The sequence below is a fragment of the Methylobacterium sp. E-025 genome (assembly GCF_022829705.1).
Taxonomy (GTDB): domain Bacteria; phylum Pseudomonadota; class Alphaproteobacteria; order Rhizobiales; family Beijerinckiaceae; genus Methylobacterium.
Window position 1 is genome coordinate 1 of the sequence record NZ_JAKSYR010000135.1, and the last position, 98,555, is coordinate 98,555.

The following is a 98,555-nucleotide window of genomic DNA, read 5'->3' on the forward strand; positions in this document are numbered from 1 at the left end:
CTCGCGCGGCGGCTTCGGGGCGCAGGTGCTGCACCTGCTGACCGAGCGCGGCGTGCTCGACGCGATGCGGCTGCGGGTGCGCACGATGACCCTGCCCGACAGCTACCAGGACCACGACAGCCCGGACAAGATGTACGCCGAAGCCGGCCTCGACGCCGCCAGCATCGTCCGGAAGGTCGAGGACATCCTCCCCGAGCGGAAGGCCCGCCCGAGCAACGTCGTCAGCGTCGGGCGCCGCCCGCGCTGAGCGCGGGTCGGCCGTCGATCAGTCCGCCTCGCCCTGCATCGCCCGGCGCTGGCGGTCGAGCTCGTCGCTGTAGCGCTTCAAGGTGTGGCTCTCCGTGAGCATGCCGATGACCTGCCGGTCGCCGATCGAGTCGACCACGGCAAGCGCCTCGCTCTCGGTGCGGTCGAAGGCCGCCGAGGCTTCCTTGGCGGTCAGCTCGGGCGTCAGGATGTCGTCGGGGTGACGCAGCACGTCGGCGAGCGTCGCCGGCGTCTCGCTCGCGTCGCGCGCGGCGGCATGGGCCTCGGGCACCAGGACGATGCCGGCGTAGCGGCCTGCCTCGTCCACCACGATCACCCGCGAGGGCGATCCGAGCGGGTGCGCCCGCAGGAAGGTCGCCATCGGCGTGTCGAGGGGGATGGTGCGCACGTCCTTGCGCATCAGCCGACCGACCGTCAGGCTGCGGATCCAGCCGACGTCGTGGGCGCTGCGGATGCTCTCGCCGCGCAGGTGGAAGCGCCAGGTGGCGAAGGAATAGCCGAAGGTCTTCCGCACGGTGAGCGACGAGGCGATCACCGCGACGAGGACGAGGCCGGTGATCGGCAGGCTGCCGGTCACTTCCAGCGCCAGGAACGTCATGGTGAGCGGGCCGCCGATGACGGCGACCGCGAGCGCGCTCATGCCGATCACCGCATAGGCGAGCGGCGTCAGCCCGAAGGCGGCGAGCCCCGGGATCACCGCCGGCGCGACCATCGCGAACAGCTTGCCGGCGAGCGCACCGAGGAACAGCGAGGCGAAGAACAGGCCTCCGCGGAACCCGGACCCGATCGAGATCGCCGAGGCCGTCGCCTTGCCGACGAACAGCAGAACGAGCGCCGCCGTGCCGTAGCCCTCGGCCCCGTCCGCGAAGTGGACGTGGAGAGCGCCGTGCCCGCCGGACAGCACCTGCGGGCCGATCGCGAGCGCCAGCGCGCCGACGCAAAGGCCCCCGAGCGCGGGGCCGGCCACCCGCGGGACCCGCGTCGCCGCCACGCCCTGCTCGACCAGCGTGACGCCGCGCATGATCAGGATGCCGAGGCCGGCGCAGAACAGGCCGAGGACGAGGCTCGGCAGGGTGTCGGCGCCGGTCACCGCGGCCGTCGTCACCGCCTGGACGTTGTCGAGGGCGACCAGAGGCTGGGCCGCGACCAGGCTCCGCGAGACCAGGCTGCCGCACAAGGCGGCCACCACCACCGGCGTCAGCGTCGCGATCGAGTAGGTGCCGATGATCAGCTCGAAGGCGTAGAACGCGCCGGTCAGCGGCGCCCCGAAGGCGGCGGCGATCGCCGCGGCCGATCCGCAGCCGACCAGCGTGCGCAGGTCGTTGCGCCGCATCTCGAAGGCGATGCCGAGGCGCGAGGCGAGGCCGCCGCAGATCTGCGTATAGCCCGCCTCGAGCCCGACCGAGGCGCCGCTTCCGTTCGAGATGACGTTCTGCATGGCCACATAGACGCTGTCGCGCAGCGACATCCGGCCGCCATGGAGCGCGTTGGCCTCGATCGGATCGATCACCGGCCGCCTCCGCCGCCCGCGGATCGCGTTGGCTGCGAGGATCACGAGGCCGAGCAGGATGCCGCCGAGGCAGGGGCCGACGAGAAGGGCGAGCGGCGTCACGGCGTCGGCCGCGCTGAGGCGGGTCCCGTGCGGCAGGCGGTACAGCGCCTCGCGAAGGCCCTGCGTCGCGACGTTCATCGCCGCCACCGCCGCGCCGGCGACGCATCCGGTCAGGCCGGAGAGCACCACGAGCCCGACCTCGCTGCGGCGGACGAGGACGCGGAGCCGGCCGGGCGCCTGGACCAGGGTCGCGCGGTCCCAGCGGCGGCGCGGGGTCTCGGCGGTCTGGCTCATCGCGGCGCGGGCATGGGACGACAGGTCACGCCCGATCCTTACGGGTTCGCGCACGCCTCCGTCCACAGGCGCAGGCGTGGTGTCGAACCCGCTTGAAATGCCGCCGCCGCCACGATACACCCCGCCGCAGTGCCGCCGTAGCTCAGTTGGTTAGAGCGCTTGATTGTGGATCAAGAGGTCCCCCGTTCGAGCCGGGGCGGTGGTACCATCGATTTCGACGGGCGATGCGAGGGGTTGGCGAAGCGCCGGCCCCTTTTTCGTTTGTGGAGGATCGGGTCCGCACTCCCCCCGCCCCTTGCTCAAGCCCGACTGCGCTTTCGCAGACGAAGCTTCGAGCCGCATCCGCGAGGGTGCGGCCGCGGGGGTCACACCACGCCGGCGCGGAGCAGGTCGTGGATGTGCAGGATGCCGGCGGGGCGGCCGGCTTCGACCACGAAGATCGCCGTGATGCGCTTCCGGTTCATCACCTCGAGGGCGGCGCTCGCCAGGAGGTCGGCCTCGACCACGACCGGGGCGGCCGTCATCACCTGCTGAACGGTGGTGTCGAGGATCGCCGGGCCCATGTGGCGGCGCAGGTCGCCGTCGGTGACGATGCCGATCAGGTGCCCGTCCGCGTCGACGACGCCGACGCAACCGTAGCGGCGCCGGGTGATCTCGATCAGGACGTCGGACATCACCATCGCGTCGGGCACGAGCGGCACCTCGTCGCCGGTGTGCATGAGCTGGCGCACGGTCTTCAGGCGTGCGGCGAGGGTGCCGCCGGGATGGAGCGTCTTGAAGCGCGCCGAGGTGAAGCCGCGCTGCTCGACGAGCGCCACCGCGAGGGCGTCGCCGAGCGCCAGCTGGATCAGGCTCGAGGTGGTGGGCGCGAGGTCGTGGGGGCAGGATTCGCGCACCTTCGGCAGGGCGAGCAGCACGTCCGCCGCGCGGCCGAGCGTGCTGTCGGCGTTGCAGGTGATCGCGATCAGGGGGATCGAGAAGCGGCGCGAGAAGCTGACGAGGTCGCCGAGCTCCACCGTCTCGCCCGACCACGACAGTGCGACGATCACGTCGTCGGCGGCGATCATGCCCAGGTCGCCGTGGCTCGCCTCGGTGGGGTGGACGAAGAAGGCGTGCGTGCCGGTGGAGGCCAGCGTCGCGGCGAGCTTGCGCCCGACATGGCCGCTCTTGCCGATGCCGCAGACGATGACGCGGCCCTTCACCGACAGGATGGTCTCGACCGCCCGCTCGAACGCGACGCCGAGGTCGCCGTCCAGAAGCGCGATGACCTCATCGAGCGCCGACATGCCGAGGCGGAGGCTGCGCACCGCGATGGCGCGCGGATCGCCCTCGCCTGCGGCGACCGCATGAAGGCGCGGCGACGCCGCTTTGGAGGGCTTCTGCGCGATCGGGAACGCGGTGACGTGCGACATGGGGCATCCGCATAGGATCCCGGCATCGAGAACGCGCACCGGGCAGGCTGAAACGGCATCGTGCCCGGTCGTCGGGCGACGCTACGCCTAGGTTCGGGCCGTGGTTTAAATGTGACGGCGCGATGTCGCAGCGGGCCGGCACGGGGGGCCGTCAGCGCGGCACCAGGTGGAAGTCCGGTGCGTGCTCGGGCTGGGTCGTCACGACGGCCGCCGGCAGCACCGGCCGGGTATCGGCGAGCGAGATCCTGAACCGGCCGACGATGCGGGCGAGCGCCAGCACCGCCTCGGTGAGGGCGAAATGCGCGCCGATGCAGACCCGCGGGCCGACGCCGAAGGGGAGATAGGCGTAGCGCGGGATCGCCGGGGCGCCGGGCAGGAAGCGGCCCGGATCGAAGGCGTGCGGGTCGTCCCAGAGGCGGCGGTGCCGGTGCAGCACCCAGGGCGAGATCATCACGATGTCGCCGGCCGCGATCTCCACGCCGGCGACGCGGTCGGCTTCGAGCGCGCGTCGCACGATGACGAAGGCCGGCGGATAGAGCCGCATCGTCTCGTCGATCACCGCGCGGGTCAGCGGCAGGCGCCCGTCCTGGGCGCAGCCGGCCGGGGCGGCGAGGTCCGCGCCCTGCACCTCGCGCGCCACCTGCTCCTGCAGCTCGGGCGCCAGCGCCAGCATGTAGGCGGCCCAGAACAGCAGCACCGCGGTGGTCTCGTGCCCGGCCAGGATCATGGTCGCGACCTGGTCGCGGACCTCGGCGTAGCTGAAGGCCGCCCCGGTCTCGGGATTGCGGGCGGCCATCAGCAGGTCGAGCAGGTCGCGATGGGTGCGCGGGGTCCCGTCGGCGGCCCGCGCTTCGATGATCTGGCCGAGGAAGGGCGTCCAGCGCTTCCGGAACCAAGCGCGCGGAAAGTCGAGGGGCGCCCGCCAGGTCGGCGGCATCAGGATGTCGAGGAGGTGGGGCCGGCCGAGGCGCTCGGAATACTCGGCGATGAAGCCGCGCAGCGCGTCCCCGTGACGATCCATCGCCACCGAGAACATGCTGCGGCCGGCGATCTCGAGGGCCAGCCGGTGAAGGGCGGCGAACAGGGCGACGGGGCCGCGCGCGGCGGCGACGTCGAACTCGCCGAGCGCGTCGCCGATCGCGCGGTCGATCAGCGGGACGAGACCGTCGATCGCCTTCGGGGTGAAGGCCGGTGCCAGCGAGCGCCGCTGGTGGCGCCAGGATGCGCCCTCGCTGATCAGGACGCCGTCGCCGAGGATTGGGCGCAGGATCCGCACGGAACCGGCGGTGCGGGCATAGTTCGCCTGGTTGTCGACGAGCACCCGGCGGATCGCATCCGGATCGCTCAGGGTGAAGCTCGACCGCCCGAGCAGGCTGCGGCGGGTGATCAGATCGTCGTAGGCCCGGCGCGGCCAGCCGACGAGGGCGTTGGTGCGCAGCGCGCCGAGATAGGAGAGGATCGGCGGCTCGCGCTCCGGCGGAACCCGGAACGGCGGCACGATCCGCGGCGTCGCGGCGCGCGCGCCATCGGAGGCCTGCGCCGCCGTAGGGTCGAGAACCGTCGTCATGTCCGTCCTCCGCCGATGGCGACGCGCCCCGGTCCACCGTCCGCGACCCGTTCGCCGGGGCCGATCCCGCGCGAGGGACCGGTCGCCGACGTCGGGTCTTCGGGCGCCGTTCTACACGTTCGCGGCCGCCGGCGTGAGGCCGGCAAACCGCCTCACGCGGCGATGAACAGGCCGGCGATGGCCGCGCTCGTCAGGTTCGACAGGGTGCCCGCGAGGATGGCGCGCAGGCCGTAGCGGGCGATCTCGGACCGGCGCTCGGGCACGAGGCTGGAGAAGCTCGCGAGCTGGATCGCGATCGACGACAGGTTGGCGAAGCCGCAGAGCGCGAAGCAGACGATCGCCTGGCTGCGTGAATCGATGGCGCCGCCCTTCAGCACCGGCGAAAGGTTGGCGTAGGCGAAGAACTCGTTGAAGGCGAGTTTCTGCCCGATCGCGCCGCCGACCAGCGTCGCGTGCTCCCACGGCACGCCGAGGAGCCAGGCGAGCGGTGCGAGCGCGAACCCGAGGATGACCTGGATCGAGGCCGCCGGATATCCGGCGAGGCCGCCCAGGTAGCCGACGATGCCGTCGGCGAGCGCGATCAGGCCGACGAAGGCGATCAGCATCGCGCCGACCGCGACGGCGACGGCGAGCCCCTTCTGCGTGCCGTCGGCCGCGGCCTCGATCAGGTTGGCCGCGCGCGTCTCGCCGAACTCGACCCGGGTGGTGGCGATCCGCGTCGGCTCGGTCGAGGGCACCAGCAGCTTGGCGAAGAGCAGCCCGCCGGGGATCGCCATCAGCGAGGCGGCGAGCAGGTAGGTCATCGGCACGCCGAGCGCCGCGTAGCCGGCCAGGATCGAGCCCGCGGTGGAGGCGGCGCCGCTCGTCATCACCGCGAACAGCTCGGCCCCGGTCAGCAGCGCGAGGAACGGGCGCAGCGCCACCGCGATCTCGCTCTGCCCGATGGCGATGGTGATCACCGCCGAGAACGACTCGATCGGGCTGGTGCCCACCAGCCTGCGCAGGCCGGCGCCGACGATGCGGGCGGCGGCCTGCATGATCCCGAGGTGATACAGCACGCCGATCAGCGCCGAGACGTAGAGGATCTGCGGCAGCACCCGAAGCGCCAGGATGAAGCCGCTGCCGCCGAACAGCTCGAACATCCGCGGCTCGACGAGGCCGCCGAACAGGAATGCGGTGCCGCGGTCGCCGTAACCGAGCACGGTCTGGACGAAGCCGGCCGCGGCAGAGAGGCCGGACGGGACGAACAGGATCAGCGCGCCGAGGCCGACCTGCAGACCGAGCGCGGCGAGCACCACGCGGGGCCGGATCGCCCGCCGGTTCGTCGAGAGCAGGACGGCGACGGCGAGCAGCAGAAGGATGCTGAGGCCGGCATGCAGGAGGCGATCGAACATCGGATCTCGGAACTCGGCTGGCTGATCGGGACGGCCATGGAAGCTTCGGGCCAAGCTTTTCCCGGCGCGATCGACACGCGGTCGTTTCCTCGCGGGTGATGCATCGATCCCGGATCGGATCGTGACTCCGGCTGTTCATCGCCGGCGACCGGACCATATCGTGCCGGGCGCCGTCCCGTGACCCAATCGAAGATCCGGAGCAGACGACATCATGGCGAGCCTGCGTGCGCATCTCGCGTCCTACATGGTCAGGCGCAACGTCCGGAACCGCCTCGGCGCGATGGACGACGTGGGCAAGATCCGGGCGGTCTTCGGCGGCCGGACGTTCCCGGACCCGTCCGGCGCGACCTATGAGGCCGGCGCCGTCGGCGGGATACCCGGCGAATGGGTCAGGCCGGTCCGCCCCGAGGGACCGGAGCGGCGGCTGCTCTACCTGCACGGCGGCGGCTTCGTCGCCTGCTCGCCGAAATCGCATCGCCCGGTGACGGGCGCGCTGGCCGAGCGCGGCTTCACGATCTTCGCCGCCGATTACCAGCTCGCACCGGAGCACCCGTTTCCGGCCGGCGTCGAGGATGCGTGCGCGGCCTGGAACGCCCTCGCCGCGCTCGGGCCGGCGGCGATCGCCGGCGATTCCGCCGGCGGCAACCTGGCGCTCGTCGCGATGCTGGCGGCCCGCGACCGCGGGCTGCCTCTTCCGACGGCCGCCGCCCTGTTCTCGCCGGTCACCGACTTCCTCGCCGAGGACGGCTCGCGCGTCAGCAATGCCCGGCGCGACGCGATGTTCGACCCGCGGGCGCTGATCAACCTCGGGCCGATGTATCTCGGCGGGGCCGATCCCGCCGACCCGCGGATCTCGCCGCTCTTCGCGGATCTCGCCGGCCTGCCGCCGCTGCTGTTCCACGTCGGCGAGCGGGAGGTGCTGCGCGACGATTCGGTGCGGATGGCCGAGAAGGCGCGGGCGGCCGGCGTCACCGTGTCCCTGACGGTGTTCCCGGTGGTCGCCCATGTCTGGCAGTTCGCGCACAGCATGTTACCGGAGGCGCGCCGCTCCCTCGATGCGGCGGCGGAGTTCCTGCGGAGCCACCAGTAGCTCCAGCAAGACGCCGGCCCGCGCCGCGACCGCCTCCGTTGCGACGGAACGGGCTGCGGCGATCGGCCGTTGAGAGGTCAAGCTGCGCCGCCCGGCGGCGCCCATCGCGCGGAGAGAACCATGAGCCTGATCGGACGCATCGTCACGAAGCTTCTCGGGAACGAGGATCGCCAGGTCGTTCGCGACGACCGCAACGCGAGCTCCGCCTCGCCGATCGGGCGCCTCGTGACCAAGATCCTCGGCAAGTAGCCGGCACCCCGCTCGGGCGGGCACGGATCGACGGGCGGCGTGGGTCACGCCGCCATCAAACGCGCAGAACTGACGGGTAGGAGATGACCATGGTCGATACGGATCGCATCGTCGGCGGTGCCAAGGAGCTTGGCGGCAAGATTCAGGGTGCGGCCGGCGACTTCGTCGGGTCCAACCGCGACTCGGCGGAAGGCCGCCTTCGCGAGGCCGGCGGCAAGACGCAGGAGGCCTACGGCCAGGCCAAGGACAACATGCGCAACGTCGCCGACGAGGCCGGCGACCGCGCCCAGGAGGCCTACGGGCAGGCCAAGGACGCCTACGGGCAGGCACGCAGCAAGCTGCGCGACGTCGCCGACAACGTCACGGACTACGCCTCGGACGCCTACGACCGCCGCGGCGACTACCTGCGCGACGGCCGTCAGGCGGTCAGCTCGCGGGTCGAGGAGAATCCGCTGATCGCGCTGGTGCTCGCCGGCGCCGTCGGTTACGGCCTCGCCCTGCTGCTGCACGGGCGCCGCTGAACGCAGCCCGCGTTGCAAAATCCTGCGCCATCGAAGCACCCCGCCGGTTGACCGGCGGGGTGCTTTCGCCTGCGGGCTACTGCGCCGTCCAGCCGCCATCCATGGCGATGTTGGTGCCGGTGATCTGGCTGGCGGCGTCCGAGCACAGGAACAGGGCGAGCGCGGCGACCTGGTTGACGGTAACGAACTCCTTCGTCGGTTGCGCCTTCAGCAGCACCTCGTCGATCACCTGCTCCTTGGTCAGCCCACGCGCCTTCATCGTATCGGGGATCTGCGCCTCGACGAGCGGCGTCCAGACGTAGCCGGGCGAGACGCAGTTCACCGTGATCTTGTGCGTGGCAAGCTCCAGCCCCGCGGTCTTGGTCAGGCCGGCGATGCCGTGCTTGGCCGCGACGTAGGCCGACTTGTACGGCGAGGCGACCAGCGAGTGGGCCGAGGCGGTGTTGATGATCCGCCCCCAGCCGCGTGCCTTCATCCCCGGGATCGCCGCCTGCATCGCGTAGAAGGCCGAGGACAGGTTGATCGCGATGATCTGCTCCCACTTCGCGCCCGGAAACTCCTCGATCGCCGACACGAACTGGATGCCGGCGTTGTTGACGAGCACGTCGACCGAGCCGAAGCGGGCTTCCGCCTCGCGCACCATCTCGCCGATCTCGGCCGGCTTCGTCATGTCGGCGGCCGAATGATGCGCCCGCACGCCGAATTCGGATTCGATTCCGGCGCGCGCCGTCTCGATCGCGTCGGCCTCCCCGAAGCCGTTCAGCACCACGTTCGCCCCGTCCCGCGCCAGGGCGCGGGCGATGCACAGCCCGATCCCGCTGGTCGAGCCGGTGACGATCGCGGTCTTGGATTTCAGGGTCATGCGGAACTCCGGGATGGCGACGAAACGGCGAAGAAAGCCTGCCCGATGCACCGCCGGTTGTCGACGCATCCGGGTCACGGACGGATCAGGGCGTCACGTCGGCGGCGCCGGTCTCGGCCTCGAAGGCGCTGGCGAGGTAGGCGCGCACGAAGCCGGGCATCGCCGCCTCGATGTCGGCGGCCTCGCGCACCGTCACGATCCCGGCGAGCTCGGGCTCGTCCTCGCCCAGCGCGTGGATCTCCATGCGTTCGATCAGGGCGGCGGCGTCCTCGGCGAAGCGGACGGGCCGCAGGAAGGCGAGCTGGCCCTCGCCGCGCAGGCAGACCCAGTCCTCGGGCGCCCCGTCGGGCACCCGGAGGCCGGTCTCCTCCAGAAGCTCGCGCGCGGCGCTCCCCGAGAAGTCGACCGCCTCGCCGCGCACGTCGTCGAGGTCCGGCGTGCCGCAGGGAAAGTAGATCTGCCCGGCATTGGCTGTATGCGCGCCCATCCGCCCGAGCAGGACCGCGCCGTCGGCGCTCCACGGCACGATCGCCGCGAAGGCGTTGGCGACGTGCCCGTCCGGCGATCCGCCGTCGCGATAGGCCAAGAAGCGGGAATACGGCGTCTCGAACAGGTCCAGGCGGCAGCTGTCGCCGTCGATCGCGCAGCCGCAGGCCACCAGCACCGGCCCATCGAACAGGGCGGGCTGCGCCGCCCGCCGCCGCATCCAGTTCTGCTCGATGCGCTCGGCGTTGTCGCGCGCCCAGGCCCAATCGTAGGTCACCAGCCGGGCTTCGAGGCGCGCGAGGCGGACGACTTCGAAACCGTACGGCCGTGAGTCCGGCGTCGCCGCATCAGACATGGAGCACGCCTTCCGACACGATCACCGCCGCCCCGCCGATCTCGACCGAGCGCAGGCCGCCGGCCTGGACCACGACCTGCAGCGCGATCGCGCTCGGGCGGCCCATCGCGACGCCTTGCGTGATCGCGACGTCGTGCGTGCCGTCGCCGAGCGGCTCGAACTGCATCAGCACGCCGGCGAAGGCGGCGGCCGCGGAGCCCGTCGCCGGGTCCTCGGCCACGCCGAGGGCGGGGGCGAACATCCGGGCCTGGAAGGCGAGACCGATCTCCGCCGTGTCCGGCGCGTAGAGCAGGAAGCCGTCCGAAGTGCCGGCCAGCGTGCCCGGTCGCGCCGCGTCGAGACGGTCCGGTGAGGCGACCGGAACGAAGGTGAAGCTCGGGCCGACGCCGTGCCGGCTCGGCCGGTGCCGCCCGAAGCCGATATCGTCGGGCGCCAGCCCGAACGCGGCCGCGAGAGCGGCGGCGTCGGCAGCCTCGCCGAGGTAGTCCGGCAGGATCGGGAGCCTGAAGCGGGCGCGGCCCCCTCCGTCGCCTGTTTCGACCACGCAGGGGATCGTGCCCACCGCCTCTTCCAGACCGAACGCGACGGCGTCGGCCCCCTCGGGCCGCGCCTCGCGCAGGGCCAGCAGGATTGCGGTGCCGATGGTCGGATGCCCGGCGAAGGGCAGCTCGCGAGTCGGCGTGAAGATCCGGAGCCTCGCCCGGTGCCGCGGCTCGTCCGGCGGCATCACGAACACCGTCTCCGACAGGTTGAACTCCCGGGCGATCGCCTGCATCGCCCCGTCGTCGAGCCCGTCGGCCTCAAGCACCACGGCGAGCGGGTTGCCGGCCAGGGCCTGCGTCGTGAACACATCCAGGGTGACGAAGCGGCGCGGCATCCAGAGGTTCCTTCTCTCGCTCTCAGACCGTCTCCACCGGAAACGTCTCGGTCGGCGCCACGAACTCGTCCTGCGCCGCCACGGTGAGGATCTCGCGCGAGCCTTCCGCCAGCGTGCGCCGCAGGACGCCGTAGACCGAGGCCGCCGCCATGCCGAGCGCCAGCGCCGCCGAGCCGGTGCGGGCGTAGTGGACGAGGAACAGCGCGGCGATGCAATCGCCGGCTCCGTTCACTGATAGATCCAGGCGGGGCGTGCGCACCCGCCAAAACGTGCCGCCCTCCCCGGCCAGCAGGTCGATGGCGTCGGGCGGCGTCGCGTCGGTGACGAGCGAGGTGACGAGCACCACCCGCGGTCCGCGTTCCTGCAGGGCGGCGACCGCGCGCTTGGCCTGCGCCAACGTGCCGGTCGGCAGGCCGGTGAGCAGGTCGAGCTCGAACTGGTTCGGCGTCACGATGTCGGCGGCGGGCACCGCGCGCTCGGCCATGAACTCGGCGATGCCGGGGCGGACGTAGACGCCGCGGCCGGTGTCGCCGATCACCGGGTCGCAGGCGTAGAGCGCCCGGGCGTTCTCGGCCCGCACCGCATCGACCGCGCCGAGGATCGCGGTACCGATGTCGGCCGAGCCCATGTATCCGGACAGGACGCCGTCGCAGGTGCCGAGCACCCCGCGCTCGCGGATGCCGGCCACCAGATCCTCGACCGCCGGCCCGTCGAAGACGCGTCCGCGCCAGGCCCCGTAGCCGGTGTGGTTGGAGAACTGCACCGTGTGGATCGGCCAGACCTCGACCCCGAGCCGCTGCATCGGAAACACCGCGGAGGCGTTGCCGACATGGCCGTAGGCGACGTGGGACTGGATCGACAGGATGTTCATCGCGATCTCCCCGGCACGCGTGGCCTCCGCGGCGTGTTACCGGCTTTCGGCATCCCGCGCACCCGGCACCCCCCATCCTCGACAAGGCGGACCATGGATTTCGAATCGCTGCGCGTCTCCGCCCTCGCCTTCGTCGAGGCGCACCGGGCGTGGACGCCACTGATCGTCGGCGCGTTGGCCTTCTGCGAATCCATCGCCTTCCTGTCGCTGCTGGTGCCGGCCACCGTGATCCTGATCGGCATCGGCGCGATGATCGGGGCGACCGACATCGCGTTCTGGCCGGTGGTGGCCGCGGCGGCCGTCGGCGCGGCCCTCGGCGATTGGCTCTCCTACGAGTTCGGCCGGTCCTACGGCGAGGGCGCCAAGCGCCTGTGGCCGATGCGGCGCTACCCCGAGATGGTCGCCAAGGGCGAGGTCTTCCTGAAGCGCTGGGGCGCGGCGGCGGTGGCGCTCGGGCGGTTCTTCGGGCCCGCCCGCGCGGTGGTGCCGCTGATCGCCGGCATGTTCGGGGTCGCCCGGCTGCCGTTCCAGGTGGCCAACGTCCTCTCGGCCCTCGTCTGGGCTTTCGTGCTTCTGGCACCGGGTGCCGGGCTGCTGGCGTGGTTCCAGGGCTGATGCGACGGTTTCCGCCCGAGCGCATCGTCTGCCTCACCGAGGAGACTGTCGAGACGCTGTACCTGCTCGGCCAGGAGCGCCGCATCGTCGGGGTGTCGGGCTATGCCGTGCGTCCGCCGCGGGTCCGGCGCGAGAAGCCGCGCGTGTCGGCCTTTACCAGCGCGGACCTGCCGAAGATCCTCGCGCTCGAGCCCGATCTCGTCCTCGCCTTCTCCGATCTCCAGGCGAACATCGCCGCCGACCTCGCCCGGGCCGGCATCGCCGTGCACCTGTTCAACCAGCGCGACGTCGCCGGCTGCCTCGCGATGATCCGCACGCTCGGCGCCCTCGTCGGCGTGCCGGACCGGGCCGACGCCCTGGCGCAGAGTTATGCCGACGCGTTGGCACGGGCGGCCGCCGAGGTCGCGGGCCGTCGGCGGCCCCGCGTCTATTTCGAGGAATGGGACGAGCCGATGATCTCCGGCATCGGCTGGGTCTCGGAGCTGATCGGCCTCGCCGGCGGCGACGACGTGTTTCCCGACCGCGCCCGGATGGCCGCCGCCGTCGACCGGATCGTCGCGCCCGAGGCCGTGATCGCGGCGGCGCCCGACGTCGTCCTGGCCTCGTGGTGCGGGAAGAAGGTCAACGTCGCGCGCATCGCATCCCGCCCGGGATGGGCGGCGATCCCGGCGGTGCGGGACGGCCGCATCCACGAGATCAAGTCGCCGTTGATCCTGCAGCCCGGCCCAGCCGCGCTCACGGACGGGTTCGCCGCGATCCGCGCGGCGCTGGCAGGATCGCTCGCGTGATCTCCGGCCGCAGGTGACAAGCGCTGTCCGGGCTTGGCAAGATGCGCCGTCCCGATTCGGCACAAGCCGCCACACGAGAGACGATGTCGTCAGCCCTCGCCCATGCTCTTCCGGCCGAAGCCCGCACGGTCGCCCCCGCGTCGGACCTGATCCTGCCGCCCGACCGGCGCCAGTCGCCGACGGCGCTGAAGATCCAGCGCGGGGTGCGCCGCCTGTTCTCCGAGATGGGCTGCGCCACCCTGCCCGAGTTCTCGCTGGTCAACGGGCGGCGCGCCGACGTGATCGCCCTGTGCGGCGCCGGGCGCCTGACCATCGTGGAGATCAAGTCGAGCGTGGCGGACTTCCGCGCCGACCGGAAATGGCCCGACTACCGCGACTTCTGCGACCGCTTCTTCTTCGCGATCCCGGACACGGTGCCGGAATCGCTGATCCCGGACGAATGCGGCCTGATCGTCGCCGACGCCTTCGGCGGGCTGGTGATCCGCGAGGCGCCCGAGCACCCGCTCTCCGGCCCGCGCCGCAAGGCCGTGACGCTGCGCTTCGCCCACAGCGCCGCCCGGGTCCTGCACAGCCTCGCCGATCCGGGTGCGATCCGCGACGGCGCGCTCTGAAAGCCTGGTCGTCATGCCCGGAAACACGGCGTGCTGATCGACCGTCGGACCGGCGCCGCTTCGCTTTCGCCGGCGCGGCGCGGCGGCTAAGCTGTCCCGAGGTCATCGCGGCCGCCGCTCCGGCCGCTGCGGTATGGGTTTCGATGCGCGCACTGATCGGGATCGTCACGGCACTTCTGCTCGCTGCGCCGGCCGCGGCCCAGACGGTCTCCAAGATCGGGCTGTCGGCTCCGCTCACCGGGCCGGACGCCGCCTTCGGCCAGGGCATGCGGCTCGGCGCCGAGCAGGCCGTCGCCGACCTCAACCGCGCGGCCGGCGCGTCCGGCCGCAAGCTCGCGCTGGTGGTCGCGGACGATGCCGGCGACGCGAAGCAGGGCGTCGCGGTCGCCAGGCGCTTCGCCGCGGACGGCATCCGCCTCGTGGTCGGGCCGCTCGAATCCTCGGTCGCGGCCGCCACCGCCGCGATCTACGACGATGCCGGCATCGTCGTGGTCACGCCAGGCGCGTCCTGGGCCGCGCTGACGCGCCGGGGCTACGCGACCCTGTTCCGCATCGTCGCCGGCGACGCGCAGCAGGGCGAGGCCGCCGGCCGCTACCTGCTCGCGCACGAAGCCGGGCGCCGCGTCGCCATCGTCCACGACCGAACCACCTTCGGCCGGGGCCTCGCGGACGCGGTCTCCGCGACGCTCAAGGCCGCCGGCAGGCCCGAGGTCGCGTTCGAGAGCCTGCCGCGCGGCAGCCGGGACGCTGCGGACCTCGCCGCGACGCTGAAGGCCGCCCGCGTCGACACGGTCTACTTCGGCGGGCTGGCGCCGGAGGCGGCGACGCTCGCGCACGCGATGCGCGACGCCGGGTCGACCGCCCGGCTGGTGGCGAGCGACGGCATCCTCGACCGGGACTTCGCGACGCTCGCGTCGGCCGCCGGCGAGGGGACGGTGATGACCGTCCCGGCCGAGCCGGCGCGGCTTCCCGAGGTCAAGGGCCGCCCGCCCCGCACCGCGGAAGCCGATGCGCTCGCCGGGCCGACCTATGCGGCGGTCGAGGTGCTGGCGCAGGCGATCGACCGGGCGAAGTCTCGGGACGGGCGCACGGTCGCCGCAGCACTCCGGGGCGCGCCCTTCCGCACGATCCAGGGCGAAATCGCCTTCGATGCGCAGGGCGACCCCAGCTCGGGTGCCGTAGCCCTCGAGGTTTGGAAGCGTACGCCGGACGGCCGGCTCGATTACGCGGGCAACGAGACGGCGCCGTAGGATCAATCGTTTCGCACAGGAATCGTCCGGGAACGGCGCTTTTTGTGTCGACGTCGCCGTGGTCGCGAGGCGGCGAAGCTTGCTTGCGTGGCAGGAGGCCCCTACATCGTGCCCGACGCTCGATGGCTTGGCGCCTCCGGATACGGACCCGCCGCCGCCGCGTTCATCGAATTGCCGTGACGAAAGATCGTGCGCCGGAACGCCTGCTTCCAGACGGTCCGACTGGAGAGGGTGAATGGCGAAAGAAGAATTGATGCAGTTCGACGGTCTCGTTCTCGAGATCCTGCCGGATGCGCGCTACCGGGTGCAGCTCGACCAGGGCCACGAGATCGTCGCCTACACCGCCGGCAAGATGAAGAAGAACCGCATCAAGACGCTGGCCGGCGACCGCGTCACCGTCGAGATGTCGCCCTACGACCTCGAGAAGGGCCGCCTCGTGTTCCGTCACAAGGACGAGCGCTCGGCCGGCCCGCGTCCGCCGGTGCGCGGCGGCCAGTTCCGCCGCCGCTGAGCGGCCGGCGATTCCCACGCCTCCCCGGATCGTCGCGGCCTATCCCCTCCTGACGTTGACCGCCCTGCTCTGGGCGGGCAACGCGGTGGCGGGGAAGTGGGCGCCGGGCCACGTCTCGCCGCAGGCGATCACGTCGCTGCGCTGGGCCGTGGTCTGCGTTGTGCTGTGGCTGTTCGCCCGGCGCCGCATCGTGGCCGATTGGCCGGGCATGCGCGGCCATTGGCGGCTCGTCCTGCTGATGGGCGGCCTCGGCTACACGGCGTTCAACAGCCTGTTCTACGCCGCCGGGGCCTACACCAGCGCGATCAACCTCGCCCTGTTCCAGGGCTCGATCCCCGTTCTGGTGATCCTGCTGAACTACGGTCTCTATAGGACCCGGGTCACGTCCGGCCAAGCGATCGGCGTGCTCGTGACCCTCCTCGGCGCGGCGGTGGCCGCGACGCACGGCGACTGGCACGTGCTCGCCACCCTCGGCTTCAATCGCGGCGACGTGCTGATCTTCATCGCCTGCCTGTTCTATGCCGGCTACACCATCGCCCTGCCGCACCGCCCGGCCATCTCCGGGCTGAGCTTCTTCGCGGCGATGGCGCTGATGGCCTTCGTCACCTCCCTGCCGCTTCTGGCGATCGAGGCGGCGTCCGGCCGGGTGATCTGGCCGGGGATCGAGGGCTGGGCGATCGTGGTGTTCGTCGCGCTCGGGCCGTCGCTGGCCGCGCAGCTGTTCTTCATGCGCGGTGTCGAGCTGATCGGGCCGAACCGGGCCGGCCTGTTCGTCAATCTCGTGCCGATCTTCGGCGCCGGGCTCGCCGTGCTCGTGGTCGGCGAGCCCTTCGGTACCAATGAGGCCGTCGCGCTGGCCCTGGTGCTCGGCGGCATCTTCTGCGCGGAACGGCTCGGGCGCGGCCCAGGCCCCAGCGTCGAGCCCGCCGCGCCGCGGGACCGGCCGAGACCTTGAGCGCGGCCGGTGCTGCCACCGGCCGCGGATCGATCGCTTATTCGCAGACGCGGACGCGGCGGATGAACACGTCGCCGTAGGCGTCGATCGTCCGGCGGCGCTCGAAGTGGCAGACCGGGCCGTAATCTTCCTCGACGTAGACCGGGCGCGGGGCGCGGTAGACCGGCTGGCCGGGATAGTAGCCGTTCTGCGAGGAGGCGATCGCGCCGCCGACGGCGAGGCCGCCGAGCACGCCGAGCGCGGCTGCGCCGCCGGCGCCGATGCCGTCACGGGCTTCAGCCGCGGGTGCTGCGGCGACGAGGCTCCCGGCGAGGAGAGCAACGGAAAGAGTTCGGATCATGGTTCGTCCCCTCGGGATCTGTCGTGGTCGCAATGTCCGGCCAGTTCGTAAACGAAATGCGAACGCCGCAGGCTTCGAAGCCCATCGCACGATCACGTTCGTGTTGGGCCGCGGATCGCAACACAGATCAGCGTGCTTTGAGGCAAATCTTCGACCTCCGATCGACGCTGTCGCTCACAGCCGCGCGAGACGCAACGCCAGCGGCCAGCGTACGGTGCGGCGGTGCTCGGCCGGCCCCCACGACGCGGCGAGCGCATCCTGGAACGCGTCGACCGGCGCCCGGCCGACCGCCGTCTCGAGCCCCCGCAGCGCCGACCATGTCTCGACGTAGCCCACAAGGTCGGAAAGACGCCACGCGACGGTGATCGCGAGGTCCGGCGCGACGAACTCCGCGAAGGGGAACGGCAGCGAGCGGTATCCCGCCTCGACATGCCTGCGCTCCGGCGGCCAGTACGGTCCGGCGACGTTGCGGTAGAAATGTTGCACCACCGCGTCGGGTGCGCCCTCGACGTGGAGGATGCCGTAGCTGACGAGCGCCAGCACGGCGCCCGGGCGGGCGACGCGGCGGACCTCCGCGTAGAAGGCGTCGAGGTCAAGCCAATGGGCGGCCTGCGCCACGGTGATCAGATCGACGCTCGCCGCCGGCAGGCCGCTCCGCTCGGCCGCCCCGATCCGGTACGCGACGCGGGGATGCGGCGTCGCGTTCGCGATCTGCGCGGCGCTGGCATCGGTGGCGACGACGGCGTCGAAATGCTCGGCGAGCGGCGTCGAGAGTTGGCCGGTGCCGCAGGCGCAATCGAGCGCGCGGTCTCGACCGGGCGCGCATTCGGCGAGGAACGCGGCGAGCGCCGGCGGATAGGTCGGCCTGTGCGCGGCGTAGCCGGCCGCATGGGACGAGAAATGATCCTTGAAGGCCGGGTCCATCGTCGTCGCCCTGTCGATTGCGTGCCGCGGGGCGAGCGTAGCGCCGCCGTTGCGTTCGCTGAAGCCGGTGCTTGACGGCGCCGGCCATTCCGGCTGCAACCGGCGCAAGCAGCATCGGAGCGATACGAATGGCGACACGAGGCTTCGTCGGCCGGCGCAGTCCGGAAGAGACGCAGAAGCGGCTGCCTCCCGGGCAGCATCGCGTCGAGGATTTCCCGATCCTCCAGATCGGGCCGAACCCGGTGATCGATCTCGCCACCTGGCGCTTCACGCTGCGGGACGGCGCGAAGCTGCTGAAATCCTGGGACTGGGACGCGTTCCAGGGGCTGCCGCGGACCACGTGGCAGGGCGACATCCACTGCGTCACCAAGTGGTCGAAGTTCGACACCGGCTGGGAGGGCGTGAGTTTCGACGACCTCCTCGCCGATGCCGGCATCGCGGCCCCGACCGATTTCCTGCTCGCCGAGGGCTACGACGACTATTCGACCAACGTCCCCGTCGCCGACCTCGTCGGCGGGCGCGCGATGATCGCGACGCATTACGAGGGCGCGCCGATCGAGGCCGACCATGGCGGCCCGCCTGCTCGTGCCGCACCTCTACCTGTGGAAGAGCGCGAAGTGGGTGAAGGGCCTGCGCTTCACCAAGAAGGACGAGGCCGGTTTCTGGGAGATGCGCGGCTACCACATGTACGGCGACCCGTGGCGCGAGCAGCGCTACACCGGTGACTGAGGCCCCCGATCTCCGCTGGCGCGAGGGCGTGATCACGGCGATCGCGCCGGTCACCGCGCGGGTGAAGAGCTTTCACCTGCGCACCGGGATCGCCGACGCCTACCGGCCGGGCCAGCACGTCGACGTGCGCCTCACCGCCGAGGACGGCTACCGGGCGCAGCGCAGCTACTCGATCGCCTCGGCGCCGGACGGCTCGGGGACGATCGAGCTGATGATCGAGGGGCTGGAGGGCGGCGAGGTCTCGAGCTTCTTCCACGAGATCGCCGAGGTCGGCGACGCGATCGAGCTGCGCGGGCCGATCGGCGGCTCGTTTTCCTGGGGGCCGGCCGATGGCGGGCCGCTGCTGCTCGTCAGCGGCGGCTCCGGCGTGGTGCCGCTGCTCGCCATGCTGCGCCACCGCGCGGTCGCCGCGCCCGAGATCCCGGCGCTGCTGCTCTATTCGGCCCGGACGCGGAGCGACGCCGTCGCGCTCGCCGAGATCGAGGCGCGGGCCGGCGCCGAGCCGGGCCTGTCGGTGGCGTTCACCGCGACGCGTGAAGGCGGACGCCGGATCGACGCGGCGATGGTCGCCGAAGCCCTCGCCAAGCTCGGCCAGCCGGCCCGGGTCTTCGTCTGCGGCGCCACGCCGTTCGTCCGCACGGCGGCGACGCTGCTTGTCGGGGCGGGCGTCGCGCCGGGCCTGATCCGCACGGAGCGGTTCGGCGGCTAGGGTCTTTCGCGCGGTGGCGGCCGGTGCGCGCGAGACGGGTGCGACCTCGCGATGCTCCGGGATTCAGGAGCGGACGATCTGGCTGCGCCGTTTGATGTCGGGGCTCGATGCGCCGCAGGTCGGCAGGCTTTCCACCGGACCGTGCACCGCCGAGGTCGTCGCCGAGAGGTCGTGGTAGCACACGCAGCCCTCGGCGAAGTAGTGGTGCACCAGCGCCTTGCGCGACCGGCTCACGTCGTTGCGCGGCGAGCCGCTGTCCGACGTGCAATCCGACATCCGATTCGGGCTATGCTGAGGCTGTCGGCCGACGGATATCGTCCGTTGCCGCCCCGGGAAAGCGGCTTGGAGGAACGGCAATCCCGCCTTCATCGGTCGATCGACGAAGCCGGGACGCCGGACGCCCCGGCTGCGATCCGTCGGCACGATCCCATCGCCCCGCGCGACGACATGGTCGGGGCGGGAGGTTCAGGGACTGAAGATCAGGACGAGATAAACGAAGAACACGATCAGGTGCACCGCGCCCTCGAGCACCGTGGTGCGCAGGCCCGAGAAGGTCAGCGTGCTCAGGATCAGGGTCACGGCGAGCAGGGTCATCTCGGTCGGCTTGAGCCCGAGGACCACGGTCTGCCCGGTGATCAGGCCGACCGCGAGCACGGCCGGCACGGTCAGGCCGATGGTCGAGGTCGCGGCGCCGAGGCAGAGATTGATCGCGCGCTGCAACTCGTTGCGGGCGATCGCCTTCAATGCCGAGATCGCCTCGGGCGTGAACACGATCGCCGCGATCAGCACGCCCGAGAGGGCGGACGGGGCGCCGAGGGCGGCGATGCCGTGGTCGAGGATGGTCGCGAGGCTCTTCGACAGGAGCACGATCGGCAGGATGTTGGCGATCAGCAGGATCGTGTGCCGGACGATGCTCCCGGCGGATGCCGTTTCGCCCTCGGGCCCCTCGCGTTCCGCTCCGGCGGCTCGGCCCCGCGCCGCGTGGCCCTCCTCCTGGAAGAAATCGCTGTGCCGCCCGGTCTGGATCAGCAGGAACACCCCGTAGAGTGCGAGGGTGAAGCCCGAGAAGGTCACCGCCTGAAGCGTCGTCAGGGTCCCGTCGCGGGTGGAGGTGGTGAAGTTCGGGATGATCAGCGCGAGGGTCGAGAGCGGGATGATCACCGACAGGAAGGCCGACGCCCCTTGCAGGTTGTAGCTTTGCTGGTGATGCCTGAGCCCGCCGACCAGCAGGCCGAGCCCGACGACGCCGTTCAGCACGATCATCAGCACCGCGAACATCGTGTCGCGCCCGAGCGTCGGCGCATCCTTGGCACCGAGCATCACCGCGGAGACCAGGGCCACCTCGATCACGACGATGGAGAGCGTGAGCACCAGGGTGCCGAGCGGCTCGCCGAGCAGGTCGGCAAGCTCCTCCGCCTCGTGCACCACGCCGAAGGCGCACCAGAAGATCGCGACGAGCAGCCAGGCGAACAGGGCCAGGGCCCAGAGCGGCCGGTCGAGGTCGCCAAGCCAGTCCTTGCCGAACCATGCGAAGGCGCCGACCGTCGCCCACGCCACCGCCAACCGCGCCATGCCCATCCGCCGTCCGACCCGCCCGGATGCCCCACGCACCCGAAAGACCTTTAGGCGATCGGGAAGGCTTGCGCACACGCAACCGCCCCATGCGGGCCGGGACGTGGCGGAACCGCCGCGAAGCCGCTAGAGGATAGGGCTTCGCAACCCGAGTCGAGACCGGTGAGCCTGATAGAGAACCGCGCCCTGCGCCGGTTCCGACGGGACGGACGGTCGTGAAAGCCCCGCACCGTGCCGTTTCCGACCCTTCCCGCCCCGTTCGCGCGGGCGCTCGCCGACCATGACTACGCCGAACCCACACCGGTGCAGAGCGCCGTCCTCGAAGCGGCCGCCGACGGCAGAGACCTTTTGGTCTCGGCGCAGACCGGTTCTGGCAAGACCGTGGCCTACGGCCTCGCCATGGCCGGCCTGCTGCTCGACGGTGCCGAGATGCTGGCGCCGGCCGGTGCCCCGCTGGCGCTGGTCATCGCGCCGACGCGCGAGCTGGCGCTGCAGGTTCAGCGCGAGCTGATGTGGCTCTACGGCCCGGCCGGCGGCCGCGTCACGGCCTGCGTCGGCGGCATGGACCCGCGCCGCGAGGCGCGCGCGCTCAACGAGGGCACGCACATCGTCGTCGGCACGCCCGGGCGCCTGCGCGACCACCTCGAGCGCCGCACCCTCGTTACCGACCAGATGAGGGCCGTCGTGCTCGACGAGGCCGACGAGATGCTCGACCTCGGCTTCCGCGAGGACATCGAGTTCATCCTCTCGGCGACGCCGAACGAGCGCAGCACCTTCCTGTTCTCGGCGACGCTGCCGAAGGCGATCGACAGCCTCGCCGCCCGCTACCAGCGCGACGCGCTGCGCCTCGCGGTGAAGAGCGAGACCCGCGGTCACGCCGACATCGCCTACCGGGCGATTCGCGTGGTGCCGCGCGAGATCGAGCACGTCGTGCTCAACCTGCTGCGCGCCGCCGACGCGCCGACGGCGATCGTGTTCTGCAACACCCGCAACGCGGTGCGTCACCTCCAGGCGAGCCTGACCGAGCGAGGCTTCTCCACCGTGGCCCTGTCGGGGGAACTCGGCCAGGGCGAGCGCAACGCCGCGCTCCAGGCGCTGCGCGACGGCCGCGCGAAGGTCTGCGTCGCGACCGACGTCGCCGCCCGCGGCATCGACCTGCCGGGTCTGTCGCTCGTCATCCACGCCGACCTGCCGCACGACGCCGAGGTGCTGCAGCACCGCAGCGGCCGCACGGGACGCGCCGGCAAGAAGGGCACCAGCATCCTGCTGGTGCCGAACGCCCGCCGTCGCCGGGCCGAGCAGATGTTCCAGCTCGCCAAGATCAGCCCCGAATGGGGCGGTCCCCCGTCGGCCGACGAGATCCGGCGCCTCGACGGCGAGCGCATGCTGGAAGACCCGCTGTTCACCGAGGCGCCCGGCGAGGAGGATCTCGCCCTCGCCGAGACGCTGGTCACCGGCCGCACCCCGCTCGAGCTCGCCGCTGCCCTCGCCCGCGTCTACCGCACCCGCCTGCCGGCGCCGGAGGAGGTCACCGATCCGGGCGACCAATCCGGCCGCGGCTCCGCGAGCCGGCCGCCCTACGATCCGATGGACCCCGAGCGCATCGCGGCGATGGGCCCGGCGGTGTGGTTCCGGCTCAACCTCGGCCGGCGCGACAACGCCGACCCGCGGCGCCTGCTGCCGATGCTGACCCGCCGCGGCGGGATCGACCGCCAGGAGATCGGCGCGATCCGCATCTTCGACCGCGAGACCAAGTTCGAGGTGCGCGGCAACGCCGCCTCGCGCTTCGCGCAGGCCTTCGCCCGCAACGGCTCGCCGGAGATTCAGGTCGAGGCCCTGGTCGGCGATGCCCCGGTCGCCGAGCGCAAGGGGCCGGCCGGCTTCAAGAGCCCGCGCGCGGCCAAGCACGAGCGCCACATCGGCAAGCCAGAGGCGGCGAAGCCTTACGCCCGCAAGCCGCGCGCCTGAGCGCGGCGTCGGCCCGCGGCCGACGTTGCCTCGCAGCGACCCGACCGGTCAGAACCGGTCGGGAATGCCCTTCACCGCATCGCCGAGCGCCTCGACGCTCTCGCGCAGCTTGCGCCCGGCCGGCGCCAGGGACGGCACCTTGATGCCGAACACCTCGGTGTCCTCGTCCTGCGCTTCCGCGGGCACCGCCTTGGCTTCGACCGCCGCGGGCTTGCGGGCGGCCGGCTTTTCCGCGACCGCCTTGCTCGCCGCTGGTGCCGCCGTGGCGGCGGAAGGCTTCGCGTGCGCCTCGATCCGCGGCTTCGCCTTCGAAGGCTCGGGCTTCGCGGCCTCGCGCTTCGCCAGCTCAGGTTTGGCCGCTTCGATCTTGGCCGTTTCGTCCACCGCCGATGCCGGACGGGTCGCGACCGCCTTCGGGGGCTCCGGCGGCAGGGCCGCGTAGGTCGCGGTCTCGGTCTTTGCGCGCACGGTCTCGGCCGCCACCGGCGCGATGCCGGGCACGGTGCGGGCCGGCGCGACCAGGGTCGCCTGACGGGCCGGGCCGATTACCGGCACCTCGACGAGCGCCGGGACCGGTTTCGGCGCGGGTGCCGGCGTCGCGAGCTTGCTCGCGGCGACGGGCGGGTTCGGGGTGATGGCGGGCGTCGCCGGTGTCGGTACGGCGTCGCTGGCGACGGAGCCTGCGCGCAGCATCGGATCGATCCGCGCTTCGACGACCGGGGGCTCAGCCGGCTCGGGCGGCAGGATCTCGCGGATCTTCGGGATCGACGAGGGGCTGCCCGTCGCCAGAGCCGGCAGCCCGTCCTTCAGATCGGGCCAGTCGGCGGCCTGCCGGCTCGTCACGATCGGCTTGGCGCGCTGCGGTCCGGCGAGGCCTGAGAGGTAGGTGCTGGCCGCGGCGGCGAAGGCCCCGGTCCCGGCCACTCCGATTACGCCGAACAGCGCGATGCGGGCCCAGGGGCGTCGTGCGGCCGGACGCGGCACCGTCTTCGGCGATTGCCGGGTCTCGGACGGGTCGAGGGCGAGATCATTCATCGGGGGGCGATCATGGCAGGAGGTTGCATCGGGCACGCGAGGCGGATGCGACCGATCTCCCCATCACGGCCGCATCGCCTCCGAAGATGTTCCGCACGCGGAACTCGAGTGTGGATCAAGAACCGGCAATACGGCGCAACGATGTCGCCCCGCTTCGCGGCGCCGAGCCCCGGGCTTCGACCTGTCGCATCTTCTGTGGAGAAGTCGTCGTCGCGCCGAGGTCTTGCGTAGACGGTGTGTGCTTAAGAACTCGTATCGGCGGGCGTCCTGCCCCGGTCGAGCCTCAGGGCCAACCTCCGAGGTGCACGGCCTGCGCCCGTGCCACGCGCTCGACCGCGCGGGTCCATCGGCTCGCCGGCCGAACGGGCGACGATGCGCCGGCCGCGACGGCCGCCTTCAGCGTCAAGCCGTCTCGATCGCCCCAGCGCGCGAGCAGAACCTGGAACGCGTCGTGCCGCGCACGCTCGAAGGGGATCGGCCGCAAAGCGGAATCGCGACAGGGATGGGGCGGGTAGAGATGGGCCACCGGCACCAGGCCGGCCGGGATCGGCGCCGTGGCCACGTGGGTGCGGCGGCGGCGCAGGATCTTCGGCACGACGTAGGCCCGCGGCCCGAACGGATCGCCGGCGCCGGACGACACCTCGATCCGCCCGAGCGGTCCTACGACGACCAAGTCTGCCTCGCCGCCCAACGCCTCCGGCCGGATCGCGCCATCGAAATCCGGCGGTGCGGCGCCGAGATGCGCGCGGAGCCGCGCGAGCGGTCCCGGCCGATCGGTCCTGACCCGGACGGAGACGTGCGCCGAGCCGAGACCCAGATCGAAGCTCACGGCCGCCCGCCGAGCCGGATCGAGCGCTTCGCGATCGGGGCCGAGCTCGGTGAACCGCGAGCAGGCGACGGCGCCGAATTCCGCAGCCGGCAGGCACAGCGCGACCGCGTGGCTCCATCCGTCGCCCACCGGCATCTCGTAGGCGATCAGTCGCACCGCATCCGTCAGCGTCAGCGCGATGCCGCCCCTGGCGGTTCGAAGGCCAATCCGGTCCTCCCCAAGGATCCGGAACGTCTCGTCCGGCCGCCGGCGGAACTCGGCGGCCGCCCCGAACGCGCCGAGGTTCCACGCGCTCGCGGGATCGGCGAGCGAGGCGCAGAGGATGTCGCGATCGGTCGCGTCGAGGGCCATGGTGGGCACGGCTACGCCGGTCGTCGCGGAGGCTCAAGCGCCGTCTGCAACCGAAGGCTGCGATGTGGACCGCATGCCGAGCGCGCCTGCGCGGCATGGACTTCGCCACGCGTCGCCGCCACCCTGCGCGGCGTGAGCGCCAGACCGATCTCCCTCCCGACACCGCCGGACGACGCGCCCGGCACCGCCTCCCCTGTTCCACCGCAGGCGATTCCGGCGGCCGGGTTCTGGAGCGGCTGGTCGACCCGCGCGCGGCTGATCGCCGTCGTCCTCGCCATCGACGTCGTCGCGGCCCTGGTCTCCTGCGGCGTCATCGTGATCAACGCGCGCACGGCGGTGAAGGTCGAGACGCGAGCATCGCTCTCCACCGTGGAATCGCTCGTCGCCGACACGATCCGCCTCCTCGACGCGGCCCCGTCCGAACGCCTGCTCCAGACCCTCGACCTGCGTTTCCAGATCCTGCGCCACGTCCGCGTCACAATGCGCGACGCCGCCGGCGCGACGGTGGGCGCGCCGATCGGCCAGCCGCATCAGGAGAAGACGGCGCCGGCTTGGTTCGCAGACCTGATCATGCCGAAGATCGAGCAGCATGAGCTGCCGATCGTCACCGCCGGCCGCACGATCGGCACGGCGCGGATCACCACGCAGCCGATGGACGAGATCGACGAGATCTGGGTCTATGCGCGCGCCCTGTCGCTGACGACGTTCTGCATCAACGCGGCGATGCTGGCAGCCCTCTACCTTGCGCTCGGGCGCGTGCTGGCGCCGCTGGGCCGCCTCGCCGACGGCCTGACTCAGCTCGAGCGGCACGATTACACCGCGCGGCTCGAGAGCCCGGCGACCCACGAGTTCGCGGTGATCGCCAGGCGCTTCAACCAGGTCGCGGAAGCGCTGAGTGCCGTCCGGGCCGCCAACGGCCGCCTGAAGCGGCAGCTGCTGACCGCGCAGGACGACGAGCGCCGCAGCACGGCACTGGAACTGCACGACGAGTTCGGCCCCTGCCTGTTCGCCCTGGAAGCCAACGCGGCTTCCGTGAAGCGGCTCGCGACCGGCACGGCCGAGCCGGACCGAAACAAGCTCCTGGCGCGCGCCTCCGAGATCGCGGCGATCGTCGGCCAGGTGCAGAGCCGCAACCGCGACCTGCTCAACCGTCTGCGTCCGCACGCGCTCGGCCAGGTTCCGCTCGCCGACTGCCTCGACCTGCTGTTGCGCGACTTCGCCCGCCGACACCCCGAGACCCGATTCACCGGGCGGTTCCAAGGGCTCGCCCGCGGCTACGGCGATCTCGCCGACCTCACCGTGTTCCGTTGCATCCAGGAGAGCATGACCAACGCCGTGCGTCACGGCCACGCCGCGACGGTCACCGCCGAGGCGCGCGAGGGGAACGGCTCGCTGGTCGTGTCGATCGCCGACGACGGCACCGGGTTCGCGCCCGATCACGGCACCGGCCTCGGGCTCTCGGGCATGCGCGAGCGCGTCGAAGCGCTCGACGGAACGTTTGTTCTTGACAAGCACCCCCCGGGCGCCGTTGTCCGCATTATCATTCCCGTGGATGCGCAAAGGGGCGACGATGCCGACCCGGTGCGATCCGCCTGAGCGGCCTCGCCATCCCGAGCGATCCCCCGATGAAGTTCCCGGCTCGATGAACGCCTTTGCCATGAAGTCCGTTGCCGTCGAGACCCGGATGCCGGTCCTCGTGATCGACGATCATCCGATCGTGCTCCAGGGCTGCCGCCGGGTGCTGGAGGATGCCGGCATCGAGACGGTGGCCGAGGCGACCACCGTGGTCGACGGCTACCGGGCGTTCCACCGCCTGCGCCCGCCGATCGTGATCTGCGACCTGACGTTCCAGGGCAGCGGCCTGGCCGGCCTCGGCCTGATCCGCCGCATGTGCGCGGTCGAGCCCAAGACCCGCATCCTCGTGTTCAGCATGCACAACGATCCGGTGATCGTGGCACGCGCGCTCGAGGCCGGCGCGCTCGGCTACGTGCTCAAGGACCACGCCTCGGCCGAGCTGTTCGAGGCCTTCGAGAAGGTCCGGGCGGGGCAGGTCTACCTCGACCGGCGCCTCGCCACCGAGGTCGCGATGCTGCGCACCGACGCCCGCCGCACCCCCGAATCCCAGCTGACGCCGCGCGAGCAGCAGATCCTCGCGCGCCTCGCGCAGGGCAAGTCCTACGGCGCGATCGCGACCGACCTGTCGGTGAGCTACAAGACCGTGACCAACGCCTGCTCGCAGATGCGCCAGAAGCTCGGCGTGCGGACGCTGGCCGAGCTGATCCACGTCGCCGTCACCGAAGCCCAGCGTCAGGGCTGACCGATCCGGCGGCGGCCGCGCCGCGCGACACGACGAGAGGCCGAACCATGGGCGATGCGGAAACCGGCACGTTCTCGCAAGCCGCGTGGGCGCGCAACGCCGCGCTCTACGAGACCATCCGCACGATGCCGTTCAACGCCGAGCTCGCGGCCGGCACGCTCGGCCGGTCGCGCTTCACGCATTACATCGTCCAGGACGCCCATTACCTCATCGGCTTCGGCCGCGCCCTGAGTCTCGCCGCCGCCAAGGCGCCGGAGCCCGACGGCATCGTCCTGTTCGCCAAGGCGGCGGAAGAGGCGATCGTCGTCGAGCGCGCGCTCCACGGCGGCTTCTTCCGCGACTACGGCATCGGCGCGGAGGCCTTCGCGGCGACGCCGCTGACGCCGGCCTGCGATCACTACGTCGCGTATCTCATGGCGACGGCCTACGCCGAGCCGTTCGAGGTGCTGCTCGGGGCGCTGCTGCCGTGCTTCTGGATCTACGCCGAGGTCGGGCGGGACATCCTGGCGCGCGAGAGCGCCGGCAATCCCTATCGCGCCTGGATCGACACCTATTCCGGAACGGACTTCCAGGACGCCGTCGCCCGGATGATCGCGGCGACGGACGAAGCCGCCCGCGGGGCGTCGCCCACCGTTCGCGAGCGGATGCACAAGGCCTTCACCCACGCGACTAGGCTCGAATGGATGTTCTGGGACAGCGCCTACCGCGAAGCCGCCTGGCCGGTGTGACGGCGGGTCTCGTGCGGCCGATCCAGCGCTCTAAGCACCGGCATCGGTAAGGACCGTTTCGACCGGACCTGCGTGCGTCGCGCCTCCTCGAAGGGAGAGGGGGACACACCACCGATGCGAAAGGGGCGGAACGATCGGATTGGAGCGGGCGACGGGAATCGAACCCGTATATTCAGCTTGGGAAGCTGACGTTCTACCACTGAACTACGCCCGCGCCGGGCCGCGTTTCGGCAGCGCGGCTGGACCATAGCAGAGCCGCCGACGTTGTCCACGGGGTCGATGGTCCTGCGGTCGTGGACGGTCTCTGCCAGACATCTTCTTCGGGCGGCAGCCCGGCACGCGATGCTCCGGCAGCGGCCACACGATCGCCGCGCGCAGGCCATCGCCGCCGTATCCGTTCCCATGGCGACGCCGTTCCACTATCACCCGTCGGACCTGCACCCACGATGCGTGCGGCGTCCGCCTCCGGCGGGCGGCGCCGGCCGAGGACCGATCCGAGATCCATGGACGCCCCTTCCCCCCTGGCCGCGCCCGCGGACAATCCCGCGCGGCTGATCCTCGCTTCGGCCTCGCCGCGCCGGCTCGCGCTCCTGCAGCAGATCGGCATCGAGCCGGACGCCCTGCTTCCGGCCGACGTCGACGAGACGCCGCTGAAGTCCGAATCGCCACGCGAGCTCGCCCGGCGGCTCGCGCGGCTGAAGCTCTCCGCGGCGCAAGGGGCGCTCCACCTCCACGAGCACGGCGGGAAGAGCTGGGTGCTGGCGGCCGACACCGTGGTCGCGGTCGGCCGCCGCGTGCTGCCCAAGGCCGAGGTGCCCGACGAGGCCGCCGACTGCCTGCGCCTGCTTTCCGGGCGGCAGCACCGCGTGTTCACGGCGATCTGCCTGCTCTCGCCGAAGGGCGCGCGGCGCGAGCGCATCGTCGAGAGCCGGGTGCGGTTCAAGCGCCTGTCCCAGCGCGAGATGAGCAGCTACCTCGCCTCGGGCGAATGGCGCGGCAAGGCCGGCGGCTACGCGATCCAGGGGCTGGCCGGCGCCTTCGTCGTCAAGCTCGTCGGCTCGCACTCGGCCGTCGTCGGCCTGCCTCTCTACGAGACGATGGCGCTCCTCGACGGCGAGGGGTTCCCGGTGCGGGCCGGCTGGGGCGCGATGGCATGACGACGGTCGCGAAGCTGCCCCCCTGCCCGATCTGCGGCAAGCCGGCCGATCCGAAGCTGAAGCCGTTCTGCTCGGAGCGCTGCTCGGACATCGACCTCGGCCGCTGGCTCAGCGACCGCTACGTGATCCCGGCCGCCGATGACGAGGACGAGGACGCGTTGCCGGCCGCCCGGAAACCCGACCACGAATAGCGGGAAAATCATCCAGCCGATGCGCCCGATCAGGCTGGACAGGCCCGGAGGCACTGACTATACCCCCGCCCTGTCGAGCCGCCACGCGGATCGGCGAAGGCCCAGGTAGCTCAGTTGGTAGAGCATGCGACTGAAAATCGCAGTGTCGGCGGTTCGACTCCGTCCCTGGGCACCATCCCTCCCCAGCGTCTGAACTGGATTCGCAGCCGCGGCTGTTGGACTTGTTCGTGCCTGCGCGGACGCCCTCTCAGGTGGCGCTCGATCCCTCGACGATCTCGGCCAGCCTCTCCGCCGTTTTCAGATCCTCCGGCGTGTTGACGTTGAGGAACGGGTCGATCGGCTCGATCGGCCAGCGCACCACCGCGGCGCCGTGACGGCCGATGAAGCCGCCGACGCGGCGCTCGCCGCGCTCGACGAGCGCGGCACGCAACTCTGCCCGCAGATGGATCGGCCAGAGCGCCACGGTGTAGTGCTCGCGATCGCCCGAGGCGGCGACCGAGATCGCAGCCGCCTCCCGGGCTGCGGCGAGGCGGGCGACGAGGTCGAGCGGCAGGAACGGCGCGTCGCAGGAGACGCTGACGACGGCGTCCACGTCGGCGTGGAACGCGGCCGCATGGTCCAGCCCGGCCAGGACGCCGGCGAGCGGGCCGGGATGGCCGGCGACGCCGTCGGGCAGGACCGGCCCCGGAAAGCCGGAGAACCGCGTCGGGTCGCCGTTGGCGCTGAGCATCAGCCCGGCCGGGCATTGCGGCGCCAGGCGCCCGGTCACCCGCTCCAGCAGCGTCCGGCCGCCGAGGGTGCGCAGCACCTTGTCGCCGCCGCCCATGCGGCGGGCGAGGCCGCCGGCCAGGATCAGGCCCAGGACCGGCGGCATCGTCGTGCCTATTCGAAGACGATCTTGGGCGCCGCCCGGCCGGCCGGTGCCGCGGTCAGGTTGTCCCAGAGCTTGCGCGCGATCTCTCGGTAGACCTGGGCCTGCGGCCCGTCGGGGGCGACGGCGACGACCGGCTGGCCGGCATCGGACGATTCCCGGATCGTCATGTTCAGCGGCACCTCGCCGAGGAACGGCACGCCGAGGCGCTGCGCCTCGATTCGCGCGCCGCCATGGCCGAAGATGTGCGATTCGTGGTTGCAGTTCGGGCAAATGAAGGTCGCCATGTTCTCGATCACGCCGAGGATCGGCACCGCGACCTTCTTGAACATCGTCACGCCGCGCCGCGCGTCGATCAGCGCGAGGTCCTGCGGCGTCGAGACGATCACGGCGCCGGAGAGCGGCGTCGCCTGCGCCATGGTAAGCTGCGCGTCGCCGGTGCCCGGCGGCATGTCGACGATTAGCACGTCGAGCTCGCCCCAGAGCACGTCGCGCAGCATCTGCGTCAGCGCCGACTGCACCATCGGGCCGCGCCAGATCATCGCCGTCTCGGGCTCGATCAGGAAGCCGATCGACATCACCTTGAGGCCGTAGCCTTCCATCGGCTCCATGCTGCGGTTGTCGACCACCTTCGGCTTGCCGGAGAGGCCGAACAGCTTCGGCACCGAGGGACCGTAGATGTCGGCATCGAGCAGGCCGACCTTCAGGCCCTGCGCCTTCAGGGCGAGGGCGAGGTTGCAGGCGGTGGTCGACTTGCCGACGCCGCCCTTGCCCGAGGCCACCGCCACGATGTGGCGGACGCCCGGCAGGGCCGGCCCCTGGCCGGGAGGCGCGCCGGGACGCGGCGGCGCAGCATTCACCGGAACCGGGGCGGCCTTGCTCTGCTCCGGCATGCCGGGGCCGCGCTCGGAGGTGAGGCTCGCGAACACGCCCGAGACGCCGGGCATCGACAGCACCTTGCCCTCGGCCGACCGGCGGATCGGCTCGAAGCGCGCTGCCTCGCTGGCGTCGATCAGGATCGAGAACATCACGCGGTTGGTCGGGTCGACGACCACCTGCGACAGGCGGCCGGACGCCGGCAGGGTGGTGCCGGCGGTATCGATGGTCACGCTTTGCAGCGCGCGCAGCACGTCGTCTCGGGTGATCGCCACGGTCGGCCTCCTTCGCCGCGTCCGGCGTCTCTGGATCTCGAAAGGGATGGTTCCGGCCCATGTAAACAGCCGTGCCGGAAACGCCAGCCGAAGCGGGCCTACCACCATGCGGCGCCTGTGCGCAGGCGATCGAACCAACCGATGCGTCATCCGTTGTGACACGACCGCCGGCGCGGGCGGCAGGGAGAGCCGGTGCGCCGTCACCATCTGGAGAGACCTACGCGATGCATCAGGGCAATCACCGCGACCACGAGGGCGCGAAAAAGCTGTTCGAGCTGGTCAAGGACGTCAAAGTGGCGATGATGACCACCGCCGACGCCGACGGCACGCTCAACAGCCGTCCGATGTGGAATAACGACATCGACGAGAACGGCGACCTGTGGTTCTTCACCAAGCTGCACTCGCCCAAGACCGCCGAGATCGGCCGGGACAACCAGATCAACCTGTCGTACTCCGACCCGTCGAGCCAGACCTACGTCTCCATCGCCGGCAAGGCGGAGATCGTCAGCGACCAGGCGATCATCGACGCCAAGTGGACCGAGAGCCTGAAGACTTGGTTCCCGAACGGCAAGGACGACCCCGAGGTGGCGCTGCTCCGCATCCACCCCGAGCAGGGCGAGTACTGGGACAGCCCGAACAGCAAGATGCTGCACCTGTTCGGCTACGTGAAGGCCTCGCTCACCGGCGAGAGCCCGAAGACGGAGACCAAGAAGGTCGACCTCGCCTGATCGCGGCGGCCTGAGCCGCCTTCGCGACGACAGGCGGCGTGCCCGGTGCGGCGCGCCGCCTTTTTCGTGCCCGCGCCGCCGCCTCCGTTGACACTGGCCCGCCGGTCATGCGCCCTCGGGGCTCCGTGACGCCCGCCCCGAGGTTCCAAAGACATGCTCGATCTCGCGCGGCGGGTGCACGACCACAATTTCGGCATCGACCCGATCGTGCGGTCGCTGCTCGACACCGACTTCTACAAGCTGCTGATGGCGCAGACGATCCTGCGCCGACACTGCGACGTGGCGGTGACCTTCGGCATCAACAACCGCACGACCCGCATCCGCATCGCCGACGAGGTCGACGCCGGCGCGCTGCGCGAGCAGCTCGATCACGCCCGCTCCCTGCGCCTGTCGCGCGGCGAGGCGACCTGGCTGCGCGGCAACGCCTTCTACGGGCGCCGCCGCATCCTGTCGGCCGACTTCATCGCCTGGTTCGAGGGGTTTCGGCTGCCCGAATACCAGCTCGAGGCGCGGGACGGGCAGTACGAGCTCACCTTCCACGGACCGTGGGTCGAGACCACGATGTGGGAGGTGCCGGCGCTCGCCATCCTGAACGAGCTGCGCTCGCGCGCCGTCCTGCGCGACCTCGGCAAGCTCGACCTGCAGGTGCTGTACGCGCGGGCGATGACGCGGGTCTGGGAGAAGATCGAGCGCCTGCGCAAGCTGCCCGACCTGTCGATCGCCGATTTCGGCACCCGTCGCCGGCACGGCTTCCTGTGGCAGGACTGGTGCGTGCAGGCGATGGACGAGGGCTTGGGCTCCAAGCGCTTCCTCGGGACCTCGAACTGCCTGATCGCGCTCCGCCGCGAGGTCGAGGCGGTCGGCACCAACGCGCACGAGCTGCCGATGGTCTACGCGGCCCTGGCGGAGGACGATGCGGCGCTCGCCCGCGCGCCCTACGACGTGCTGCGCGACTGGCAGGAGGATTACGAGGGCAACCTTCTCGTCGTGCTGCCCGACACCTACGGCACCACCGGATTCCTCGCCGGCGCGCCCGACTGGCTCGGCGACTGGACCGGCATCCGCATCGATTCGAAGGACCCGATCGAGGGCGGCGAGGAGGCGATCGCGTTTTGGCGCTCCCGCGGCGCCGACCCGCGCGAAAAGCTCGCGATTTTCTCCGACGGGCTCGACATCGACACGATCGAGCGGATCCACGCGCATTTCTACGGGCGCCTGCGGATCGGTTACGGCTGGGGCACCCTGCTCACCAACGATTTTCGCGGGCTGGTGCCGGAGGGCCGGCTCGATCCGATCTCGATCGTCTGCAAGGTGACCCATGCCAACGGGCGCCCGACGGTGAAGATCTCCGACAACCCGACCAAGGCGCAGGGGCCGGCGGACGCCGTCGCGCGCTACAAGCGGGTGTTCGGCGTCGGCGCGCAGGATGCGATGGCGGTGGTGGTCTGAGCCGGCCGATCGCGCCGGCCCCCGGCGCAGCTTCCATTGAAGTCGTGTCACAGACTGAAGATTGAAATTACGCGGTCTCCGTTCGCGGTCGGCGTGCGCTATGTCCCGCCCCGATACCGGCGCGTCGCCTTCCGAGGAGGCGCGCGAACCAAGCCGGAACAGCAGGGACGCGGATGCCATGTCACGGATCGATCGACGCGCGCTGATCGGAGCAGCGGGTCTGGCGCTCGCAGGCCCCACCCTCGGGGGTTCGGCACATGCCGCGGATGCCCCTGCACCGAAGCCAGCCGAGGCGAAGGACGTCACCCGCACGCTGGCGCGCTGGGTCGTGAACGCCCGGTTCGAGGATCTGCCCGAGGCGGTGCGCCGGGAGGCGACGCGAACCTTCCTGAACTGGGTCGGTGTCGCCATCGGCGGCTCGCATCACGAGACGCTGGACGTGGCGGTCTCCGCGCTCGCGCCGTTCTCGGGGCCGCCCCAGGCCGGCCTGTTCGGCCGCACCGAGCGCTTCGACATCATGAACGCGGCGTTCCTCAACGGCGTGTCGAGCCACATCTTCGATTACGACGACACCCACCTGAAGACCGTCATCCACCCGGCCGGCCCGGTCGCCTCGGCGATCCTCGCCTATGCTGAGATGCACCCGGTCTCGGGGCGCGACTTCCTCGACGCGCTGGTGCTCGGGATCGAGACCGAGTGCCGGATCGGCAACGCGGTCTATCCCAACCACTACGACGTCGGCTGGCACATCACCGGCACCGCCGGCGTGTTCGGGGCGGCGGCCGCCGCCGGCAAGCTGATGGGCCTCACCGAGCAGCAGATGGTGTTCGCCCTGGGGCTGGCCGCCTCGCAGCCGGTGGGCTTACGCGAATCGTTCGGCTCGATGAACAAGAGCTTCAACCCCGGCCGCGCCGCCGCCAACGGCCTGTTCGCCGCGATCCTCGCGGCCAAGGGCTTCACCTCGTCGGACGGCATGATCGAGGCCAAGCGTGGCTGGGCCAACACCGTCTCGACCAAGCAGGATTATCGCGAGATCACCGAGGGGCTCGGCACGCGGTACGAGAGCCTGCTCAACACCTACAAGCCGTTCGCCTGCGGCATCGTCATGCATCCGGCGATCGATGCTGCGATCCAGCTTCGCGACGAGGAGCACCTGAAGCCCGAGCAGATCGCGCGCGTCGACCTGAAGGTGCATCCCCTCGTGCTCGAGCTCACCGGCAAGACCGCCCCGCAGGCGGGATTGGAAGGCAAGTTCAGCATCTACCACGCGGTCGCCGTCGCGCTGGTCGAAGGCGCGGCCGGCGAGAAGCAGTTCAGCGACCGCGCCGTTCGCGATCCCGTCGTCGTCGCGTTGCGCGACAAGGTCGTGCCGGTTGTCACGCCGGGGATCGCGGCGGCACAGGTCGACATGACCGTCACGCTCGCCGACGGGCGCACGCTGCACCGCCGCATCGAGCACGCGATCGGCAGCGTCGAGCGTCCGATGAGCGACGCCGCCCTGGAGCGCAAGTTCACCGATCTCGCCGACGGCGTGCTGCCCGCGGCGCAGGCCCGCCGGGTGATGAGCCTGTGCTGGTCGCTCGATACGCTCAAGGATGTCGGCGACGTGATTCGCGCAGGGGTTGCGCAAGCCTGACGATCACGAGCCCGTGAAAACCCGCCGCAACGGGAGGGATCGTTTCGCGGCGCCGTGCCGTTCCCCGTTCGCACCGGCGAGAGCACGGGCGTTGCGGGCGTGAGCGTACGGTTCGGTGGCGGCATGGCGACGAAGACAGACGACCCTCCCATCCCGGTGCCGTCTCCCACCCGGATCGCCGCCGCCGAGACGCCGAAATCGGCGCTGGTCTCACCGGTCCTCGTCAGCGCGATCATCATCGCGGCGCTCTATGTCGGGCGCGAGATCTTCATCCCGATCGTCATCGCGGTTCTGTTGTCCTTCGTGCTCGGGCCGCTGGTCGCGCTCCTGCGCCGCTGGCACCTGCCCCGCGTCGTCGCGGTCGGCTCCGCGGTGGTGTTCACCCTCGGCATCGTCGCCGCCCTGGCGACGCTGATCGGCGTCCAGGTCGCGGGCCTCGTCGGCGACGCGCCGCGCTACCGCTCGACGATCGAGCGCAAGATCGAGGGCCTGCGCGACAGCCCGGTCGCGCATCTCACCGATTACGTCGCCAATATCGGCCGGGCGATCCACGATGCCGGCAATACCGAGAAGGCGCCGAAGCCCGAGGCGGAGGCGAAGCCCGGCCCCGAGACGAAGCCGGCGCGGCCGGCCTCGGAACCGGCCCCCGTCCTCGTCGAGATGCGCCAGACGCCGCCCGGCCCGCTGGAGACGGCGAGCACCCTGCTCTCCCCGGTGATGCAGCCGCTGGCCACCACCGGCATCGTCTTCGTCGTGCTGCTGTTCGTCCTGATGCAGCGCGAGGACCTGCGCGACCGGATGATCCGCCTCGCCGGATCGAGCGACCTGCACCGCACCACCGTCGCGATGGACGACGCCGCGCGGCGGCTCAGCCGCTACTTCGTGGTGCAGCTGGCGCTCAACACCGCCTTCGGGCTGGTGGTCGGCATCGGCCTCTACGTCATCGGCGTGCCCAACCCGGTGCTGTGGGGTATCGTCTCGGCGATGATGAGGTTCGTGCCGTATATCGGCGCCTTCCTCTCGGCCCTGCTGCCGCTCCTGCTGGCGGCGGCCGTCGATCCGGGCTGGGACATGGTGATCGCCACCGCGATCCTGTTCCTGGTGCTGGAGCCGCTGACGGGCCAGATCGTCGAGCCGATGCTCTACGGCCATTCCACCGGCCTCTCGCCGTTCGCGGTGCTGATCTCGGCTCTCTTCTGGACCTGGCTGTGGGGGCCCGTCGGGCTTCTGCTCTCGACGCCGCTGACGGTCTGCCTCGTCGTGCTGGGGCGGCACATCGACAAGCTCGAGTTCCTCGACGTGCTGTTCGGCAACCGCGCCGCCCTGACGCCGGTCGAGAACTTCTACCAGCGCATCCTCGCCGACGACCCGGAAGAGGCGCAGGAGCACGCCGAGCTGATCCTGCAGACCTGCTCGCTGTCGGCCTATTACGACGACGTGGTTCTGAAGGGCCTCGAGCTCGCCGCCCGCGACGCCGCCCGCGGCGTGCTGACCCTCGAGCAGAAGACCGACATCCGCGCCTCCGTCAGCGAGCTCGTCGACGCGCTCGCCGAGCGCGACGACCGGGTTCCCGCCGCGCCTGCGGCCGATGCCGACGACGGTGCCGAGGGGGATGCGAAGGCCGATCCCGAAGCGGCGCAGCCAAGCCGGGAGGCGATCCCGCCGGCGTGGTCTCGCGAGGGCGCGGTGCTGTGCGTCGCGGGGCGGGGCTTCATCGACACGCCGGCGGCCGCGATCCTCGCACAGCTCCTCGCCAAGCGCGGGCTCGGGACGCGGATCGTACCGTTCGGCGACGTGTCGCGCGCGAAGATCGCCGATTTCGACCCCGGCGAGGCGCAGATGACCTGCATCGTCTCCCTGGCGATCAGCGGAGAGCCGGGGCACCTGCGACGGCTCGTCGATCGCCTTCGGCGCCGGATGCCCGACGTCCCGATCGTCGTCGGGCTGTGGCAGGCGGACGACGATGCCGCCGGCCGCGGCAGCATCCCGGCGGCCGAGCACGTCTCGTCGCTCGGCAGCGCCGTCGACACGGTGCTGGCCCATGTGCACGCCGAGCCGGAGCCATCCCCCATGCCGGTGGCTGCGCAGGCTTGACGGAAACGGCCGAAACCCGCCTTCCTGCCGCGATGCAGGATCGAACGGGGAAAAGCCGATGAGCGTCGTCGAACTCGGCCGGTTCATGGACGATCTCGCCGACGCGTCGGGCCAGGCGATCCTGCCGTTCTTCCGTGCCCAGTATGCGCTGACCGACAAGGCGGCGGGCACGGCCGCGTTCGATCCCGTGACCGAGGCCGACCGCGCCGCCGAGCTGGTCCTGCGCAACATGATCCGCGGGCGGTTTCCCGCCCACGGCATCCTCGGCGAGGAGTTCGGCTCGGAGCGGCTCGACGCGGAATGCGTCTGGGTGCTCGACCCGATCGACGGCACCCGCGCCTTCATCACCGGCATCCCGACCTGGGGAACCCTGATCGGCCTGACCCGGAACGGGAGCGCCGTGCGCGGCCTGATGCACCAGCCCTATCTCGGCGAGCGCTTCACCGGCGATGGACGCACCGCACGCCTGCGAAGCTCGCGCGGCGAGCGCACGCTCCATACCCGCCGCTGCTCCGACCTGTCGGCGGCGATGCTCGCCACCACCGATCCGCGGTTGTTCACGGACGGCGCGGAAGCCGATCGGTTCCGGGCCATCGAGGGTCGCGTGCGCATGTCGCGCTACGGCACCGACTGCTACGCCTATTGCATGCTGGCTTCGGGCCAGATCGACCTCGTCGTCGAGGCCGGCCTGAAGCCCTACGACATCGTCGCGCTGATCCCGATCGTCGAGGGTGCGGGCGGCGTCATCAGCGCCTGGGACGGCGGTCCCGCGACCGGCGGCGGCCGGATCGTCGCCGCCGGCGATCCGCGCATGCACGCAGCGGCGCTGGCGATTCTGAACCCGTAACCGGTCGGCGCCAGAAACCGCATTGCGACCCGTCTCGACGAACTGAACCGTCCATGCGCCCCGGCCGTTCCTGGTCGTCCGCAACGCTTCCTCCCGGCCGCCCGTGCTCCTCGCCGCACTCCTTCTCCTGACGACGCTGCCGCCGCTGGCCGAAGGGTCTGTCGACGCGCTCCGGGCGCACGCGGTCGGCCTGCAGACACCGTCGGTCGAGGCGGCACCGTATTATCAGCACGTCGCGCGGGCGGTCTCGAACTGGCGGGCCCAGGCCGGTACCGAGCTTCGGCCGGTCTCGCTCGCCCTAGTCGCGCAGGTGGCACCCACCGAGCCGGCCTACGTCGCGCGCTGCGCCAAGCTCAACAATTACTGGTGCATCAAGAGCGCGCGCTGGTCGGGCGAGGTCGGTGCCGACGCCGAGGGGCATACCGGCTTCGCCACCGCGGCGGACGGCGCCGACGCCGCGGCCGGGCTGCTCCGGCGATACTACCGGGATTATGGACGCCGCACGGCCCTGGCGATCGTGCGCCGCTGGGCGCCGGCCTCCTGCGGCGTCGCCACCGCTCCGCTTGCGGCCAGGGCCAAGCCGACCGCCCTCGCGCCGCGCGGGATCGGAGGCACGCTTCGGGCCCGCTTCCTGGCGCGCCACCTTCCCGGCGGCGCCCGGCGCGGCGTCTCGCGGGCGCCGCGCACCGCCCTGCGGGTGCAGCCTTGGTCGCCGCTCGCCCGGATGAGCGGCCATCCGGCCCGGCGCCCTTCGATACAGGCCAGGGCGATGCAGAAGCCCGTCGCGGATATCGCGACCGGCCTCGCCGACAGGCCGACGCCGACCGTACGGTTTCCGGCCCCGCGCGGGGCGGACGATCCCGCCGCGCTCCTCGCCCGCAAGGTGCCGTCGCCGGATCGCCTCGTGGCCGATTCGGCCCTGTTGCCGATGATGGTCTCCGGCCTGGCGATGGGGGATCTGCGTGCACCGGCCCCGCTCTGCGGCAACGACGAGGTCCGGATCGGCAACTACGCGGCCGCCATCGCCAGGAGCGTGGGCCTGCGCGCCACGGACGACCTCGCGCTGTTCTCGCCCGACGGCAGCCCGCTGCCGAACCTCGCCCCCGTCATGCGCGCGATGTCGGGGGTCGAGCTCGGCGCGTTGCACGCGGGTCCGCCCCTCGTGGAGGCGGCGATCGCCCGGCTCGGTCCGACCCCCGCGGCGACGGCCGATGCGGCCAAGTAGCCTTCACCGAGCCTTGTCGCGGCCCCCTCCCCGCGCCACCTGAGCGGCGACGGCCGACCGGCTGGCCCTTCGCGTTTCCCGAGCCCCCGAGCCCGCCCTTGCCCATCCAGAGTTTCGCCGCGCGTGCCGGCTCCGCGGTCAAGGCCTTCGCGGAAGCTTCGAGCGACTTCCTGATCCAGCCGACGCTGCGGCTCGGCGTCACCGGGCTCGCCCGCTCGGGCAAGACCGTGTTCACGACCGCCCTCATCCACCATCTTGTCGAGAGCCATGCGCTCCCCGCCTTCGCCCCGGCGCAGGAGGGACGCCTGCGCCGCGCCCGCCTCGTGCCGCAGCCGGACGACGACGTTCCGCGCTTTCCCTTCGAGGAGCATTTCTCGGCGCTGACGGAGTCCCACCTCTGGCCGCGTTCCACCGATCGGATCAGCCAGTTCCGGCTCGCGATCGAGTACGAGCGCGCCGGCGGCTGGCGCTCCGGCCCGGGCACGCTGATGCTCGATGTCGTCGACTATCCCGGCGAATGGCTGCTCGATCTCGCGCTCCTGGAGCAGAGCTACACAGCGTGGTCGCGGGCGACCATCGCCGGGACCCGGCGCGCCGGCCGCGGCGGGATGGCCGCGCCGTGGCTCGCGATGCTGAGGGGGCTCGATCCGGCGGGGCCTCTGGACGAGGTGGTGGCCGAGCGGGCGAGCGCCGCCTTCACCGCCTATCTCGCGGCTCTCCGGGCCGGCCCGGAGATGGTGGCGACGACGCCGCCGGGCCGGTTCCTGATGCCGGGCGACCTCGCCGGCTCGCCGGCCCTGACCTTCGCCCCGCTCGACGAGCTGCCCGAGACGATCGCGCCGGGCACGCTCGCCGGGCTGATGGAGCGGCGCTTCGAGGCCTACAAGGCCAAGGTCGTCGTGCCGTTCTTCCGCGATCACTTCCAGCGCGTCGACCGACAGATCGTGCTGGTCGACGTGCTGGCCGCCGTCGATGCCGGGCCGGCGGCGCTGGCGGAGCTGGAGGAGGCACTGGATTCCGTCCTGCTCAGCCTGAACATCGGCCGCAACACGTTGCTCTCGCGGCTGTTCGCACCGCGGGCCGACCGGATCATGTTCGCCGCGACGAAGGCAGACCACCTGCACCAGACCAGCCACGATCGGCTCGAAGCGCTGCTGCGCCTGCTCGTGTCGCGCGCCATGCGCCGGACCGAGGCCGCCGGCGCCCGTGTCGGCACCGTGGCCCTGGCGTCGGTCCGCGCCACCCGCGAGACCACGATCCACGACGGCGACGCCGTGCTGCGCGCCGTCGCCGGGACGCCGGAGGCCGGCGAGACGGTCGGCGACGAGGTGTTCGACGGGACGGCCGAGGCCGCGGTGTTCCCGGGCCATCTCCCTGCCCGCCCGGAGGGGGTGCTCGAGGGCGCGGTCGAGCCCGGCTCGCTGCGGTTCCCGCGATTCCGCCCGCCATCGATCAAGCCCGACGCGCTGGGGCGTCCCGGCCACCTGCCGCAGATCCGCCTCGACCGGGCCATGCAGTTCTTGATCGGCGACAGGCTGACGTGATGGCGGCCCTGACGAGAACCCCGAGGACGATGCCGTGAGCTCGACCCAGCGCCCGCGCGCCTTCCGCATCCCCAGCGCCGATGCGCCCCCGGCCGTCGAGGGAATCCCTTCGATGCCGGCCGCCCCGACCGGCGTCCGCATCGTCGAGGATCCAGTCGAGATCCTCGACGCCGCCGACGGCACGCCCGTGCCGATGGCGAAGTCGCGCGGCGTGCCTTGGGGCGGCCTGCTGCTGTCGGCCGCGGGCGGCCTCGTCTCCCTCGGGGTCGGCTTGTCGGTCGAGCGGCTGATCGCCGATCTGTTCCAGGCGGCGCCCTGGCTCGGCGGCGTCGCGCTCGCGCTCCTGGCGCTCGCCGGCCTCGCTCTCCTGGCGATCGTCGTGCGCGAAGTGCGCGGGCTGTGGCGGGAGCGCAAGATCGAGCACCTGCGCCAGGCCGCCGTCGCGGCGATCGCGACCCGCGATCACAGTGCGGCGCAGGGGGTGGTTCGGGATCTCGCCGCCTTCTATGCGGATCGAACGGCGTTGGCGGCGGGCCGGCAGCGGCTCGAGGCTTCGGCCGACGCGATCCTCGACGTCGACGATCGCATCGGCCTCGCCGAGCACGAGCTGTTGAGCCCGCTGGACCGGCAGGCGCGCAATGCCATCGCCACCGCCGCCAAGCAGGTCTCGGGCGTGACCGCGCTCAGCCCGCGGGCGATCGTGGACGTGGCGTTCGTGATCTATTCCGCCGTGCGGCTGCTGCGCCGGATCGCGGCGATCTACGGCGGACGCCCGGGCTTCCTCGGCTTCCTGCGCCTGGCCAGAGCCGCCTTCGCCCACCTGACCGTCACCGGCGGAATGGCGGTCGGCGAGAGCATGATTCAGCAGGTGCTCGGCCTCGGCATCGCGGCGCGGGTCTCGGCCAAGCTCGGCGAGGGCGTGCTCAACGGCCTGATGACCGCGCGCTTCGGCCTCGCGGCCCTCGCGGTCTGCCGCCCGCTGCCGTTCGTGCGCGAGGCTCCGCCGCGCCTGTCGGACGTCGCCGGCGAGCTTCTCCGCCCGGCCGAGCCGGAGCCGAAGCCGTGATGCTCAGGACTGCGCGCGCTTCTGCACCGCCTCGGCGTTGCGGCGGTTGGCGATGCGGGTGAACATGTTGCCGGTGTAGTCGGCGACCTTCGGCTTCTCGACGGCCACGAGCTGGGCCTCGAACGCCTCGATGCGCTTGAGCAACGCGGCGTCGCCGAAGATCGAGCTGTTGAAGGAGGTGTGGGCGCGCTCGCCCAGCGCCGTCTGCACGGCGTCCAGTCGCACCAGAAGCTCTTTTCGCGTCACGTCGATCTCCCGCGGGCCGGATCGCCCGTGATCCGGCACCCATCAGCGCGGGCTTGGGTAAACGAGAGGTTAACCGCCGGGCGCGATCGAACCGACGGGCTCAAAGATCCTTCATGAACCCGGCGAGCCGCATCAGCCCCTCGGGCCACGGCCCATGGCCGCTCGCGACGTTGACGTGGCCGGATTCGCCGGCGTCGACCAGGGCCGATCCCCAGGCCGCGGCGAAATCCTCCGCGCGCTCGTAGCGGCAGTACGGATCGGTTCGGCTCGCCACCAAGAGCGACGGGAACGGCAGCGGCGCGCGCGGCAGCGGCGCGAAGGCGCGCACGCTGTCGGGCAGGTTCGGCGTCTCCTCGACGTCCGGCAGCGCCACGAACAGCGCTCCGACGACGCGGCCCTCGGGAAGCTTCGGCACCGCCTCGACGCAGGCGACGACGCCGAGGCTGTGGGCGATGAGGATGACGGGCCGTGTCGCGGCCGCGACCGCCTCGACGACGCGACCGCACCAGGCCTCGGGCTCGGGCGCATGCCAGGACTGCTGCTCGACCACGCGGGCGGTCGACATGCGGCCGGCCCAGCGCGCCTGCCAGTGGCCCTCTTCCGAGCCGCCCAGGCCCGGAACGATCAGAATGTCGCAATCGGCGGTCTTCATGGTCGCGTGCCTACCGTCTCTCGGCGCGAGGGTCGAGAACGAAGAAAGGCGGCACCTCGCGGTGCCGCCTCTTGGATCGGGTCGATCGCTCCGGCTCAGAGCCGGTGCGCGGTACGGTCTTCGCCCTCATACGCGGGCTCGGTCTTGAGGCCGGCCTTCTGCGCCGCGGTTTGGATGTTGTCGGGGTCGAGGGCGGTCTCGACGAACTCGCGGCCACGGCTGGTGAACTCGCGGGCGTAGCGCAGGCCCTGGTCGCGGACCTCGTCGGCATAGGGACCAATGTTGCGGTCCTCCTGGCGCGTGCGCGGGAGCAGCGCGCCGATAAGCAGGCCAGCAGCGACGCCGACGACGCCGACCAGCAGCGGGTTCTCGGTCACGAATTGCTCGACGGCGGTGCGACCGCGATCGAGTTGGTCGCTGCCGCGCACCACCGCGTCGTCGATCCGTCGCATGTGGTCGCGATGGACGCCGGAGACCCAGTTGCGGGCCTCGTCGGCCGCACCGCCGAGGCGATCGCGGACGTCGTCGGCCAAGTCGGCGGCACGATCGCGCGTGCGATCGGCGATATCCGCGGCCCGATCCGCCGCATCGCCCGCCGCCGCGCGAGCCTGACCGGCGACGCTGCCGACATCGGGTCCGGGACCGGCCTGATGATCGTGCGGCGACGCGTCGGGCCGTCCGATCGGATCGCGGAGGCCCGTGGGATCCGCCCGCAGGGTGTGGTCGGCCGCCTTCGCATGCGGGTCGAGGTGGACCGGGTCCAGGCCGGCGGCGTGCAGGCCCTGGTCAACCTTCGCGGCGGCGGCCCGGGCGAGGTCCTCCGGCAGGTGGTTGTCGGTCGTGGCCGACTTGCTCGTATCGCTCATGGCGTGATCCTTCAGAACTCGTACGCGGCTGGCAATGTCCGCAGGTGGCGGCCCGTCAGGCGCGGGTTTCGTCCATCAGCGAGGGTTTCGGCTGGCGGGTGGGCAGATCCGGATCGTAGACCCGGGCCGCCCCGTCGTTGAGCACCGGGACGCGCTCGGCCGAAGCCTGCGTCCGGCGGCGCGTCGCGTCCTGGGACATCCGATGCAGCAGCCAGCCGACGCCGGCGGCGATCAGCAGGACGGGAACCGGATTGCGGCGGACCGCCTCGAGCGCTCCGTCGTAGGCACCGCTGACGGCGGGTGCGCGGCGGGCGTTGCCGAGCATCTCGTCGACGAGGCTGGACACCGAGAGGCGGCCCTGGATGCGGTCGATGGTCTCGTCGAGGCGCGCGCGGCTCTCCTCGATGTCCCGCTCCATCTCGTTCATCGAACTCATCCGGACACTCTCTCGGAAAGGGCGCGGGCGTCCTGGCGGACCTGCCGGCCGGTACGGGTGGGCGTGAGCGTCGAGAACGACAGGGCGCTGCGTCCCCACAGCGCCATCCCGATCGCGACGACCAGGAGGACGCCGCCGACGATGAGGGCCGAGAGCCATTCCGAGCCGACGATCGTCGCCAGCCACTTCACGAAGGCGCCGATCAGCACGAGCAGGGCGACGACGGAGAAGACCGCCGAAGCCATGAGGCAGACGATGCCGATGATCAGCGAGCGGACGTTCCGCGCCATCTCGGCGCGGAACAGGGCGATCTCCTTGCGGGCGAGGTCGTTGGTCTCGCGCAGCGCGTCGCCGATGAGGCTCTGGATGCTGCCGGCGGGCGACGCACCGGAGGAGCCGGGGGGTGGGGTCTGCGATCCGGTCGACATGGCCGGGCCGCTCACGCGCGGAAGCCGTCGCGGGCGTCGCCTTCCGGCGGCAGGCTCGACGACTTGATGAAGCGCGCGGCGATGAAGCCGGCGACGAACGTTCCGACCGCGACCGCGACCGGTGCACGGCGGGCGAAGGCCTCGGCATCGCCGTAGAAGTCGGCGAAGCTGCGCGACTCGATCGAGCCGCCGAGCTGGCTCAGGCCGTCGGCAGCGCTGTCGAAGAACGCCTTGATGTTCGGGCGATCCTCGAAGTCCTTGCTCGAATCGCGCAGGGTCTTGGCGAGATCGTGGACGGACTGCGCCGCGTCGTTCTTGCGGCCCTCGACGAAGGTCTGCGCCTGAACCCGAGCTGCATCCATCAGGCCGCGCCCGCGCTCGGCCGCGACGTCGGCCAACCCCTCGACGTCGCCCTTCAGGCTGCGCCACTCGGCCTGCTCGCTGGCTGCGGCCTTGGCCGGATCGGGGTGGGGGATCTCGGACGCGGCCATGAGGGGACTCCTTCGAACACGGGGTCTTAGCGGGGCGATGTTCGCCTGAGTAACATCGTCCACGTCCGGGGGTTCCGGGGACGACGGCACATCCGCGGCTCAGCCTCCGTTCAGGGGCGATCGGCCAAGGTTCGCTCCTGCCTCCGCCGCCCCGCGCGGCGGGGACGGATGCGGGGACAGGCCCCGGATTTCGTCGTGACGGCCGCAAACGATCGCTTGACCCGCGGCAGTCATTCGCGCTTGGCTAACGCTACGGATCGCGCCGACCTCTCGCGCGTTCACGATGGCAAGAAACGTTGACGTTGCGCGTTCCACGCCGGCGCGCTTGAGGATCCGGAGCCCACCTGAGTGGCACGCCTTGTGATCGTATCGAACCGCGTTGCGGTTCCGGAAGAAGGCGGCAAGGCGGTCGCCGCCGGCGGCCTCGCCGTAGCCGTGAAGGAGGCCTTCACCGCCTACGAAGGTCTCTGGTTCGGGTGGAGCGGCAACATCAGCGAGGAGCCCTCAGAGGAACCGACGCTGATCGATCGAGACCGCGTCCAATACGCGGTGGTCGACCTCTCGCCGCAGGATCACAAGGAATACTACGCCGGCTTCGCCAACCGGGCGCTGTGGCCGATCATGCATTACCGGCTCGGTCTCGGGGCGTTCTCGCGCTCGGACTACGCCGGCTATTGCCGCGTCAACCGCATCTTTGCGCGGGCGCTCGCCAAGCTCGTCGAGCCCGACGACATCATCTGGGTCCACGACTACCACCTGCTGCCGATGGCCGCCGAGCTTCGCGGCCTCGGCCTCGCCAACCCGATCGGCTACTTCCACCACATTCCGTGGCCGGCCGCCGACGTGTTCAACACGCTGCCGGCGAGCAACGACCTGCTCCGCGCCATCGCCGACTACGACCTGATCGGCCTGCAGACCGACCCGGACGTGCAGAACCTGTCCCGCAACCTGATCGACACCCTGCGGGCGATCCCGCTCGGCGGCGGCTCGCTGATGGTCGACGGGCGCCGGACCCGGATCCGCAGCTTCCCGATCGGCATCGACGTCGCCGGCTTCAAGGACGCGGCGGAGAAGGCGGGCTCGAACAAGGTGGTGCGCGAGACGATGGCGGGCCTGCGCACCCGCAAGCTGCTGATCGGCGTCGACCGGCTCGACTATTCCAAGGGCGTGCCCGAGCGGATGGAGGCGGTGGAGCGCTTCTTCGCCTCGAACCCCGACCAGCGCGGCAACGTCACCTACATCCAGATCACGCCGAAGTCCCGCAGCGAGGTGCCGGAATACGAGCAGCTCTCGCGCACCGTCAACGAGACGGTCGGCGAGATCAACGGCGCGCTCGGCGACCCGGCGTGGACGCCGATCCAGTACGTCACCAAGGCCTATCCGCGCCCGGTTCTGGCCGGGCTGTATCGCGCCGCCCGCGTCGGCCTCGTGACGCCGATGCGCGACGGCATGAATCTCGTGGCGAAGGAATACGTCGTCGCCCAGAGCGAGGACGATCCCGGCGTGCTCGTGCTCTCAAAATTCGCCGGTGCGGCACGGCAGTTGCCCGAAGCGCTGATGGTGAACCCCTACGACCGCTTCGAGGTCGCGGAGGCGATCCGGACGGCCCTGTACATGCCGCGCAGCGAGCGCCTGGAGCGCTGGAAGCCGATGGTCGAGCGCATGACCCGCGAGGATGTCGATTGGTGGGCGCGCAATTTCCTCTCCGAGCTCGAGAACTTCCGCACCGTCGAGCGCGAGCCGCCGACGACGGCCGCCGCGGCGGAGTGATCTCGGGGCGGACGTCGTCGTTCTCCACGGCCCATGCGGCCCGGCGGCTTGATCCGGGATCGCGGATGCGTCCACACCGGCTCCGGGCCGGGGGGACCATTCCGTGTCGCAGTCACGCATGATCGCCGTCGACGACGGCGTGCCGGCGCCTCTGGGCGCCCATTTCGACGGGCGCGGCGTCAACTTCGCGCTCTTCTCCGAGCACGCGACGGCGGTCGACCTTTGCCTGTTCGAGCCGGGCGAGCGCCACGAGAGCCGCACGATCCGCCTGCCCTGCCGCAGCGACGACATCTGGCACGGCTACCTCCGCGGCGTCCTGCCGGGCCAGCTCTACGGCTACCGGGTGCACGGGCCGTGGGAGCCGGCGCGCGGCCACCGCTTCAATCCGTCGAAGCTCGTCCTCGACCCTTATGCCCGCGAGATCCGTGGACGGATCCGCTGGCACGACGCCCTGTACGGCCACCGCCGCGGGCTGCAGCGCGAGGATCAGATCGACCGGCGCGACAGCGCGGTCTACATGCCGAAATCGGTCGTCACCGCGCCGGAGGTTCCGAACCTCGCGCTGCAGCCGATCCGCCGCCCGCTCTCCGAGACGGTGATCTACGAGGCGCACGTCAAGGCGCTGACGATGACCCATCCGGCCGTGCCGGAAGCCGAGCGCGGCACCTATGCGGCGCTGGCCCATCCGGCGATCGTCGAGCACCTGTGGAAGCTCGGCGTCACCGCGCTCGAGCTGCTGCCGATCCAAGCCTTCGCCGACGACCGCTTCCTGGTCGACAAGGGGCTGGTGAACTTCTGGGGCTACTCGCCGCTCGGCTACTTCGCGCCCGATCCGCGCTATCTCGGCGACGGCGGCCTCGGCGGCCTGAAGGCGGCGATCCGCGAGCTGAACGCCGCCGGCATCGAGACGATCCTCGACGTGGTCTACAACCACACCGCCGAAGCCGGCCATGCCGGGCCGACCTTGTCGTTCCGTGGCATCGACAACGCCAGCTACTACAAGCTCGACCCCGACAATCCCCGGCGCGACGTCGATTGCACCGGCTGCGGCAACACCCTGGACGTCGCTCACCCGCGGGTGATGCAGATGGTGCTGGATTCGTTGCGCCACTGGGCGACCGCCTACGGCATCGCCGGCTTCCGCTTCGACCTCGCCACCAGCCTTGGCCGGGCGCCCTCCGCATTCTCGGCCGAGGCCGCATTCTTCCAGGCGGTGGCGCAGGATCCGGTGCTGGCGCGGGTGAAGATGATCGCCGAACCCTGGGACCTCGGCGAGAATGGCTATCGCCTGGGCGGCTATCCGCGCGGCTGGAGCGAGTGGAACGACCAGTTCCGCGACGCCGCCCGCGGCTTCTGGCGCGGCGATGCCGGCCAGCTGGCCAAGCTGACCCAGGGGCTGACCGGCTCGCGCGAGGTGTTCGCGCCGTCGGGCCGCTCGCCGCTCGCCAGCATCAACTTCGCTGCGACCCATGACGGCTACACGCTCGCCGACGTGGTCGCCTACGAGGAGAAGCACAACGCCGAGAACGGCGAGGACAACCGCGACGGCCACGGCCACAACGTCTCGCGCAACTACGGCGTCGAGGGGCCGACCGACGACCCGGCGATCCTCGCCATCCGCGCCCGCCAGAAGCGCAACCTGCTCGCCACCGTGATGCTGGCGCAGGGCGTGCCGATGCTGCTGATGGGCGATGAGCGCTCGCGCACGCAGCGCGGCAACAACAACGCCTATTGCCAGGACAACCCGACGAGCTGGATGGACTGGTCGACCGATCCCGACCCGGATCTCGGCGCCTTCGTCTCGAACCTCACGCGCCTGCGTCGGGAGAGGCCGGCCCTTCGCCGTCGGCAGTTCTTCGACGGCACGCCGATCGCCCCCGGGAGCACCCTGCGCGACGTGCATTGGCTCTCGCCCTGCGGCGCGGAGATGAATTCCGACGCCTGGGCCGACGAGAGCCGTCGCGCCTTCGGGATGCAGTTCGGCAACGACCTCGATCACGGCCGCATCCTGATCCTGATCAATGCCGATCCCGAGCCCTGCGACTTCCGCCTCGCCGCGGTGATCGGCGGGCCGTGGCAGACGGTCCTCGACACCACCGCCGCGACCGGCGCGGTCGCACCGGACGCCGCCGCGCACGCGGCGGAGGCGATCGTGCCGCTGCCCGGCCGCGCGATCCTGGTGCTGGCCGAGGCCGATGCCCGACCCGCGCGAGCGTCGGGCCGCTTCGTCAGCGCCTGAGCGGCCGCCGAAACCGAATCGCAACGCTTTGCAAACCATCCTGCCGCCCGGGCGAGACGCGGGTGGAAGCGGCATGGGCGGGCAGGACCGGGGCGGGCAGGACCGGGAGATCGCCGCCGACGCGGCGGCGGCCCCGATCGACGTCTCGATCGTGATGCCGTGCCTCGACGAGGTGCGTGCCCTGCCGACCGCGATCGCCAGCGCGCGCGCCGCCCTCGAGACCCTCGCCGCCAAAGGCTTGGCCGGGGAGATCGTCATCGCCGACAACGGCAGCACCGACGGCAGCCAGGCTTTGGCCGAAAGCCTCGGCGCGCGGGTGGTGCCGGTCGGAGAGCGCGGCTACGGCGCGACCCTCGCCGGCGGCTTCCAGGCGGCGCGCGGGCGCTACCTGGTGATGGGCGACGCCGACGGCTCCTAGGACTTCCGTATATCGCAAGTCTTTCCGATCGAACCTAAAAGTCGGCATGCACGAGACAACAACCGTCTTGCTGGCATCGAGAGGTGTCGTGCTCGAGAGCGAACGATAGTTTGCGAGCAGCATCGCGATGAGGGAAACCAGCCGGACAATGCGTGCCTGATAGCGCGCAAAATGGCCTGAGATCGCTCCGCAGACAAAGGCGTTCAGGATCACGCCCAGGGTGATGATCAGCTCCGCCGTAAGGAGGCACTCTAGATCCTCGCCGCCGGCGCGTCTCTCCTCGGCCACAGCGCCGGACCGGAAGACCTGCACGAGCTTATAACACGTGAAACAAACCGAGCCGAGGACCGTAACGATGTGGAGCACGGCGAGCAGCACGCCGTCCATTCTGGGACCGCAGGCATCGGCATTGCGCTCGCAAACGTCCATATGCGGTACGACGCGCTCGATGGCGGTGCGACCCCACCAGCCGATCTTCAGGAACGTTGCCGGGTTGCGCATCGGTTCCAGGACATAGAACTCGCCCAGTTGAAGAATTCCGCAGCCGATGGCATCGCGCAGCACGGCCAGCGAGGCATGTGCGACGACCGCTAAGCCGATCGCGAGTTCCTCATCCTTCTGCCGTGTCCTTGTTTCGTAATCGGATATGTTGAAGACAGCACGTGTCTGGTTTTCGGACCAGAGTATCTCATCCTCGCCGGCCATCGGACGTTCCTTGAACCGGCACAATGTTGGGCTTGCCCCGCCTGGGCAGGCAGCATAGAGATAATCACGTCCAGGCCCATCTGCGATCAGGCGTGCCATCAGGAATGGCGGGCTGCGTTGTGCTATGCCGACATCGGAGCGATAGACTGCTCCGAAAGCCCATCCCGATATGACCGCCATGGCAATGGCAGCAGCCGACCCGGCCGCACGACCTGCAATCGCACGCGTTGGAATGCCAAGAGCTGCGAGTATCGGTATCGAGGCAACCAACAAAATCGTTGATATCACGATATTCGCAGCGTGAAAGGACACGCTGACGGTCAGCAGAAACCATACGAGGATGCGGCTCTGAAACGAAGTACGAGCTGCGTATATCGTCTGTGTCGTGATACATATTATGACAAAAGCGGCAAATAGATCCGGCATCGCACATGAAACGAAGAATGGAAGGCTCGTAAGTAGGCTCAATACGATGATCAGTAAGTAGTAGTATCTCGGTTTCAACGGCGGGAACGATGTGCGCATCAACATGGCAATGAGCCAAGCGGCAACGAAAGCTTGGATCGCGGCAAGTAACCAGAGCGTTCCGGTCTCGACAGTGGCCACGAGTGCGAGGCCATAGTACGGCGAGCGCCCTCCGGCGACGGTTGCAAAAATCCGTTTCCGCATCGCTTCCGAACGCGGCATCACCGAAGTCGGATCAGCTTCGCGGTCCTCGCTGGCACGTTGTGTTTCGATGCCGAGGCGCGATGCGAAGTACTCGCCTTGAGAATAATACCAAGCCGTATCCGGAAACACCGAAGGACGGCCGTTCGCTGCGCCCACTGCGAAGATGATCAAAGCTGCGAGCAAGGCATGTATCAACCAGGGCAGGCTTGTCTTCGGAAGGGGTATTGCTGGACGTGCCGGCTATAGGAATTTCTGACGCAACGCTTTCATTCTCATTTCTCGCCCTGCATCCCGGCCGAAACGATGCACATGCGAGTCTGCTATCCAGTCTGGTGCACCCGTGCCGCATCACGATCGCAGGCGAGGCTTGCGATCCCGTGAAGCGTCGTCGGCCGGCGTGGTCGGCGGCGGGGCGTGTCAGTGATCGTGGCTGCAGCCGGGGCCATGCACGTGGGGCGCGTGATCGTGCGCGTGGTGATCGTGGCCGTGATCGTCCGCGTGCGTGTGGTCGTGGCCATGGTCGTGATCGGCATGCGCCGCGTGCGTGTGATGATCGTGCGAATGGTCGTGGCCGCAGGTGCTGTGGTCGTGCGCCATGCGCTCGGGCCGGAAGGCGCGGTCGACCGGGCTCGCGGTGCAGCCCTGGCCGCGGACGAGCTCGGCCGTGGCCGGCGAGGCCGGGACGTGGAGCACGTCGGCGCCGATCTCGGCCGGGACGTGGTTGCCGCCGAGCTGCCAGGCGAGGCGGATCAGGCGGGCCGGGTTCTCGGCGCGGATCTCCAGCAGCGCCTCCGGGGCGGCCTTGACCGCGACCAGGCGGCCGTCATCGAGGCGCAGGGCGTCGCCGTCCTCAAGCCCGGCGGCCTTGGTCAGGGCGAGGTCGATGTGCAGGCCGCCGGCGCTGTGGAGGTGCCCGTGCTGCGCCTGGCGCCCGGCATGATCGAGGCTGATCGTGTCGACGACCGCGTCGGGGCGGACCGCGGCCTTGCGGACGATCGTGGTGGCTCTCGGCATGGCACCCTCTCTCTGGCGGCGATCGGAAGGAACGAGGCTCGGGCCTCGCGGAACCCGCATACGCAGGCTCTTACCCCGCACAATGCGCCGTGCCGAGGCCAATTCACGCGCGGCCGGCCACGGGAACTGCGACGCGGCGGGTCATCGCAGTCGTCGGCGCGAGGTCGGGCCGAGCCCGGCTTTCCGGCGCCCGTCGCCGATCTCGACGGAACCTTGGCCGTGGCAAGTGCATTTCATGGCCGATAAGGCTAAGCTCGGACCGCACCATCACCACGGCGAAATGCCGGACCGGATGCACAAGGGAGTCACGGACTCATGAAGAAGCTCATCGCCGTCGCCCTCGCAGGCACCCTCGCCCTCTCGGTCGGCGCCTGCAACACGCCGCAGGACCGCGCCCTCGGCGGCGCCGGTCTCGGCGCCCTCGCCGGTGCCGCGATCGGCGGAGCCGCCACCGGCCGCGCCGGCGGCGCCCTCGCCGGTGCCGCGATCGGCGGCGCGAGCGGCGCCATCGTCGGCGCCTCCACCGCGCCGCGCTGCCCCTACGGCACCTACCGCGACGCCTACGGCGACGTGTACTGCCGCTGAGGCCTCGCCGCCGACCGAACGTCGAAGGGCCGGAGCCGAGCGCTCCGGCCCTTTCTTCGTTTCAGGTCTGAGCCGGAGCCGAGCGCTCCGGCCCTTCCGCGTTTCCGGTCGAGCCTGTATCCCCGGCGGCTTGTCGTCGCCGGATCCCGTCAGGGTCCCCGGCGGCACCGCGAAGAGGCCTGCCGGTGACCGTTCCGCATCTCCGAAACATCCGCGCCGGGTCCCGATGAGCTCGGGGATCTGGGGCAAGATCGGCGGCGCCGGGATCGGCCTCGCCATCGGCGGCCCGCTCGGGGGGCTCGTCGGCGGCCTCGCGGGTCATTACCTCGTCGACCGCGAGGGTGCGCTGTTCGGGCCGATGCCGCGCGACGTGGTCTTCACCACCGGCCTCGTCGCGCTCGCCGCCAAGATGGCGAAGTCAGACGGGGTGGTGACCCCGTCCGAGGTCGAGGCCTTCGGCAAGGTCGTGCAGGTCGGCGAGGCGGAGCGCGCCCGCGTCACCCGGCTGTTCGACCTCGCGAAGCGGACGACCAACGGCTACGAGGCCTATGCGCGGCAGCTCGCCAACGCCTTCCACGACGAACCGTCGCTGCTCGAGGACGTCCTCGACGGCCTGTTCCACATCGCCACCGCCGACGGCGCGATCCATCAGGCGGAGGAGGCCTATCTCCGCGCGGTGGCCGAGATCTTCGGGTTCGACGACGCCGCGTTCCGCCGCATCGCCGCCCGGCACGTGCGGCTGGCCGACGACCCCTACCTCGTCCTCGGGCTCGAGCCCGGCGCCGACCCGGTTGCGGTGAAGGCGCGCCACCGCCAGCTCGTCGCCGAGAACCACCCCGACCGCGCCATCGCCCGCGGCCTGCCGCCCGAGGCGGTGGCGATCGCCACCAAGCGCCTCGCCGCGATCAACGCGGCCCACGACCGGATCCTCGCGGACGGCGCCGCCGCGGTGGAGGGCGGTTCGCCATGACACCGGACAGCCCGCTCGCCAGCCGCATCCAGCCCTCGCCGAACCACGGCGAACGCCTCGGCCCGCGGCCGGACATGCTGATCCTGCACTACACCGGCATGACGAGCGCGGCCGCCGCTATGCAGCGGCTCGCCGACCCGATCGCCGAGGTCTCGGCCCATTACGTCGTGCTGGAGGACGGCGCGATCTGGCAGATGGTGCCGGAGAGCCGCCGGGCCTGGCATGCGGGGCGGGCGTCCTGGCGCGGCGAGCGCGACGTGAACTCCCGCTCGCTCGGCATCGAGATCGTCCATCCCGGCCATGCCGGCGGCCTGCCGCCCTACCCGGAGGCGCAGATCGCCGCCGTGACAGCGCTCGCGCGCGACATCGTCTCGCGCTGGGCGATCCCGGCCGACCGGGTGCTGGCGCATTCCGACATCGCGCCCGGCCGCAAGGAGGATCCGGGCGAGACTTTCCCTTGGGGCCGGCTCGCGGCGGACGGCGTCGGCCATCACGTGCCGGAAGTGCCGATGCGCGACGGGCGCTTCTTCGCCGAGGGCGATGCCGGGCAGCCGATCGAGGCGCTGCAGGCGATGCTCGCGCTTTACGGCTACGAGCAGCCGGTGACGGGCACATTCGATCGGCACATGCGGGACGTCGTCACCGCGTTCCAGCGCCATTTCCGTCAGGCGCGGGTCGACGGCATCGCCGACGCCTCCACCATCACCACCCTGCGCGACCTGATCGCGTCGCGGCCAAGCTGAGGCGGCCGTCAGGGCGCGATCGCCGGATCGCCTCCCTCCCATGTCGGCCGGACTCGCGTTGCTGGCCGCCCTCGCCGCCCCGGCCTCGGCCCAGAATGCGGGCGGGAGGGCGTCGATGAATTCGGCTGCGCCCGCCGCGACCCGTCCGGACCTGCCGGATCTCGGCCGGCCGCTCCAGGTCGCACGGGTCGTGGCGGAGGGGCGCGTGCCATTCTTCGAGTCGGCGGATGCCGACCCCACCTGCTCGAGCCTCGCGCCCGCCTGCCGCGACAGGGCTTGCGGCGGCATGAACGTCAGCTTCAGCGGCGTCTACCGCCGGGGCGGCTGACCCTCGGGCTCAGGCCCGGCCGTGGAGCTCGGCTTCGCGCGCATCCGCATGCGCCTCGCTCCGTGTGCGCCACAGGCTGTAGAGGATGCCGATCGTCAGCAGCACCACGGTCACCGCCAGCGACACCCACGGCGGCACGTGGACGAGGCCGAAGGTGTCGGCGACGACGATCTTCGTGCCGATGAAGATCAGGATGAAGGCGAGCGCCGTCTTGAGGTAGGCGAAGCGATCGACCATCGCCGCCAGCGCGAAGTAGAGCGCGCGAAGCCCGAGGATCGCGAAGATGTTCGAGGTGTAGACCACGAAGGTGTCGGTCGTGATCGCGAAGATCGCCGGCACGCTGTCGACCGCGAAGATCACGTCGGCGCCGTTCACCAGCACCAGGGCGAGCGCCAAAGGAGTGAGCCACATGGCGGTCTTGCCGGTCCTGGCATCGGTCTTCCGCACCAGGAAATGCTGGCCGTGAAGCTCGGGCGTGATCCGCAGCTTCGCCCTGAGCCACCGCACGGTGGCGTGATCCTGGAAGTCGCCGGCGTCCTCCTCCTTGGAGAACAGCATCTTCAGGCCGGCATAGATCAGGAAGGCGGCAAACAGCGACAGCACCCAGGCGGCCTGATGCACCAGGGCGGCGCCGAGCCCGATCATCAGCCCGCGCAGCAGCACGGCGGCGAGGATGCCCCAGACCAGCACCCTGTGCTGGGCGGCGAGCGGGATGCCGAGCGCCGACAGGATGACCGCGATGACGAAGACGTTGTCCATCGACAGCGACTTCTCGACAACGAGCCCGGTGACGTATTCCTGGGCGGGCTGCGCGCCGAGGTACCACCAGATCCAGCCGCCGAAGGCGAGGCCGAGGCTGAAGTAGAAGGCGGTGAGGAGAAGGCTCTCCTTGACGCCGATCTCGTGCTCCTTGTCGCGATGGAGCAGACCGAGATCGAAGGCGAGCAGAGCGGCGACAAGGGCGTGGAACCCGAGCCACATCCAGATCGGCTTGCCGAGCCACTCGACGTACAGGAAATCGACCATGAGCGGGACCGTGATGCTTCTTTTGCAAGGAAAGCATCGGCTCCGACATCACGGAAGCATCTTGAGAGAGCATCCCGCCAGAGGGGCCCGCAGCCGATAAGCGGCAGTTAAAGACCCGAACGCGGCGAATCAAGGGCGGGCTCGAGCGATGCCGGGCCATGCAGGCATGCCTTGACAGCGGGGACGATCGGACGCCTTCCGCTGCGATGGACATGCGAGACGACGACGTGGCGCAGGACGACGCCTCCCGGAACGAGGTCGCGGTCGTCGGCGGCGGCCCAGCCGGGCTGGCGGCGGCCGAGGTGCTGGCTGCGGCCGGGCACAGGGTCGCGATCTACGACCGGATGCCGTCGGTCGGCCGGAAATTCCTGCTCGCCGGCCGCGGCGGCCTGAACCTGACCCACAGCGAGCCCGTCCCGGACTTCCTGCGGCGCTACCACCCGTCGGGCAGCCTAGCCGGGGCGATCGCGGCGTTCCCGCCGGATGCGTTGCGGGCCTGGTGCGATGGCTTGGGGGAGCCGACCTTCGTCGGATCGAGCGGGCGGGTGTTCCCGAAGGCGTTCAAGGCCTCGCCCCTTCTGCGGGCCTGGCTGCGCCGCCTCGAGGGCGCGGGCGTCGGCATCCGCACCCGGCACCGGCTCGTGGCCGTCGAGGACGGCACCCTGGTGTTCGAGACGCCGGAGGGGAAGAGCTGGACGAGGCCGAAGGCGGTGCTGCTGGCGCTCGGTGGCGCGAGCTGGCCCCGCCTCGGCTCTGACGGAGCCTGGGTGCCGATGCTGGCGAATCTCGGCGTCGCCGTCGCGCCCCTGCGCCCGGCCAATGCGGGCTTCGCGGTGGCGTGGTCGGACCATTTCCGCGAGCGCTTCGCCGGGCAGCCCCTGAAGCGGATCGGGTTGACCGCCGACGGCGTGATCGTGCGGGGGGAGGCGCTGATCACCGCCGACGGCATCGAGGGCGGTGCGATCTACGCGGTGTCGCGGGCCCTGCGCGCGATGATCGAGCGCCAGGACAAGAGCGGGAAGGACGCGGGAGGCAAGGGCGCCGCCCGCCTCGTGCTCGACCTGCGTCCCGACCTCAGCACGAGCGCCCTCGCTGACCGGCTGTCAGACCCGCGGCCCGGCGAATCGATGGCGACCCGCCTGCGCAAGGGGGCCGGCCTGTCGCCGGTGGCGGCGGGGGTGCTGCGCGAGGCTGCGGGCGTCGCGCTGCCGGCCGACCCGGATGCGCTCGCCGGGCTGATCAAGGCCGCACCGTTGCGCCTGCACGCGATGGCTCCGATCGAGCGTGCGATCTCAACCGCCGGCGGTGTCGGCTTCGACGGGCTCGACGCGGGCTTCATGGTCCGGAAGCGCCCGGGCTTGTTCGTGGCCGGCGAGATGCTCGACTGGGAGGCGCCCACCGGCGGCTACCTGCTCCAGGGCGCGATCAGCAGCGGTCGGGCGGCGGCGGCCGGGATGGCGGCGTGGCTTGCCGGACGAGAGGACGTGAGCGCCGCATGATCCCCTGGGAGAACCTCGACACCGCTTCGATCCCCGGCGACGGCGGCACCCTGCGGCTGCGGCGGCGGGGCACCGAGTACGCGATCATGCTCGGCCAGAACGAGTTGATGAACAGCCGGCTCAGCGGCTCGGAGGAGGCGCTGGCGACTCTGGCCTGCGGCAGGATCGCATCACGCAAGGCGCCGCACGTGCTGATCGGCGGGCTCGGTATGGGCTTCACCCTGCGCGCCGCGCTCGGTGCGCTGCCTCCCGGAGCGGCGGTGACGGTGGCCGAGCTCGTGCCCGCTGTGGCCGCCTGGGCGCGCGGACCCCTGGCCGGCGTGTTCGACGGCATCCTGGACGATCCCCGCGTAACCTTGCGCGAGGTGGACGTGGCGCGCGCGATCGGCGAGCGTCCGGCCGCCTGGGACGCGATCCTGCTCGACGTCGACAACGGGCCGGACGGCCTGACGCGGGCCTCCAACGACAGGCTCTACGATCCGGCCGGCCTCGGCGCCGCTTATGCCGCCCTGCGTCCGGGCGGGGTCCTCGCGGTCTGGTCCGCGGGGCCGGACCGCAGCTTCGGCCGCCGCCTGCACGATGCGGGCTTGAGCGTCGAGGAGGTCGCCACCCGCGCCAACGGCCGAAAGGGCGGCGCCCGCCACGTGATCTGGCTCGCCGTACGTTCCGGCCGCGGCTGAGGCCTGGAATTACCTCATCCCCTCCGCGACCGACCGGCCGGTTCGAAGCGCGGGTCCCATCTCCCATAAGGAGAAGGACAGGTTGAGGGGCGTGAGCTTTGCGGAGGAGTCACGCCGTCACCCCAACCCTCTCCCACGGGAGAGGTCCGTGCCGTGCCTCGCGCGATCGATCCGGTGACGCGACCGTCACATCCGCGCGCAGAACCCGACCATGCCGGCGGCTTCCGACGGGCAGGAGGCGGTTGCCGTCCCGTCGGTGCCTTGCGAGAAGACCGGGGTGCCGGCCTTGAGGCAGTAGGCCGAGACGAAGACCTCGCCGCCCGCGCAGGCGATCTCGCAGCCGGTGGCCGGGCAGGTCTCGCTCCGTACCGCCCGGAACGGCGTCGCGGGGGCTGCGGCAGGGAGCGCGGTGGCGGCAGGTCCCGCCGGGCCGGCTTCCCCCTTCTGTCCCGCATCTCCCTGGGGGCCCGCCGCGCCTCTGGGGCCCGCCTCCCCTTTCGGACCCGTCTCGCCCTTAGGACCCGTCTCGCCTCTGGGACCCGTCTCGCCCTTCGGGCCGGCCTCGCCCGCCGGTCCGGCCGGGCCGGGAAGCCCCGCCACGCCCTGCGGGCCGGGCTCGCCGCGCACCCCGGTCTCGCCCTTGGCGCCGGCCTGTCCCTCGGGGGCGCAGTTGGCGATCACGGCCTCGCGCTCGTCCTCGTTGCTCTTCAGCGACACGACGCAGCTGCCCGGTCGGTAGGGCAGACGGAACAGGAAGCGGCCGCGGGAATCGGCCATCACCGACACGTCCTCGTCCATCACGACGACGGCGCCGCCCTTGCGCACCGAACCCGAGATCCGCAGGTCGCCGGCCTCGATGCGGGCGTCGTAGACCATGATCGGCTGGGACGGCGCCTGAGGCCGACGCGCACGCTGGTGGGCCGGTGCGGACGCGGCGGGCGCATCGAGTCCCGGCGCCGCCGGCTGCTGGGCTTGCGCGCCGCCGGCGAGAACGAGGCATCCGGCGATCAGCGTGGCGAAGCGCGCGCGATGAAAGATCATGTCGGACATTCCCCGCCGCCGGATCGCGCGGCGGCGGGACATTGCCGCCCGGCTGCCACCGGGGTCAACCCTGGCCATGGCCGCCTTCAAATGGAGCCGATCCACACCCTTCCACACCCGTCCACAGGCCAAGCTGCTGCCCCGGCGGGACTATTTTCGGGCGGTGCGAAACCGTTTGAAAGTGTTCTTGTTTTGTTCCTATCTGACGTCATGTTGGAGCTGGGACGGGATGGAGCGGTCGCGTGACGAGCCGGATGAGCAGGGACCGTCCACGGCGGAACGGCTCGCGGAATTGCGGGCCCGCCTCGACGCGGAGCGGCGCCCCGGCGCGGGCGGCGTGCTGCCGTTGGGCGTCGCCGACCTCGACGCGCGGCTTCCCGGCGGAGGCCTCGGCCTCGGCCTCCTGCACGAGGTCGCCCCGGAGGGCGCGGGCGACGAAGCCTCGGCCCTCGGTTTCGTGCTGGCCCTGGTCGCCCGCCATCTCGCGCGGGCGGCGGGCGACGCCCTCCTCGTCGTCGCCCCCGGCCATCCCATCCCCTACGGCCACGGCCTCACCGGGCTCGGGCTCGATCCGGGGCGCCTGCTGCTGCTGGAAGCCGAGGCCGACGCCTCCGTGTTCGGTGCCCTCGAGGAGACGCTGCGCGCCGGGCACCTCGCGGCGGTGGCCGGGCTCGTCGCGGATGGGCTTCCGCTGAAGCCGGGCCGGCGCCTGCAGCTGGCCGCCGGATCCTTCGGCACCGCGCCGCCCCTGCTCCTCATCCTGCGGCCCGGCCGGGCCGACTTGCCGAACGGCGCGGCGACGCGCTGGCGGATCGCGGCCGGCGGCGCGGCGCGCGACCGGTTCGGCTGCACCCTGCGTCCCCGTTGGCGCGCACGGCTCGACCGCTGCCGCAACGGCCGGCCGGGCGACTGGCTCCTGGAGTGGGATCATGCCGCGCATCGTTTCGATCTGCCTGACGGACTGGCCCGTCGCGCGCCTGATGCGCGCGGGAGCCGCGCCGGATGACGGCGTCCCCCTGGTGATCGCCGCCGCCGGGGCCGGCGGCCTGCGGCTCACCGCCGTGAACCCCGCCGCAGCCGCCCTCGGCCTGCGACGCGGCGAGCCGCTGGGCCGCGTGCGGGCGCGGATCTCGACCCCGCTCCACGTCTACCCGGCCGATCCGGCCGCCGACGCGGCGGCGTTCGCCAGGCTCTGCCTCTGGGCGCAGCGCTACACGCCGTGCGTCGTCCCCTTCGGCCCGGCCGAGGCCTGCGACGGCCTGTACCTCGACGTCGCGGGGGCGGCCCACCTCCTGGGCGGCGAAGCCGATCTAATCGCGGACCTCGCCGCGCGCCTCGCGCGATCCGGGATCCCGGCACGGATCGCGCTCGCCGACACGCCCGGCGCGGCCTTCGCCCTCGCGCGATACGGGCGCGGCGAGACCATGTGCGTCCCATCGGAGAGGACCGAGCAGGCCCTGAGGCCCCTCCCCGTCGAGGCCCTGCGCTGCGAGCCAGCCGTCGCCGTCGCCCTGAAGCGGCTCGGCCTGCCCAGGATCGGCGCCGTCCTCGACGCGCCGCGCCCGCCGCTGGCCCGCCGCTTCGGCGCGGCGCTCCTCGTTCGCCTCGACCAGGCGGCCGGGTGCCGGCCGGAGCCGCTCGTCCCGGTCACGGAGCCCGTGCGCTACGGCGCCGCCCGCGGCTTCCTCGATCCGATCGGCAGCCAGGAGATCATCGTCGCCACGGTGCGGCGGCTGATGGCCGAGATCGCGCCGCGCCTCGAGGCGGACGGGCTCGGCGCCCGCGGCTTTCGCCTGTCGCTGCACCGGGTCGACGACGTGGTGCGCGCCCTCGACCTCGGCCTGTCCGAGCCGAGCCGCAGCCCCGACCATGTCGCGCGCCTGCTGCAGCTTCGGCTCGAACGGCTCGGCTCTGGCCTGGATGCCGGCTTCGGCTTCGAGACGGTCCGCCTGGACGTGTCCGCCACCGGCCCGATGCCCGGCCGCCAGGCTACCCTCGCCACCGGCCCCGCCCCTCAGGACGACCGGACCGCCGGCCTCGCCGACGCCCTGCGCCAGCGCTTCGGCCGACCCGTGATCCGCCTGAGCCCCCGTGCAAGCCACGTGCCCGAGCGCGCCGACCGCATCGCCCCCTGGCACACCGAACCTTGGCGCACCGAACCTTGGCGCATCGAGCGCATCGTCCTGCACTGGCCCGATCCCGATGCCGGCATCGGTCCCCGGCCGCTGGTGCTGTTCGACCGCGGCGAGGCGGCCGAGGACGTGATCGCCCTGGTGCCGGAGGGGCCGCCGCGCCGTTTCCGCTGGCGCTCCCGCCTCCATCGGATCGCGCATTCGGAAGGGCCGGAACGGATCGAGCCCGAATGGTGGCGCGAGTCCGGCGTCCCGCGCGACTACTACGTCGTCGAGTGCGAATCCGGCCGCCGGCTCTGGCTCTACCGCGACGGCCCGAACCTGGCCGACCGGCCGGCCGCGTGGTTCGTGCACGGGCTGTTCGCGTGACGGCGGCGGCTTACGCGGAACTGGCCGTCTCGACCAACTTCTCGTTCCTGCGCGGCGCCTCGCATCCGCAGGAATACGTCGAGCAGGCGATCGCCTACGGGCTCCGCGCCATCGGCATCGCCGACCGCAACACTTTCGCCGGGGTGGTCCGCGCCTATGCGGCGGCGCGGGTGAAGCCGGAGCGACCGGGCGCGAAGGACATCTGGAACATCCCGTTCCTGCCGGGGGTGCGGCTCGTCACCGAGGATGGGTTCGAGGCGGTGACCTACCCGATGGATCGGGCGGGCTACGGCCGCCTGTGCCGGCTGCTGTCCTCGGGCAACCGGCGGGCGCGCAAGGGCGAATGCCGCTTCTCCTTCGCGGAGATGCTGGAGGCGGCCGAGGGCCAGGTCTTCATCGCGATGCCCCCCGGCCGGCGGCTGGTGCCGCCCGTGGCCTTCTCCGCCCGGGTCGAGGCGCTGGCGGCCGCCGCACCCGGAAGGGTCTGGCTCGGTGCCAGCCACCGCCACCGCGGCGACGAGCGCCGGCGTCTCGGGCTGCTCGCCGAGCTCGGGCATCGCCTCGGCGCGCCGATGGTCGCGGTGTCCGACGCGCTCTACCACCATCCCGACCGGCGTCCGCTGCAGGACGTGATCGCCTGCATCCGCGAGGGCTGCACCCTCGCGGATGCCGGCTACCGCCTGGAAGCCAACGCCGAGCGCCATCTCAAGCCGCCTTCGGAGATGGCGCGGCTGTTCGCCGACCATCCGGAGGCGCTCGCCCGCACGGTCGAGATCGCGGAGGCCTGCGGCTTCTCCCTCGGGATGCTGAGCTACGAGTACCCCAAGGAGCCGGTGCCGCCGAACCGGACGCCTCAGGACTACCTGGAGGAACGGGTCTGGGACTGCGCGCGCTGGCGCTTCCCCGACGGCGTCCCCGAGGACATCGAGAGGACGCTTCATGGGGAGCTCGCCCTCATCGCGAAGATGAACTACGCGCAGTACTTCCTCACCATCCGCGACATCGTGGAGTTCGCGCGCGGCCGGGGCATCCTGTGCCAGGGCCGCGGCTCGGCCGCCAACTCCGCCGTGTGCTTCTGCCTCGGCATCACCGCGGTCGACCCGACCCAGATCCGCCTGCTGTTCGCCCGCTTCATCTCCGAGAACCGCGACGAGCCGCCCGACATCGACGTCGACTTCGAGCACGAGCGCCGCGAGGAGGTGATCCAGTACCTCTACGGCAAGTACGGCCGCGAGCGCGCGGCGATCTGCTCGACGGTGATCCACTACCGCCCGCGCTCGGCCATCCGCGAGGTCGGCAAGGTGCTGGGGCTGACCGAGGACATCACCGCCTCGCTCGCCGAGACGGTGTGGGGGTCGTGGGGCAAGGACCTGCCGGACAAGCACGTGGCCCAGGCCGGCCTCGATCCCGGAAACCCGGCGATCCGGCAGGCGGTGGACCTCGCGGTCTCGCTGATCGGCTTCCCACGGCACTTGTCGCAGCACGTCGGCGGGTTCGTTCTGACCCGCGGGCGGCTCGACGAGACCGTGCCGGTCGGCAACGCCGCGATGCCCGACCGCACCTTCATCGAATGGGACAAGGACGACATCGACGTGGTCGGCCTGATGAAGGTCGACGTGCTGGCGCTCGGCATGCTCACCTGCATCCGCCGCGGGCTCGATTTCCTGGCCCGCGACTACGGCCTCGACTACCCGACCCTCGCCGACCTGCCGCCGGAGGATCCGGAGGTCTACGCGATGCTGTCGAAGGCCGATTCCGTCGGCGTGTTCCAGGTCGAAAGCCGGGCGCAGATGTCGATGCTGCCGCGGCTGAAGCCGAACGCATTCTACGACCTCGTGGTGCAGGTCGCGATCGTCCGCCCCGGCCCGATCCAGGGGGACATGGTGCACCCCTACCTGCGGCGGCGGTCGGGTGCCGAACCGGTGGAATACCCGGCCCCCCACCCCGATCACGGGCCGGCCAACGAGTTGGAGAAGGTCCTCGAAAAGACCTTCGGCGTGCCGCTTTTCCAGGAGCACGCCATGCAGATCGCGATCACCGCGGCCGGCTTCACCCCGGCCGAGGCCGACGGCCTGCGCCGGGCGATGGCGACCTTCCGGCACGTCGGCACGATCGGCGGCTTCGAGCAGAAGTTCATCGGCGGGATGACCGGACGGGGCTACCCGAGGGACTTCGCCGAGCGCTGCTTCGCGCAGATCCGCGGGTTCTCCACCTACGGCTTCCCGGAGAGCCATGCGGCGAGCTTCGCGCTTCTGGTTTACGCCTCGGCCTGGCTGAAATGCCGGCACCCGGACGTGTTCCTGGCCGCTATCCTCAATTCGCATCCGATGGGCTTCTACCAGCCGGCGCAGCTGGTGCGCGACGCCCGCGCTCACGGCGTCGAGGTGCGCGGGCCCGACGTCAATGCCAGCGACTGGGACTGCACCCTGGAGCCGGCCGCGGAGGTTCCCCCGCCCGGGGTGCCGAAGCGGCTCGCGGTGCGGATCGGTCTGCGGCAGATCACCGGGCTGCCGCAGGCTGCGATGCGCCGGCTCGTGGCGTTGCGGGCCAATGGCTATGCCAGCATCGAGGGCCTGCAGGCGGCCTTGGCGCTGCCCCGCAACGCGCTGGAGCGGCTGGCCGAGGCCGACGCGTTCCGCTCCCTCGACCTCGACCGGCGGGCGGCCCTGTGGATGGTGCGGACGCTGGAGGGCGGTCGCATCGCCAAGCCCGTGCCGGACGAAGTTCTCGGCCGGCGCGCGCACCTGCTGGAGGCGCCGTTGCCGCTCTTCGCCTTCCATGCCGACGACGGGCTCTTCCGCGACGAGCCGACCGTGGCGCTGCCGCCGATGCCGGCTTCCGAGCAGGTGGCCGAGGATTATTCCGCCACCGGGCTCTCGCTGAAGGGCCACCCGGTCGCGTTCTTCCGCGCCCGGCTCGCCCGGATCGGCGCCGTCCCGGCCCGCGAGCATCACGATCCCGGCTTTCCCCAGAACGGTCGCGTCACCGTGGCCGGGCTGGTGCTGACGCGGCAGCGCCCCGGCACCGCCAAGGGCGTGGTGTTCCTGACCCTCGAGGACGAGACCGGCATCGCCAACGTCATCGTCTGGAAGAAGGTGTTCGAGGCCAACCGCCGCGCCGCGATGAACGCCCGCTTCCTCGCGGTGCAGGGCCGGGTGCAGCGGGCCGAGGGCGTGGTCCACCTCATCGCCGAGCGGTTCCGCGACCTGACGGAGGAGTTGCTCGAGCTTCGCGCCGGCGGCGTGCGCCTGCCGCCCGAGACCAACGATTTCGGGGCTCCCACCGACCGGCGGACCTATCGCAGCCGGGATTTCCATTGAGGGCGCCGCGCGCCGAGCCTCGACAGCCGACCGGCTGCGCGTATGGTGCGGCCATGCTTCGCTTCGCCCTCGCCTGCCTCCTGCTGATCCCCGCCGCTGCCCGCGCCGACGAATGCGACGGCCTCGCCCAGAGGATCGCCGCCGCCACAGGCGGCAAGGTCGGGCGCCGCGCCGGCCCCAGCATCGACATCCGGGTGCCCGGCGCGATCAAGCTCGACCTGACCTGCCGGGCCGAGCCGATCGTCCAGGCGAGCTCCGGCGAGACGACGCCGTCGGCCGCCTTCTTCCGCGACCTGTCGATTGCCTCCGAGCTGCTCGTCGGCGAGTCGGCCGGCGCGGTCCAGGCCATCATCGCCACGGCACATGCCACCGCGCTCTCAGAGCGGCGCAAGTCGTTTGTCCAGCAGAACGGCTGGTCGGCGAGCTGCTACACCGACAGCACCGGCTCGATCCGCACCCTCTGCTCGGTCGGCCGCATCCCGCCGGGCTGACATGCGCTTGACCGGTCGTGCGGCCGGGCCGATCTCTCTCACAGACGTTCTCGGCACGGAGCCCATCATGCCCGCCTTGCTGACGGATGCTTCCCGCCTCGACGCGCATCGAAGCTTCTGGGACTTCGTCGCGTCCCGCCCCGACGAGGAGAAATGGGAACTCATCGAAGGGCGTTTCGTCATGCAGGCGCAGCCGAGCATCGATCATCAGATCATCGCCGGAAACCTCGACCGGCGGCTGAGCAGGGCCTCGAACGGATCGGCTCGGACCGGGTGGTCCTGCAGAACCCGGCGATCGACCTGCGGCCGGTGATCGAGGGGAACACCTACGTTCCCGACGTCGCCGTGATCGATCGATCCGACGTCGAGCCCGGCCGAAGCGTTTCCCGGACCTGCTACCTCGCCGCCGAGATCATCTCCCCCAGCGACCGCCGGAAGCCCTCGGGCACGAACCGCGGGAAGATCGCGATCAAGCTGGCGGGCTACCAGGCCCTGCCGATGTGCGAGGTCGTCCTGCTGATCGAACAGCGGGTCGTCGCGGTGACGCTCGCCATCCGCGACGCGGGCGGCTGGATCACGCGACGCCTGACCGAACCCGGCGAGCACCTGATCCTGCCCGCCGCCGGCCTGGATTGCCAGGTCGTCGACCTCTACGCGCGCACCTCCCTGGCACGCGCGCGGAGGACGGCCTGAGCGTTCGCCTCAGTACTCGACGACGTCCTCGAGCGCGTAGTGCTTCACCGTCTTGCGGTTGGCGATCAGCTCCGCGATCGTCGGCTCGCCCCGCATGGCCCGGCCGATGGCGAGCTTCGTCGCCTCGTAGTTGGTGCGGTAGAGGTCCTTGCGGTCCACGTTCGGATCGGCGCCGCAGCGCTCGTCGAGCCAGATCATGATGATCATGCACAACTCGTCCAAGCCGTCCTTGGGCAGGATGCCCTCGATCACGCAATCGACGATCGCGTCGCCGGTCGCGGCCTGAACCACGCCGCCGAGAAGCTCGGCGTATTCCGCGGTGTGGATCGTGACCTTCGTGGTCATCATCGTCGCCGGGCGCACGAGCTGGTTGAGGTCGCGCACCACGAACATCCGGGTGTGGCCCTGCACCTGGCCCATCATGCCGGCGAAGGCCTGGCCGACCGGGCCCCGCGTCGAGCCGATCAGCACCTCGGGCATCGCGTCGGTGTATTGACCCTCGGCGGCGAGCACCGTCGCCTCGCCCGTGCGGAACCAGATCTCGGACATGTCTCTCGGCCTTGGAAGCGGCGCCCCGGCGAGGCGCGGTCGGCCGCGCAGACATCATCCCCGGAGGGCTTCGTCAACCGCCGGACCGGGCGGCCGCCTCGATAAAGCCCGGCGCCGGCTCTGGCCTCCGCGGGCGCGATCGGTCATGCAGGACGGCGACCGAACGGGAATGCACGACGATGAGCGATCCGGAGCAGGAACCGGGCCCCGCGGGCGAACGCGGTTGGAGCCTGTCCGCGGCGGCGGCGGGCGACGGCGTGCGCCTCGAGCTCGGGCTGCCCGACCTCGACGGAAAGCCGGTCACCGCCATCCTCAGCCTGAGCCGGGCGGAGGCGCGCGCCTTCGCCCGCACGTTGCTCGCCGCCTCGGGCGACGCCGCCGAGCGCAGCTTCCCGCAGCCCGCCAAGCGATAGCGGCTCAGCGCAGGCCGATGCCGGGATTGGTGCGCCCGGGCAGGCGCGGAACCTTCGCGGTGCGCGGCTCGATCGGGGCGCCGCAGGCGTAGACGAACTCGGTCTGCAGGTCGGTGAACACCGTCTCGCCGGTGATCCTGCAATCCTCGCGCACCGTCTCGTCGAGGTAGGTCCGCGCCGCCAGGCGGAAGCGCGCCGCCCGCGTCTCGCCGGGGTCGCGGTCGGCATAGCGGTCGCCGATGCCGCAGCCGGTGAACTCGCGTACCGCGTTCGAGACGATCAGCATCCGCCGTTGCTGGCGCTGGTCGTAGACCTCGTACGGGTCGTTGCAGGAAATCGTCACGACCTGGGGCGTCAGGCTGACATAGGTCTTGGAGATGTGGGAAAACCCGGTGCATCCGGTGACCGCGAGGCCCGTCGCGACGGCGATAACAAACGCCAGCCGCTTCATACCCGTCTCCACGCAACCGACCCGCGGACGACCCGCACGGGCATTGAAGCTGCGACGGCCGCCCGGTCAAGCTCCGCCGGGACACAGGCGCAGGCTTATGCGCCGCCGCCCTCCCAATCCTCGACCCGCAGGCCGGGGACGCGCGAGAATTCTCGGACGTTGCGGATGACGAGCGTCACGTCGCGCGCGAGCGCCTGCCCGGCGATCAGGACGTCGTAGGGGCCGATCGGCGTTCCGGCCGCGGCGAGGACCGCACGGATCTCGCCGGCCTTGCGGGCGTCGGCGACGGTGAAATCGATCACGGGGAAGCGCAGGGCATCGATCCCGGCGAGCGTTTCGTCTTGGCGATCACCATGATAGGCGCCGAACAACAACTCGTGCAAAACGATCGCCGAAACGCCGAAATCGCGCCGCCGATGTGCTCGCAACCGCTCCCAAACCCGTTGTCGTTGCTTCAGCAAAGCCACTACGACATTGGTATCAAGCAGATAGAGCATCAGAGTTCGTCGAGCGCCGGGCGGTCTTGCTGCGGCACATCTTCATCCGTGGCTTCCAGGATGGCATCGAGGACGCAGGGTCGAGCTTGACGGCGATGGCTTCGAGCCAAGCCCACTCATCCACGATCGGTTCGAGGATGACCGCCTCGCCGTCGCGTCGGATCCGCACCGTGTCGCCCTCGAACTGGAAACCGGGCGGCAATTGTACCGCCTCCTCCCCGTCCGATCGGATGATCTTCGCGATGTTCGACATGCCGACCTCCCGATGTCCGTCACGAGGATAGATCGGGAGGCCGGAGCCGCAAAGTCGAGGCGGCCTACTCCGCCGCCACCGCCAGGTAGCGCGCCGGATCGTAATTGAGGATCGGCCCGAGCCAGCGCTCCACGGCGTGCAGGTCCATGCCCTTGCGCATCGCGTAGTCCTCAACCTGGTCGCGCTCCACCTTGGCGACGCCGAAGTAGTGCGCCTTCGGGTGGGCAATGTAGAGCCCTGAGACCGACGAGCCCGGCCACATCGCGTAGGATTCGGTGAGCTTCACGCCGATGCGGCGCTCGGCCTGGAGCAGGTCGAACAGCGTGACCTTCTCGGTGTGATCGGGCTGCGACGGGTAGCCCGGGGCCGGGCGGATGCCGTCGTATTCCTCGCGCACCAGCTCTTCCGGCGTGTAGGTCTCGTCCGCCGCGTAGCCCCAGAACTCGCGCCGCACGCGCTCGTGCATGCGCTCGGCAAACGCCTCGGCGATGCGGTCGGCGAGCGCCTTGACCAGGATCGAGCGGTAGTCGTCGTTGGCGCGCTCGAACTTCTCGGCGATCCGCACCTCTTCCAGGCCCGCCGTGACGACGAAGCCGCCGACGTAGTCGGCGATCCCGGTCTCGGCAGGCGCCACGAAGTCCGACAGGCACGTGTTCGGCCGCCCGTCGCGCTTCGACAGCTGCTGGCGCAGGCCGTGGAAGGTCGCCAGCGTCTCCGAGCGGCTCTCGCCGGTGTAGAGGCGGATGTCGTCGCCGACCGCGTTGGCCGGCCAGAAGCCGAGGATCGCCTTCGGGTTGAACCAGCGCTCGGCGACGATCTGCTTGAGCATCGCCTGCGCATCCTCGAACAGGGCCTTGGCCGCCGGGCCCTGGTTCGGGTCCTCGAAGATCGCGGGGTAGCGGCCCTTGAACTCGTAGGTCTGCAGGAACGGCGTCCAGTCGATGTAGGGCACGAGGTCGGCCACCTCGTACGAGCCGTAGACGCGCGTCCCGGTGAAGCTCGGCTTCTTCGGCGCGTAATCGGTCCAGTCGATCTTGAACGCGTTGGCGCGGGCCTTGGCCAGCGGCAGGCGCTGCTTGTCGAGCTCCGAGCGGGCGTGGGCGTCGGCGACCTTGGCGTATTCCGCCTGCACCTTCTCGATCACCCCGCCGCGGCTCTCCCTCGAGATCAGGCTCGAGACCACGCCGACCGCGCGGCTGGCATCGGTGACGTAGATCGCCTGCCCGCGCTGGTAGGACGGGTGGATCTTCACCGCGGTGTGGACGCGGCTGGTGGTCGCGCCGCCGATCAGCAGCGGCACGTCGAAGCCCTCGCGCTCCATCTCGGCGGCGACGTGCACCATCTCGTCCAGCGACGGCGTGATCAGCCCGGAGAGGCCGACGATGTCGACGTTCTCGCGCTTGGCGACCTCGAGGATCTTGGTCGCCGGCACCATCACGCCGAGGTCGATGATCTCATAGTTGTTGCAGGCCAGGACCACGCCGACGATGTTCTTGCCGATGTCGTGGACGTCGCCCTTCACGGTGGCCATCAGCACCTTGCCGGCGGCGCGGCGCTGCCCGTCGCCGCCGTTGGCGAGCTTTTCCGCCTCCATGTACGGCTCGAGGTAGGCCACCGCCTGCTTCATCACGCGAGCGGACTTCACCACCTGCGGCAGGAACATCTTGCCCGAGCCGAACAGGTCGCCGACCACGTTCATGCCGGCCATGAGCGGGCCCTCGATGACGTGGAGCGGCCGCGCCACGCCCTGGCGGGCCTCCTCGGTGTCAGCGAGGATGTACTCGGTGATGCCGTTGACCAGCGCGTGCTCGATGCGCTTCTCGACGGTGCCCTCGCGCCAGGTCAGGTCCGCGGTCTTGGCCTGGGCCGAGGCGCCGCTCTTGAAGCGCTCGGCCGCCTCCAGAAGGCGATCGGTGGCGTCGTCGCGCCGGTTCAGGACCACGTCCTCGCACAGCTCGCGCAGCTCCGCCGGCAGCTGGTCGTAGACCGCGAGCTGGCCCGCGTTGACGATGCCCATGTCCATGCCGACCTTGATCGCGTGGTACAGGAACACCGCGTGCATCGCCTCGCGCACCGGCTCGTTGCCGCGGAAGGCGAAGCTCAGGTTCGAGATGCCGCCCGAGATGTGGGCGTGGGGCAGCGTCTCGCGGATGATGCGGGTCGCCTCGATGAAGGCGACGCCGTAGCCGTTGTGCTCCTCGATGCCGGTCGCGACCGCGAACACGTTCGGATCGAAGATGATGTCCTCGGGCGGGAAGCCGACCTCCTCGGTCAGCACCTTGTAGGCCCGGGTGCAGATCTCGACTTTGCGCTCGAGCGTGTCGGCCTGGCCGTCCTCGTCGAAGGCCATCACCACCACGGCCGCGCCGTAGGAGCGGCACACCTTCGCGTCGTGAACGAACTTCTCGATGCCCTCCTTCATCGAGATCGAGTTCACGATCGCCTTGCCCTGGATGCACTTTAGGCCGGCTTCGATGACGTGGAACTTCGAGGAATCGACCATCACCGGCACGCGGGCGATGTCGGGCTCGGCGGCGACCAGGTTGAGGAACTCGACCATCGCCTTCTCGGAATCGAGCAGGCCCTCGTCCATGTTGACGTCGATGATGCTGGCCCCGGCCGCGACCTGGTCGCGGGCGACGTCGAGGGCGGCGGCGTAGTCGCCGGCGGTGACGAGCTTCCTGAACTTGGCCGAGCCGGTGACGTTGGTGCGCTCGCCGACGTTCACGAAGGGGATCTCCTTCGTCAGCGTGAACGGCTCCAGGCCGGACAGGCGCATCAGCGGCGCGATCTCAGGAATTACCCGCGGCGTCTTGCCGGCGACGGCCTCGGAGATGGCGCGGATGTGGTCCGGCGTGGTGCCGCAGCAGCCGCCGACCATATTGACGATGCCGCCCTCGGCGAACTCGGCGACGAGCTTGGCCATCGCCTCCGGGCTCTCGTCGTAGAGGCCGAACTCGTTGGGCAGGCCGGCATTCGGGTAGGCGCAGACCAACGTGTCGCAGACGCGGGACAGCTCTGAGATGTGGCCGCGCATCTCGCGGGCACCCAGCGCGCAGTTGAGGCCGAAGGTCAGCGGCCGGCAATGGCGCAGCGCGTTCCAGAACGCCTCGGGGGTCTGGCCCGACAGGGTGCGCCCGGACAGGTCGGTGATCGTGCCGGAGATCTGGATCGGCAGGGTGACGCCGCGCTCGTCGAACACCTGCCAGGTGGCGGCGATCGCCGCCTTGGCGTTCAGCGTGTCGAAGATCGTCTCGATCAGGATCAGCTCGGCGCCGCCGTCCATCAGGCCGCGGACCTGCTCGGCATAGGCCTGCTTGACCTGATCGAAGGTCACGGCGCGGTAGCCGGGGTTGTTCACGTCCGGCGAGATCGAGAGCGTGCGGTTGGTCGGGCCGACGGCGCCGGCGACGAACCGGCGGCGGCCGTCCTGCTCCTCGGCGAGCTTGGCGGCCTCGCGGGCGAGGCGCGCGCCCCGCGCGTTCAGCTCGTGGATCACCGATTCCATGCCGTAATCGGCTTGCGCGATCGTGGTGCCGGAGAAGGTGTTGGTCTCGCAGACGTCGGCGCCGGCGAGGAAGTAGTCGAGGTGGATCTGCCGGATCGCATCGGGCTGCGTCAGGATCAGCAGGTCGTTGTTGCCCTTCTGGTCGTAGGCGTGGTCCTTGAAGCGCTCGCCGCGGAAGTCGGCCTCGCCGTAGCCGAGGCGCTGGATCACGGTGCCCATCGCCCCGTCGAGGACGAGGATCTTCTCCCGCGCGCGCTGGCGCAGGGCGGCTTCGATCTCGGTGCCGTCGACGGGACGAAGGTCGGTCATGGATGTCTCACTCGTCATTCCGGGGCCGCGCAGCGGAGCCCGGGATCCAGAACCGCGACGGGTCCGGAAGGCCGGTTTCGGCTGCCGTCAAAGACTTGTCGGCAAGGTTCGCGCGTCTGGATCCCGGGCGCGCCCGCGGCGCCCCGGGATGACGGGAGGTCGATCGATCAGGCCGCCTTCGCCGTCGCCACCTTCGGTGCCTGGGCGCGCAGGCCGAGCAGGTGGCAGATCGCGTAGACGAGGTCGGAGCGGTTCATCGAGTAGAAGTGGAAGTCGTTGACGCCCTCGTCGACGAGGTCGAGCACCTGCTCGGCCGCCACCGCCGCCGCCACCAGCCGCCGGGTCTCGACGTCGCCCTCGAGCCCGTCGAAGCGCGCCGCCAGCCAATACGGCACCGAAGCGCCGGTGCGTCGGGCGAAGTTGGCGGCCTGCTTGAAGTTCTGCACCGGCAGGATGCCGGGGATGATCGGGATGTCGATGCCGGCGGCGCGCACCTTGTCGACGTAGCGCAGGTAGACGTCGTTCTCGAAGAAGAACTGCGTGATCGCCTGGTCGGCGCCGGCGTCGACCTTGGCCTTCAGCGCGTCGATGTCGGCGTCGAGCGAGGCGGCCTCGGGGTGCTTCTCGGGATAGGCCGAGACCGAGACCTTGAAGTCGCCGATGCGCTTGATGCCGGCGACGAGGTCCGAGGTCTGCGCGTAGCCGCCGGGATGCGGGCGATAGGCGTGGCCGACGCCCTCGGCGGGATCGCCGCGCAGCGCCACGATGTGGCGCACGCCGGCATCCCAGTAGGACTGCACCACCGCGTCGATCTCGTCGCGGGTCGCATCCACGCAAGTCAGGTGGGCGGCCGGCTTGAGGCCGGTCTCGGTCACCATGCGGGCCACGGTGTTGTGGGTGCGCTCGCGGGTCGAGCCGCCGGCCCCGTAGGTCACCGAGACGAATTTCGGCCCGAGCGGCGCCAGCCGCTCGATCGAGGACCACAGGATCTTCTCCATCTCCTCGGTCTTCGGCGGGAAGAACTCGATCGAGACGCGGATCGGGTGGTAGCCGTCGCGGCTGGCGCGGTGGCGGTTGGCGTTCGGCATGGGCTTCGTCCTCAATGTCGTTCGGTTCAGACGATCGTGGAAGGGCGTCGGCCGCCTCAGGCGACGGCGCGTTCGGGCTGGTTGGCTTCGGGGGCGACACGGCCGTCCGCCGCGAGCCAGAGGGTGACGGTGAGCTGGGCCTGCTCGGTCGGCGCGAGGTCGCGGGTCACCACGGTGTCGAGCCCGGCCTCGGACAGCCAGCCCGAGACCTGATCGGCGGCGAAGCCGAGACGGCGGTGGGCCTGCGACTCGCGCAGGAACTCGAGGTCGTGCGGGGCGAAGTCGACCACCAGCAGGCGGCCGCCCGGCGCCACGAGGCGGGCGGCCTCGCGCAGCGCCCGCGCCGGCTCGTCGAGGTAGTGCAGCACCTGATGCACCACCACGAGGTCGAAGCTGCCGCGGGCGAAGGGCGGGGCGTGGATGTCGCCCTGGCGCAGGTCGACCCGCGCCAACCCCATCCGTTCCAGGTTGGCGCGCGCGACCGAGAGCATGGCGTGGCTCGAATCGAGCCCGGTCGCCCGCCCGGCGAGCGGCGCCAGCAACCCGAGCATCCGCCCGGTGCCGGTCCCGAGATCGATCAGGCTGCGGACCGGACGATTGCCCAAAGCCGCCAGCACCGCCGCCTCGACGGTGGCCTCGGGCACGTGGAGCGAGCGTAGCTCGTCCCATTTCGGTGCCAGCCGCGCGAAGAAGCTCTTTGCGGTTTCCGCCCGCTGGCTGCGGACCGCGTCGAGGCGAGCGCGATCCTCGGACAACGGCGCGCCGTCGCGCGACAGGCCGGCGATCAGCGGGTCGACCAGGCCGGCGCGGGTCTCCGCGAGCCGGAAGAACGCCCATGCCCCCTCGCGGTGGCGCTCGATCAGCCCGGCTTCGACCAGGAGCTTGAGATGGCGCGAGATCCGCGGCTGGGACTGGCCGAGGATGTCGGTAAGGTCGGAGACCGAGAGCTCGCCCTCGGACAGCAGCGCCAGGATACGCAGGCGCGTCTCTTCCGCCGCCGCCCGCAACACGCCCAGCGCGTCGGGGAAGGAGACCGGTGCCGTCGGGCTGGCGCGATCGTTAGACATAAAGATATCTTTATGTCCGATCGCGGCCGGTGACAAGTGCCTTTTCGCGCGTCGCGGGCGAGCGCCGGGCTATCCGGCGTTCCACAGCCAGGCTGCACCGCGCACGCCCGAGGCGTCGCCATGCAGGCTCTCGCGGATCGGGGTGTCGAAGCGGTCCGAGAAGACGTGCGGTGCAGTCGCCGCCGGCAGGCCGGCGATCAGTTCCGGGACCCGCGAGAGCCCGCCGCCGATCACGACGACGTCGGGATCGAGGATGTTGACCACGTGCGCGACGCTGCGGCCGAGCCGGTCGAGATAGGCGGCGAAGGTCGCTGTCGCGACGACGTCGCCCTCGCGCATCGCCGCGACCACCGCCTCGCCCGAGACTGCGATCCCGGTGCGGCGGGCGTGGTCGGCCGCGAGGCCCGGCCCCGACACCCAGGTTTCGATGCAGCCGCGACGTCCGCAATAGCAGGCCGGCCCGGGCCGCTCGTCGTCGCCGGGCCGCGGCAGCGGGTTGTGGCCCCATTCCCCGGCGATGCGGCCGCGGCCGGCGAGCGGGCGCCGATCCCAGGCGATGCCCGATCCGACGCCGGTCCCGAGGATCACCGCCCAGACCAGGCTCGCCCCGGCGCCTGCGCCGTCGACCGCCTCGGACACGGCGAGGCAGTTCGCGTCGTTCTCGATGCGGACGGACCGCCCGAGCGCGGTCTCGAGGTCGGCACCGAACCGTTGCCCGTTGAGCCAGTGCGAGTTCGCGTTCTTCACGAGGCCGGTGGCCGGCGAGATCGCGCCCGGCATCCCGATGCCGACCGTGCATGTGCCGCCCGCCGCCGCCTCCAGCCGGGCGACGAGGTCAGCGATCGTCCGCACCGTGCCGGCGTAATCGTTCCGGGGTGTCGGAAGGCGGGCCTCGGCCAGAACGCGACCGCCGGCATCGAGGACGATGCCGGCGGTCTTGGTGCCTCCGAGATCGATGCCGAGGCGGTGGGCCGCCCCGGTATGCGATGCGCTCACTCCGCAGCGGCGACCTTCGGCGCGCGCGGACCGCTCTCGACCGTCATCGGCTCGGGCGTCTCGTCGGAGATGTGCGTGCCGATCGAGACGGGGTGCGCCATCACCTGGTTGAGCTTGGCCTTGTCAAGCTCGCCCTCCCAGCGGGAGACGACCACGGTCGCGACGCCGTTGCCGATCAGGTTGGTCAGCGCGCGGCACTCGGACATGAACTTGTCGACGCCGAGCACCAGCGTCATCGCCGCCACCGGGACCGGGGTGCCCGGGATCGCGGCCAGCGTCGCCGCCAGGGTGATGAAGCCCGCGCCGGTGACGCCCGAGGCGCCCTTCGAGGTCAGCATCGCGACGAGGAAGATCGTCGCGTACTGCCCGAAGGTCAGGTCCGCGCCCACCGCCTGCGCCAGGAACAGCGTCGTGAGCGTCATGTAGATGTTGGTGCCGTCGAGATTGAACGAGTAGCCCGTCGGGATAACGAGGCCGACGACCGAATCCGAGGCGCCGAGGCGCTTCATCTTGGTCATCATGTGCGGCAGCACCGTCTCCGACGAGGAGGTGCCGAGGACGATCAGGAGCTCGTCCTTGATGTAGGCGAGGAACTTGAAGATCGAGAAGCCGCAGAAGGCTGCGATCCCGCCGAGCACCACGAAGATGAACAGCAGCGAGGTGGTGTAGAAGGTGCCGACCAGCCAGGCGAGGTCGATGACCTTGCCGATGCCGTACTGGCCCACCGTGAAGGCCATCGCGCCGAACGCGCCGATGGGAGCGAGCTTCACGATCAGGCCGATGATGCGGAAGAACACCTGGCCGGCCGCGTCGATGCCGTGGGTGATCGCCTCGCCCTTGGCGCCCATCCCGGTCAGCACGCAGCCGGTGAGGATCGAGATCAGCAGCACCTGGAGCAGGTCGCCGCTCGCCATCGCGTCGAAGAAGCTCTTCGGGATCAGGCCGAGGATGTGCGCGACGGTGGAGTCGGCGGCCGCCTTGCTGGCGTAGCCCTCGACCGCCTTGGCATCGAGCTTGGACAGGTCGGCGCCGAAGCCTGCGCCCGGCCGGACCACCTCGCCGACGATGATGCCGATCAGCAGCGCGAAGCTCGAGACGACCTCGAAATAGATCAGCGCCTTGAGGCCGACACGGCCGACCTTCTTCAGGTCGCCGATCGAGGCGATGCCGTGCACGATGGTGCAGAAGATGATCGGCGCGATCATCATCTTGATCAGGGCGATGAAGCCGTCGCCGAGCCACTTCATCGACTTGCCCCAATCGGGGCTGAGGTAGCCGAGCAGGATGCCGAGCGCGATCGCGATCAGCACCTGGATGTAGAGCACCTTGTACCAGGGATCCGGGCGTATCGCCTTCTCGGTCACCGCTACGTTCGTCGAACCGTGCATCGCCTGCGCCATGATCTCGCCCGTGCACGCTTGCCGTGCACCCTCCCATTTGGCCGGAGGCTAGCGAAGTTGGCTTCGGGCCTCAACGGCGGCTGAGTATTTCGACACGCCGAAGGTGTGACAAAAACCTGTTCCTACAGGAAAAACGGTCTTTTCGCGGCAGAGTACAGTGGGCACTGAAGTCATCGCGGTCGCGTCGAAGTCGACGCCGGACGTCCGCGTCCGTCGGCCGATCTTTCCGAGCACCGGAGCTTCGTCGTGCCCCTCGTCCGTGCCGTCCTCACCGCCGCGAGCGGTCTCCTGAGCCTGGCCCTCGTCGTTCCCGCGAGCGCCGGCATCGTCGCCCAGATCGACCAGTCGCGCCAACGCATGCGCGTCTACGTCGACGGGGCGCTCTCGCACGATTGGCCGGTCTCGACCGCACGGAACGGCTACGTCACCCCGAACGGCAACTTCCGGGTCGGGCTGATGGCACCGATGTGGCGCTCGCACAAGTATCACGGCTCGCCGATGCCGCACGCGATGTTCTTCCGGGGCGGCTACGCGATCCACGGCACCTACGCGGTGGGCCATCTCGGACGGCGCGCCAGCCACGGCTGCATCCGCCTCGCGCCCGGCCATGCCAGCCGGCTGTTCGGCCTCGCCCGCAGCCACGGCGGCGCCAGCGTGATTATCCGCAACTGAGGTCGCCCGCCGAACGCGAAGGACCGCCGCTGCGGGGGCAACGGCGGTCCTCGAAGGTCGGTGACGTCGGGGTCCGAAGCGGCAGACGCTCAGGTCTGCTGCGTGCGCCGGGGGCGGACGGTCCACCGTTCGAAGGTCGAGGCCGGATCGTCGGAGGCGGGCTCCTGCGGCTGCTGGATCGCGGCGCCGAGGGCCTGGGACAGGCTCTCGATCACGTCGTCGATCCGCGCATCCTGAGGCGGCGTCTCGGCGGCGGCTTCCGGCTCCGGTGGGTGGACGGCTGCGGGCTCCGGCGCCGGCTCGGCTGCGGCCGGTTCCGGCGCGGGCGGCGGCGCCTCGACGACGGGAGCCGCGGCGACGGCGGCAGCCACCGGAGCGGCGGCCGGCGCACCGGTGCCCGCGATCCGGCGCAGCGCGTCGACGACGCCGTCCTTCTCGGCGGGCTTCTCGCCCGAGCGCGTGTTGGCGCCGTAGCGGCCGAAGCCGAAGCGCGGCTCGATCAGGTCGAGGACGGCATCGAGGGCGGCATTGCTCAGGCCGATCTCGCCGGTGGAGGGAATGCCCTGGAGCGCCAGCGCCTGGCGGTCGTAAGCGGCATCCTCGGTCACGTCGCGGCCGAACCAGGTCGGCGCGGTGAAGGCCGACGCCTCGCCGGCCTCGTCGAAGGTGACGCTGACGAGATCCAGGCTGCCCGGGCTGACGTAGCGGTCGATCACCGCCTCCTTCGTCCCGAGCGACACCGCCGTACGGTCGTAGGCGGCCTTGCCAGAGCAGACGTCGAGCAGCGCGTCGCCGTGCGCGCGGGGCACGTCCGTGCGCTCCTCGGCGGAGGCGCCCTCCGCATCCTTGGTGATCAGGACGAGATGGCATTGCTGCCCGTCGACCCGGACGAACGAGGTCCGCCCGCCCTGCGGCGCGAAGTAGCCTTCGGTGATACGGGCGCCGCCGCGCTCCTTGCGGATCAGACGCACCAGGGCCGGTGCCACGAGAAACCGCCGGACGACGCTCATACTCAACCTCCGCTCAAGGACGCTCCGGCGGTCGGTGACCGCCGGCCGTTCGGCCCGTTCTGCTCCGTGCGACGAAGACCGCTGGAAAGGCCGCGCCACACGCAGAGCGCGAGGCCGTCCCGCGGGTCGATCCTGGCGGCGCACGCGTCACGTCCGCTTCGGACAGGGCCTTCGCTGCCCATCGATCACTCAGGGACTAAGCAAAAAGCCGCCGAAATCAAGACCGCGGCGGCGCAGGACCTTGGATAGCGTTTACTATCCTGCCTCAAACCGAGTCCGGCCCGGGCTCCTTCGGCGTGAACGCCAGGGATGCTCCGTTCATGCAGTATCGAAGGCCGGTCGGCGCCGGGCCGTCGTCGAAGACGTGGCCGAGATGCCCCTTGCAGCGCGCGCAATGCGCCTCGGTGCGTACCATCCAGTGGCTGCGGTCGACCTGGGTCTCCACCGCGCCGGGCAGCGGCTCGAAGAAGCTCGGCCAGCCGGTGCCGGACTCGAACTTGGTCTCGTTGACGAAGAGCGGCGTGCCGCAGCCGGCGCAGGTGAAGGTGCCGGGACGCTTCTCGGCCAGCAGGCAGCTCGTTCCGGCGCGCTCGGTGCCGTGCTCGCGCAAGACCCGGTACTGCTCGGGCGAGAGCACCGCCCGCCACTCGGCCTCGGTCCGGGTCTCCGGCGCCGACATCGTGTCCGATCCGCTCATCGCGTCCTCCGCATGCATGATCCGCCCGATATGGGGCCGGAGGGCTGACGCTGCGAGCCCGTCACGCCGCCGCGCCGACGGTGTCCGCCATGCGCGCCTCGCGCTCGCCGAGCGGGAGCGCCGCGCCCGTCGTGGTGTCCTGCCCGGTCTGATGCTCGATCTCGGCGTTGATCTCGCCGCCGAGCAGCACGATCGTCGAGGAGATCCAGATCCAGGTCATGAAGCCGATCACCGCGCCGAGCGACCCGTAGGTCTCGTTGTAGTTGCCGAAGCTCGCCACGTACCAGGAGAACAGCAGCGAGGCGACGAGCCAGAGCAGGCCGGCGACCACGCTGCCGACGCCGACCCAGCGCCAGCGCGCGCGCTCGCGGCTCGGGCCGTAGCGGTAGAGCAGCGACAGGCCACCGAGCAGCACGAGGACCAGGGCCGGCCAGCGCAGGGCCGCAACGTACCAGGCGCCGGCGCTGATGCCGATGAAGTTGAACACCACCGGCAGCACCACGATCGAGGCGAGTGCGAAGATCGTGAACACCAGGGCGCCGACGGTGAAGGTGAGCGAGCGCAGGTTCAGCATGACGAAGCTGCGCTTCTCCTCCTCCTCGTAGACGACGTTGAGCGCGTCGAACATCGCCTTCATCGCGGCGTTGGCGCTCCACAGCGACAGCACCAGGCTGGTGAAGAACGTCAGCCCGAGGGTGCCGCCGCCCTTGGCGGCGATGCGCTTGACCTGATCGCCGATGATCTCGATTGCCCCGGACGGCAGCACGCCCTGGAGGCTGGCGAGGTGATCGTTGATCACGTTCACGTCGGCGAACAGGCCGTAGCAGGAGACGAGCGCCGCGACCGCCGGAAACAGAGAGAGCAGGGTGTAGAAGGTGACGCCCGCCGCCACCGACAGGACCCGGTCCTTGTTGAACTCGAGGAAGGTGCGCACCGCGACGTCCTTCCAGCCGGCGGCGGTGATCTCGGTCGGGTTGGTCGCGGCGCGGCCGCGCTCGGGCTGGGTCTCGGCGATGCGCTGGGCCGCCCGGCCGGAATGCGAGCGCGCTCCCGCCTGCCCGCTCGGCGCCACTCGCTGCGGCGGACGCCGCTCGACCACCCGCTCGGCCGCGGGCTGGACCGCCGGCGTGCCTTTCCGGGTCTGCGCCGCCACGAGGGCGATCAGCGCCGATCCCAGCATCAGGATCCAGACGACCGAGCCGTCCTCCGACGACGGGCTCCTCGGACCGGGGTTGGGCGTAGACATTCTGAGAGGACCCGGGCGCGAACAGCCGCGCTTCCCGGCTAGAACGTCGGCTGCTGCGGTGCGTTCCCCGGCGCCCACCACGCCGGCCGGTCTTCCGCGGGGCGGATCGGGCTTTCGCGATCGCGCGCGGGGTGTGGCGAAGGTTCGACCGTTCGTCGAGTCCGCACCGGCGGCGCGTCTCATCGCAGGCGGATGCCGGGGCTGGAGCCCGGCACCCGATTTAGGTCGGCCGCGACTCAGCGGGTCGGTGCGGCGGTGCCCTTCCCGGATGCGCCGGGCGTCGAGCCGGCCCCGGCATCGTTGGCGCCGGTGCTGTTGGACGTTCCGGAGCGGCTCTTGGCGCCCGTTGTCGGGCCGCTTCCGGCCGCGCCCGGGGACGACCCGGCACCGGCGTCGTTCGGGCCGGTGCTGTTCATGGTCCCGGACTTGGTGGTGCCCGAGCCACCCTCCGCCGCGATGGCGGCGGACCCGAGCATCAGCGTGCCGGCGAGAGCCAGCGTGAGGATTTTCATGGCGTTTCTCCCTGGTTTCGGCGTGAACCACGCGTTTGCTAACCCAGGGTTGGGGTGCGACGTTCCGGCACAGCGCGGGCGTTATTCGGGGATCGTCCCGGCAGCCCATGGCTTCGATCCTGCGCGACGCGTCGGGACGCCGATGCGGGGGGCCTGCTCAGGCGCTGAGTGCTGGCTCCAGGAGGGCGCCGCCTGCCACCGGGCGCATGCGCGCGAGGGCTGCCGTCGCCATGTCGGCGAGCGATTGCAGGCGCGAGACCGTGGCGTCGTCGGGCTCGACCCAGGCGCTCCAGTAGGCGCCGAGCGCCGCCACGGGCTCCGGCACGCCGATCGGGATCATCACCAGGCTGCACATCGCCGTCGCCAGATACGCTTCGACGGGCAGGCGACGATCGCCTTCGATGTAGGGAACGACGGCCGGGCGCTTGTTCAGCATGACCCAGCCGGAGATGCAGTCCTGCAGTCGGAAGCGGCGCCCCTTCCACAGCGGCCGGATCGCGTCCTCGGCGACGTAGTGGCAGAACTCGCCGTCCCGCAGCACCACCGAGATGCCGTCGGCGCCGGCGATCGTACGGGCGGTGTCCCGCAGGGCGGCCACCAGGTCGGGAAGCGACGAGACCGTGAGGAGCCGGGCGCGAGCCTCTTCGAGACGTGCATCATCCATGGCGCGCACCCTATCAGCCAAGCGGCTCCCGTGCACGCGATGCGAAGCATCCTGCGGAGGTTTCACCGCGGCCGACGACGCCACGGTCCGGGTGCGACCTGCGACCACGTATCCGTACCGGACGCCGCCCCCTGCGTAGTACGGAGCGGGCTTGCCGACGGCAGGTGCGCGCGATGCCGCTGTTCTACATCGACCTTCACGACGGAACGAACTTCGTCCGCGACACCCAGGGCTTCGACCTCCCCGACATCGCGGCCGCGCAGGCGCGGCTGGTTCAGGTGATGCGGCGGGTGGCCCAGCTGCTCGACGCCGTCTCGGACCGACAGGACTACCTCGCCATCGTCCGGGATCAGAACGGCAAGGTCGTCATGCGGGCCACCCTCACGCTCGATCTCGAGGAGGTGGACGCGGTGTGAAGGGCCGCTATCAGTTCCGCGCGCCGGGCGACCGGAACAGGTAGTAGCCGGCCGAAAGCATCGCCTCATGGGCCTCCAGCGACTGGAAGCCGGCCGGCGGCCGCTCGCCCACCACCGTGCCGCTGAACTCCCAGATCGCGCCGTCGATGAAGCGCGGGACCGGACGATCCTGCCGGACGGCGCAGCGCAGCTCGGGCCTCCGGCGGCGACGGAAGACGTTGAAGTCGGCGTAGGCGGCGGGCCAGTGCATCGGCATCCCTGCGGTGGCGGGCGGGTCTCTAAGCATCCGCCGGACGAGTTCGCCACCCGGTCGCCGCCCCGCCCTGCGGCTAAGCCCGGGACAGATCCCGGAGGCATGTCGGGATCGAGCTTGACCGAACCAATGGTGGCATGCCTCGTTCCTTGTTCGTTCTCACCGTGGGTTGAGCCAGGGAGTCGATGCGGTGCCACCGAGACGGCCAGAGGTCCCATGCCTCGCGGCCTACCCCTTCATCGTCGTCCGGGTGGCCTGCACCCTTTGCCCGCACCGGAGCGGGAGCTACCGCCTCGCGCGCCTTGCGGCGAAGTTCGGCCCGGAGACCCCGCTGGCGGACGTGCTGGAGCGCATCGCCCTCGATTGCCCCTGGCGGGAACGACCGGGCGCGCGAAGGGGCAACCAGTACGTGCCAAGGTGCCAGGCCCACTTTCCGGACCTCGACCGGGCGGGTCCGCCCGACCTGCCGCCGGGCATGGGCGGTCTCCGGCTGATCCGAGGGGGAAAGCGGTGAGGCGCGCGGAACGCGACGGACGTGAAGCCCGAGCGGCCTTCGGCACGTTGACGCGGATGGCGCGAAGGGGCGCCGTTCCCACAGGAGCGCTCGCCGATGCGAACCGTCCCCGCCCGTCTCGCCGCCGCCGCGGCGGTGCTCTGCGGCATCGCCGGGCCGGCCGGGGCGGAACCCGAAGCGCGAGCGCGAGCCAACAACTGGGCGGACATGCGGTCCGCCCTCGCGACGTGCTGGACGGTGCCGGCGGGCACGGACGGCTCGCTCCTCGCCTACCGCTTCGGCCTCGACAAGACGGGGGCGATCCGCGGCACGCCGCGCATCATCGCGCGCCAGCTCAAGGGCGATGCCGAGGCGCAGCGGCACTATCAGGAGGCGGCCGACGCGGCCCTCGCCAAGTGCTTTCCGATGCCGGTCACGCCGTCCTTCGGCGCGATCCTCGGCGAGAGCCCGATCTACCTGCGCTTCGTGAACACGCCGCCGACCGGAACGTATCAGCTCAACAGCAACATCACCGTGTTCGCCCCGCGATGAGCCCGCCATCCGGCTCACCGGGCACTCACGGCGCTTCGGGCCGCGAACGCTCTTGGCTGGCATAGAGCGCATCCTCGGGCGTCAGCAAGCCATCGATGGTGAAGGACGAGACTTCGCGGACCTCGCCGTGAGCGAGGCGCAGCTGTTCGACCTCGGCCCGAGACAGAAGACCGGCAATGCGATCCACCCGCCACCCGTCCGGCATCGCGCCGGACACGGTCCGCAAGGCCTCGCCATCGGTGTCGGCATAGGTGCCGAACACCATCACCTTATGGCTTCGGTCGTCGTCGGCGTTGGGTGCCAGCACGCTCACGCGATAAGGGATCATTGGTGCCTCCAAGTCGGAACTGAGTTGACGAGACCCAAGTAACGCAATCGCGGCGGACTTGTCTTAATTTTTGATGATTGTCGATTCTGCGATTGGGCGCGAAGTCCCGCGGGCTTTCCTCACGCGGAACCCTTCCAACGGTCCCGATCGTCCGAAGGAGGTATCGGAGATGCCCTGGTCGACGATGCGGTGCGGGGCAGAGGCGGCAGGCGACGCGATGCCGAATCGAAGAACCGGACGATGATCGGGTGCCGATGCCGACAGCGTCTCGCGCCGTCTGCGGCCGCACGGAGCGGTGGCGACCCCGGTTGGGCTCGAACCAACGACCTGCCGCTTAGAAGGCGGCTGCTCTATCCAGCTGAGCTACGGAGTCAGGGGTGCCGACGACGGTATGAGCCATGGGTCCATCCTGCGGTCAACCCTGGGCGTCACCGGTTCCCAGGTCGCGCCGGGGCGAACGCGCCGTGCTGCGCCGCGGTCGGGTCGCATCGCGCGTTCGACGGCAGCCCCGATGATTTGCGTCAGACGCCGCGCGCGGCTTCGACCTTGGCCAGTTCGACGGCGGCGCGCAGCTCGATGTCGGCGATCAGGCCGTCGAGGCGGGGATCGCCGCAGGTCTCGGCGCGCTCAGAGAGGCGCCCGGCGATGACCAACAGCTCGTGGGTGGCGACGCGGCCGGACAGGAGGGAGGCCTTCAGCCGGTCGAGCCCGTCGAGCAGGTCGTGACCGCGCCGCGCCGAGCGGCGGCGGCGCTCGTGCGGGGTGTCCGGCTCGCCCTGCAGCATCAGCATCGCATCAAGGCCGGCGAGCGTGGTTGTCGCGCCCGTGCCGGCGGTGCGCTGGGCACCCGGCCCGGAGCCGACCTGGAAGCTCGGGCCGGACTCGGCCCTGCGCGTGCCTCCGACGGAGGTCGTCCCGAGAGGTCCCGGACGATTCTCGACACGCATCGCTTCGATCGCTCCCGACGGGCCGGAGGGGCCTGTGCCGAGTGTCGGTTCGACACGGTTAACGAGCGGTAAAAGCCCCGGCAGAAGCTGCCGGGTCGGCAGGGAACGCGCGGCTCACGATCGGTCCCGAAGGCGCCGCGTCCGAAGAGAGGTCTGCGTTTTCAGCGGGTTGCGCTTTTCGGCCGCCTGGCACGGCGCTGGCAGGAGAGTGCGGGTCCGCAACCCCGAAAAGCCCGGCATGCCCCAGCGCCACGCCCAGATCCGCGATCTCCTGCGCCTCGTCCTGGCGGCCGCCCTGCTCGTGCTCGGCGGCACGGCGGCGATGGCGCTGTCGCGGGTGAAGGACCTCGCGCAGATCGAGGGGGTCCGCGCCAACCAGCTCGTCGGCTACGGCATCGTCGTCGGCCTCAACGGCACCGGCGACACCCTGAACAACATCCCCTTCACCAAGCAGTCGCTGCAGGCGATGCTGGAGCGCCTCGGCGTCAACACCCGCGGCGCGACGATGCGCACGCAGAACCTCGCCGCGGTGATGGTGACGGCGAGCCTGCCGCCCTTCGCGGCGCAGGGCACCCGCATCGACGTCACCGTCTCGTCGCTCGGCGACGCGAAGTCGCTCCAGGGCGGCACCCTGCTGGTGACGCCGCTGCTCGGCGCCGACGGCGAGGTCTACGCGCTGGCGCAGGGCTCCGTCGCCATCGCCGGCTTCTCGGCGGAGGGCGATGCCGCCAAGATCACCCGCGGCGTGCCCACCAACGGGCGCATCGCCAACGGCGCCAACATCGAGCGCGAGATCGCGTTCAAGCTCACCGACGCCCGCTCGCTGCGGCTGTCGCTGCGCAACCCCGACTTCACCACCTCGAAGCGGATCGCCGCCGCGATCAACGACTTCATGGGCTCCGACACCGCCGAGCCGACCGACCCGGCCACGGTCACGATCCAGATCCCGGCCAAGTACAACGGCAACATGATCCGCCTGATCACCGAGATCGAGCAGCTCAAGGTCGAGCCGGACCAGACCGCCCGGGTGGTGGTCGACGAGCGCTCGGGGATCATCGTGATGGGCCGCGACGTGCGCGTCTCTACGGTGGCGATCGCCCAGGGCAACCTCACCGTCACGATCACCGAGCAGCCGCAGGTCAGCCAGCCGGCCCCGCTCTCGAACGGGCGCACCACGGTGGTGCCGCGCACCGGCGTGAAGGTCGACACCGGCGACGGCAACAAGCTCGCCCTGGTCAAGGAGGGCGTGACCCTGCGCGACCTCGTCGACGGCCTCAACGCCCTCGGCGTCGGCCCGCGCGACCTGATCTCGATCCTGCAGGCGATCAAGGCCGCGGGCGCGCTGCAGGCCGACATCGAGCTGATGTGATGCCCCCCTCCCCCAAGCTCCGGAGACACTAGACGATGCTACCGCTCGCAACCTTCGCGGTCTCCGCCGCCATCGGCGTCGGCAAGGCCATCACCGGCGCCGTGGCCGACACGACCTCGAAGACCGCCCAGGCCTCGACGGAGGCCGCCACGAAGAAGGCGCGCAAGACCGCGAACGACTTCGAGTCGATGTTCTTGGAATCGTCCCTCGACCGGCTGACCCAGTCGGAGGGGACCGACGGGCCCCTCGGCGAGAACGGCACCGGCGGCGGCGTCTACCGCTCGATGCTGACCAAGGAATATGCCGGCCAGATCATGAAGAGCGGCGGCGTCGGCATCGCCAACCAGGTGTTTTCCGAGATGATGAAGATGCAGGGCGGCGCCGGTGCCGGCGCGGGGGCGGCCCATGCCACTTAATCCCGCCTTCCGCGTCTCCGACCGTGCCGGCGCCGACGCCCTCGTCGCCGAGGTGATGTCCACCATGCAGGCGCTGGAATCCGTGCTCGCCGCCGAGACCGGCCATGTCCGCGTCGGCCGCCTGCGCGAGGGTCTGGCCGAGGCGGAGGCCAAGGCGGCCCTGGCCGGCGCCTACCTTCAGGGGCTCGAGGTGGCTAAGGCCAACGCGGTCGCGCTGGCGCGCTTCGCGCCGGCGGGCGTCGAATTGCTGAAGGGCGCCCATCGTCGCTTCGCGCAGGCCGTCGAGGCCAACCAGGCGGTGCTCGGCACGGCGCGGACGGTCTCCGAGGGGCTGATCAAGTCGCTCGCCGCCGACCTCGGCCGCGCCAACACCCCGAGCGTCTACGGCCAGCCGTCGCGGGCGCCCTCCCCCTACGGCCGCGGCAACGCCAGCGGGCCGCTCTCGTTCTCACGCACCCTGTAGATCTCTCACGGCCGTCCGTTGCCGATCCGGACGAAGGTGCGGACCGGCCCGAGATCGGATTCGGTGCGGGTGTCGATCGCGAAGCGCCCCGCCGCCATCGGGGCGACGGCGACCTCGCGGCCGGCGCTCAGGTCGGCGCCGGCGCGGACGCGGCCCGACAGGCGCATGCAGGTCGCGCTGCCCGGTGCGCGCACGAAACCGGTGCCGTATCCCGGGCACGGCTGAGACGTCGCCTTGGGCGGCGCCTTCTCCCATTCGCGGGCCTCGCACGGCGACAGCCCGATCGCAGCGATCAGGATGACGCCGGCGATGCGATGCGATTGCCCGACGACGCCTTGCCCCGCCGCCGGCCTTCCCTGTTCACGCATCGCGGCCCCCGGCGGTTCGATCGGCCCACACGTCCCCTGCCCAGCGCGTCGGGCCATGCGGGGGCGTGCGCGATCCGATGGCGAGCGGGCGGGTGCCCGCGCCATGCCGAAGCAGGATAGCCCGCCGGATCAAGGACGATCAATCCGTCCCGCTGCGCCGGCGTCAGCTCATGTAGTTCACCAGCGATAGCTTCGAGAGCGACGAGGTGATCTGGTAGCTCGCCTGGAGCCGGTTCTGCATCTCCAGCAGCTTGGAAGCGACCTCCTCGATCGGCGCGCTCTCGACGCCGTCGACGGTGTTCTGCAGCGTCAGCCGCGTCGCCGCGTTCTGGGATTTCGCCGAGGTCAGGGTGCTGGCGGCCAGGCCGAAATCGACGGCGATCGATTCGAGACTCGGATCGTCCGAGGCCTTGCCCAGGAGGGTGGAGGTCCGGCTCGTCAGGGCCGCGTACCGGCCTGTGACGGTGCTGCCGCTCGGATCGGCCATGCCGTCGACGGCGAGCGCGGCGAAGCCCGCGAGCGCCTTCTGGATCGGCACCTCGTTGGCGCGCGCGCCGACCGGGACGTCGAGATTGGCGCCGGCACGGACCGAGGCGGTGGCGCGCGGATCGGTGCTCGCGGCGTCGCCCTGGTACCAGATCACGGTGTCGGTCGAGGCGGCGTCCTTGTAGGTCGGCGTCGCGCCGGACGTATCGATGCGCTTGGGCGTCTGGCCGGAGGCGGTCGAGGCCGAGAAGAAGTCCTCCGCGGCGCGGGTGGTCGAGCTGGCCGAGAGCGGGCCGGCGGCGGCCGCCCCCAGCGCGGTGGTCAGCGCCGCCTTCATGTTGGCCGCGGTGGTTGCCGCGTCCGCGCCGATGGCGAAGGTGCCGGTCGTGGCCGTTGTGCCGCTCGCCGCCGCGGTGAGCGTCACGCTGGTCTTGGTGCCGTCGTGCAGCGCCAGCTCGATCGTGATGCTGTCGCCGACCTTGGGCTGGCCCGACAGGCCGATGTCGTAGGCCGCATAGGCGCCGCCGCCGAAGGTCGCGTTCAGGACCGGCGTGTTGCCGCTCTGGACGCTGGCGACGGTGCCGCCCTGCGTTGCGGCGAAAGCGTTCAGCCCGGCGGCGGCGGCCGCAGGCGATCCGAACAGGCCGAACGCGGTGGTCGAACCCGCCGGGACGGATGCGGACGCCGTGAGGTCGAAGGATTTCTGGCTGCCGTCGGCGAGATTGACCGTCACGCGGAAGCTCTCTCCGGCGACCGGCGCATGATCGAGCCCGGTCACCGTCGCGGGCGTGGCGGTGTTCGTCGCGGCGGCCGTGATCGCGCCGGTGGCGGTCGCCGAAACGAGGCGGAACCCGAAATTCGCGCGCGTCTCGCCGGTGGTGTCGGCTTGGTCCTCCGACAGCTGGAACGTGTTGCCGGCGCTGGTCGCGCCGAGCTGGAGCCGGCCGAGGCCGTCGGCTCCCAGGTCGGCGGCCTTCTGTTGCGCGACCAGGGTCGCGAGGCCGTCCTGCTTCGGCGTCGTCGTGCTGTCGCCGTTGAGGATGATGTCGGTCGACTTCACCGGCGCGGTGTCGGTGGTCCGGCCGCCGAACAGGTACTGCCCGGCCGAGCTCTGGCTCAAGGCGTCGATGGCGCCGTCGAGGTCGGCCCGACCGAGCTGGGCGGTGACGGTGGTGCCGACGCCTTGCGGATTCGTGGCGATGCCGCGGCGCAGGTCGCTCGTCAGCGTCGTGATCTGCTGCAGGCTGGTGGAGGCCAGCTGGACCCGCGTCTGCGCGGCGTCGATCCCGGCATCGTAGCCGTCGAGCGCGCTCAGCGTGGCGCGCGCCGTGAGGCTGCTGCTCCGCCCCGCGCCGAGGCTGCCATAGGTCTCCGCCGTGCGCCCGGTGGAGAGCTGCGTCGTCAGGGCGTCGAGCTGGCTCTTCATCGCGAGGAGCTGCGAGGTCGACCGCGTCGTCAGGTAGCTGCCGGCGGCGAAGGGGCTGATCGTCGTCATGGGCTGTCCCTCAGATCCGCAGGAGGGTGTCGAGCATGTCGCGGGCGGCGGTGAGCACCCGGGCGTTCGCGGAATAGGCGGTCTGCAGGGCGATGAGGTTCGACATCTCCTCGTCCACGCTGACGCCGGCCGACTTCGCGAACCGGCCCTGAGCGGTCGAGAGCGCGACGCTCTGGCCCGAATCGAGGCTGGACGCGTTGGCGGCCGCCGCTCCCTGCGCGGCGATGATGTCCTGCGCGAAGCTGGTCACGCTGGTCGCGTAGGGCGCGGCGACCCCGCCGATCCCGCTAGACGACGAGAAGGTCTGCTGCGCGGTGGTCAGCGCGTCGTAGGCGAATTGCGCCCGCGTGGCGCTCGACCCGGTGTTCGCCGGTCCCGGCGCCGTCAGCGCCGCGGTGTTGGCGCCGAGGGCCGGGTTGACGGTGATGCGCTGCGCGAAGCCGGTGAGCTGCGAGCCGGCATCGAACGACCCGGTGAACAGGCCCTTGCCCGATCCGTCGACGAACAGCGCGATCTGCGGGTAGGCGGTGGAGAAGTCGGTCGCGCTCGTCGGCGCGGTCTTCGTCGCCGTGGCGGCCACCACGCTGAGGCCGCCGCTGCCCGACACCGTGACGGTCGAGCCGCTGGCGGTCGCGGACAGCGCCGAGCCATAGCCGCCGCCGAGCTTCCCCAGCGCAAGCTGGACGCCGGCGAGGCCCTTGGTGACGTCGAAGGTCTGCGCCAGCGCGGTGCCGTCGTCGGTCAGGCTCGGGTCGACCGACGTCGAGTCGTCCTTCGACGCGATCAGGATGACGTTGCGCATCGACCCGTTCGCGGCCTTCACCGTGAGGGTCAGCGTGTTGCCGGGCTGCATCCCGGTGAGGTCGATCGCCGTGCCCGCCCCGCTGGCGGTGCCGGTCGTGCTGGTGTCGGTGAGCGCGCTCGCCATCCCGGCGGCGAGGTCGTCGAGCTGGCGCTGCACCTGCGGCAGCGTCGTGTCGCGAAGCTCGAGGTTGGCGGCGATCGATCCGGAGCGCAGCACGCCCGGCTCGCCGAGGTCGATCTTGCCGCCGCCGGGCGTCGTTGCCGTGATGGTGCCGACGCTGCGCTTCGATGGATCGTTCGAATAGGCCGAGTTGGGCCCGAGGGTGGTGCGGCCGTCGAAGCTGAGCGTCGCCGCCGTGCCGCCGGCAACGAGGTTCACGCCGGAGCTGGTCGAGATCGAGACGGTGCCGTCGCGCTGGTCGGCGGTCTGGATGTCGAGGTAGCCGGACAGCTCGGTGATCTTCTGGTCGCGCTGGTCCTGCAGGTCGGCCAGGGTGGAATCGTCCGTGGTCGATTGGATCTTCACGTTGAGCGCGGCGATGCCGCTCAGCAGCGTGCTGGCGCTGGCGGTCTGGGTGCCGAGGCTCGCCTCGATGCCGCTGCGCAGGGCCTGGACGCTCGTCGCGATGCCGTTGATGCTGCCGGCGAGGCCCGAGGCGGCGTTGAGCACCGTCGTGCGGGCGGCGGCCGAGGTCGGGTTCGCGGCCAAGGTCTGAAGCGAGCCGGTGAAGGTGTTGACCAGGCCGTCGAGCGCGGTCGCGCTGCCCGGCGTGCCGAACAGCGTGTCGACCTGCCCCGCGATGTCGGCCCTGGTGCTGGTATAGGCGGAGCCGGCGGTCTCGAGGCGGAGCTGCTTCAGGGCGGCGGCGTCGAAGCTGCGCGTGATCGTCCCGGTCGACACGCCGGAATTGCCGACGCCGGACGAGATTGTGGTGATCGTCCGCTTGACGTAGCCGGCGGTGCTCGCGTTGGCGACGTTCTGCGAGACCAGACCGATGGCGGTCTGCGTCGCCTTGAGGCCGGCGGTGGCCGTCTGGAGGGCGTTCAGAGCCATGGCGCCGGAGGTCCTCTCTCACTGCCGCGTGCGGATGACATGACCTCAGCGGATGATGTTGAGCAGGTCCGACATCATCGTCTGCGCGGTCGACATCACCTTCGTGTTGGCCGAGTACGCCTGTTGGGTAACGATCATCTTTGAAAATTCGCTTGCAATGTCTGTGTTCGACGATTCGACGCTGGCGCCCACGATCGTGGACCCGTCGAGGCCGGCCAGCGGCACGCCCGAATCGAGCGTCTGCGCGTAGGTCCCGTTCGACAGCGGCTTGAGCCCGTCCGGATTGATGAAGCGCGCGATGCCGACCGAGGCGAGCTTCACCGAGGAGCCGTTCGAGAAGGCGCCCATGATGCTGCCGTCGGTCCCGACCGAGACGGAGTTTAGGGTTCCGGCTGCGTAGCCGTCCTGCGTCAGGGCGTTCGTGGTCACCGCGCCGGACGCGGCGGCGTACTGGGTCAGCGTGGTCTTGTCGAAGGCGATGTTGATGCTGCCGAGATTGGTCCCGTTCACCGTCATGTCGGTGATCGTCGCGTCGCCGCCGGAGGGCTGGATCAGCTGTCCGCTGTTGTCGAAGGTGAAGCCGCTGCCCGCGTTGGTCCAGGCGCTCTTGGTTTGGTCGGCCGAGCTGTCGGCGGCGTAGAACAGGTTCCAGATCGCCGGCTGGGCCGCGGTCGCCGGCGTCGTGGTCGCATCCGCGAGTTTGGCGTCCTGGATCTTCGCCCAGCGGGTGGTGACCTGAACCGGTGCGCCGGTCGTGGTGTAGGCGGTCAGCGACGGGCCGGCGATGCTGCTGTTGACGAACGCGGGAGCGTTTCCGGCGCTGACCTGCTTGTTCGCCGTGGCGGTGCCGTCGGTCGCGGTGACGAGCGCGCTGGTGTCCGGGAGCCCGTTGGCGTCCTCCGGCGTGTAGAGCGCGGATCCACCGGCCTTGGACGCGTTGGTCGTGGCCGGCGTCGCCGGCAGGTTCGCGCCGTAGGTGATCGTGGTGGTCGGCTTCGCCGCCAGCGTCTGGTTGGCGATCTTGATCGGGCCGGAGCTCGAGACCTGGCCCGTCACCGCATCGTAGTTCTGGCCCTGCAGGTAGCTCCCGGCGCCGTTGACGAGGAAGCCGTCCTTGTCCGGGGCGAAGTCGCCGCGCCGGGTATAGACCGGCGTGCCGGAGAAGGCGGCCTGCCCGTTGGCGTCCCCGGTCTTGGCCTGGACGGTGAAGAACCCGTCGCCGTTGACCGCCATGTTGGTCGCGACGGTCGACGAGGCGATGTTGCCCTGGAGGCTGTTGGTCAGCTGCGACTGGGCCAGCACCGTGCCGGCGACCTCATGCTTCGGCGTCTGCTCGGCGAGCAGGTCGACGAAGCTCGTGTCGATGCGCTTGTAACCGGTGGTCTGCGAGTTCGCGATGTTCCCGGAGATGTTGTCGATGGCGTAGGACTGGGCCTTCAGGCCCGAGACCGCCGTCTGCAACGCGGTGAAGATGTCCATGGCGCGCCGTCTTTCCCGGGTCGGCGACGCACATGTGGCGGTCGCCTGATCGGGGATCGGCGCGCAACCGCCGTGCCAGGGCTAAGCCCTTGATATCGTTGAGCTGCCGTCGCCGAACCCGGCAGAAACCCGCCGTTCCGGTCCGCCGACCCGGCAGCTTCTGCCGGCTGCGGCAGCGTTTACCGGCCCTTATCGTTGGCGCGGTAGAACCCGACGTCGTCCGCGGGACTCGGGACCCACATGCGTGCCAAACGAACGAGCCTCGTCCACCTGATCTACTTCTCGCGCCTGACCCTGTCGTCGGACGTGCAGGTCCGCACCGGCCAGGTCGGCGAGATCACCCGGCACGCGCAGAAAAAGAACGAGTTCTCGGTGATCACCAGCTTCCTGCTGGTGGAGCAGAACTTCGCCGCGCAGGTGATCGAGGGTGAGCGCACCTCGGTGCACGAGACCTTCAACCGCATCTTCGCCGACGACCGCCACCGCGACGTGCAGATCTGCGAATGGCGCGAGATCACCAAGCGCGAGTTCGTCAATTCCTGCCGCAGCAGCATCCGCTCGTCGACGACCGACCCGCACTTCGCCAAGGCGAACCTGCTGCCGATGTTCCAGCGCGGCACGCCCAAGGCGAGCTCGATCCACGCGCTGGCGCTCGCGCTTCAGGCCGAGGAGATGTCCAAGCAGGGCATCGACCACCTCTTCATCTAAGGCGGGTCATTTCATTCCGGTGCAATCTCCGGGATGGAAGAGAGCAGTTTTTTCATCCCTTTCACCCAATCTCGCGATCGGACCTTGAACCCACGGCCCGCTCCATGCCGCAGACGATGTCATGACCGAGACGCCACCGATCCTCATCATTGACGACCAGGAAAAGCTCCTGCGCCTCATCGTGATGCTGATGAATCGCATCGGCTTCCCGGATGTCGAGGGCGTGACCGACGGCGTCGTGGCGCTGGAGCGGCTGCGCGAGCGGAAATACGCCCTCGTCATCTCCGACCTCGACATGGAGCCGATGGACGGCATCAGCCTGCTGCGCGAGATTCGCGCCGACGACGCGCTGATGAACACACCCTTCATCCTGACCGAGACGTCGTTCAACTTCGAGGACATCAACGTCGCCCACCAGGCCGGGGCCGACGCCTTCATCCTCAAGCCGTTCGACATGGCGGTGCTGAAGACCAAGCTGAAGCAGGTCCTCAACCGCAAGCCGCGCAAGCGCGAGGCGCCGATGGCCTCGGAATCGACGCTCAGCGTCGATTTCCCGATGCTGGGCAAGTACTGATCCTGCGCCGGCGGCCGATCCGCGCCGGCGCTCAGGCCTGGCGCTTCTGGTAGTCCTTGATGTCGGTGAAGCGCACCGCCGGGTAGCGCTCCTCCTCGTAGCGCAGCGAAAACGCGGTGGTCGCCATGAACACTGGGGCGCCGTCGAGGTCCTTCGCCATGGCCGAGCCGTGCGAATCGATGAACTTGTCGAGCTCGGCCTCCGAATCCGACGCGACCCAGCGGCAGACCGAGAAGCGCGTCGCGTCGTAGTCGATCGGCAGGCCGTACTCGCCCTGGAGCCGCTCCTTCAGCACGTCGAGCTGCAGCGCGCCGACCACGCCGACGATCGCGCCCGAGCCGTCCTGCGGCACGAAGACCTGGACGACGCCCTCCTCGCCCATCTGCTGCAACGCCTCGCGCAGCTTCTTCGCCTTCATCGCGTCGGTGAGCTTGATCCGGCGCAGCAATTCGGGGGCGAAGCTCGGCACGCCGCGGAAGACGATGTCCTCGCCCTCGGTCAGCGTGTCGCCGATGCGCAACGTGCCGTGGTTCGGGATGCCGACCACGTCGCCGGCGAAGGCCTCGTCGGCGATGGCGCGGTCCTGCGCGAAGAAGAATTGCGGGGCCGAGAGCGACATCGGCTTGCCGGTGCGCACGAGCTTCGCCTTCATCCCGCGCCGGAGCTGGCCGGAGCAGACCCGCATGAAGGCGATGCGGTCACGGTGGTTCGGATCCATGTTCGCCTGGATCTTGAAGACGAAGCCGGTCATCTTCGGCTCGGTCGGGGCGACGGTACGCTTGTCGCAATCCTGCCCGCGCGGCGGCGGCGCGAAGCGGGCGAGCCCGTCGATGAGGTCGCGCACGCCGAAATTGCGCAGGGCCGAGCCGAAGAAGACGGGCGAGAGATGGCCCTCGCGGAACGCCTCGAGATCGAAGGCCTTCAGCCCGCCCTCGGCGAGCTCGACCTCCTCGCGCCAGGCATCGGCCTCGCCGTTCTCGGTGAGCAGCCGGTCGAACAGCGGATCGGCGAAGCCGGCGACCGCTTCCGTCCCGGCGTCGTCGGCCGCGTCGAAGCGGCGGACCCGGTTGCCGCCGAGCTCGTAGGTGCCGGCGAAGTTGCGGCCGCGGCCGATCGGCCAGGTGATCGGCGCGACGTCGAGCGCCAGCGTCTTCTCGATCTCGTCGAGCAGCTCGAAGGGCTCGCGCGCCTCGCGGTCGAGCTTGTTCACGAAAGTGACGATCGGGATGTCCCGCAGCCGGCACACCTCGAACAGTTTTCGCGTCCGCGCCTCGATGCCTTTTGCGGCGTCGATGACCATCACCGCGGAATCGACCGCCGTGAGGGTGCGATAGGTGTCCTCGGAAAAATCCTCGTGGCCCGGCGTGTCGAGCAAGTTGAAGACGCAGTCGCCGTACTCGAAGGTCATCACCGAGGTGACGACCGAGATGCCGCGCTCCTTCTCGATGCCCATCCAGTCCGAGCGGGTGGAGACGCGGTTGCGCTTGGCCTTGACCTCGCCCGCGAGCTGGATCGCGCCGCCGAACAGCAGCAGCTTCTCCGTCAGCGTGGTCTTGCCGGCATCCGGGTGCGAGATGATCGCGAAGGTGCGCCGCCGCGCCACCGGATCGGCGGGCGGCCTCGCCTCGGTCTTGGTCTGCGGCTGCATCAGCATCGTCAAAACGGCTCTCGGACCCGCATCCGGGGTCGGTGTCGTGGAGTTTCGGGCGGGCCTGCACACCCTTCGAACGGGGCGACCGACCTTTGCGCCCTCCTCTAGGCGCCCGGCCGCCGCTTGGCAAAGACGCGCGGGCGAAGCGACCGGCTCAGCCGCGGCCGATGAACGGCATCGCCGTGGCGGTCAGCGTCATGAACTGGACGTTGGCCGAGAGCGGCAACCCGGCCATGTAGAGAACGGCCTCGGCGACGTGCCGCGCATCCATCACCGGCTCCTGCCGGATCGACCCGTCGGCCTGCCGGACGCCGGCGGCGAACCCGTCGGTCATCTCGGTGGCGGCGTTGCCGATGTCGATCTGGCCGCAGGCGATGTCGTAGGGCCGCCCGTCGAGCGAGGTCGCGCGCGTCAGCCCGGTGACCGCGTGCTTGGTGGCCGCGTAGGGCGCCGAGTGCGGCCGCGGCACGTGGGCCGAGACGGAGCCGTTGTTGATGATCCGGCCGCCGCGGGGATCCTGCCGCTTCATCATCCGGAACGCGCCCTGCGTGCACAGGAACGCGCCGGTGAGGTTGGTGTCGACGCTGGCGCGCCAATCCTCGAGCGAAACCGCGTCGATGGCGGCGGCCGGCGTGAAGGTGCCGGCATTGTTGAACAAGAGGTCGAGCCGGCCATGCGCCGCCGCCACGCGGGAAAACAGCCGATCCACCGAGGCCGGATCGGTGACGTCGGCCTCGACGACGAGCGCGGCGCCGATCTCGCCCGCCACCGCGTCCAGAGCCGCGCGCCGCCGCCCGGCCAGCACGACGGCATAGCCGGCCCGCCCGAGCGCCAACGCCACGACCCGCCCGAGGCCGGACCCCGCCCCCGTCACCAAAGCCACCCTGCCGCCCATCGCGCGCCTCTCCACCGCCCCCGTCAAACCAGTTGCCTGTCCGCGCATCCGCGTCTAGACAGCGCCGTCCTCTGGTGGGGCGTCGCCAAGTGGTAAGGCAGCGGTTTTTGGTACCGCCATTCCCAGGTTCGAATCCTGGCGCCCCAGCCAAAGGCCCAGGATTCTTAGCCGACCGTTGATTTCTCGGCTGTTTTCGGACCCGCCCGGGCCGACCGCTCCGTCCAGGTCCACTCGGGAGGTCCACTTGTCCGGACGGCAGGGATTCCTGCCTTGTCTCGCACCCACCTCCGCCGTCGCCGACAAACGGTCTTTTTTCGCCGTATCATCCCCCGTGACCTGCGCCAGCGGTTCGGCCAGTGTGAGATCCTGCGCTCTCTCGGCCACGCCACGCCCGGCGAGGCTCGTCGGATGGCGCAACGCCTGTGGGATGGGACAGAGACCTTGTTCACCCTCGTCCGTTTCAACCGGTCTCTCACGCGCGCCGATATCGCTCGGCTCGCGGAAGAGTACCTCGAATCCGAGACTCTCAAGCACGATGGCCTGCTCGCCACCATTGGGCACTTTCCGGAACTCGAGGATCTCCCTCCGTCCGACAGCCCGGCCTGCGAAGACGAGATCGACGATAGCAGCGATCCCGCCCCGGACGCTCCGAAGGGGACCCTTAATGACCCAGCCGAATGGCTCGACCTTTATGAGAGCCGATTGAACGGCCTGAAGCGCGACCGATCACTCAACAATTTTACGGCCGTTCGCGACACCGCAAAGGATCTCGCTGCGCGCAACGAGATCGACCTCGACTCGTACCCCCATGCAAACGCGCTTTGCCGCGCCTTGCTCGACGCCGACATCACGATCACCGAGGATAAGCTGACCTTTCTCCGCGACGTCGTTCTGCCTCACCACCCTCGGCACACGACGACCCGTCGTACGATCGCACCGGCTCCGCTCTCCCAGCCCAGGGCACCAGAACCCGCGATGCTGCGCGGGGCACAAAACCTTTTTAGCGAGAGCTGGGCGATTTATGCGCGGGACCGCGTCGACAGCGGTGACTGGAAAGCGTCGAATGAACGGCAAGCCCGGTCGACGGGACGCATGTTCGTCGAGATCTGCGGGGACAAGCCGCTGAGCGCCTATGGGTCGGCGGATGGGGCTGCCTTCAAGCGTGCTCTGCTCGCGTTGCCGGCCAACTACGACAAGAACACCGAGTGGCGCGACATCCAGCGCCGGTGCGGCATCCGTGGCTTGATCGACCATTGCAGCGGCAAGCCCGGGATCGATCGACTGAAGCCGCAAACCTTCAATCGGCACCTGGCCGCCTTGTCGGGCATCTGGCCTTGGGCCCAGACCAACGAAGTCGTCGCCAAGGGTCTCCCCTCGATCTTCGAAGGTCTGCACATCAACCTGAAGCGCGCGCGAGGAAAGCTCCATAGAGCGCGAGACGAACGGCCGATGTGGGATCAGACCGAACTCGCGGCCGTTCTGAATGCACCCTTGTTCACGGGTGTTCGAAGTCGTCGGAGCTGGAAAAGGCCGGGACCGAACGTCCTGCGCGACGAGCGGTACTGGGGCGTCCTGATCGGCTGTCACAGCGGTATGCGTCGTGGCGAACTCTTCCAGCTCCGCGTGCGGCACGTCGTGCAGGATGCAGAGACCGGTATTTGGTACTTCAATTTGACGGAACGAACCCTCGAGCTGAAAGCGGAGGGCAGTGCCCGCTGGGTCCCTCTTCATCAAAATCTGCTGAAGCTGGGCTTGCTTGAAGCGTTGGTACACGGACGAGGACAGCATAAATTGCTCTTGCCGGAGGGCGATGAAGGCCCCGAGCAACAGGATGATCTCGACGACGGCGACAGCGCGTCATCTGGCAGCGCCTTCGGAAAGTGGTTTCAGCGCTTCAAATCGGAATACGGCGTGCGTAATGAGGTGGTGTTTCATTCCTTCCGGCACACGGTGACAACGCTTCTTTGCAATGTCGGGGTTCAGCGAGAATTCGTGGAAGAGCTCATCGGCCATGAAAGCAAGGAAAGGCGTTCTGAAATCAAGCGTTACAATAAGGGCCAAACCCTGTTAATGCTCAAAAATGTCATCGATCGACTTGTTCTTCCGATAGACTTGAAGAGAATGATGGAAGCGGCGCCGACCGACGGTCCTTGCGCAGCGTTCCATCCAAGACAGCCGTCGGCCCTATAGAATACGACAGGACGATTCGTATTGGGCTTTGATCGGCGCAATATTAATTATAATATAAAAGCTGATATGCGCCCGAAAGTGTTGATTATACAATGCGACAGTCAAGATTGTTTAAAACGCTTTACCTGCGTTCCGAAAGAGAACTCGCTTTAATGCAATCAGCCGTGTGCGTAAAAGCCGTTTGCGGCACGAGGATGCGGCCGCAATTTCCGCTTACAGGCTATTCCTGACGCTGACATCTATGACCGGGTAGGGTGGTTTCCTGCTCGTCCGCTTCCGGAGAGCGGATGCATCGAAGCGGACATAGCCCCTGGGACCGCTCACGACCCTTCTCGGACCCTCCAAAGGTCTCCTTCGCGGCAGGTTGGCGGAGGATGCTACGATCGGCGTGGGCGGGAGGCGGACAGTATGCGATGGACGTTCACGAACCGTCGCTCCTGCGCACGACCCAGGATGCGCAGGACGCTCGTCACCGTGCGGCGG

The 98,555-nt window shown here is 70.6% G+C and carries 100 protein-coding genes, 5 tRNA genes and 1 pseudogene; 56 read left to right on the top strand and 50 right to left on the bottom strand.

Annotated features, from left to right (window positions below; genetic code table 11):
• Positions 1 to 247: transketolase C-terminal domain-containing protein (locus tag MKK64_RS19330; RefSeq protein ID WP_279593270.1), on the top strand; the 247-nt coding region annotated here is incomplete at its 5' end.
• A gap of 18 nt (positions 248 to 265) precedes the next feature.
• Here the strand turns inward: MKK64_RS19330 and MKK64_RS19335 are convergent.
• Positions 266 to 2,113, bottom strand: coding sequence for a chloride channel protein (locus MKK64_RS19335; RefSeq protein ID WP_243936622.1), 1,848 nt, complete (start codon positions 2,111 to 2,113; stop codon positions 266 to 268).
• Between the two features lie 131 nt (positions 2,114 to 2,244).
• Here MKK64_RS19335 and MKK64_RS19340 point away from each other — a divergent pair.
• Positions 2,245 to 2,321: transfer RNA gene (locus tag MKK64_RS19340), tRNA-His, on the top strand.
• Positions 2,322 to 2,478: 157 nt separating this feature from the next.
• Here MKK64_RS19340 and MKK64_RS19345 read toward each other — a convergent pair.
• The 3 genes from MKK64_RS19345 to MKK64_RS19355 form a co-directional block, all read right to left on the bottom strand.
• Positions 2,479 to 3,525 (bottom strand): SIS domain-containing protein, encoded by a 1,047-nt coding sequence (locus tag MKK64_RS19345; protein WP_243936535.1) that lies wholly within the window; start codon positions 3,523 to 3,525, stop codon positions 2,479 to 2,481.
• A gap of 151 nt (positions 3,526 to 3,676) precedes the next feature.
• Positions 3,677 to 5,092 carry a cytochrome P450 gene (locus MKK64_RS19350; protein ID WP_243936536.1) on the bottom strand — a complete coding sequence of 472 codons (1,416 nt, stop codon included), beginning with the start codon at positions 5,090 to 5,092 and terminating at the stop codon, positions 3,677 to 3,679.
• Positions 5,093 to 5,244: 152 nt separating this feature from the next.
• Positions 5,245 to 6,486: a NupC/NupG family nucleoside CNT transporter gene (locus tag MKK64_RS19355; RefSeq protein ID WP_243936537.1), complete on the bottom strand. Its 1,242-nt coding sequence runs from the start codon at positions 6,484 to 6,486 to the stop codon at positions 5,245 to 5,247.
• A 211-nt stretch (positions 6,487 to 6,697) separates the two neighbouring features.
• Here MKK64_RS19355 and MKK64_RS19360 point away from each other — a divergent pair, with 211 nt between their 5' ends.
• The 3 genes from MKK64_RS19360 (at position 6,698) to MKK64_RS19370 (ending at position 8,346) form a co-directional block, all read left to right on the top strand.
• On the top strand, positions 6,698 to 7,576 hold the full coding sequence (locus MKK64_RS19360) for an alpha/beta hydrolase (protein ID WP_243936538.1): 879 nt from the start codon (positions 6,698 to 6,700) through the stop codon (positions 7,574 to 7,576).
• A gap of 120 nt (positions 7,577 to 7,696) precedes the next feature.
• Entirely contained in the window at positions 7,697 to 7,825 is a 129-nt protein-coding gene (locus tag MKK64_RS19365; RefSeq protein ID WP_147726177.1) for a TFIIS helical bundle-like domain containing protein, read from the top strand.
• A gap of 89 nt (positions 7,826 to 7,914) precedes the next feature.
• Complete coding sequence (locus MKK64_RS19370) at positions 7,915 to 8,346, top strand: CsbD family protein (RefSeq protein WP_243936539.1); 432 nt, start codon at positions 7,915 to 7,917, stop codon at positions 8,344 to 8,346.
• A 76-nt stretch (positions 8,347 to 8,422) separates the two neighbouring features.
• Here the strand turns inward: MKK64_RS19370 and MKK64_RS19375 are convergent, their stop codons facing one another.
• The 4 genes from MKK64_RS19375 to pdxY all read right to left on the bottom strand — a co-directional run bounded on the left by MKK64_RS19375 (position 8,423) and on the right by pdxY (position 11,797).
• Positions 8,423 to 9,208, bottom strand: a complete 786-nt coding sequence (locus MKK64_RS19375; protein WP_243936540.1) for a 3-hydroxybutyrate dehydrogenase — start codon at positions 9,206 to 9,208, stop codon at positions 8,423 to 8,425.
• A gap of 85 nt (positions 9,209 to 9,293) precedes the next feature.
• On the bottom strand, positions 9,294 to 10,049 hold the full coding sequence (locus MKK64_RS19380; protein WP_243936541.1) for an NUDIX hydrolase: 756 nt from the start codon (positions 10,047 to 10,049) through the stop codon (positions 9,294 to 9,296).
• Positions 10,042 to 10,926 carry a PhzF family phenazine biosynthesis protein gene (locus MKK64_RS19385; RefSeq protein ID WP_243936543.1) on the bottom strand — a complete coding sequence of 295 codons (885 nt, stop codon included), beginning with the start codon at positions 10,924 to 10,926 and terminating at the stop codon, positions 10,042 to 10,044. The genes MKK64_RS19380 and MKK64_RS19385 overlap by 8 nt, the downstream gene beginning before the upstream one ends.
• A gap of 22 nt (positions 10,927 to 10,948) precedes the next feature.
• Positions 10,949 to 11,797, bottom strand: a complete 849-nt coding sequence (gene pdxY / locus MKK64_RS19390; protein WP_147726182.1) for a pyridoxal kinase PdxY — start codon at positions 11,795 to 11,797, stop codon at positions 10,949 to 10,951.
• A 93-nt stretch (positions 11,798 to 11,890) separates the two neighbouring features.
• Here pdxY and MKK64_RS19395 point away from each other — a divergent pair, with 93 nt between their 5' ends.
• The 6 genes from MKK64_RS19395 to MKK64_RS19420 all read left to right on the top strand — a co-directional run bounded on the left by MKK64_RS19395 (position 11,891) and on the right by MKK64_RS19420 (position 16,527).
• Positions 11,891 to 12,412, top strand: a complete 522-nt coding sequence (locus tag MKK64_RS19395; protein WP_243934627.1) for a DedA family protein — start codon at positions 11,891 to 11,893, stop codon at positions 12,410 to 12,412.
• Positions 12,412 to 13,200, top strand: a complete 789-nt coding sequence (locus tag MKK64_RS19400) for a cobalamin-binding protein (RefSeq protein WP_243936544.1) — start codon at positions 12,412 to 12,414, stop codon at positions 13,198 to 13,200. The genes MKK64_RS19395 and MKK64_RS19400 overlap by 1 nt, the downstream gene beginning before the upstream one ends.
• Before the next feature lie 83 nt (positions 13,201 to 13,283).
• The gene (locus MKK64_RS19405; RefSeq protein WP_243936545.1) at positions 13,284 to 13,811 is read left to right on the top strand and encodes an MmcB family DNA repair protein; all 528 of its coding nucleotides are present in this window, start codon (positions 13,284 to 13,286) and stop codon (positions 13,809 to 13,811) included.
• Between the two features lie 143 nt (positions 13,812 to 13,954).
• Positions 13,955 to 15,061 (top strand): branched-chain amino acid ABC transporter substrate-binding protein, encoded by a 1,107-nt coding sequence (locus MKK64_RS19410; protein WP_243936546.1) that lies wholly within the window; start codon positions 13,955 to 13,957, stop codon positions 15,059 to 15,061.
• A gap of 235 nt (positions 15,062 to 15,296) precedes the next feature.
• The gene (infA, locus tag MKK64_RS19415; protein ID WP_147025743.1) at positions 15,297 to 15,572 is read left to right on the top strand and encodes a translation initiation factor IF-1; all 276 of its coding nucleotides are present in this window, start codon (positions 15,297 to 15,299) and stop codon (positions 15,570 to 15,572) included.
• A gap of 49 nt (positions 15,573 to 15,621) precedes the next feature.
• Positions 15,622 to 16,527 carry a DMT family transporter gene (locus tag MKK64_RS19420; protein WP_409567980.1) on the top strand — a complete coding sequence of 302 codons (906 nt, stop codon included), beginning with the start codon at positions 15,622 to 15,624 and terminating at the stop codon, positions 16,525 to 16,527.
• Between the two features lie 37 nt (positions 16,528 to 16,564).
• Here MKK64_RS19420 and MKK64_RS19425 read toward each other — a convergent pair whose 3' ends face one another.
• Together MKK64_RS19425 and MKK64_RS19430 are read right to left on the bottom strand one after the other, a co-directional pair.
• Complete coding sequence (locus MKK64_RS19425) at positions 16,565 to 16,867, bottom strand: hypothetical protein (protein WP_147841045.1); 303 nt, start codon at positions 16,865 to 16,867, stop codon at positions 16,565 to 16,567.
• Between the two features lie 174 nt (positions 16,868 to 17,041).
• Positions 17,042 to 17,791: a class I SAM-dependent methyltransferase gene (locus tag MKK64_RS19430; RefSeq protein ID WP_243936548.1), complete on the bottom strand. Its 750-nt coding sequence runs from the start codon at positions 17,789 to 17,791 to the stop codon at positions 17,042 to 17,044.
• Positions 17,792 to 17,919: 128 nt separating this feature from the next.
• Here MKK64_RS19430 and MKK64_RS19435 point away from each other — a divergent pair.
• Both MKK64_RS19435 and MKK64_RS19440 read left to right on the top strand, forming a co-directional pair.
• Positions 17,920 to 18,520: pseudogene (locus MKK64_RS19435) on the top strand (sulfite oxidase-like oxidoreductase).
• Positions 18,513 to 19,229 (top strand): FAD-binding oxidoreductase, encoded by a 717-nt coding sequence (locus tag MKK64_RS19440; protein WP_243936549.1) that lies wholly within the window; start codon positions 18,513 to 18,515, stop codon positions 19,227 to 19,229. The pseudogene MKK64_RS19435 and the gene MKK64_RS19440 overlap by 8 nt, the downstream one beginning before the upstream one ends.
• A gap of 63 nt (positions 19,230 to 19,292) precedes the next feature.
• On the opposite strand, the gene MKK64_RS19445 is transcribed toward MKK64_RS19440, so the two are convergent.
• Complete coding sequence (locus tag MKK64_RS19445; protein ID WP_243936550.1) at positions 19,293 to 19,505, bottom strand: hypothetical protein; 213 nt, start codon at positions 19,503 to 19,505, stop codon at positions 19,293 to 19,295.
• A gap of 189 nt (positions 19,506 to 19,694) precedes the next feature.
• Positions 19,695 to 20,807 (bottom strand): calcium:proton antiporter, encoded by a 1,113-nt coding sequence (locus MKK64_RS19450; RefSeq protein WP_409567977.1) that lies wholly within the window; start codon positions 20,805 to 20,807, stop codon positions 19,695 to 19,697.
• Positions 20,808 to 21,032: 225 nt separating this feature from the next.
• Here MKK64_RS19450 and MKK64_RS19455 point away from each other — a divergent pair, with 225 nt between their 5' ends.
• On the top strand, positions 21,033 to 22,769 hold the full coding sequence (locus MKK64_RS19455) for a DEAD/DEAH box helicase (RefSeq protein WP_147841051.1): 1,737 nt from the start codon (positions 21,033 to 21,035) through the stop codon (positions 22,767 to 22,769).
• 48 nt (positions 22,770 to 22,817) lie between these two features.
• On the opposite strand, the gene MKK64_RS19460 is transcribed toward MKK64_RS19455, so the two are convergent.
• Positions 22,818 to 23,804 carry a hypothetical protein gene (locus MKK64_RS19460; protein WP_243936554.1) on the bottom strand — a complete coding sequence of 329 codons (987 nt, stop codon included), beginning with the start codon at positions 23,802 to 23,804 and terminating at the stop codon, positions 22,818 to 22,820.
• Positions 23,805 to 24,087: 283 nt separating this feature from the next.
• Entirely contained in the window at positions 24,088 to 24,984 is an 897-nt protein-coding gene (locus MKK64_RS19465; RefSeq protein ID WP_409567981.1) for a DUF6925 family protein, read from the bottom strand.
• A 132-nt stretch (positions 24,985 to 25,116) separates the two neighbouring features.
• On the opposite strand from MKK64_RS19465, the gene MKK64_RS19470 reads away from it, so the two are divergent.
• The 3 genes from MKK64_RS19470 (at position 25,117) to MKK64_RS19480 (ending at position 28,029) form a co-directional block, all read left to right on the top strand.
• Positions 25,117 to 26,580: an ATP-binding protein gene (locus MKK64_RS19470; RefSeq protein WP_409567978.1), complete on the top strand. Its 1,464-nt coding sequence runs from the start codon at positions 25,117 to 25,119 to the stop codon at positions 26,578 to 26,580.
• Positions 26,581 to 26,641: 61 nt separating this feature from the next.
• Positions 26,642 to 27,301, top strand: coding sequence for a response regulator (locus tag MKK64_RS19475; protein ID WP_409567979.1), 660 nt, complete (start codon positions 26,642 to 26,644; stop codon positions 27,299 to 27,301).
• Between the two features lie 47 nt (positions 27,302 to 27,348).
• Positions 27,349 to 28,029, top strand: coding sequence for a TenA family protein (locus MKK64_RS19480; RefSeq protein ID WP_243936558.1), 681 nt, complete (start codon positions 27,349 to 27,351; stop codon positions 28,027 to 28,029).
• A gap of 140 nt (positions 28,030 to 28,169) precedes the next feature.
• On the opposite strand, the gene MKK64_RS19485 is transcribed toward MKK64_RS19480, so the two are convergent.
• Positions 28,170 to 28,243 (bottom strand) — tRNA-Gly (locus tag MKK64_RS19485).
• 289 nt (positions 28,244 to 28,532) lie between these two features.
• On the opposite strand from MKK64_RS19485, the gene MKK64_RS19490 reads away from it, so the two are divergent.
• The 3 genes from MKK64_RS19490 (at position 28,533) to MKK64_RS19500 (ending at position 29,552) form a co-directional block, all read left to right on the top strand.
• Entirely contained in the window at positions 28,533 to 29,186 is a 654-nt protein-coding gene (locus MKK64_RS19490) for a Maf-like protein (protein ID WP_147726001.1), read from the top strand.
• Positions 29,183 to 29,377, top strand: coding sequence for a DNA gyrase inhibitor YacG (yacG, locus tag MKK64_RS19495; RefSeq protein WP_147841057.1), 195 nt, complete (start codon positions 29,183 to 29,185; stop codon positions 29,375 to 29,377). The genes MKK64_RS19490 and yacG overlap by 4 nt, the downstream gene beginning before the upstream one ends.
• A 99-nt stretch (positions 29,378 to 29,476) precedes the next feature.
• Positions 29,477 to 29,552: transfer RNA gene (locus MKK64_RS19500), tRNA-Phe, on the top strand.
• A gap of 72 nt (positions 29,553 to 29,624) precedes the next feature.
• Here MKK64_RS19500 and mobA read toward each other — a convergent pair.
• Both mobA and MKK64_RS19510 read right to left on the bottom strand, forming a co-directional pair.
• The gene (gene mobA / locus MKK64_RS19505; RefSeq protein WP_243936559.1) at positions 29,625 to 30,251 is read right to left on the bottom strand and encodes a molybdenum cofactor guanylyltransferase MobA; all 627 of its coding nucleotides are present in this window, start codon (positions 30,249 to 30,251) and stop codon (positions 29,625 to 29,627) included.
• An 8-nt stretch (positions 30,252 to 30,259) separates the two neighbouring features.
• Positions 30,260 to 31,399 carry an Mrp/NBP35 family ATP-binding protein gene (locus tag MKK64_RS19510; protein WP_147725998.1) on the bottom strand — a complete coding sequence of 380 codons (1,140 nt, stop codon included), beginning with the start codon at positions 31,397 to 31,399 and terminating at the stop codon, positions 30,260 to 30,262.
• 224 nt (positions 31,400 to 31,623) lie between these two features.
• Here MKK64_RS19510 and MKK64_RS19515 point away from each other — a divergent pair, with 224 nt between their 5' ends.
• From MKK64_RS19515 to MKK64_RS19550, 8 genes are all read left to right on the top strand, one after another.
• Positions 31,624 to 32,127 (top strand): pyridoxamine 5'-phosphate oxidase family protein, encoded by a 504-nt coding sequence (locus MKK64_RS19515; RefSeq protein ID WP_147841060.1) that lies wholly within the window; start codon positions 31,624 to 31,626, stop codon positions 32,125 to 32,127.
• Between the two features lie 153 nt (positions 32,128 to 32,280).
• Positions 32,281 to 33,576, top strand: a complete 1,296-nt coding sequence (locus MKK64_RS19520; RefSeq protein WP_243936560.1) for a nicotinate phosphoribosyltransferase — start codon at positions 32,281 to 32,283, stop codon at positions 33,574 to 33,576.
• Between the two features lie 178 nt (positions 33,577 to 33,754).
• Positions 33,755 to 35,212: an MmgE/PrpD family protein gene (locus tag MKK64_RS19525; RefSeq protein WP_147841062.1), complete on the top strand. Its 1,458-nt coding sequence runs from the start codon at positions 33,755 to 33,757 to the stop codon at positions 35,210 to 35,212.
• A 123-nt stretch (positions 35,213 to 35,335) separates the two neighbouring features.
• Positions 35,336 to 37,306, top strand: coding sequence for an AI-2E family transporter (locus MKK64_RS19530; RefSeq protein WP_243936561.1), 1,971 nt, complete (start codon positions 35,336 to 35,338; stop codon positions 37,304 to 37,306).
• A 58-nt stretch (positions 37,307 to 37,364) separates the two neighbouring features.
• Positions 37,365 to 38,153, top strand: a complete 789-nt coding sequence (gene hisN, locus MKK64_RS19535) for a histidinol-phosphatase (RefSeq protein WP_147841064.1) — start codon at positions 37,365 to 37,367, stop codon at positions 38,151 to 38,153.
• A gap of 103 nt (positions 38,154 to 38,256) precedes the next feature.
• Positions 38,257 to 39,378 carry a hypothetical protein gene (locus tag MKK64_RS19540; protein WP_243936562.1) on the top strand — a complete coding sequence of 374 codons (1,122 nt, stop codon included), beginning with the start codon at positions 38,257 to 38,259 and terminating at the stop codon, positions 39,376 to 39,378.
• Positions 39,379 to 39,482: 104 nt separating this feature from the next.
• Positions 39,483 to 40,922, top strand: coding sequence for a YcjX family protein (locus MKK64_RS19545; RefSeq protein WP_409567982.1), 1,440 nt, complete (start codon positions 39,483 to 39,485; stop codon positions 40,920 to 40,922).
• Positions 40,923 to 40,956: 34 nt separating this feature from the next.
• Positions 40,957 to 41,988: a YcjF family protein gene (locus tag MKK64_RS19550; protein ID WP_243936566.1), complete on the top strand. Its 1,032-nt coding sequence runs from the start codon at positions 40,957 to 40,959 to the stop codon at positions 41,986 to 41,988.
• A 3-nt stretch (positions 41,989 to 41,991) separates the two neighbouring features.
• On the opposite strand, the gene MKK64_RS19555 is transcribed toward MKK64_RS19550, so the two are convergent.
• The 6 genes from MKK64_RS19555 to MKK64_RS19580 all read right to left on the bottom strand — a co-directional run bounded on the left by MKK64_RS19555 (position 41,992) and on the right by MKK64_RS19580 (position 45,107).
• The gene (locus MKK64_RS19555; RefSeq protein WP_243936568.1) at positions 41,992 to 42,213 is read right to left on the bottom strand and encodes a hypothetical protein; all 222 of its coding nucleotides are present in this window, start codon (positions 42,211 to 42,213) and stop codon (positions 41,992 to 41,994) included.
• Between the two features lie 121 nt (positions 42,214 to 42,334).
• Positions 42,335 to 42,886, bottom strand: a complete 552-nt coding sequence (locus MKK64_RS19560; RefSeq protein ID WP_243936570.1) for an RBBP9/YdeN family alpha/beta hydrolase — start codon at positions 42,884 to 42,886, stop codon at positions 42,335 to 42,337.
• A gap of 95 nt (positions 42,887 to 42,981) precedes the next feature.
• Complete coding sequence (locus MKK64_RS19565; RefSeq protein ID WP_243936572.1) at positions 42,982 to 43,752, bottom strand: hypothetical protein; 771 nt, start codon at positions 43,750 to 43,752, stop codon at positions 42,982 to 42,984.
• A gap of 55 nt (positions 43,753 to 43,807) precedes the next feature.
• Positions 43,808 to 44,179, bottom strand: coding sequence for a DUF3618 domain-containing protein (locus MKK64_RS19570; protein ID WP_147727464.1), 372 nt, complete (start codon positions 44,177 to 44,179; stop codon positions 43,808 to 43,810).
• Positions 44,180 to 44,184: 5 nt separating this feature from the next.
• The gene (locus tag MKK64_RS19575; protein ID WP_147727465.1) at positions 44,185 to 44,616 is read right to left on the bottom strand and encodes a phage holin family protein; all 432 of its coding nucleotides are present in this window, start codon (positions 44,614 to 44,616) and stop codon (positions 44,185 to 44,187) included.
• 11 nt (positions 44,617 to 44,627) lie between these two features.
• Positions 44,628 to 45,107 carry a hypothetical protein gene (locus MKK64_RS19580; RefSeq protein WP_243936574.1) on the bottom strand — a complete coding sequence of 160 codons (480 nt, stop codon included), beginning with the start codon at positions 45,105 to 45,107 and terminating at the stop codon, positions 44,628 to 44,630.
• Between the two features lie 348 nt (positions 45,108 to 45,455).
• On the opposite strand from MKK64_RS19580, the gene MKK64_RS19585 reads away from it, so the two are divergent.
• The 4 genes from MKK64_RS19585 to MKK64_RS19600 all read left to right on the top strand — a co-directional run bounded on the left by MKK64_RS19585 (position 45,456) and on the right by MKK64_RS19600 (position 50,128).
• A complete protein-coding gene (locus tag MKK64_RS19585; RefSeq protein WP_147858801.1) occupies positions 45,456 to 46,877 on the top strand; it encodes a trehalose-6-phosphate synthase in 1,422 nt (473 codons plus the stop codon).
• A 118-nt stretch (positions 46,878 to 46,995) separates the two neighbouring features.
• Positions 46,996 to 49,116 (top strand): glycogen debranching protein GlgX, encoded by a 2,121-nt coding sequence (glgX, locus tag MKK64_RS19590; RefSeq protein ID WP_243936626.1) that lies wholly within the window; start codon positions 46,996 to 46,998, stop codon positions 49,114 to 49,116.
• A gap of 154 nt (positions 49,117 to 49,270) precedes the next feature.
• The gene (locus tag MKK64_RS19595; RefSeq protein ID WP_243936628.1) at positions 49,271 to 49,534 is read left to right on the top strand and encodes a glycosyltransferase; all 264 of its coding nucleotides are present in this window, start codon (positions 49,271 to 49,273) and stop codon (positions 49,532 to 49,534) included.
• 357 nt (positions 49,535 to 49,891) lie between these two features.
• Complete coding sequence (locus MKK64_RS19600; RefSeq protein ID WP_243936576.1) at positions 49,892 to 50,128, top strand: hypothetical protein; 237 nt, start codon at positions 49,892 to 49,894, stop codon at positions 50,126 to 50,128.
• Positions 50,129 to 51,325: 1,197 nt separating this feature from the next.
• Here MKK64_RS19600 and MKK64_RS19605 read toward each other — a convergent pair.
• A complete protein-coding gene (locus tag MKK64_RS19605; protein WP_243936577.1) occupies positions 51,326 to 51,922 on the bottom strand; it encodes an urease accessory protein UreE in 597 nt (198 codons plus the stop codon).
• Between the two features lie 315 nt (positions 51,923 to 52,237).
• On the opposite strand from MKK64_RS19605, the gene MKK64_RS19610 reads away from it, so the two are divergent.
• The 4 genes from MKK64_RS19610 to MKK64_RS19625 all read left to right on the top strand — a co-directional run bounded on the left by MKK64_RS19610 (position 52,238) and on the right by MKK64_RS19625 (position 54,548).
• Positions 52,238 to 52,507, top strand: a complete 270-nt coding sequence (locus MKK64_RS19610; protein WP_147858798.1) for a hypothetical protein — start codon at positions 52,238 to 52,240, stop codon at positions 52,505 to 52,507.
• 226 nt (positions 52,508 to 52,733) lie between these two features.
• Positions 52,734 to 53,477, top strand: coding sequence for a J domain-containing protein (locus tag MKK64_RS19615; protein ID WP_243936578.1), 744 nt, complete (start codon positions 52,734 to 52,736; stop codon positions 53,475 to 53,477).
• Positions 53,474 to 54,220, top strand: a complete 747-nt coding sequence (locus MKK64_RS19620) for an N-acetylmuramoyl-L-alanine amidase (RefSeq protein WP_243936579.1) — start codon at positions 53,474 to 53,476, stop codon at positions 54,218 to 54,220. Before MKK64_RS19615 ends, MKK64_RS19620 begins: the two co-directional genes overlap by 4 nt.
• A 40-nt stretch (positions 54,221 to 54,260) precedes the next feature.
• Positions 54,261 to 54,548, top strand: coding sequence for a hypothetical protein (locus tag MKK64_RS19625; protein ID WP_243936580.1), 288 nt, complete (start codon positions 54,261 to 54,263; stop codon positions 54,546 to 54,548).
• A gap of 9 nt (positions 54,549 to 54,557) precedes the next feature.
• Here the strand turns inward: MKK64_RS19625 and MKK64_RS19630 are convergent, their stop codons facing one another.
• A complete protein-coding gene (locus tag MKK64_RS19630; RefSeq protein WP_243936581.1) occupies positions 54,558 to 55,574 on the bottom strand; it encodes a TerC family protein in 1,017 nt (338 codons plus the stop codon).
• 212 nt (positions 55,575 to 55,786) lie between these two features.
• Between MKK64_RS19630 and MKK64_RS19635 the strand changes: the two genes are divergently transcribed.
• Both MKK64_RS19635 and MKK64_RS19640 read left to right on the top strand, forming a co-directional pair.
• Positions 55,787 to 57,073 carry a TIGR03862 family flavoprotein gene (locus MKK64_RS19635; protein WP_243936582.1) on the top strand — a complete coding sequence of 429 codons (1,287 nt, stop codon included), beginning with the start codon at positions 55,787 to 55,789 and terminating at the stop codon, positions 57,071 to 57,073.
• Positions 57,070 to 57,753, top strand: a complete 684-nt coding sequence (locus MKK64_RS19640; RefSeq protein WP_243936584.1) for a spermidine synthase — start codon at positions 57,070 to 57,072, stop codon at positions 57,751 to 57,753. The genes MKK64_RS19635 and MKK64_RS19640 overlap by 4 nt, the downstream gene beginning before the upstream one ends.
• Before the next feature lie 186 nt (positions 57,754 to 57,939).
• On the opposite strand, the gene MKK64_RS19645 is transcribed toward MKK64_RS19640, so the two are convergent.
• Positions 57,940 to 58,794 carry a collagen-like protein gene (locus MKK64_RS19645; RefSeq protein WP_243936586.1) on the bottom strand — a complete coding sequence of 285 codons (855 nt, stop codon included), beginning with the start codon at positions 58,792 to 58,794 and terminating at the stop codon, positions 57,940 to 57,942.
• Positions 58,795 to 59,023: 229 nt separating this feature from the next.
• Here MKK64_RS19645 and MKK64_RS19650 point away from each other — a divergent pair, with 229 nt between their 5' ends.
• The 6 genes from MKK64_RS19650 to MKK64_RS19675 are packed head-to-tail and all read left to right on the top strand — an operon-like array spanning position 59,024 to position 65,799.
• Positions 59,024 to 59,800, top strand: coding sequence for an ImuA family protein (locus tag MKK64_RS19650; RefSeq protein ID WP_243936587.1), 777 nt, complete (start codon positions 59,024 to 59,026; stop codon positions 59,798 to 59,800).
• Positions 59,724 to 61,295: a Y-family DNA polymerase gene (locus MKK64_RS19655; RefSeq protein ID WP_243936589.1), complete on the top strand. Its 1,572-nt coding sequence runs from the start codon at positions 59,724 to 59,726 to the stop codon at positions 61,293 to 61,295. The genes MKK64_RS19650 and MKK64_RS19655 overlap by 77 nt, the downstream gene beginning before the upstream one ends.
• Positions 61,292 to 64,615, top strand: a complete 3,324-nt coding sequence (locus tag MKK64_RS19660; RefSeq protein WP_243936591.1) for an error-prone DNA polymerase — start codon at positions 61,292 to 61,294, stop codon at positions 64,613 to 64,615. Before MKK64_RS19655 ends, MKK64_RS19660 begins: the two co-directional genes overlap by 4 nt.
• Before the next feature lie 53 nt (positions 64,616 to 64,668).
• Entirely contained in the window at positions 64,669 to 65,106 is a 438-nt protein-coding gene (locus MKK64_RS19665) for a hypothetical protein (RefSeq protein ID WP_147728264.1), read from the top strand.
• A 7-nt stretch (positions 65,107 to 65,113) separates the two neighbouring features.
• Positions 65,114 to 65,419: a Uma2 family endonuclease gene (locus tag MKK64_RS19670; RefSeq protein WP_243936593.1), complete on the top strand. Its 306-nt coding sequence runs from the start codon at positions 65,114 to 65,116 to the stop codon at positions 65,417 to 65,419.
• Positions 65,380 to 65,799, top strand: coding sequence for a Uma2 family endonuclease (locus tag MKK64_RS19675; protein ID WP_243936594.1), 420 nt, complete (start codon positions 65,380 to 65,382; stop codon positions 65,797 to 65,799). The genes MKK64_RS19670 and MKK64_RS19675 overlap by 40 nt, the downstream gene beginning before the upstream one ends.
• Before the next feature lie 9 nt (positions 65,800 to 65,808).
• On the opposite strand, the gene MKK64_RS19680 is transcribed toward MKK64_RS19675, so the two are convergent.
• The gene (locus tag MKK64_RS19680; RefSeq protein ID WP_243936595.1) at positions 65,809 to 66,348 is read right to left on the bottom strand and encodes a formaldehyde-activating enzyme; all 540 of its coding nucleotides are present in this window, start codon (positions 66,346 to 66,348) and stop codon (positions 65,809 to 65,811) included.
• A 179-nt stretch (positions 66,349 to 66,527) separates the two neighbouring features.
• Between MKK64_RS19680 and MKK64_RS19685 the strand changes: the two genes are divergently transcribed.
• Positions 66,528 to 66,761, top strand: a complete 234-nt coding sequence (locus tag MKK64_RS19685; RefSeq protein ID WP_243934574.1) for a hypothetical protein — start codon at positions 66,528 to 66,530, stop codon at positions 66,759 to 66,761.
• 4 nt (positions 66,762 to 66,765) lie between these two features.
• Here the strand turns inward: MKK64_RS19685 and MKK64_RS19690 are convergent, their stop codons facing one another.
• The 8 genes from MKK64_RS19690 to MKK64_RS19725 all read right to left on the bottom strand — a co-directional run bounded on the left by MKK64_RS19690 (position 66,766) and on the right by MKK64_RS19725 (position 76,318).
• A complete protein-coding gene (locus MKK64_RS19690; protein ID WP_147728159.1) occupies positions 66,766 to 67,212 on the bottom strand; it encodes a hypothetical protein in 447 nt (148 codons plus the stop codon).
• A gap of 95 nt (positions 67,213 to 67,307) precedes the next feature.
• Positions 67,308 to 67,709, bottom strand: a complete 402-nt coding sequence (locus MKK64_RS19695) for a type II toxin-antitoxin system VapC family toxin (RefSeq protein WP_243936596.1) — start codon at positions 67,707 to 67,709, stop codon at positions 67,308 to 67,310.
• Complete coding sequence (locus MKK64_RS19700; protein ID WP_243936597.1) at positions 67,693 to 67,962, bottom strand: antitoxin; 270 nt, start codon at positions 67,960 to 67,962, stop codon at positions 67,693 to 67,695. Before MKK64_RS19700 ends, MKK64_RS19695 begins: the two co-directional genes overlap by 17 nt.
• Positions 67,963 to 68,026: 64 nt before the next feature.
• Complete coding sequence (gene metH / locus MKK64_RS19705) at positions 68,027 to 71,779, bottom strand: methionine synthase (RefSeq protein ID WP_243936598.1); 3,753 nt, start codon at positions 71,777 to 71,779, stop codon at positions 68,027 to 68,029.
• 167 nt (positions 71,780 to 71,946) lie between these two features.
• Positions 71,947 to 72,867 (bottom strand): methylenetetrahydrofolate reductase [NAD(P)H], encoded by a 921-nt coding sequence (gene metF / locus MKK64_RS19710; RefSeq protein ID WP_147840880.1) that lies wholly within the window; start codon positions 72,865 to 72,867, stop codon positions 71,947 to 71,949.
• Between the two features lie 56 nt (positions 72,868 to 72,923).
• Positions 72,924 to 73,934, bottom strand: coding sequence for an ArsR/SmtB family transcription factor (locus MKK64_RS19715; RefSeq protein ID WP_243936599.1), 1,011 nt, complete (start codon positions 73,932 to 73,934; stop codon positions 72,924 to 72,926).
• A gap of 69 nt (positions 73,935 to 74,003) precedes the next feature.
• On the bottom strand, positions 74,004 to 74,930 hold the full coding sequence (locus MKK64_RS19720; RefSeq protein WP_243936602.1) for an ROK family protein: 927 nt from the start codon (positions 74,928 to 74,930) through the stop codon (positions 74,004 to 74,006).
• Entirely contained in the window at positions 74,927 to 76,318 is a 1,392-nt protein-coding gene (locus MKK64_RS19725) for a dicarboxylate/amino acid:cation symporter (RefSeq protein WP_243936603.1), read from the bottom strand. The genes MKK64_RS19720 and MKK64_RS19725 overlap by 4 nt, the downstream gene beginning before the upstream one ends.
• 258 nt (positions 76,319 to 76,576) lie before the next feature.
• Between MKK64_RS19725 and MKK64_RS19730 the strand changes: the two genes are divergently transcribed.
• Entirely contained in the window at positions 76,577 to 77,002 is a 426-nt protein-coding gene (locus MKK64_RS19730) for a L,D-transpeptidase (protein WP_243934567.1), read from the top strand.
• A gap of 89 nt (positions 77,003 to 77,091) precedes the next feature.
• Here MKK64_RS19730 and MKK64_RS19735 read toward each other — a convergent pair whose 3' ends face one another.
• The 5 genes from MKK64_RS19735 to MKK64_RS19755 form a co-directional block, all read right to left on the bottom strand.
• Positions 77,092 to 78,012, bottom strand: coding sequence for a hypothetical protein (locus MKK64_RS19735; RefSeq protein ID WP_243936606.1), 921 nt, complete (start codon positions 78,010 to 78,012; stop codon positions 77,092 to 77,094).
• Between the two features lie 265 nt (positions 78,013 to 78,277).
• Complete coding sequence (gene msrB, locus MKK64_RS19740; protein ID WP_147729550.1) at positions 78,278 to 78,709, bottom strand: peptide-methionine (R)-S-oxide reductase MsrB; 432 nt, start codon at positions 78,707 to 78,709, stop codon at positions 78,278 to 78,280.
• Between the two features lie 61 nt (positions 78,710 to 78,770).
• Positions 78,771 to 79,955, bottom strand: a complete 1,185-nt coding sequence (locus MKK64_RS19745) for a YihY/virulence factor BrkB family protein (protein WP_243936608.1) — start codon at positions 79,953 to 79,955, stop codon at positions 78,771 to 78,773.
• A 236-nt stretch (positions 79,956 to 80,191) separates the two neighbouring features.
• Positions 80,192 to 80,467 (bottom strand): hypothetical protein, encoded by a 276-nt coding sequence (locus tag MKK64_RS19750; RefSeq protein WP_243936610.1) that lies wholly within the window; start codon positions 80,465 to 80,467, stop codon positions 80,192 to 80,194.
• Positions 80,468 to 80,624: 157 nt separating this feature from the next.
• Positions 80,625 to 81,131 (bottom strand): GAF domain-containing protein, encoded by a 507-nt coding sequence (locus MKK64_RS19755; RefSeq protein WP_243936612.1) that lies wholly within the window; start codon positions 81,129 to 81,131, stop codon positions 80,625 to 80,627.
• A gap of 173 nt (positions 81,132 to 81,304) precedes the next feature.
• On the opposite strand from MKK64_RS19755, the gene MKK64_RS19760 reads away from it, so the two are divergent.
• Positions 81,305 to 81,547 (top strand): DUF6894 family protein, encoded by a 243-nt coding sequence (locus tag MKK64_RS19760; RefSeq protein WP_147724688.1) that lies wholly within the window; start codon positions 81,305 to 81,307, stop codon positions 81,545 to 81,547.
• Positions 81,548 to 81,557: 10 nt separating this feature from the next.
• Here MKK64_RS19760 and MKK64_RS19765 read toward each other — a convergent pair whose 3' ends face one another.
• A complete protein-coding gene (locus tag MKK64_RS19765) occupies positions 81,558 to 81,797 on the bottom strand; it encodes a hypothetical protein (RefSeq protein ID WP_147724686.1) in 240 nt (79 codons plus the stop codon).
• Positions 81,798 to 81,990: 193 nt separating this feature from the next.
• Here MKK64_RS19765 and MKK64_RS19770 point away from each other — a divergent pair, with 193 nt between their 5' ends.
• Together MKK64_RS19770 and MKK64_RS19775 are read left to right on the top strand one after the other, a co-directional pair.
• A complete protein-coding gene (locus tag MKK64_RS19770) occupies positions 81,991 to 82,314 on the top strand; it encodes a hypothetical protein (RefSeq protein ID WP_147859570.1) in 324 nt (107 codons plus the stop codon).
• A 96-nt stretch (positions 82,315 to 82,410) separates the two neighbouring features.
• Positions 82,411 to 82,845 (top strand): hypothetical protein, encoded by a 435-nt coding sequence (locus MKK64_RS19775; protein WP_147859571.1) that lies wholly within the window; start codon positions 82,411 to 82,413, stop codon positions 82,843 to 82,845.
• A 25-nt stretch (positions 82,846 to 82,870) separates the two neighbouring features.
• On the opposite strand, the gene MKK64_RS19780 is transcribed toward MKK64_RS19775, so the two are convergent.
• From MKK64_RS19780 to MKK64_RS19790, 3 genes are all read right to left on the bottom strand, one after another.
• Positions 82,871 to 83,173 carry a hypothetical protein gene (locus tag MKK64_RS19780; protein ID WP_147859572.1) on the bottom strand — a complete coding sequence of 101 codons (303 nt, stop codon included), beginning with the start codon at positions 83,171 to 83,173 and terminating at the stop codon, positions 82,871 to 82,873.
• A 296-nt stretch (positions 83,174 to 83,469) separates the two neighbouring features.
• Positions 83,470 to 83,546 (bottom strand) — tRNA-Arg (locus tag MKK64_RS19785).
• A gap of 148 nt (positions 83,547 to 83,694) precedes the next feature.
• On the bottom strand, positions 83,695 to 84,120 hold the full coding sequence (locus tag MKK64_RS19790; protein WP_147725076.1) for a flagellar assembly protein FliX: 426 nt from the start codon (positions 84,118 to 84,120) through the stop codon (positions 83,695 to 83,697).
• A gap of 238 nt (positions 84,121 to 84,358) precedes the next feature.
• Between MKK64_RS19790 and MKK64_RS19795 the strand changes: the two genes are divergently transcribed.
• From MKK64_RS19795 to MKK64_RS19805, 3 genes are read left to right on the top strand one after another with little or no spacing between them, the layout of a single operon-like run.
• On the top strand, positions 84,359 to 85,489 hold the full coding sequence (locus tag MKK64_RS19795) for a flagellar basal body P-ring protein FlgI (protein WP_147725074.1): 1,131 nt from the start codon (positions 84,359 to 84,361) through the stop codon (positions 85,487 to 85,489).
• Positions 85,490 to 85,524: 35 nt separating this feature from the next.
• On the top strand, positions 85,525 to 85,905 hold the full coding sequence (locus MKK64_RS19800) for a rod-binding protein (RefSeq protein WP_243936614.1): 381 nt from the start codon (positions 85,525 to 85,527) through the stop codon (positions 85,903 to 85,905).
• Entirely contained in the window at positions 85,895 to 86,368 is a 474-nt protein-coding gene (locus tag MKK64_RS19805; RefSeq protein WP_147725071.1) for a hypothetical protein, read from the top strand. Before MKK64_RS19800 ends, MKK64_RS19805 begins: the two co-directional genes overlap by 11 nt.
• Positions 86,369 to 86,373: 5 nt before the next feature.
• Here MKK64_RS19805 and MKK64_RS19810 read toward each other — a convergent pair whose 3' ends face one another.
• From MKK64_RS19810 to MKK64_RS19825, 4 genes are all read right to left on the bottom strand, one after another.
• Positions 86,374 to 86,736 carry a porin gene (locus tag MKK64_RS19810; protein WP_243936616.1) on the bottom strand — a complete coding sequence of 121 codons (363 nt, stop codon included), beginning with the start codon at positions 86,734 to 86,736 and terminating at the stop codon, positions 86,374 to 86,376.
• A 163-nt stretch (positions 86,737 to 86,899) separates the two neighbouring features.
• Positions 86,900 to 88,717, bottom strand: coding sequence for a hypothetical protein (locus tag MKK64_RS19815; RefSeq protein ID WP_243936617.1), 1,818 nt, complete (start codon positions 88,715 to 88,717; stop codon positions 86,900 to 86,902).
• Positions 88,718 to 88,727: 10 nt separating this feature from the next.
• Positions 88,728 to 90,575, bottom strand: coding sequence for a flagellar hook-associated protein FlgK (gene flgK, locus MKK64_RS19820; protein WP_243936618.1), 1,848 nt, complete (start codon positions 90,573 to 90,575; stop codon positions 88,728 to 88,730).
• Positions 90,576 to 90,620: 45 nt separating this feature from the next.
• Complete coding sequence (locus tag MKK64_RS19825) at positions 90,621 to 92,054, bottom strand: flagellar hook protein FlgE (protein WP_243936619.1); 1,434 nt, start codon at positions 92,052 to 92,054, stop codon at positions 90,621 to 90,623.
• Between the two features lie 240 nt (positions 92,055 to 92,294).
• Here MKK64_RS19825 and MKK64_RS19830 point away from each other — a divergent pair, with 240 nt between their 5' ends.
• The gene (locus MKK64_RS19830) at positions 92,295 to 92,762 is read left to right on the top strand and encodes a BLUF domain-containing protein (RefSeq protein ID WP_147725060.1); all 468 of its coding nucleotides are present in this window, start codon (positions 92,295 to 92,297) and stop codon (positions 92,760 to 92,762) included.
• A 121-nt stretch (positions 92,763 to 92,883) separates the two neighbouring features.
• Positions 92,884 to 93,336, top strand: coding sequence for a response regulator (locus MKK64_RS19835; RefSeq protein WP_147725058.1), 453 nt, complete (start codon positions 92,884 to 92,886; stop codon positions 93,334 to 93,336).
• Between the two features lie 31 nt (positions 93,337 to 93,367).
• On the opposite strand, the gene MKK64_RS19840 is transcribed toward MKK64_RS19835, so the two are convergent.
• Together MKK64_RS19840 and MKK64_RS19845 are read right to left on the bottom strand one after the other, a co-directional pair.
• Entirely contained in the window at positions 93,368 to 94,984 is a 1,617-nt protein-coding gene (locus tag MKK64_RS19840) for a peptide chain release factor 3 (protein WP_409567278.1), read from the bottom strand.
• A gap of 157 nt (positions 94,985 to 95,141) precedes the next feature.
• A complete protein-coding gene (locus tag MKK64_RS19845) occupies positions 95,142 to 95,882 on the bottom strand; it encodes an SDR family oxidoreductase (protein ID WP_243936620.1) in 741 nt (246 codons plus the stop codon).
• A 75-nt stretch (positions 95,883 to 95,957) separates the two neighbouring features.
• On the opposite strand from MKK64_RS19845, the gene MKK64_RS19850 reads away from it, so the two are divergent.
• Positions 95,958 to 96,032, top strand: a tRNA-Gln gene (locus MKK64_RS19850).
• A 120-nt stretch (positions 96,033 to 96,152) separates the two neighbouring features.
• Positions 96,153 to 98,072, top strand: a complete 1,920-nt coding sequence (locus tag MKK64_RS19855; RefSeq protein WP_243936621.1) for a DUF6538 domain-containing protein — start codon at positions 96,153 to 96,155, stop codon at positions 98,070 to 98,072.
• Positions 98,073 to 98,555: the final 483 nt, after the last annotated feature.

Excerpts from the sequence above, each read along its gene's own strand:
- MKK64_RS19525 (WP_147841062.1), top strand. The coding sequence starts at position 33,755 with ATGTCACGGATCGATCGACGCGCGCTGATCGGAGCAGCGGGTCTGGCG.
- MKK64_RS19385 (WP_243936543.1), bottom strand. The coding sequence starts at position 10,926 with ATGCCGCGCCGCTTCGTCACCCTGGATGTGTTCACGACGCAGGCCCTG.
- MKK64_RS19480 (WP_243936558.1), top strand. The coding sequence starts at position 27,349 with ATGGGCGATGCGGAAACCGGCACGTTCTCGCAAGCCGCGTGGGCGCGC.
- MKK64_RS19355 (WP_243936537.1), bottom strand. The coding sequence starts at position 6,486 with ATGTTCGATCGCCTCCTGCATGCCGGCCTCAGCATCCTTCTGCTGCTC.
- yacG (WP_147841057.1), top strand. The coding sequence starts at position 29,183 with ATGACGACGGTCGCGAAGCTGCCCCCCTGCCCGATCTGCGGCAAGCCG.
- MKK64_RS19460 (WP_243936554.1), bottom strand. The coding sequence starts at position 23,804 with ATGAATGATCTCGCCCTCGACCCGTCCGAGACCCGGCAATCGCCGAAG.
- MKK64_RS19625 (WP_243936580.1), top strand. The coding sequence starts at position 54,261 with ATGTCGGCCGGACTCGCGTTGCTGGCCGCCCTCGCCGCCCCGGCCTCG.
- MKK64_RS19690 (WP_147728159.1), bottom strand. The coding sequence starts at position 67,212 with ATGAAGCGGCTGGCGTTTGTTATCGCCGTCGCGACGGGCCTCGCGGTC.
- MKK64_RS19795 (WP_147725074.1), top strand. The coding sequence starts at position 84,359 with ATGCCCCAGCGCCACGCCCAGATCCGCGATCTCCTGCGCCTCGTCCTG.
- MKK64_RS19635 (WP_243936582.1), top strand. The coding sequence starts at position 55,787 with ATGCGAGACGACGACGTGGCGCAGGACGACGCCTCCCGGAACGAGGTC.
- MKK64_RS19735 (WP_243936606.1), bottom strand. The coding sequence starts at position 78,012 with ATGAGCGTCGTCCGGCGGTTTCTCGTGGCACCGGCCCTGGTGCGTCTG.
- MKK64_RS19445 (WP_243936550.1), bottom strand. The coding sequence starts at position 19,505 with ATGTCGGATTGCACGTCGGACAGCGGCTCGCCGCGCAACGACGTGAGC.
- MKK64_RS19805 (WP_147725071.1), top strand. The coding sequence starts at position 85,895 with ATGCCACTTAATCCCGCCTTCCGCGTCTCCGACCGTGCCGGCGCCGAC.
- hisN (WP_147841064.1), top strand. The coding sequence starts at position 37,365 with ATGAGCGTCGTCGAACTCGGCCGGTTCATGGACGATCTCGCCGACGCG.
- MKK64_RS19430 (WP_243936548.1), bottom strand. The coding sequence starts at position 17,791 with ATGGACCCGGCCTTCAAGGATCATTTCTCGTCCCATGCGGCCGGCTAC.
- MKK64_RS19425 (WP_147841045.1), bottom strand. The coding sequence starts at position 16,867 with ATGATCCGAACTCTTTCCGTTGCTCTCCTCGCCGGGAGCCTCGTCGCC.
- MKK64_RS19840 (WP_409567278.1), bottom strand. The coding sequence starts at position 94,984 with ATGCAGCCGCAGACCAAGACCGAGGCGAGGCCGCCCGCCGATCCGGTG.
- glgX (WP_243936626.1), top strand. The coding sequence starts at position 46,996 with ATGATCGCCGTCGACGACGGCGTGCCGGCGCCTCTGGGCGCCCATTTC.
- MKK64_RS19520 (WP_243936560.1), top strand. The coding sequence starts at position 32,281 with ATGCTCGATCTCGCGCGGCGGGTGCACGACCACAATTTCGGCATCGAC.
- MKK64_RS19595 (WP_243936628.1), top strand. The coding sequence starts at position 49,271 with ATGCCGTGCCTCGACGAGGTGCGTGCCCTGCCGACCGCGATCGCCAGC.
- pdxY (WP_147726182.1), bottom strand. The coding sequence starts at position 11,797 with ATGAACATCCTGTCGATCCAGTCCCACGTCGCCTACGGCCATGTCGGC.
- infA (WP_147025743.1), top strand. The coding sequence starts at position 15,297 with ATGGCGAAAGAAGAATTGATGCAGTTCGACGGTCTCGTTCTCGAGATC.
- MKK64_RS19465 (WP_409567981.1), bottom strand. The coding sequence starts at position 24,984 with ATGGCCCTCGACGCGACCGATCGCGACATCCTCTGCGCCTCGCTCGCC.
- MKK64_RS19530 (WP_243936561.1), top strand. The coding sequence starts at position 35,336 with ATGGCGACGAAGACAGACGACCCTCCCATCCCGGTGCCGTCTCCCACC.
- MKK64_RS19655 (WP_243936589.1), top strand. The coding sequence starts at position 59,724 with ATGCCGCGCATCGTTTCGATCTGCCTGACGGACTGGCCCGTCGCGCGC.
- MKK64_RS19610 (WP_147858798.1), top strand. The coding sequence starts at position 52,238 with ATGAAGAAGCTCATCGCCGTCGCCCTCGCAGGCACCCTCGCCCTCTCG.
- MKK64_RS19345 (WP_243936535.1), bottom strand. The coding sequence starts at position 3,525 with ATGTCGCACGTCACCGCGTTCCCGATCGCGCAGAAGCCCTCCAAAGCG.
- MKK64_RS19810 (WP_243936616.1), bottom strand. The coding sequence starts at position 86,736 with ATGCGTGAACAGGGAAGGCCGGCGGCGGGGCAAGGCGTCGTCGGGCAA.
- MKK64_RS19685 (WP_243934574.1), top strand. The coding sequence starts at position 66,528 with ATGAGCGATCCGGAGCAGGAACCGGGCCCCGCGGGCGAACGCGGTTGG.
- flgK (WP_243936618.1), bottom strand. The coding sequence starts at position 90,575 with ATGGCTCTGAACGCCCTCCAGACGGCCACCGCCGGCCTCAAGGCGACG.
- MKK64_RS19335 (WP_243936622.1), bottom strand. The coding sequence starts at position 2,113 with ATGAGCCAGACCGCCGAGACCCCGCGCCGCCGCTGGGACCGCGCGACC.
- MKK64_RS19375 (WP_243936540.1), bottom strand. The coding sequence starts at position 9,208 with ATGACCCTGAAATCCAAGACCGCGATCGTCACCGGCTCGACCAGCGGG.
- MKK64_RS19570 (WP_147727464.1), bottom strand. The coding sequence starts at position 44,179 with ATGAACGAGATGGAGCGGGACATCGAGGAGAGCCGCGCGCGCCTCGAC.
- MKK64_RS19695 (WP_243936596.1), bottom strand. The coding sequence starts at position 67,709 with ATGCTCTATCTGCTTGATACCAATGTCGTAGTGGCTTTGCTGAAGCAA.
- MKK64_RS19755 (WP_243936612.1), bottom strand. The coding sequence starts at position 81,131 with ATGGATGATGCACGTCTCGAAGAGGCTCGCGCCCGGCTCCTCACGGTC.
- MKK64_RS19790 (WP_147725076.1), bottom strand. The coding sequence starts at position 84,120 with ATGCGTGTCGAGAATCGTCCGGGACCTCTCGGGACGACCTCCGTCGGA.
- MKK64_RS19725 (WP_243936603.1), bottom strand. The coding sequence starts at position 76,318 with ATGCACGGTTCGACGAACGTAGCGGTGACCGAGAAGGCGATACGCCCG.
- MKK64_RS19565 (WP_243936572.1), bottom strand. The coding sequence starts at position 43,752 with ATGAGCGATACGAGCAAGTCGGCCACGACCGACAACCACCTGCCGGAG.
- MKK64_RS19560 (WP_243936570.1), bottom strand. The coding sequence starts at position 42,886 with ATGAAGACCGCCGATTGCGACATTCTGATCGTTCCGGGCCTGGGCGGC.
- MKK64_RS19650 (WP_243936587.1), top strand. The coding sequence starts at position 59,024 with ATGGAGCGGTCGCGTGACGAGCCGGATGAGCAGGGACCGTCCACGGCG.
- msrB (WP_147729550.1), bottom strand. The coding sequence starts at position 78,709 with ATGAGCGGATCGGACACGATGTCGGCGCCGGAGACCCGGACCGAGGCC.
- MKK64_RS19605 (WP_243936577.1), bottom strand. The coding sequence starts at position 51,922 with ATGCCGAGAGCCACCACGATCGTCCGCAAGGCCGCGGTCCGCCCCGAC.
- MKK64_RS19775 (WP_147859571.1), top strand. The coding sequence starts at position 82,411 with ATGCGAACCGTCCCCGCCCGTCTCGCCGCCGCCGCGGCGGTGCTCTGC.
- MKK64_RS19490 (WP_147726001.1), top strand. The coding sequence starts at position 28,533 with ATGGACGCCCCTTCCCCCCTGGCCGCGCCCGCGGACAATCCCGCGCGG.
- MKK64_RS19580 (WP_243936574.1), bottom strand. The coding sequence starts at position 45,107 with ATGGCCGCGTCCGAGATCCCCCACCCCGATCCGGCCAAGGCCGCAGCC.
- MKK64_RS19800 (WP_243936614.1), top strand. The coding sequence starts at position 85,525 with ATGCTACCGCTCGCAACCTTCGCGGTCTCCGCCGCCATCGGCGTCGGC.
- MKK64_RS19475 (WP_409567979.1), top strand. The coding sequence starts at position 26,642 with ATGAAGTCCGTTGCCGTCGAGACCCGGATGCCGGTCCTCGTGATCGAC.
- MKK64_RS19365 (WP_147726177.1), top strand. The coding sequence starts at position 7,697 with ATGAGCCTGATCGGACGCATCGTCACGAAGCTTCTCGGGAACGAGGAT.
- MKK64_RS19825 (WP_243936619.1), bottom strand. The coding sequence starts at position 92,054 with ATGGACATCTTCACCGCGTTGCAGACGGCGGTCTCGGGCCTGAAGGCC.
- MKK64_RS19700 (WP_243936597.1), bottom strand. The coding sequence starts at position 67,962 with ATGTCGAACATCGCGAAGATCATCCGATCGGACGGGGAGGAGGCGGTA.
- MKK64_RS19575 (WP_147727465.1), bottom strand. The coding sequence starts at position 44,616 with ATGTCGACCGGATCGCAGACCCCACCCCCCGGCTCCTCCGGTGCGTCG.
- MKK64_RS19630 (WP_243936581.1), bottom strand. The coding sequence starts at position 55,574 with ATGGTCGATTTCCTGTACGTCGAGTGGCTCGGCAAGCCGATCTGGATG.
- MKK64_RS19680 (WP_243936595.1), bottom strand. The coding sequence starts at position 66,348 with ATGTCCGAGATCTGGTTCCGCACGGGCGAGGCGACGGTGCTCGCCGCC.
- MKK64_RS19645 (WP_243936586.1), bottom strand. The coding sequence starts at position 58,794 with ATGATCTTTCATCGCGCGCGCTTCGCCACGCTGATCGCCGGATGCCTC.
- MKK64_RS19780 (WP_147859572.1), bottom strand. The coding sequence starts at position 83,173 with ATGATCCCTTATCGCGTGAGCGTGCTGGCACCCAACGCCGACGACGAC.
- MKK64_RS19835 (WP_147725058.1), top strand. The coding sequence starts at position 92,884 with ATGACCGAGACGCCACCGATCCTCATCATTGACGACCAGGAAAAGCTC.
- MKK64_RS19640 (WP_243936584.1), top strand. The coding sequence starts at position 57,070 with ATGATCCCCTGGGAGAACCTCGACACCGCTTCGATCCCCGGCGACGGC.
- MKK64_RS19450 (WP_409567977.1), bottom strand. The coding sequence starts at position 20,807 with ATGGGCATGGCGCGGTTGGCGGTGGCGTGGGCGACGGTCGGCGCCTTC.
- MKK64_RS19620 (WP_243936579.1), top strand. The coding sequence starts at position 53,474 with ATGACACCGGACAGCCCGCTCGCCAGCCGCATCCAGCCCTCGCCGAAC.
- MKK64_RS19750 (WP_243936610.1), bottom strand. The coding sequence starts at position 80,467 with ATGAAAATCCTCACGCTGGCTCTCGCCGGCACGCTGATGCTCGGGTCC.
- MKK64_RS19410 (WP_243936546.1), top strand. The coding sequence starts at position 13,955 with ATGCGCGCACTGATCGGGATCGTCACGGCACTTCTGCTCGCTGCGCCG.
- metF (WP_147840880.1), bottom strand. The coding sequence starts at position 72,867 with ATGCCGAACGCCAACCGCCACCGCGCCAGCCGCGACGGCTACCACCCG.
- MKK64_RS19400 (WP_243936544.1), top strand. The coding sequence starts at position 12,412 with ATGCGACGGTTTCCGCCCGAGCGCATCGTCTGCCTCACCGAGGAGACT.
- MKK64_RS19615 (WP_243936578.1), top strand. The coding sequence starts at position 52,734 with ATGAGCTCGGGGATCTGGGGCAAGATCGGCGGCGCCGGGATCGGCCTC.
- MKK64_RS19405 (WP_243936545.1), top strand. The coding sequence starts at position 13,284 with ATGTCGTCAGCCCTCGCCCATGCTCTTCCGGCCGAAGCCCGCACGGTC.
- MKK64_RS19760 (WP_147724688.1), top strand. The coding sequence starts at position 81,305 with ATGCCGCTGTTCTACATCGACCTTCACGACGGAACGAACTTCGTCCGC.
- MKK64_RS19395 (WP_243934627.1), top strand. The coding sequence starts at position 11,891 with ATGGATTTCGAATCGCTGCGCGTCTCCGCCCTCGCCTTCGTCGAGGCG.
- MKK64_RS19765 (WP_147724686.1), bottom strand. The coding sequence starts at position 81,797 with ATGCACTGGCCCGCCGCCTACGCCGACTTCAACGTCTTCCGTCGCCGC.
- mobA (WP_243936559.1), bottom strand. The coding sequence starts at position 30,251 with ATGCCGCCGGTCCTGGGCCTGATCCTGGCCGGCGGCCTCGCCCGCCGC.
- MKK64_RS19370 (WP_243936539.1), top strand. The coding sequence starts at position 7,915 with ATGGTCGATACGGATCGCATCGTCGGCGGTGCCAAGGAGCTTGGCGGC.
- MKK64_RS19715 (WP_243936599.1), bottom strand. The coding sequence starts at position 73,934 with ATGTCTAACGATCGCGCCAGCCCGACGGCACCGGTCTCCTTCCCCGAC.
- MKK64_RS19515 (WP_147841060.1), top strand. The coding sequence starts at position 31,624 with ATGCATCAGGGCAATCACCGCGACCACGAGGGCGCGAAAAAGCTGTTC.
- metH (WP_243936598.1), bottom strand. The coding sequence starts at position 71,779 with ATGACCGACCTTCGTCCCGTCGACGGCACCGAGATCGAAGCCGCCCTG.
- MKK64_RS19745 (WP_243936608.1), bottom strand. The coding sequence starts at position 79,955 with ATGTCTACGCCCAACCCCGGTCCGAGGAGCCCGTCGTCGGAGGACGGC.
- MKK64_RS19350 (WP_243936536.1), bottom strand. The coding sequence starts at position 5,092 with ATGACGACGGTTCTCGACCCTACGGCGGCGCAGGCCTCCGATGGCGCG.
- MKK64_RS19380 (WP_243936541.1), bottom strand. The coding sequence starts at position 10,049 with ATGTCTGATGCGGCGACGCCGGACTCACGGCCGTACGGTTTCGAAGTC.
- MKK64_RS19665 (WP_147728264.1), top strand. The coding sequence starts at position 64,669 with ATGCTTCGCTTCGCCCTCGCCTGCCTCCTGCTGATCCCCGCCGCTGCC.
- MKK64_RS19360 (WP_243936538.1), top strand. The coding sequence starts at position 6,698 with ATGGCGAGCCTGCGTGCGCATCTCGCGTCCTACATGGTCAGGCGCAAC.
- MKK64_RS19830 (WP_147725060.1), top strand. The coding sequence starts at position 92,295 with ATGCGTGCCAAACGAACGAGCCTCGTCCACCTGATCTACTTCTCGCGC.
- MKK64_RS19815 (WP_243936617.1), bottom strand. The coding sequence starts at position 88,717 with ATGACGACGATCAGCCCCTTCGCCGCCGGCAGCTACCTGACGACGCGG.
- MKK64_RS19845 (WP_243936620.1), bottom strand. The coding sequence starts at position 95,882 with ATGGGCGGCAGGGTGGCTTTGGTGACGGGGGCGGGGTCCGGCCTCGGG.